Genomic DNA, 87,347 nt, shown 5'->3' with positions numbered 1-87,347 from the left:
AAGTACGACTTGTTTGATCATCTAATCAGGACGGCCGCACAGTATACCTCGGACATAAAATGGAGGGACTATGAGAAGGCTATCAATAGTCTTAACGTTTATTAGTACAGACATCACCACACAGAAAGTTTTCCCAACAGTAATGCTTCATCTTGCCGCCGTGAACAGGATGACGAGTCCGCTGATACCGATGTAGGTGTAGACGACATATCTGAAGATGCCGTTGGAGAGATGTCGGAAGAGATAGCCACCGAGTGTCGTGCCGATGGCCACGCCGCCAATGCCATAGAGGTAGTCGAGGCCCACGGTGGAGGTCATGAAGCCATTGTAGGTGCGCACGAGTGCCATGATGATATTACCGCTGAGCATATAGACCTGGGCCAGTGCCATATACTGGTTTTTGTCCTTTGCGGTGGAGATGAAATAAAGCACGGCAGGCGGTCCCTGCATGTTGAAGAAGCCACCCATCAGTCCGCTGAGCACGCCGGTGCCGATCTGTGTGGGCAAGGTAGGCCGCAGCCGTATCTTCTTGTTGAAAAACCAAAAGTAGATGCTGAACAGGATGAGCACCACGCCAAGCACATCGCGCAGCACCATGTCATCGATCTTCTTCAAGCAAGAGATCGACAGCGTGGAGACAACAACGAAGGCACAGAGTATCGGCACGACGCGCCGCCACTGTACATAGCGGTGCATGCGGATGGCGATATAGATGGAGTTGCTCATGGCCAGCAATCCCGTAAGTGTGGTAGCCTCGGCATACGAGGGCATGAGAAAAGGCAGCATCGTCATGATGAAGATGCCAAAGCCAAAGCCCGTCGTGCGTTGAATGAGGCTCGCAACGATGCTCAGCAGGAAGATGGAAACAATGACGGTCATCATGAAAATGATTTAGAAAGGCTGGGGCCTGCCCGAAAGGGATGGTGCAGGAAGAGGTTATAGCGTCCACACGGTTTCGTCGCCACAGATATTTCGGATCTTCATCCGCAGTGGTTTCTTGTCACAGCGTATGGAGCCGTCCCAAAACTCATCCGTTTTCTTGCCGTTGAGGCAGACACGCCCCAAGTGATCGCGTTTGATCTCCACGTCGCTGTGCCATGGCTGGTTTTTCTCGGCATTCTCACAGTCGAGGCTGATCCACTCTATGGTCTCCAGTCCCTCATCGCTGATGGTGATTGGCACGAACTTCTTCTCCTTGCCTTTGGTTTTCTGCTGGAGCACTTGCTGCCGTCCTTTGAGGTTGACTTCCTCTATTTTTTTCAGCACACGGTCACTGTGGAAACTGTTGATGGTAACCTTCCATCCCGAGAAGAGCGCGTCGTGGGTCTCGCTAACCTCCCACTCAGCGTCGTCCTCCACCACGATGTCGTCGAGGAACTGCTTGAGGTCACGGAGCTCTATCTCGATGGTCGTCTGATCGTTCTGCTCTTTGATAAACTGCTCAATGTCGTTGCGGTCGGTGATGTCGATGTAGTAAACGATGACGCGACGGATGTCAGCGGGCAGGTCGGGGAGTGCTTCGCGTATGATGCGGTTGATCATCGGCTTGTCGAGGAGCCGCGAGCTGCTGTCGAGCAGGTTGGGCAGATACACAGGCATGACGCCGTATTGCGTGCTGACGATGCTGCCCGCCCAGATTTTGTCAAACTTCTCCTCGTTGTCGCACAGGCCGGGGATCATCTTCTTCAGTTTATCCATGGTCTGCACGGGGTTACGGAAGAGCGACACGCCGTCCTTAACCTCCAAGATCTCAAACTCGGCCTTTCCGCCAATGAGACGGTCACGAATCGTCTGGATGCTGTTGAGGTTGATGTCGCTGGTGACAAAGCGCCGTCCAAGCCGGTTGGCCACCGCCGCCGTCACACCACTGCCTCCAAAGAAGTCGGCCACTACCATGCCCTCATCACTGCTGGCTTTGATGATGCGCTCCAAAAGAGCCTCCGGCTTTTGGGTGGCGTAGTCGACAAGTTCTTTGGCTTGACCAGCTATAACATTGATATCAGTCCATATTGACTGTAAAGGCTTACCAGGCATTTCGTCTAAATAAACCTTCTTCTTCGGGAATCCAGAACTCGTATGATAGAGTAATCCTTTTTTTTCTAATTCTTCCATTGTTTTTTGAGAATATCTCCAAGTACGAGTAATTCCATTCCATTCATAGGTAGAACCTCTTCCTCCAGGTCCCATAGTATTCTCTACTTTATACTTTCTTCCATCACCATCATCCATTGAATACATCTTAAGATACTTCTCATCATAAGGCACATATTGGGTATGCCAAGTATAGTCTTCATTATTCATGCAATAATAGAAGATGGTATCATGGATTTGCCCGTATCTATTTGCATCATTATGAGAATAGACCCTTTGCCAAATTATCTCGTTAACAAAGTTATCCTCCCCGAAGATCTCATCCATGAGGATTTTGACATAGTGTCCGATGTGGTAGTCGAGGTGCACATAGATGCTTGCGTTGTCGCTCATGACGGACTTGATAGCCATGAGGTTCTCGTACATCCAGTTGAGATAGCGCTCTTTGTCCCAGATGTCGCCATACATCTTCTCGTCGAAGGTGCGCAGCTCCTCGTTGTCGAGTTCCTTCTCTGCCTGCGCAATGGTGGCAGCGACCTTCGGGTTGTTGCGCACATACACCTTCTTGGCATAGTCGGCACCGCTGGCAAAGGGCGGATCGATATATACGAGGTCCACCTTGATGCCCTTGTCCTTGAGATAGGCGCAAGCCGAGAGGCACTCGCCGCGCAGCACCATATTGTGTTGAGGATTGTCGCCCACCTCTTCGACAGGCTCCACCTCGTAGTAGGGCATGCCGCGCTTGATATTTTCCACGACGCGGTCGTTGTCGCGGTAGCGAAGCACACGCTTGGTGCGCACAAAGTTGTCGAGCAGTGCCTGACCCTCGAGGGTATTGGGGAAATAGGGGATATATCTGACAGCCATAGTTATTTGCTTGTTGGGTTGTTAAAGAAATCGTTGATCTTTTGCAGTGTCTTCTGCCGCCGTTGTTCTGCGGTGAGCGTGTCCTCAAGATAGAGGAAGTCGAAGCGGCGGTAGCCAAACTTCTCGTTGTTTTGCCTAATGAACTCCGTCTGCATAAATCGGAGCCTGTCGGCGAACTTTGCGGCGAAGCCTTCGCCCTTGGTCTCGATGATGACCACGCGGTCGATGGAGCCGTCGGCCTTGCGGCTGAGCAGTAGGAAGTCAGGGACGTAGCGTCCGGCATAGCGCCATGTGCCGCCTTTTTGCTGATAGCAGTTGATGACGAACTGCGTGAGCGTCTCGTCGCCGTTGAAATAGGCTTCGAGTTGCTGGTCGTGGATGATGGGGAGAAGCTCCTTGGTGAGGAAGTCACGCTCCAGGTTGCTGTCAAAACGGTAGGGCAGATAGTGATAGGTCTGCGTGCGCTCGGGATGCGGATCTTCTTGTGGCAGAATCTTTGAGACATCGAAGCCCTTGAGTCTTAGCTTCTCCAGCATGTCCTTTTCCTTCTCGCTGATCTCTTTCTGTGGAGGTCGCTGGTCCAAGTCGATGATGTCGTGCACATCCTGCTGCGGTGGATAGAATTTCTCGCTGTCTTCCACCGGCGAGGTGAGCTTCTCTATCTTCAACAGACTGGCCTGACAGGGCAGCAGTTCCTCACGGACACGGAAGTCGCGGATGGGCGCGAAGGCCTGGCGGATGAGCGAGCGGATGCGTGCCTGGTCGTAGGCGGTGTCTTCCACGGTGTAGCCGTCTTTGAGCTTGGTGGTCTTTGAGAAGATTCTTTTTAGTTGCTCATCACAGGTGCGCAACATAGCCACGCTGAGCGTGCCGAAGCTCTCCTTGGCAATCCGTTGCAGCCACCAATGATAAGTCACACGGTGGATGGTCTCGTCCTCCTGCTCGTAGGTGTCGAGCAGCCTGCCCTCTAAGTCTTGACGGTGGATGAGGCTCACGGGGCGGCTGACGAGCAGCCGCTCATCGCTCAGACGTTCGGCGGGATGGGTGGCGTCATCGATGACAAGTGTCTCATAGCTCACCTTGAGCTGATAGAAGTCGATGTCGGGCACACGCAGTTTTTCCATGCGTGAATAGCGGTCGATGAGCGGTACGTCTGGCTTGGGTTTGTTGCCAAACTCCTGCAAAGTGATGTTCTGCTGCTGAAGGAGTTGTCGGTTGAGCTTCTCGGCATTGAACGCGTTGAGCCAGATGAGTGCTGTCTCGTGCTCGTGTCGTACGACCTGTCGGAGACAGCGGCAACTGGTCTGCAGCACCATGTTGGTGGGACAGGCCCCTTTTTGTGGCAGTATCACGCCGGTGAGACTCTTGCAGTCCCATCCCTCCTTACCGATCTGTACGAGCAGGATGATTTTGATATGAGAGAGTGACGTGTCGAGCGAGGCAAAGGCTGCGGCAGCTCCCTCGGCCTGTGGATACTGTTTGTTGCCGCCATGGTATTTCAGTATCACGTCGGTAGGGTTCATGCCATAGTCGGCAACGATCTCTGCCACCTGTGGGTAGATATCCTCCTCAAGAGTCTCTATCTGACTGCAATAGATGGCCAGCTTGGCGCAAGTGCCGTTGGCGTAAGTTGTGTGGCGATACTTGTCGAGGAACTCTCTCACGCCATTGTCGATGATCACCGCCCGGTCGTTGTCGGTGAACTTCACCTCGGGCACCTTGAGGAAGTTGCCCACGCCCTCGATGAGCGGATAGTAATACACCACATTGGAGAGGTCAGTGTTGCGGATGGCGAAGTCGCCGAAGAGCGTCATCGCCTCGGTCTTTTCAAGATAGGGCGTGCCCGAGAAACCCAACACAGCGTTGAAGGTCTGGTTGGCAGTCCATTTGTTGACCACCTGCCTGAGCTTAATCTCCCCGTCAGCGGCATGGTGCACCTCGTCGATGAAGATGGAGAGGTGGGGCAGCCGCCCGATGATGTTGCGCAACTCGTTGGCTTGCTCTATCTTCTTCAACTCTTCTTTGCTGAAGAGTGTTGGGTCTTTGTCGTCGGTGAGACGGTCGAGGATGACTTTCTCGGCATTGGTGATGGCCACGAGCCCCATGAGATCGTCCAGGGGCTGGTGGTTGTTGATCTTCTGCGCATTAGGGTTCTTGACCTTATTGCTCTTGCCTGCACTCTTTTGCTCGTCGAGAACTTCGAACTTAATAAGCCGGGCCACCTCCGTGGCGGATGGCTCCGGGATGACCCATGAAGGATCGAACTCCTGGATATGCTTGAGACTTGGCACGATCGACGACTTCAGGCCCGACGGTGCCAGAATCATGAAGTTGTGGGCGAAGGCGGGGTTGTTTTCCTCGTTCCGGGCAAAGTGAAGGTCGAGGCAGATGAAAGCAGCCATTAAGAAAGTCTTGCCCGCACCCATAGGGAGACTGAAGACATAGTCGGTGTAGCTGACTCCATAGAAGATCTTTTTGAAAGCCGCCTCGTAGTCGATCTCGGCGGCATGGTGTCGGATCAGTTTTTCGAGTCCGGGCGAGAGTTGCTTGCCCTTCTTGTCTCTCAGTCGGGAATATTGGAAAAGGGCCACGGCAGCAGGAGTGGTGGCGAAAACTTGGCGCGTGGTATCGGTGAGTTCCTCCTCACCGACATTGGTGTCGTTGAATTTCCCCTCGACGAAGAGCTGCCACAATGGCTTGTTCTGACAGGCTATCTTCAGATACAGGTAGGTCTTGATGGCTTCTATCTGTGCGTCACGCATCATGCCCCGATGCTCGATATAGTGGATGAGTGACTTCACAGTACACTCGTCTGACGCCAGCCAGAGGTCTCTTTTCTTCTCTATGAGCTTATAAAACATATTTGCCTTTGCGGTAACTGATCATTGATGATGCAAAAATACAAAATTATTTTGGATCAGCTGTGATAAGGCTACACACATATTTATAATTTAACGCTCAGCGGTGTGACATATATATAATAATGAGTCCACTTTAGAAAGACATGGTTATGTCCTTCTAAAGTGGACTCAACAAACCTCTGTTATTCTGTTACTCTGTCTTATATGATATATGGTTCGTATGTCTTTCTGTCTAAAAGACTCTTTACCTTTTTACTTTGTCTGTATCGTCAGCGATGTCGGTTGCAGGTCGGTGGCCTGGGCATGGACGACGACGGGCTTGGTCTTGTCCTTGACGCGCACCACGACGAGGCACTTGCCGAAGAAGGCGAGACGGTCGCTGGCCTTGAAGCGCTCGGTGGAGAACGGTGATCCGTTGTCCACGCCGACGATGTCGGCATTGTCCGCCGTGAAGTAGATGTGGTTGCGCGCGTCGGGGCAGAGCGTGCCGTGCTCGTCTGTGACTTCAGCATTGACAAACGTGGTTGTCTCACCACGGTAGTCGCAGGTCAAGCGTATTGACGTGGCGGGGCCGGCGGTGCGGATTGTCTGCCGGCGCACCTCCTTGCCGTGCTGGCGTGCCACGGCAGTGATCTCGCCGGGCTCGAAGGCCACGCGCCACATCACATGATACTGGTGGCTGTCGGCCTTGCGACGGATGCCCTGGCTCTTGCCGTTGACAAAGAGCTCCACCTCATCGGCGTTGTTGTAGTAGCACCACAGGTCGACGGTCTGTCCCGGCAGCCAGTTCCAGTGAGGAAACAGATGGAGCACGGGCTTGGCGGTCCATTCACTCTGATACATATAATAGGCGTCCTTCGGGAAACCTGCCAGGTCGATGATGCCGAAATAGCTGCTGCGGGCCGGATAGCCATAGGGAGTGGGCTCGCCGATGTAGTCCCAGCCGGTCCAGATAAACTGTCCGGCGCAGTAGGGCGTGTGCTTGACGATGTCCCAGGTACCCTCGTGTGTGGTGCCCCATGGCACGTGGCTGTTGTCATAGGCCGAGCACATCATTGTGGGATTGGTGTAGGTCTTGTCCCATCGTTCCGGTGCTACGTAGTCGCTGTCGGAAGGCATGCGGTAGTAGCCGCGCGTCTGCAGGGCCGAGACACTCTCGGTCATGAGGAAAGGCTTGCCGGGAAAGTTCTTCGGCACATCCTTGATATACTGTTCATGATAGTTAAAACCGATGATATCCAAGGCGCCGGACTTGAAGAGATGGTTGTCGGGCGAAGGCTCGTTGCATCCCGCGGTGATCGGGCGGCTCTTGTCGAGACTTCTGACGATGTCGGCGAGATGGATGGTGAGCAGAGCGTTGGGGGAGAACTCCTTGCCATGGGCGAGTGCCGAGGCATCGTGGCCTGCGTTGAGAATCAGGTTGGCTTGCTCCAGCGTCAAAGCGTCGGCACTGGCCGACGACCACTGCTCGAGCACCTCGTTGCCAATGCTCCAGATGAGTATCGACGGATGGTTGCGGTCACGAAGCAGCATGTCGGTGAGGTCGCGCTGGTGCCATTTCTCGAAGAAACGGGCGTAGTCGTTCTTTGTCTTGCGGCGCCTCCACATGTCGAAAGCCTCATCCATGACGATGAACCCCATCGTGTCGGCCATGTTCAGTAGTTCGGGTGCGGGTGGATTATGGCTGCATCGGATGGCGTTGACGCCCATGTCCTTGAGCTTCACCAGTTGGCGTCGGAGCGCGTCGTTGTCGAGGGCTGCGCCTAAGCAGCCAAGGTCGTGGTGGTCACAGACACCGTTGAGTTTCATATTCTTGCCGTTGAGCCAGAAACCCGTCTTGGCATCGAAGCGGAACGTGCGGAAGGCCGTTGTCGTGCGCACGGCGTCTACGGTCTTGCCAGCGATGACGATCTCGGTGAGCAAGGTGTAGACGTTCGGTGCATCGGGGCTCCACAGGCGTGGGTTGCGCACCGTCATCTGCTGCCCGGTGCTGCCGTTGGCAATCTGCGCGACGATCTTGCCGTTGCTATCAAAGAGCGTGTTGCGCACCATCGGGTGCTGTCCCTCGTGGTTGTCGTCGGCGAGGGTGACGGATACGGGAACAGTCCATGTGCGTCCGTTCTTGGTTGTTGGCATGACGTAGACGCCCCAGTTGGCGATGTGCAGCGGTGCGGTGGTGGTGAGCCACACGTTGCGGTAGATGCCGCAGCCCGAATACCAGCGCGAGTTGGGCTGGTCGCTGTTGTCGACGCGTACGGCGATGACGTTGTCAGCACCGCGGCGGAGATAAGGCGTGAGGTCGTATTGAAATGAGCTATAGCCGTAGGGGCGTGTGCCGAGCAGGTGTCCGTTGATATACACCGAGCTGTTCATATACACGCCGTCGAAGGTGATGAAAAGACGGTCGTCGTTGCCGAGCGAGGCAGGTACGGTGAAGTGTTTGCGATACCAGCCGATGCCGCCGGGCAGTGCGCCGCCACCTGCACCGCTTGGATTGTCGACACTGAAGTCACCCTCTATGGCCCAGTCGTGGGGCAGGTTGAGCTGTCGCCACGACGTGTCGGCATAGTCGGGACGCGCCATGGCTGAGGTGTCGCCGAGACAGAACAGCCAGCCGCAGTCGAAGGTGAGCGTCTCGCGGGCAGATGAGGGGAGAGACGCGAGGAGAGGAAGGAGAAGGGTGAAGAGCAGAAGGGAGATGCGGTGGGTCATGGAGTTTTTTTTGTTTATGAGAGACGGGAAGAGAGGGTGCCCTGGGATGAGACAAAGGGGCGCACCTGGTTATAACCAGACGAACAGAACGGAGCGTCGACGCAGGCGGTTGCCGAAGGCCCACCCCTTGGCGGTAATTACTCCCCTCTCCTTTGGAGAGGGGTTGGGGGTGAGGCTGTGTTTAGTTTCCAAGCATCTTTGCCGCATAATTCCCCATTGCAGCGTAGCCCTTCGGGTTGAGGTGGAGCCAGTCGTCGGAATAGTCGGCGCGCAGTTGCTGAGGATCAGCAGGGTCACGGGCGAGGGCATCGAAGTCGATCAGCCCGTCGAAATGGCCTGGCTTGCGGATCCACTCGTTGACGGTCTGCCGCATGGCCTCATGGAAATAAGAGAACCAGCCGTTGCCTTTCGTCGGCGTGATCGTCGCACCGTAGACTTTGATGCCTTTGGCGTGGGCTTTACTGATCAGCGTCTGATAGGCATCAATGATCTCCTGCGCCATTTTTTCGTAGTTGCCGCCACAGCAGCCGATGTCGTTGGTACCCTCGAAGATGATGAGCTTCGAGACATTTGGTTGGGAGAGAATGTCGCGGTCGAAGCGCTTGAGCGCCGGTTCGCTCAGTCCGCCGCGCACGACGCAGTTGCCGCCGATGCCGAGGTTGAGCACGCCAAAGCCTTTCTGACAGCAGTCGGCTGTGCTCTTGCAGCACTTTGCGGACTCTTGCTTTTTGTCGCAGCTCTTGTCTTCGCAGTTCATCGCGGCCTCTTGTTTCTTGTCGCAGCTCTTTTCTTCGCAGGACTTTGCAGCCCCCTGCTTTTTGTCGCATTGCATGCTTTCGCAGCAGGTTGCGATGCCGTTGAGCGCGTCGGAGAAGAAGTCTGTCCAGCGGTTTTGCAAGTTTGTCGTCGAGCCGCGTCCGTCGGTGATGGAGTTTCCGAGCACGGCGATGACCTCGTGCGGGGTGTTGCTGAGCACTTCCAGTCGGGTGATGTTGTACCAGTGGTCAGCCTTCTCGCCCTTACTGAAGTCAGCCTTTGGTGCGCCCTTTCCGGCGATGATATACGTGGTGGTGCGGCTGCCGCGGTGAGAAGTAGCGTGCTCAGGCGTGCGCTTGCCATAGACCACGGTGACGGCGAGACGCTGTCCGGGGCGCAGCTGATAGCCGAATGGGTCGGAATAGATGTCCTTGCCGGCATCGAGCGTGAGGCTTCGCCGATGGTTGAAAGTCAGGTAGCGCACCGTCTTGGCGTTGATGCGAGCGTTGCAGGGCAGGACGTTGGTTTCCTGTTTCAGGATTTTGCCTTGAGGCGTGTCGGCAGGGTCGGCGACATACACGGCGGTGATGTCCACGGGTCCGTTGCCGAAATGGTTGCTGAGCTGCATGCGCAGCGTGGCACCGCCCATCGAGACGTGGATGATCTGGCGCGCCGCACGGTTAGAGAGACTTGTCTTGGGCATGTCGCTCGGACCGGTAAACTCCGGTGCGGTAGCCCACGTTCCTTCCCACCGCTGGTCAGCGAGGAGGGGAGTGGTCACCAATAATAATAAGGTGACAATACTGAAGAATAGTTTGTTGATCATGGTTTTTGGTAGTTAAAGAACAGCCTCACCCCCAACCCCTCTCCCAAGGAGAGGGGAGTGATTACCTTCAAGGGGAGGATGACGGAGATAAGTATCACCTCTACGTCCCACCCCATTCCGACTCTTGTCAGTAATTCCTCCCCTCTCCTTTGGAGAGGGGTGAGGGGGTGAGGCTGGAGAGGGGGAGTGATTAGCTTCAAGGGGAGAAAGACGGAGATAAGTATCACCTCAATGTCTCACCCCATTCCGATTCTTGTCGGTAATTTCTCCCCTCTCCTTGGGAGAGGGGTGAGGGGGTGAGGCTGGAGAGGGGTGAGGGGGTGAGGCTCCTATTCTGCTGTGAGATACAGTACACGGCTGGCCCAGCTGGTACGCTCGTTCCAGTTGACGTTATGAGAATAAGGCATGTCGAGTCCGTGCTCCATGAGGTATGCGCCGGAGTAGCTCTTGCCCTCACAGTCGAGCGGTGTGTTGTCGATGCGGTTGAGCTCGTGCACCTTGTAGCGCTTGGCGGGGTCGAGACCAGCCATACGCACGCGCGGCAGGTGCTGGTTTACGAATGTCTCGGTCTTCCACCAGTACCACACAGCCTTATCCTTGCTGTCACTGACATACATCAGACTGGCCACTCCCTGCTTGTCATAGGGACTCTGCAGGCGGTAGAGGTTGCCCATCTGCACGATGGGACGGATCTGCTTGTACTCCGCGATGGCGTTGCGACAGAGCGTCTTCTCTGCCTCGGTCATGTTCTTTGGCTGGATCTCCATGCCCAGTCGTCCGCTCATGGCCACGTCGATGCGGTATTTCAGCGGGATGATACGTCCGGTCTGGTGGTTGGGCGATGCCGAGATGTGGCAGGCCATCGCCATGGCCGGGAAGAAGTAGCTCGTACCCCACTGTATGTAGATGCGCTGCAGGGCATCGGTGTCGTCGCTGGTCCAGAACTCATCAAACCAAGGCAGTGTGCCCCAGTTGACGCGTCCTCCACCGCTGGCGCAGTCCTGGATGATCAGGTCGGGATATTTGGCGCGGATGCGGTCAAGCGTCTTGGCGAAGCCACGGTAGTAGTCGATATAGAGATGGCTCTGGTCGTTCATCGAGAGATACTGCGAGCCGTGGTTCATGATGTCCATGTTGGCGTCCCACTTAATGTAGGCGATGCCGGGATGTTTCGTCATCAGATTGTCGACGACAGAGAAGACAAAGTCCTGCACCTTCGGGTTGCTCATGTCGAGAACGAGCTGCGTGCCGCCACGTCCGAGGACAGGATCGCGTCCCGGAGCCTTGATGATCCAGTCGGGATGCTTCTCATAGAGTTCGCTCTTGGTGTTGGTCATCTCGGGTTCTATCCATATTCCGAACTTCACGCCATGCTTCTTAGCGTCGGCAAGGAGACCGTCGATGCCGTTGGGCAGCTTGTTTTTGTCCACCACCCAGTCGCCGAGAGCGGCGTTGTCGGTCTTACGCGGATATTTCTCACCGAACCATCCGTCGTCCATGACAAAGAGCTCACCGCCCATGCCGGCGATGTCGCCCATCATCTGGTCCATACCCTTCTCGTTGATGTCCATGTAGACACCTTCCCAACTGTTGAGCAGGATCATGCGCTCCTTGTTGCCGTGGGCAAGCATATACTCGCGGCCCCAGTGGTGGTAGTTGCGGCTGACGCCTGACTTGCCTTCCTTGGAGAAGGTGAAAGCCACGGGCGGGGTGACGAAGGTCTCGCCGCGGCGCAGATGGTATTCCGAGTTCTGCTCGTCGATGCCGGCAAAGAAATAGTGGTACTCACTGTCGTCGGTGACTGTCTTGAGCTTGTAGCAGCCACTGTAGCAGAGGGCGGCGCCGATGACGTCGCCACTGTTTTCCTTGCCTTTGCCGTCGAGGGAGAACATCACCTCAGCGTGCTGTCCTTGCGCATTGTGCACGCCGTTGTGGTTGCGCAGCGTCAGTTCGCCGGCGGAGAGAGGCTCATCGGTGACGTTGGCCTCGTTGCCCCAGGCTCCACTGATATGGCTGATCCACACATTGCCACGGCGGATGGGCAGCATGGCGGAGGCGAAAGAGGTGAGCGTCACCGTGCCTTTCTCCTTATTTGTGATCTCAGTCCAAGCCTCGATCATATCCACATCGCTGTAGGTGCGGTATTTCAGGTCGACAAAGAGATTGTATACGGGATCCTTGAGATGGATGGTCGTGACGTTGCCTTTCACGTCGGATCCTGTGACGACGAGTTGTGTCGAGAGGTTGCCGTCGGCGTGGCGGCAGGCAAAGGCAGCCGGGTCGGGACAGTCCATGCCATAGGCGGGATAGGCATTCATGCGCCCGCCCTGTGGACGTTGCAGTGTCTGCAAGTCTGCGCCGGAGAGTTTTGAACCAAAGTAGACATATTCCGGTTGCCTGCCCTCGTCGGCGTTGAGCACGAGAGAGAGATGGGGCGACTGCACGAGGATTTGTTTGGCCAGTGCCGACAAAGGCAGGCACAGTGCCAAAGAGAGCATTAGTTTTCGATAGTTCATATATAATAATAGATTTAAATAATTGGCTTGGTGATAGGCAAACGCATACACCATATTGCAAAGGTAAGGAAAAAAACAGTATGATGTTGCGCTTTTTTTAAAAAAATACGAGAAAGTAGAGAATATAGGTATAATTGTATCAAAGTAAAAAGATAAAACGCTGCTGTCTTGATCATTTTTTGCAAATCAAAAACTTTATTACCACTGCCAGTAAGGATAAGTACAAAACAGATATTAGTATCGTTTCGATAAGGGTTGCCCCCAAAGTTACTCGCATCAGTTTTTTGATGAGAACAAATACAATCACGCATAACAGAGGAAGGATCTCGCCCTTCCTCTTGTAAGCGTGTGTATATACTCTTGCGATGATACAAGATAGGATAATGATACCAAGGATAAGTATGATCATTTTTTGGGGAGTTAATAATACAGAGCTGTTTGTTAATATTTAAACGAGCTGCCACCCAAGAACTCACGGAGCAGGCTTGTCGGCGGGATGTCGCGGTTGGGGATAGGCTGGAAGTACTTCAGGAACTTGCGCAGGCGGTAAGCTTCGCTGTACTCCTCGCAGTTCTCTGGCACTTGTTCCAGAAGCGGTTCGGCCTGCTGTTTGATGACGGCGAGCTCGAAGAGCATGGCCGAGTTGAACATCACGTCGGCGTTCTCCTGATAGGGGAAGATCCATTTGTTCTCACCCGCACGCACCGACGGCCAGCGGTGGATCGTCTCCTGAGCGTTGACGCCACGGTATTTATAGTCGCGGATGATACGGCGCAATAAGCGGTTGTCGGTCGTGGGGATGTAGTTGTGGTCGTCGAGCAGGATGGTTGTCAGCGCCGAGACATAGACGCGGAACTTCTGCGCTTCGGGAATCTGTGCCGTGAGCTCAGGGTTCAGGGCGTGGATGCCCTCGACGACGAGTACGTTGTTGGGCTGCATGCGCAGTTTCTTTCCGCTTTTCTCGCTTCGTCCCGTCTGGAAGTTATACTTCGGCAACTCTATCTCCTCGCCGCGGAAGAGCGCGTTGAACTGGTCGTTGATGAGCTTGAGGTTGAGGGCATAGATACTCTCGTAGTCATATTCGCCCTTGTCGTCCTTGGGCGTGTGCTCACGGTCGACGAAATAGTCGTCGAGCGAAATCTGCAGAGGTTTGATGCCGTTGGCCAGCAGTTGTATGCTTAGACGCTTGCAGGTAGTGGTCTTTCCGGAAGAAGACGGTCCGGCGAGGAGCACGAGTTTCACATCCTTGCGGCTGGCAATCTCGTCGGCGATCTCTGTGAGTTTCTTCTCCTGCAAGGCCTCCGAGACGTTGATCAGATTGGTAGCCTGCCCCTTGCGCACCATCTCGTTGAAGTCACCGACGGTGCGCAGTCCCATGATCTCCTGCCAGCGATGATGCTCGCGGAAGATCTCAAACATCTTGTCCTGCCGCGTCATCTGTGGCAGCACGCCCGGGTCTTTGAGGTCGGGAATGCGCAGGAGCAGTCCGTTGAAATATTTCTCCAGTCCGAAGAGATAGATCTTCGACGTGTTGGTCAGCAGCGAGCCATAGTAGTAGTCGACATAGTCGTCGATCTGGTAATAGGTCGTATAGAGCGAGCCAGCACTGCGCAGGAGCTTCGACTTGGCCTTGTCGCCTTTCTCCTCAAACATCTTGACGGCATCCTCGGTGGGCACTTCGAAGCGGCGGATCGGCATCTTGGCGTCGATGATCTGTTGCATGCGCTGGCGGATGCGCGCCACATCGCTGTCGGTGACCTCGTGGCCGATGGTCAGATCGACGTAGTAGCCCTTGCTCACGGGAATGTCGATGACCACCTTGCTTTGTGGATAGAGGTCATGGACGGCCTTGCAGAGCACGAAGAAGAGCGAGCGGGTGTAGTTTCGGGAGCCCGAGCCGGAGGTCATGTCGAGAAATTCCACGTCCTTGTTGTGGTAGATGCGGTAGTGCATACCCTCCACCTTGTTGTTGACCTTGGCGCAGATCGGTCCGTATTTCATGTCAATACCTGCGTTGTGAAACACTTCTGAAAGTGTGCTGCCAATGGGTGCGGTGAGCGTCTGCCCATTGTTTTTGCAGCGTATCTGAATGGTTGGTTTCATCATAGTCTTTGACTCTTATTTTTAATCTTACCTTGCAAATATAGTACTTTTTTTCTAAGAATCATAGTCCTATCGCTTTTTTATAGACATTCTTTTCGTTTTAAAACAGGAAATCACCCAACTCCGTCATGGTAGAAGTCTATTTGATTATCAACGAGATGTTAGTTGTACACAAATAGAAGAAATAGACCTTTGATATTTGCTTCAATGATTATTACCGTTGGAAGGGCTTTAAATCATCATGTAGGTGTTTCGGTTTTATTAGTGTTGATTTCCACTATATTGATGTCAGCATCAGTTGGCAGCAGAGGTATGAGTTTTGGTACAAAATTGTTGCGTGCTACGATAAATACATCTTTACCGTCAACAATGGCAGTCATCAGCAATTCATAAAAGCCCTTGCCTGCCACTTCTATGCGCCCAATCTCGTCTATCCATATTTCTTTGGCTTCTGGATGCTCCTTATAATATTGCATGGCGCGGTCGAAGGCAGAGAGATGAACGAAATAGCTGCAACTGTGCATCAGCCCGTTGGTGAGGTCTCTTACTGCCAGCGTCTCCTTCGATGCTGTCTCCATGTCGACGTCAGGGTCTTTCACAAAGAAGGGCAGCTCCTCGCCCTTGGGATAGAGCACGAGGTCGTAGGCGCAGACATTTCCATCATCGTCCCGCTTCTTCAAGGAGAAGAAGCAGAGGCCGTTGCCGTGGCTTCGGTATTCGTGTATGAAGCGCGTGGACTTACCGGCACCACGCGGTCCTGTGAAAATAGTTATCTTCATATCTTATAAATCAAAGGATATACTGGCATACCATGTGCGGCCACGCAAGGGGTATCCCTCCGTGTATTCGTAAACCCGGTCGGCAACGTTGAGCACCCCCACCTTGACATCTGTCTTCCATATCTTCCGTGCCAGGCTGGCATCAATGGTGGCGAAGCCAGCCGTGGAGGTGCTGCCGTTGGACGACGAGAAGGCTTTGCTCTGTGCGATCAGACGTCCCTGCAAGCGTAGGTGCCAGATGGGGCGCAACTCCAAGAAGGCAGTGAACTTGCTCTTCGGACTGTAGAGAAACTTCAGGTCCTTATGGTCCATGTTGCGCTGATCGGTCATACTGTAGTTGGCATGAGCCGTCAGCCAGGAAAGTTCATAGCCGGCACCAAACTCAAAACCACGGTACTGTGCCTTTCCCCGATTTTGCAACTGATAGATTTTCGGGTCGCTGGCATCGACGCCCGTGACCTCCTGGATGATGTCGTTGATGAAGTTATAGAATGCTCCTGCCTGCCAGGAGAGGTTATGCCAACGTCCCTCGTAGGCGATATCGAGGTTGATGGCGTTCTGTGTGCCTAAGTCGGGATTCGGGATGGCCTTACCGAGCTTATAAGAGTATCTGTCCTTCATACGGGCGAAGAGCGAGGAGCGGCTCATCGTGAACCTGAGGTGCTGGTTGGCAGAAGGATGGTAGTCGAGTGCGGCAAGGGCATTGATGTTGCTGTCGTGGGAGTTGGGCAGGTCGGAGATACCTGTCTTGCTGTTGTATTCCTCCACCTTGTAGCCCTGACGTCCAAACCATCCTATAGAAGCCGTGAGGGACAACTGCCGGTTGAGGCGCGCTTCGTCCTCCATGACAAAAGAGTAGATGCCCTCGCTGAGATGTGCTACCGGTTCACCTACATTATGAGAACGGTGGACATCATATTTGTAGTTCACGCCAAACTTCAGGTCGTTGTTGTTGGCTGTAGACCAGATGATGTTGGCGTTGGCCCCCAAGGCGTAGTCGTTGTAGATACTTGTCCATCCCTGCTTGCCCTGCTGAGTGGAATAGGTAAAGTCGTCGTAGGAGTCGAGTGTATTCTTGAAGGTGTCGTACCACAACCGGCTCTTCAGTGTGAGTGTGGGAGTCAGCCGTGTCATGGAATGGAAATAGACCTCGTCCTTGTTCCATTCAGGATAGATACGGAACTGTGCTTTTCCGTTCTCACCGAGATAAGGTGGGATATGTTTCTCAGCGCGCACGAGTGTGTAGCCCACGACATACTCGTCGGTGGCATTGGGCACGAAGCCTACCTTGGCGTTGAGGTTGACGTCCCGTGTCCGGGAGTTGAGCCGTTTGTGTCCGTCAAGATATGGTGAGTCGGTAGGATAGCTGTGTGGAAGTCGGAAGTTGCTGACGTTGGCATAGCCAATGTCCACCTGCGCAAACCACTGCCCCCAGCGTCCACCCACGTTGAGGTTGCCGTGCCAGAGGGTGTTCACGTCGAAATGCAACTCCAGCGGCTTCTGGGGTTGTCGTGAGATGAGGTTGATAGATGGTCCGAGTGTGTTGCCGCCTAAAAGCAGTGAGCTGGCCGACTTGTTGACATCTATCTTGCTTAGCATTCCAGCGGGGAGTCGGTAGAGGTCTACGGTGCCATCGTAGGGTGCCGTCATGGGCACGCCGTCAATATAGATGGGTACGTCGGCGCTGCTGATGCCGCGGAGTGTGAAGCCGGCTTCGCTACGACCGCCTGCCTCCTGGACTATAAGTCCCGGCACCCAGTTGAGGGCTTCGGAGACGCGTTGTATGTCTGCCGACTTGATGAAGTCATCGCTGACCTGATTGGCTTTGAAAGTACGTTGGTGCTCAAACACCTTCACTTCGCCCAAGTGGAACACTTGGGCAGTATCCATGAGTGGTTTGGCCGTTAAGGGCAGTGCCGCCACGGCAGCAGATAGTAACAACATAATGTGCTTGCGTTTTTTATTTGAATACTATGAATGATTATCTTTTTATCATCCGTTGGAAATAGTCGATGAGATACCTCACGGGTATTGCCGTCATGTGCATCAGCTTGGTGAAAGGAAAGATGATGACCAGGAGGAAGCCGAGGAGGATATGAATCTTATGGGGCAGCGAGGCATGAGCGATATAGTCGGAGGCTCCGGGCAGGAAGGTGAAGAGTCCCTGCGCCCAACGGTCGAGGTTCATATAGTGGTCGAGGTCGCTGTTGACGGTCTCTACGGTTCCCAGCAGTCCTGTGACAATCTGCAGGAAGATGAGCACCACAAAGAGATAGTCGCCGAGATGGCTGTTGGCCACGACACGGCTGTTGGTGAAGCGTCGCAGCGTCAGCAGACAGATTCCCACGAGGGTGATGAGTCCCGCACCGCTGCCCATGATGATGGCGAGCTGTCGTTTCTGCTCGTTGGTGATGAGCCAATCGTAGGACCACTCAGGAGCGAGCAGTCCGAAGATATGTCCGAAGAACACCAGGATGATGCCTACATGGAAGAGGTTGCTGCCCCACTTGAGTAGCGGGTCGTTGCTCAGAAACTGAGTGGAATAAGCTTGCACCGTCTTACCTTGCGCTGCGATGCGGTAAGTGACACCACAGACGAACAGTGCGCCGGCGATATATGGGAGATATTGGAATAGAAAAGTGTGCATAGCGTCGGGTGTTTAAAGTTCTTTCAAGAGCGCGATGAGTGGCTCATAGGGATGCCGCTCCTTCCGGAAGCGGTCGTCCATTTTCGAGAGTACGTCACGGATGTCGTCGATAGCGGCATGTGCCTCTGTCTGGCTGCCCATGCTGGCAACATACTGCAAATACATCGGCAGGTAGTCGGGTAGCTCGTCTTCGGCAGGCATGAGTCCTGCTTTGAGATACTCCTCTTTCAGGTCTACCATGGCCTGTCCGCGGTCGCGGCTCGTGCCGTAGACCATGTCGAAGAGATAGAGGTTGGTCTTCGTTGCGGTATCGAAGAGGTCGCTGTAGGCTGCTTGCCAACTGCGTGCGTTGTCAAACGTCGCCACATAGTTGAGGAAGGACCGGATGCAGTCGAGTGCTTTCTCATTGAGCACGCCCTCAGCCATGAGAGCCGGGAGCACCTCACTGCGGCTGTCCCACAGTGTTTCTGTGGGATAGTCGAGAAGGAGGGAGAGAATATTATATGTCTGTATCATCGTCTATGGCTTTGTTTACCTACCGGCGAAGAGGTTGTGGCGCTTGCAGCCTTCTACGAAGTTCTGTTCTTCATCGTCGAAGCCGAGCCCCGTCCGCTCGTCAAAATGGTGACTGCCTTGCTGCTTGGGTGCTGAGGGGATGACAAATCGGTCTTCATAGTTAGCGATGGCGAGCAGGCGGTACATGTCATCGTATTGTTCTGCCGAGAGTCCCAAAGCTTCGGGCACGTCAGGGTGTTCCACACCGTCGACGGTCTTCCGCCGCATGAACGCACGCAGGGCGACGAGCTTGGCGAGGGCTTGGCGTATGGGCTGTGGGTCTCCCGCCGTGAGCAGGTTGGCGAAATACTGTGCCGGGATGCGCATGTCGTCAACCTTGGCGAAATAATCCATCTCCGTAGTATTACTGCTGTCGGCTTTCTGCTCTTCTTCAGATAGTTTCTCTTTCTTTGGACTCATGGCTGGTACATACCACACCATGGGCAGTGTACGGTACTCTGGGTGAAGGGGGAAGGCTATGGCCCACTCTTTCATCATTTTGTACGTAGGACTCTTCTGCGCAGCCAGGATATAGTTGTGACTGATACCCTGCCGCTCAGCCTCAGCGATGACCGTGGGATCGTTGGGATCGAGTATCATCTCACGCTGACGGCTGACCAGTTCGCGCTCATCAGCAGCGGCGTAGTCGTCGATCTTCTCTGCATCGTATAGGATGACACCGAGGTAGCGCATGCGCCCCACACAGGTCTCGCTGCACACCGTGGGCTGTCCGTCCTCGATGCGCGGATAGCAGAAGACGCATTTCTCGCTCTTCATACGCTGGTGGTTGAAATAGATTTTCTTATACGGACAAGCCGACACGCACTGGCGCCAGCCACGGCATCGGTCCTGATTGATTAGTACTACGCCATCCTTGCGTTTGTAGATGGCACCTGAGGGACAACTGGGTATGCACGCTGGATGCAGACAGTGCTCACAGAGACGCGGTACGTAGAACATAAATGTACGCTCAAACTCCTCAAAGCCCTGCGTGTCAATGCCGTTGAGGTTGGGGTCGCTCTTGCGTTCGTCGAATGTTCCTGCGAGGTCATCCTCCCAGTTGGGACCGTCCTTGACTTTGTCCATCTGCTTGCCCGTAATCATGGAAAAGGGTCGTGCAGAGGGTGGCGTCTTCAGCCGCCGCTTGCCTTTCAGCGATGAGAAGGCGAAGGTGAACGGCTCGTAGTAGTCGCTCACCTGAGGCAGATAAGGATTGGAGAAGAGCTGTGACATCACCTTCGGACGGTTGCCGAGACGTAGCGTTGTGCTGCCGTCCTTGGTCCGCACCCATCCTCCGCGGTATTTATCCTGGTCTTCCCACTTCTTAGGATAACCGGGTCCTGGCTTGGTCTCTACATTATTCCACCACGCATATTCCATACCCTTACGCGATGTCCACACGTTCTTGCAGGTCACGGAGCATGTGTGGCAACCTATGCATTTGTCCAGATTGAGGACCATTGCTATTTGTGTCTTGATCTTCATCTTATTCCCAATTTACGTTGTCGACTTTTCTCAACAGCACATACTCATCGCGGTTGGCACCTATCGTACCGTAATAGTTCAAGCTGTATGACAGTTGCGCATAGCCACCGATCATATGTGTAGGCTTGGGACAGAGCCGCGAGATGGAGTTATGAATGCCTCCACGGTTACCCGTCAGCGGACTGAGCGGCACATTGACAGTACGGCCCTGGTTATGATACATATAGAGTGCGCCCTCGGGGATGCGCTGGCTTACGCAAGCTCGTGCCATGGCAGATCCGTTGTCGTTGATGACCTCCACCCAGTCGTTGTCGCAGATGCTGAGCTTGGCAGCATCGGTCTCGCTCATCCAGATGACGGGACCACCGCGTCCGAGGGTGAGCATCAGCAGGTTGTCGTTCCACGACGAGTGGATGGTCCACTTGTTATGGGGCGTGAGCAGGTTCAGTGCCAGCGTGTCGTCGCTGAGATGGAGCCGCTCTTTGAGGTTGTTGATTTCCTTCTTCGCCAGTGGCGGCTTGTAGCTCACAAGGGCCTCACCGAAGGCACGCATCCACGGATGGTCCTGATAGAAGCTCTGACGGCCGGTCACTGTGCGCCACGGGATGAGATAATGTATGTTGGTGTAGTTGGCGGTATACTCCGTGGTCTTGTTGTTGATACCCGACCAGATGGGTGTGGGCAGTGACAGGCGGGGCTGGGCGACGAGGTCCTTATAGGTGTATTTCGTCTTGCCGAAGTCTGCCGTGAGCGGTTCCGCCAGTGGCAGTCCCACACTCTTCTCCAGCGCTTTCCATGAGCGGAAGGCGGCATCGCCGTTGCTTGTGGGGTCGAGGGTGAGCACAGCGTCGCAGGCTTGCGTTGCCTCGCGGATGAGGGGCATGCCCTTGCTGATGCCTTCCTCGCGGTCCACACCGTTCATGGCTTTGAGCTCGTCGTATTCCTTTTGTGCCGACCAGCCGATGCCCTTGCCGCCGATGCCCTTGTCGCGGATATTAGGACCAACGGTAGTAAATTGCCGGTAGATGTCGGGGTAGTCGCGCGTGACTACGACGAGGTTGCCCATGTTGCGCCCCGGTTCCGGCATCTCTCCTGTCTCCTTCCAGTCGCTGACATCAAGCGGTTCGCTGATTTCTCCGGCGCTGTCGTGGGCCAGTGGTGTGTAGACCACGTCTTTCTCGTGGCCGAGATGTCCGTGTGCCATCTCGGAGAAGACCTTCGACAGTTCTCGGAAGATATCCCAGTCGGTGCGACTCTCCCACACGGGGTCGACGGCTTTGCTGAAAGGATGGAGGAAGGGGTGCATATCGGTCGAGGAGATGTCCTCTTTCTCATACCATGTGGCGGCGGGCAGGACGATATCGGCGAAGATGCTCGACTGCGTCATGCGGTAGTCGATGTTCACCACGAGGTCGAGTTTGCCGACGGTGTCCTCGGAATGCCATTTCTCGTATTTGGGCAAGGGCTGTCCACACTGCTCTAAGTTTTGGCCAAGCACGTTGTTCTGTGCGCCGAGGAGATGCTTCATAAAATATTCCATGCCTTTGGCTGAGCAGCCGATGAGGTTGGCGCGCCAGATGAAGAGTACCTTCGGACTGTTCTCCCTTGCGTCGAGGTCTTCGGCAGCCAGCGACAGCTTGCCCTCATGGAGCTGCTGACAGACATAGTCTTTCTCGCTCATGCCGGCCTCGGTGGCTTCGCGGCACAGGGCGAGGGAGCTGCGGTTGAACGCCGGTGACGACGGCAGCCAGCCCATCCGTTGACTCTTGATGTTGCAGTCGAGGAGCGTCAGGCCCTTCCATGGCTCCTTATGGGCAAGGGGGGACAGTTGTTCGTCGACGGTCACCTTCTCGTAGCGCCATTGGTCGGCATGCTCATAGATATAGCTCACGGTGTTCATGTGGCGTGGTGGGCGCTTCCAGTCTAAGGCGAAGGCCATCTGTGCCCAGCCAGCTTGTGGGCGCACTTTCTCCTGACCGACATAATGGCTCCAACCACCACCGTTGACGCCGAGGGTGCCGCAAAGCATCAACATGTTGATGGCAGCGCGGTAGGTCATGTCGGTGTTATACCACTGGTTGACGCCGGCACCGATGATGATCATGCTCTTGCCGCGTGTCTTCTCTGCTGTGGCAGCAAAGGCTCGTGCTGTCTGGATGACCTTCTCGGCTTTCACGCCGGTGATTTGTTCCTGCCACTTCGGTGTGTAAGGCAGGTCATCGTCGTAGCTCGTGGCGCAGTTGGCGTCGTCAAGTCCGCGGTCGATGCCATAATGTGCCATTAATAGGTCAAAGACATTGGCACAGCACACCACACCGTCTTTCGTCTCAATATGTATGACGGGCACCTTGTGCTCGATGATGTCGGGATGGCGGGTAGCGGCGAAATGTGGATTCTGATAGTCGGTACCACCGAAGTATGGGTCGAGGAGTGTCACGACGTCATCGCGGTGGTCCATGAGCGAGAGCCGTGGTGTGAAGGGCTTACCCGTCCGGACGTCTTCGCATTTGAGGTTCCATCGCCCCTCGTCGTTCCATCGGCTGCCGATACTGCCGTTGGGTGTGACAAGCTCGCCCGATACGTCATCGATAGTGATAGGATACCATTCGGCCTTCGCTTTCACCCCAAAATTGTCCTTGAGGTCAGCAGCTCGAAGGAGCATACCGGAGGCATAGCGCCCGTCTCCGGTATCCTCTAACTTTACGAGGAAGGGCAGATCGGTGAACTTGCGCACGTATTCGTCGAAGTAGGGCACCGTGCGGTCTTTGTAGAACTCCTTGAGGATGACATGCCCCATCGCCATGCCCAGTGCTGAGTCGGTACCTTGCTTCGGTGCCATCCAGACGTCGGCGAACTTCGAGGCATCGCTATAGTCTGGTGAGACAACAGCAACCTGTGTACCTTTATAGCGCACCTGTGTGTAGAACGGCGAGTCGGGCGTGCGTGTCGTGGGCACATTACTGCCCCAAAGAAGGAGGAACGAGGCGTTGTACCAGTCGGCACTCTCCGGTACGTCAGTCTGTTCGCCCCACGTCTGAGGCGACGATGGTGGAAGGTCGCAATAGAAATCGTAGAAGCTCAGGCAGGCACCGCCAAGCAGGCTGAGGTAGCGTGTGCCGGAGGCGTAGCTGAGCATAGAGAAGGCAGGAATCGGCGTGAAGCCCACTAAGCGGTCGGGCCCGAACTTCTTGATGGTGTAGATGTTGCTGGCCGACATAATCTGCAGTGCTGTCGGCCAGTCGAGGCGTACAAAGCCTCCGAGTCCGCGCACCCGCTTATAGCTGTTGCGCTTCTGCTCATCCTCCATGATTGACGCCCACGCCTCGACGGGGTCGGGATGCTGGGCCAAGGCAGCCTCCCAGAGGTCGAGGAGCTCCTTGCGAATCATCGGATGCTTCACGCGTCCGGAGTTATAGAGATACCAGCTGTAGCTGGCACCGCGTGGACAGCCTCGCGGCTCATGGTTGGGTAGCCCAGGACGTGTCGCAGGGTAGTCGGTCTGCTGCATCTCCCACGTGACGATACCTTTCTTCACGAAGATGCGCCATGAGCAGGAACCGGTGCAGTTCACACCGTGGGTGGAGCGCACCTCCTTGTCGTGGGCCCAGCGTGTGCGGTAGAAATGCTCCCACTCCTCATTGGTCACGTCCTTGCGGTTGATGAAATATTTTAGATTGTTGAATATTGTGTTCATAGCATAAAAATAAAGTTCGAGTCATGATTTATTGCGCATCATGCCAAAGTAGTTGATGACCATCACGAGCACGGCAAATCCAGTGAAGAGCAGGAAGCCAAGACCGTAGCCATTTGTCGGCGAGAGGTCAACGAGGCGTCCCATCAACGGCGGGAAGACAAAGCCGCCGAAAGCGCCGAGTCCACCTACCCAGCCATTAGCACCGCCCACACCCTCACTGACATATACGGGTACGAGCTTCATCGTGGCGCCATTGTTGAAGCCAAATGCCACAGCGATGAGTAGGCTGACGAAGAAGAGGCCCACCCATCCCATTGGGATATTCATCAGCAGACCGGCAACTGCCAATAAAGCAAGGGCACCCATGGAGACCTTCTCGCCGCCGATGCGGTCGGATAGTCTACCACCTGGCACGCGTAGCAAGGCAGCAAGGATAGAGAATACTGCCGTGAGACCTCCAGCAAGCATCGGGTCCAGTCCCATGCCTTTCTTCCAGAATGTGGGAAACCAAGCTGTCAAAGCCATAAACCCGCCGAAAGTTGTGAAATAGCAGAGAACGAGCATCCATGTCTGTGGGATGCGGGCCGAGATTTTCAGACTTGTAGCGGCATTACCTTTGGGGAAGAGCTCCTGCCCGCAGGCCAGTGCGTTGTCGCGCGCCACCTCTGCGCTTTTACCGGCTTTGAGAAACTGGAAATAGGGTGGATTGGCTCCAAGCCATATATATAATAGGAGACCGAGGAGCATCACGCCCGTCAGAATATAGTAGGCGGCCGTGAACCCGAAGCGATGTAGCAGTAGCGGAAGGGCGAAAGCCAGGATGCCGGCGGAAGTGGTGCCCAGTCCGCCATATATTCCAGAGGCATATCCCTGACGACTCTTGGCAAACCAATAATTTGACTGTGAAGCTCCAACAGAGAATGTGGCGATTCCGCATCCAGCCAAGCAACCAAGTAACAGAACTATGGGGTAGAGACCCGTCATGCTCCCTGGAGTCTCTACGGGATATAGCGTGAAGAGTATACTCAGTGCCCCAAGCCCTAAGACAGCCGCGGCGAGTAGAAAAAGGAATCCTCGTCGACCGCCATTGGTGTCGACCATGGCGCCGAAAGGTATACGCAGCAGAGAACCGGTGAGTGACGGCACAGAGACGAGCAGGCCGAGCTCTGTAGCGCCCAAGCCCATGGCGGCTCCGAGTGTCGTGCTTGTAGGACCGAAGAGCGAGATGGCCATCACGCCAAAGAAGAAGCCGAGGGTGGCTCCCAAAAGTGCTGAGGAGGGCGTTCCTTTGAGTTTGAATTGCGATTGTACCATAATGCTTGATTTAGGTATTTGCTATATTGTCTTTAGAAAATTTTCTATCTGTCCAGTCTTCCGGTCGGTTGATATTACTGAGCAGGCGATCAGAAGGAGACGTGATATAATAGGTGTCCACGGCGCAGAGCAGACCTTTCATGCTTAATTTTCCAGCGCGGATGCGGCCTTGGAGAATGGCCAGCGCGTCTTGTTCTATAAGCAGCGGGAAGGGTGAGATGCTGCCGTCACAGCGCCGCCAAGCGAGTGCGCGGGGAAGAACGCCGTGATGGTGCCCTTGCGGTTGGAGTGCGTGGCGAATCATCGTCAGGAGCGCGTCGCTGTCCACAAAGGGCATGTCGCAGGTCAGGACAAGCAGCCAGGGTGTGCTGCAACGCTGGAGCAGCGCCTCCAGTCCCCCTAAGGGACCGCTGTCGGGATGCAGGTCCTCAACGATCTCCAGACCGAGAAAATCATATGTCCCGGCATGGGCAGGACTGGCACTGACGAGCACTTCTCCCGTAAGCGGACGGAGCAGGTCAGCGGCTTTGCTGATGAGAGTCTCGCCATCGGGGGCGAAAAGTGCTTTGTTGCTCCCAAAACGGCTGCTGTGGCCTCCGGCGAGGATGGCACCCGTCAGCAGGGAGGAAGATGACGGTAGATGGGTGGGCATAGGCCTGACATTAGCCTGTGATAAGTGTCAGCGCTACCGCCACGGCGAAAGCGGGGGCGGCGAGGCGTGTCTCCCACAGTGACAAGGTGGGACGTTGCGCTATGCGTGAGTGGAAAGAGAAAAACTGGCTCACGACGGATATCATGGCTCCTTCCAAGAGAATATAGAGTGCGGGATGGAGCACACCGCCTTCAACACCGGGAAGAAGGAGGTCCGACAACTTGATGACAGCAGCCACCACAGCGGTGAGCATGACGGCAACGGAGCCTTTGCCACTCCGGGCTGCTGCGGAGAGCATACAGAAGATGCCAAAGGCAAAGAGGATATTCGACGTGCCATGATGGAGGTGGGTGGCATGGAGCACCCACCCTAAGGAGGCTTCGATGATACCCCAAACGCTGCCCCAGAAAAGGACCGTCAGAAGGAATTGTGTCTTAGATTTCATGGGCTATTGCTATTAGTTCGCCTCAAAGTTAGGTAATTTCTTTGAGTTCGTGACCTTCTGACGTTTTTTTTTATTCCGTGGTATTGATTTTTTTCTTTCAGGGGTAACAATTGTTACCGTAAAGACTTAATTTTGCTTAAAGTTTAAGGCGATGAGTTCAGTTTAAGTGCATTCAGTTGCTCTTCGTTATAAATCACAGACTGTGGGTCTAGGTCTTCTGCCTTAGGGAGTCACAAAGGTTTTCTTGGTAGGATGCTTTGAACACAACATAGAGCGCGCCCTGCCAGTGGATCATCGCACCTTGCGGCAAAGTATCATCCTTTAAGCCCTTGAAATCCTTTGTCGATTAACCTTTTACCACCCATTCGTCGACGGGGCGGAGTCAATTAGCAAGTGCAAATTTACGAAGTCTTTTTGTAAACGACTTCATCAGGAGTGAAGAACTGTCGGCATCACTTGAAGCATAGACGCCGACCGGTCGGAGAAGCACGCATAAAGATACCCAACCGCGCAAGTATCCATGAACGGCCCAAGAAGGCAGATGGAAGAAGAATCGGCGACCTGGAAATGGACACCATAGTAGGAAAAAACAATAAAGGAGCAATTGTGACTATAATAGACAGAAGTACAGACTGGCTGGTCATGAAAAAACTGCCCCATGGCAAAGAGGCCTTTGCCGATCCTCATGCACCATGGAAAAAGGGTGGCATCTAAAACACAAACGGCCTCATAAGGCAATACATACCAAACGGTACCGATTTCAAGAATGTAAGTCAACAGAGAATAAAGATGATACAAAGAAAAATTAACGCAAGACTAAGGGAAAAATTAAATTTCCTCACTCCAGATGAATTCGTTTACAAAAAGACTTTGTAAATTTGCACTTGCGAATTGATTCCGCCTGTTTGATTATAAAAAAAGTCGTATTATGAAAAAGTTTTTCTTGACAATAGTCGTTTGTTTCTCAACAATGTCACAGATGATGGCACAGAACATTTCAGGAAAGATTGTAGATTCCAAAGGAGAGCCTCTGGCCTTTGCAAATGTAGTGCTCCTAAACCGTCAAGATTCAACATTTGTCAATGGGGCTGTGAGTGGAGAGAACGGGTGCTTTTCCATCGACTCCTCTTGCAGCGGTGGAATTCTCAAGGTAACTTCTGTAGGCTATAAGACAATATTCAAGAACTGCACAGGTGAGAATGTGGGAGTTATCAAGATGGAAGAAGATAGCAGGATGCTCGACGAAGTGGTAGTAAAATCATCTTTGCCAAAAACCGTTTTGAAAAATGGGGGAATGGTGACTACTATTGTTGGTTCTGTCCTTGAAAAGGCAGGAACAATGGAGCATCTGCTCGACCGCATACCTAACGTGTCTGCACAGAATGGCAACATAAAGGTGTTTGGACGTGGCGAGCCTATCATCTATATCAATGGACGACAGATGAGAGACAGAAGCGAACTCGACCGTTTGAGTTCGGACAACATCAAGTCGGTTGAAGTAATATCTAACCCAGGTGCTCGTTATGCTGCAAGCACGAAGGCTGTTATACGTATCACCACAAAGAAGATACAAGGAGATGGATTCGGATTTGACGCTACAACAGAAGGATCGTACGACGAGAAAAAGAACATTGGCGGATATGACAGACTGAATATGTATTACCGTAAGAGCGGATTGGAGCTTGGCGCCTACGCCTATGGCTCAAAACAATCGTCGCCAGACGAGAAGGACTTGCATCAGATGACCTATCTTGACAAGACATGGAACCAACAGGACAAAACACGTTGGAAGAACAAAACCGAAACTTTCAGTTCTCGCTTGAATGTCAGTTATCAGTTTGACGACAACAATTCGTTGGGAGCAAGCTTTAGTTTCTTGCGCAATCCAAAGCTGATAACAGACGGAAAGACGGAAGGCTCTGTGCTGAGAGATGAAGATCTGACTGAGACCAACACTTCTATCCTATCGGAGTTTGGGCAGAATAGCAACTTGTCAAGTAATATATATTATGTAGGTAAGGTAGGTAAATTGGGTATTGACTTCAATACCGATTGGTTTTGGTCGAAAGGAAACAATAAAAACAATATAGATGAGCATTATCAGGAAGTGAACTCGGATATGCAAAACCAACTTGTAAACAGTACCACTTCAAAGTACAACCGCTTGATAGCTTCCAAAACGGTGCTCTCTTATCCGCTTTTGGGTGGTGACTTGTCTGTAGGTGGCGAGTATTCGTTCACCAATCGTAACACCAACTACGCCATCATACCAAATACTCTTGCCGACAATGTAAGAGACCGCATTAAAGAGGGCATGTCCTCTGCGTTCGTTACTTATAGTCGTGACTTTGGCAAGTTGAACATGGAAGCGGGATTGCGATACGAGAATGTTGATTTCAAATATTATGACGATGGTAAGTATATGTCGGAGCAAAGCAAGACTTACGACAACTGGTTTCCGTCTCTCAGCCTTTCGATGCCGTTTGGCAATGTACAGATGCAGCTGAGCTATGCAGCCGACATCGATCGTCCTAACTACTGGGTATTAAGAAGCGGTGTGCAATATAGCAATCATTATACATATGAAACCGGTAATCCGTTTCTTGTCTCAGAGATTTCAAGAAATATAAGTTACGACCTCGCCTACAAATGGCTGACTTTCAACTTGACTTATGAACATGTATCCGATCCGATATATCAGACTGTAGAGATGTATAAGGACAATGCCACCATTGGATTGATGAGGATGATAAATGGCGAATCTTATAACAATGTGACTTCGTCGCTCACCTTGCAGCCTACCTTTGGCATTTGGCATCCAGAGCTGTCAGCATTGATTGAGAAGCAATGGTTCAAGTTAGAAACAAGGGACGGATATTATCTTAACAATCCTATAGCGGAACTTAAATTCAACAACACTTTCGATACGAAATGGGCGATGTTCTCCGTTATGATGACTTACATCACAAAGGGATACGAGGAGAACCATTATATCTACAAACCGATGTTCAACACCGACCTGTCTATATACAAAAGCTTCCTAAAAGACTGCTTGACTTTCCAGCTTTATGTTAACGACGTGTTTGGTACGAACGACAGTCACATCATAGGTAAATACGGCAAACTGAAGGAAACCATCTTCGATGAGTTCTCAACAAGTAAAATCTCATTGACAGTCCGTTATAAGTTCAATGTCACTCGAAGCAAGTATAAGGGTACAGGAGCAGGTCAAAGCCAGAAGAACAGAATGTAATTCTACGGTGTTCTTAAAATGAGAAAAATGGCTCACCTGTAAAAGCGTGTTGTCTAGGCAAAGAGCTTTGTTAGTCTGAAAAGGTAGAACTTGACATCAGTGACACCTCTAAGCAGAGTCCTAAACGGGCTTATCTCCGCCATAGTATAATGTGTGTCGTTGGTGGCAATTCTCTGATGAAAAGAAATATAGGGGAAAGTGGGGAAATATAACAGAAAATGATTACTTTTGCCATATCAAAAGCAAGTTTGCAAGACTATGGGAAAAAGCATACTCATCAAGGACACGACGCGCGAGGAGCGCGTCCGCATCATCCGCGGCTCGCTCGACTGCGGGGCCGGCGGTTGTGAGAACTGTTCAAGCTGTTGGCTCGGCGGCGGTACTGTCGACGGCATCTATCAGGACTATATCGACGGCAAGCGGGAGCTGGCCGACATCAACAGGGAATACAGCGAGCGTTTCGCAGGGAGGCAGCGCCGATGACACCGCCGGACATCAAGGGCTCCACACGCGAGGAGCGAGAGCACTTTGTCGTTGAGGCCTTTCGCTGCATCAGCGACTGCGACAATTGCGGAGCGTGTCAGTTTCTCAAGGGACGTCCGGCAGAGGAGCTCTATGCCGACTACATAGAGGGACGGCGCGATTTCCGCGAGATAACCATAGAAATCCGGAACAGTAATTATTGAACGACAGAATGGAAAGAAAAAAAGGTAAGTCGGTCTATCGCACCATACGCGACTATGTGATCATCACCATCGCCATGCTCATTGGAGTTATTGGCGTCAACGTGTTTCTCGTGCCCAACCAGATCACCACGGGCGGCATCGTGGGTATCGCCTCGATCGTCTATTGGGGTACGGGCATACCGGTGCAGAACACCTATTTCCTGCTCAATGCGCTGTTGCTCATCGCCGCGCTCGCCGTGCTCGGCTGGCGCTTCTGTGCCAAGACCATCTATGCGGTTGTCGTCTTCACCGTAGCCTCCACGCTGTTTCAGCATATCTTCGGCATGAACATCCATGCGCTGTCTGACCAGAAGTTCATGGCGTGCATTGTCGGTGGCGTGTTCATGGGCACGAGTGTGGGGCTCGGACTGTCAGCAGGCGGCAGTACGGGCGGTTCGGACATCATCGCCGCCATCGTGCACAAGTACCGTGACGTGTCGCTGGGCCGCATCATCCTGCTTTGTGACATGACCATCATCACGTCCAGCTACGTAGTGCTGCGGTCGTGGGAGAAGGTGCTCTATGGCTATGTGCTGCTGTTCATCGTGTCCTTTTGTGTGGACTATGTCATCAACTCACTGCGGCAGAGCGTGCAGTTCCTCATCATCTCTGACAAGTATCAGGAGATTGGCGAGGCCATCAACAAGATTGCGGACCGCGGCTGCTCCACGCTCAACGGCAACGGCTTCTACTCCAAGAAGGACATCAAAGTCATCTTCTGTATCGCCAAGCGCAGCGAGTCGAGTCTGATCTTCGACCTTATCGACGAGATCGACCCCGACGCCTTTGTGGCGCAGAGTGCTGTGACGGGTGTCTATGGCCAAGGCTTCGACCGTGTGAAGGTGAGGAAGAAGATCAGTCTGGAAGAGATCAACAAGCAGATAGGGGAGAGTGCCAAGCAGAGTTAATCGTTCTGCTGGCGGTTTTCCTTCTGATAGGCTTTGGGCGTGCAGCCAGCGTGTGCCTTGAAGAAATTGGTGAAGGCACTCTGATCGCCGAAGCCTAAGGAGAAAGCGATCTCGCCGATGGGCATGTCGGAGGAGCGCAGCATGGTGCAGGCTTCCTCAAAGGCGAGGTTGTTGAGGTAGTTGTTGATGGTGTTGCCCGTGAGCTCACGCACCACGCGGCTGAGATAAGTGGTGGTGATGCTGAGCTTGTCGGCATAGAATCCGATCTGTCGCTCTTGTCGGAAGTGCTTATGGGCCAGGAAGAAGAAGATTCTCAGAATGTCTTGTTTATGCCGGAGGTCGGGCGCTACGAGACTGCGGTCGTAGGGCAGTTCGCTGATAAAGAGCAGGCAGACGTGCACCAGTGAGCGTAGCATCTCCACCTTATATATATGTACATAGTGTATTGTGCGTCGGATCTGTTGGAAGATACCACTGAGTTCCGCAGCCTGTGCCGCGTCGAGATGATAGAGGCATGGCTCCGTGCCGCCCTTGGGCATCAGGGGAGCGTCACCGCCGTCGAGTTGCATGAGCTGCTGATAGAAGCTGTCTTCTAAGAGCAGTCCCTCAGTCTCCGTGTCTTCGGGAAAGGAGCAGTCGACGGGTTGGAAAGGATGAAGCAGAAGCAAATCACCGCTATGCAGTTCCATCCGCTCATCGCCCACGGTGACAGTGGCTGTGCCCGAGCTGATGAGGTGGAGCTCGTGGCAGCTGATGCTGTTGGTATAGGCGCGCAAGTCACTCTTGCCGCCCTCTTTTGAAGAGAAGTAGGCGACACTCCCGCCGAAGATATCCCGTATGTGATAGCGCTCGGCAAGCTGGGGTAAGCTAAGGTTTCCGCGACTGGCCATAGTGAATGTAGCGGCAAATATAGCGAATAGTTTTGGAATTTACAAAAAAAACAGTTTCATTCTTAAATACTATATCCAAGAAAACCTTATCTTTGCAGCAGTATTAAACCTAAACGCAAAACTAATATGGCAACAACCCTTATACTGATAGAACTGCTTGTCGTCTTGGTGTTCATTTTCATCGGTGCGCGCGTGGGCGGCGTAGGCTTGGGCATCTATGGCATGCTCGGCACTTTTATCCTCGTCTATGGCTTTGGCCTTGCCCCGGGCAAGGCACCTATCGACGTGATGCTGATCATCCTTGCCGTCATCACAGCCTCGGCAGCCCTACAGGCTACGGGCGGACTGGAATATCTCGTGGGGCGTGCCGCGCTGTTTCTTCGCCGCCATCCCGACCATATCACCTATTATGGTCCGCTGTGCTGTTTTGCCTTTTGCGTCTTTGCCGGCACAGCACATACCAGCTACAGTCTGCTGCCCATCATCAGTGAGATCGCCCAAGCCAACAAGACACGGCCCGAGCGTCCGATGAGCCTCTCGGTGATCGCTGCCTCGCTGGGCATCACCAGCAGTCCCGTGTCTGCCGCCATGGCCGCGATGATCTCTTCTGATCTGCTCGGCGGACAAGGAATAGAATTGGGAACCATCCTTATCGTTTGCCTGCCGGCCAGTATCGTTGCCATCCTGATAGCCGCGCTTATCGAGAACCATGTCGGCAAGGAACTTGTCGATGACCCAGAGTATCAGCGTCGCGTGCGCGCGGGACTCATCAACCCCGAGGCCGACGCCAACAATCTCAAGGAGGCCGAGACCGAGCATAACCCACGTGCGCTGCGTGCCGTATGGGCTTTCTTCTTTGGTGTGGCTCTTGTGGTGCTCTTCGGCTTCGTACCCTCATTGCGTCCCGAAGGCGTGACGATGAGCGAGACGATCGAGATGGTGATGATGAGCGATGCCATCCTCATCCTGCTTGTCGGCAAGACCAGCGTGAAGGAACTGCCCAAGGGCAACATCTTCACGGCGGGCATGAACGCTGTCATTGCCATCTTCGGCGTAGCTTGGATGGGCTCCACTTTCTACACAGGTAATGCCGACGCCATCAACAGCGCTCTCTCCGGCATGGTCGCCACGGCACCGATGCTCTTTGCTGTAGCCTTGTTCCTGATGAGCATCATGCTCTTCTCTCAGGCTGCCACCGTCACCACACTTTATCCCGTAGGCATTGCCTTAGGCATCAACCCGCTGCTCCTCGTGGCGATGTTCCCGGCTGTCAACGGCTATTTCTTCCTGCCCAACTATCCTACAGAGGTTGCCGCACTGGAGTTTGACCGCACGGGCACCACCCATGTGGGCAAGTATGTCATCAACCACTCCTTCCAGCTGCCCGGCTTTGTCACCACCTTTGTCTCCATCGGCGTAGGCTATCTTGTCACCTTGCTGCTTTCCTGATACCATTTACTCATTATATATATTATTCATTATTTATTATATTGGTTATGAAAACAAAACGTCTCTCATTGCTTTTGCTGCTCTTTACCTTCGTGGTATGCCTCGCAGCCAATGCCAAGCCTAAGATCAGAATCATTGCTACCGGCGGAACCATTGCCGGAGTGAGTACCTCAGCCACCAACTCTGCCTACAGTGCCGGACAGGTGGGTGTGCAAGCACTGATACAAGCCGTGCCGCAGATGCTCGACGTGGCGGATGTCAGCGGTGAGCAACTCGTCAACATCGGATCGCAGGACATGAACGACAATGTGTGGCTCAAGCTTGCCAAGCGCATCAATGAGCTGCTCAACAACGAGGGCTACGACGGTGTCGTCGTCACCCACGGTACAGACACGATGGAGGAGACCGCCTACTTCCTCAACCTCACCGTGCACAGCGACAAACCTGTCATCCTCGTGGGATCCATGCGCCCCTCAACGGCAATCAGTGCAGACGGACCCGGCAACATCTATGCCGGTGTCGTCGCTGCCGCCAGTCCGCAGTCAGTGGGCCGTGGCGTGATGGTGTGCATGAACAATCTGCTGCTCGATGCTAAGGATGTCACAAAGATGCACACCACCGACGTGGCTACCTTCCAAGCTGCCAACTTCGGCAAGGTGGGCTATGTCTACAATGGTCAGGCCATCTACTGCCGCGACATCACCAACCTTCACACCACCAAGAGCGAATTCAATGTCGACAATCTCACTTCGCTGCCTAAGGTTGGCATCGTCTATGGCTACGCCAACTGCTCGCCGTTGCCCATGAAAGCCTTTATGGACGCCAACTTCGACGGCATCGTGCTCGCCGGTGTCGGTGACGGCAACTTCTATAAGGATGTCTTCGACGTGGCTCTGCAGGCGCGTGCCAAGGGCATCAACATCGTACGCTCCAGTCGTGTGCCTACCGGACCCACCTGCCTCAATGGTGAGGTCGACGACAGCAAATACCACTTCATCGCCGCGCTCACTCTCAATCCGCAGAAGGCCCGTGTGCTGCTCATGCTTGCGCTCACCAAGACACGCGACTGGCAGAAGATACAGGAGTATTTCCAAAAGTACTGACACCACTGCACCTTTCTGAATCCTCAACTCATTAACCAACCAATAACAGTCTACCGCCATGAAAAAAATGATGATATTGGCGGCCGCGCTCTTCTTTGCGATGGGTGCTGCCGCACAGGGAGATAATGTCGGCATGGGAGGCCCCGACGGCAACTATACCAGTCTGGCTGAGCGCATTGCCAACCTTGAGAAGAAAAACGATGCCTTCAACGTCTACTTCAACTATGCCGCCTCGGCGCAAGCCAGCTACGACGGGCACACCTGGAGCAGCAAGCTGGCCAATAAACAGCTCAGACTCGAGATCAAAGGCAACATCACCCCACAGCTCTTCTACCGTCTGCGCCACCGCATGAACAAGGCCAATACGGCGCAGGGCGAGGACAACTTTGCCAAAGCCACTGACATCATGATGGTGGGATACAACGTCAGCGACAAGCTCACTGTCATGGGCGGAAAGATGTGCCAGATATGGGGCGGACATGAGTTCGACGAGAACCCCATGTATATCTATCAGTATTCCGACATGGTCGACAACATGGACAACTTCATGGCGGGACTGGTGGTGGCTTATCATCCCGTGCCCTCGCAGGAGATTGCCGTGGAGGTGTCGGATGCCAACAACGGAAAGTTCACCGACGAGTATGGTGCCGGCGCTGTGGCTGTCACGGGGCGCGGCGATGGCATACGTCAGCTTGAGAAAAGCAACAATCCCCTGACCTATATCGTCAACTGGAACGGAAACTTCTTCGGCGGACGCTTACAGACACGCTGGAGCTGGGGCTTGCAGACACAGGCACGCCATGAGTACTCTCGCATGTGGGTATTCGGGCAAAAGCTCAACCTGCCCACCGTGCAGTGGTATGTCGACTATATGGGAGCGTGGGACGGACTCGACCGGTTGCGCATCGCCACCAACGACCTCGGTGCTTTCCTCGACGGACAGGAGAATGCCTACTTCAGCGACGTGCACTACAACTCTCTGATCTCGAAGGTCAACTGGCAGTTTGTGCCACGGTGGAACTTCATGGCCAAGGGTACCTACGAGACGGCGAGCGTCAGCAAGATAGAGCAACTCAAGGACTACCGCAAGTCCATCGGCTATCTCGCCAGTCTGGAGTACTATCCCGTCAAGGACCAGGATCTCAGACTCTTCCTCGCCTACGTCGGACACCACTACAACTTCAGTAGTAAATGCGGACTTGCGGACTACAGCACCTCGCGCATCGAACTCGGTTTCATGTATCGCATCAAGTGCTTCTAAGTTTGGAATCAGACGAAGATAATAAAAAAAACAGCAAGTGCTTTCACAATTTATTGTGAAAGCACTTGCTGTTATGGATGATTTTACTTATCTTTGCCACAAAATAACAATATATTGTGAATACTAAGGAAATTGGAGAATTCATAAAGAAACGAAGGCAGGAGTTGCAAGTCAATCAGCTGACGCTTTCTGAATGTCTTTGCCTGACTCATATTGCCTTGCCATCTCCAGGTGATAAAGAAAAAAGAAAATCATGGTCATGCTTATGCTCCCCAAGGAGCAATGGGTCTAAAGCTATGGGGTAGTCTTGCGAGCAAGCTCGCCGCCTACCCCCATAGCTTTAGCCCCACACCTTTGGTGTCAAGCCTGCCCATGACGAAAATCGCTAACGCGTAAAATTGCCCCTTGGGCATAAAATCCTGCGGCCGAAAGATAGTCCATAGCGTCTAGAAAGTCTGCTATGCTGCTTGTGTTCTGTTGGGCGGCATCATATTTTATGTGCTTATGCGCAATTTTACGCGATAGCGATTTTCGTCACGGGCAGGCTTTGTCCCCCAGTAGGGGGTGGGGCTGAGGTGATGAGGGCAGCCGACGAGCTTGCTCGTAAGGCTGTCCCCATCACCTCAGCACCATAGCTCCATGGGGAGCTAAAGCCTGTACGTGACTATTTTCCAAAAACTTCTTCTCGATTCAGGGTGACGCATTGACGAAGTCAGGAGGGCCTTTAGTTGCGTCTACAATTCCTGCCGCGTTTCGTTTTTTACAAAAAGGCGAATGTTTTTTGTAAATAGATTCATGCTAAAACGCTTAACTTTGCAGGCGTAAACAATAATCATGTCATCAACCATTCACAATTACTACTATGGCAGAAGAAAAGAAATACAGAGTGGAGTCTGACCTCTTGGGCGAGCTCAAGGTGCCCGCTGAGGCTTACTACGGTGTGCAGACACAACGCGCCATCAACAACTATCATATCTCGCGCAAGAAGATGCGCGACTATCCCGACTATGTCATCGCCATCGCCTACGTGAAGCTTGCCGCCGTGCAGACCAACCATGCGCTGGGCACTATCAACGACGAGATTGCCGGTGCCATTTCCCAAGCCTGCCGCGAGATCATCGATGGCAAGCTCCACGAGAACTTCCCCATCGACATGATGCAGGGCGGAGCCGGCACGTCGGTGAACATGAATGCCAATGAGGTCATTGCCAACCGCGCACTCGAGATCATGGGTCACAAGAAGGGGGAGTATCAGTATTGCTATCCCAACGACCACGTCAACTGCGGACAGTCGACCAATGATGTCTATCCCACCACCATCCGCCTGGCCATCATCCGTATGAACAAGACACTCGTCGGCTCGCTCACCGGACTCATCTCGGCATTCCGCTACAAGGCCGACGAATATCGTGACGCCATCAAGATGGGACGCACGCAGTTGCAGGATGCTGTGCCGATGACCTTCGGGCAGGAGTTCAATGCCTACGCCGATAACCTTGAGGAGGAAATTCTCAACCTGGAGCGCAACGTGAAACTGCTCCACGAGATCAATATGGGCGGTACTGCCATCGGCACCGGCCTTAACGCTGTGCCCGGCTTTGCCAAGCTCTGCGCCGCCAACCTCAGCAAGCTCACCGGCGAGAGCTTTGTCTCTTCACCCGACCTTGTGGAGGCTACGCCCGACACGGGAGCCTACGTCAGCTACTCAGGAGCACTGAAACGCTTGGCTGTGAAGATCTCCAAGATATGCAACGACTTGCGTCTGCTGGCTTCCGGTCCACGTTGTGGCCTGCATGAGCTCAACCTTCCGCCAAAGGCTCCCGGTTCCAGCATCATGCCCGGAAAGGTCAACCCCGTCATTCCTGAGGTGACCAACCAGACCTGCTTCAAGGTCATCGGCAACGACACCACCGTGACCTTTGCCGCTGAGGCCGGACAGCTCGAGCTCAACGTCATGGAGCCCGTCATCACGGAGTGCCTCTTTGAAAGTCTTTGGTGGCTCAGCAACGCCATCACTACGCTCACCGACGAGTGTGTGCTCGGCATCACCGTCAACAAGGAGCGCTGCTACGAAATGGTGAAGAACTCCATCGGCATCGTTACTGCCCTGAATCCTTACATCGGCTACAAGAGCAGCACAAAGATTGCCAAGGAGGCCAACGAGACTGGACGCTCGGTCTACGACCTCGTGCTCGAGCATAAGCTCATGACCAAGGACGAACTCGACAAAGCCCTCGACCCCAAGGAGATGCTGGAGTCGCATAAGTTCCTCACCAAGCATCTGTCGTCGAACTGATCATAAAGATATACAAGGAAAGCGGTTCACCTCTGAGAGGGGTGAACCGCTTTTTGCGTCATTTCGGTCATGGTCATGTTGGTCAAACTCGACTTTTGTTACTCAACTTCCGTATATGAGAAAGGTATTTACCATAAAATTCTTGTGGGTTAAATAATAAAGTTGTATTTTTGCGGAGAAAAGATCTAAATAGTGACGATTATGAAAGATTTTACTTTAAGAAAAAAGTTCTTGGATTGTAAAAGCGGAACCTGTAGTCTTTTTAAAGGCTTTGTTATGTTGGTAGTTCTGATGCTCATGACTACGAGTAGTGCGATGGCACAAGAACCAAAATTTGAGGTGATTGATGGCTTTCGTTATTTGTTGGATTCTGATACGAAGACAGCTACACTTGTGCCTAAAACTGATGGTAAATATTCTGGTAATATTATTATTCCAGAGAAGGTTAAGGGTAATGATGGGGTAGAGTATATTGTTGCCTCATTGAGTGCTTCTTGCTTCGAAGACTGCAGTGGCTTAACCTCTATCAACATCCCTTCATCTGTTACATCATTGGGTGAGTCTTGCTTCTATGGTTGCAGTGGTTTGAAATCTATTACCATCCCTTCATCTGTAACTTCATTGGATAAGCGTTGCTTCCATGGTTGCAGTGGCTTAACCTCTATCACCATCCCTTCATCTGTTACTTCATTGAGTGATTATTGCTTCTTGCATTGCAGAGGCTTAACCTCTATCACCATCCCTTCATCTGTTACATCATTGGGTGAAGGTTGCTTCTCTGGTTGCAGTGGCTTAACCTCTATCACCATCCCTTCATCTGTTACTTCATTGGGTTGGTATTGCTTCGATGGTTGCAGAGGCTTAACCTCTATCACCATCCCTTCGTCTGTTACTTCATTGGGGTTTGGTTGCTTCGAATATTGCAGTGGCTTAACCTCTATCACCATCCCTTCATCTGTTACTTCATTGGATTGGAATTGCTTCAAAGATTGTCAAAATCTGGAAACTGTATATTTTGAAGGTAAATATTGTAGATCAAATTACGCAGACTTATGTATACCAACGACAAGTATAATCAAGGTTCCAACAGAATACCTACAGGGTTATAAAGATTCCTTTGGACCTGATTATAAATATATCTATGCCTGGAATCCAGACGAAACAGGAGATGATAACAAGCCTGTTACTCAGTGCTCTACACCATCTATCTCTTACGAATCAGGCAAATTGATGTTCGCTTGCGAAACGGCTGGAGCAAAGTATCATTATACAATAACTGATACAGATATTAAGTCTGATGCGCTGAGCGAAAATGGGGAAGTATCTCTTTCTGCAGCCTATAATATTTCTGTTTATGCTACAGCAGATGGATATAAAGCATCTGATAAGGCGAAGGCAACTCTGTATTGGATTAATGCTAACTTGGATACTGGTACTAACATCAATATGGTAAAAACACGTGGCGTTGTGGCTTCTGCCCATGATGGTATTGTTACTCTCTCTGGACTTTATAATGGCGAAGTGGTGAAGTTCTATGCTACTGATGGCAAGTATCTCGGCTCTTCGGTTGCAGCGAATGGTGCAGCCTCTTTTGCCGTAAACGAATCGTTGGTTATCGCCAAAGTAGGTAAGGATTCTATAAAGATTGCGGTGAAATAATAATAAAACAATTATATTGCATAATTTAAGTTGTATCTGTTTACCACAATATGATTTCTTACATGAACTTTTAAATCTGCCGAATTGTCGAAAACAACAATAGGAACAAACGGAATATCAAAAGAGCTTTTGAGCAAATAGCGAAGGAATCTCCGAATATGAATAAGGTGTTATAAAATAAAAGGAGTCAACATGATTGACTCCTTTTTGGGTTTGACTGGCATGTATATCGGCTAACGGGTGTAAGTCCCTAACAGGCCCCAGTAGTGGAAACTGTCCAGCCTGAGAGACAAGGGTGTCACCATCTGAGTGTCTTCTGGATTAATTCCATGGATTTCAATATTTCTTCTCTAATAAGAATTGTCCTTAGGTTGAATAAGCCAACTTTTTGACTCTGCAATTTTGGAATCTTTTACGATTGTAATTCCAATCTCACAGATAGAACTACGTTTACCTGTTGCTGTTTCTATATCTAAAGCAACAAAAGAAAAATTATCCATAATAATACAAGTTAAAGAGTTTCAATAAATTCACTAAGCTCGATAGATTGACAGCTGCTATTGCCCCCTTTGAACGATTTTATTTTAGTAAAATTGACATCATTATTTTTGAATGCATTAACGTCTATCATATCTTTCTTAATATCAACCTCTGTGTCAATCCATTTTTCGTCAATACGACAGATTGAGGCCTTGATCTGTCCTTTTGCCATAAAGATATGGGCGAAAGGTTGATCTTTTTTAGGGAGATAGCCAATGATATTTCCTTCAAGATAGAAAGCCAAAGCATTTGGGTCGTATTCATTTGTTGGATCTGGTTTTAGGATGACAGTTACTCCCTCTTTTATAGAAGACTTAAGCTCCTCATAATTATCACGGTATTGAATACCAACGATGCTGAGATTCATTTTGCCATCCATAATAGTCTTTCTGCGATAGTCAAATTCTACAGGGTCAACAAGATAGCTCATTTCGTAATGAACTAAAGCATCTGTTGCTCCATCGTCTGAAGTCTCTTTGGCATAATCTGCAGGGATAATAAAGAGTTCTGCTTGTATATCAGTAACATCATCACAATTGAAATTAATGAATCCTGCTGCACCCAATCTGTGACCAAGGTAATCTGCTATTTCTTTGCTTTCGAAAGAATATACCTCATCAAAATTATTCTCGTCAAGAAGTTGAATTGTAGTCCCTTCTGCACGAGCAACATAACAAGGTGCATTTCCTGCTAATTGCTTGCCTAGATGAGCATGAACGAAGTGTAAAGTATCTAAGGCTCCAGATAAATGGACATTAAATTCTTTCTTGGGCAATGTTGCTTCATCTTCTTGCTTGTTGTCCTTGCAATTATCTTTTGCTTTATCAAGGTATTCTTGATTATAGTACAATGTCCACACGCCAAGTTCAATGTCGCCAGTATCTATATCACGAGACATTATTATGTTGCAACCATCGATATCCCAACTAAAACTATCATAGTAGCTATCAAATTTTCCACGGAACTTTGCTGCAGCAGCAGTATTTGTATAATTGCCGTTATGAACTAAATCCCGTTCTATCAAATAGTAAATGTCAAAGGCATCATCCCATGTATAAGGACACTTGAAGAAGAAATTTGTAGCGGAGTTTCCTATCACTTTTGCATTTACTGAAGAGAAGTAAACGTTGTGGATATGGTTGTTTGTGAAAATTCTGATTATATTCTTTTCATTATACTCGCATTCTCCTTCTATCCATAGCTCATTAGGCGATGACTTTAAGTTTACGCCAAAGAAGTTTTCCCAACTTGTCATGTTATTTTTATGAGCAGATTGAGACATAGAATTAGTGACTTGCTGTTCATGGTCTTCTTTATCGTTGCTGTTGATGTCGTAGGAAGATTGAGCTGTTGAGTCTCCAAATAATTTCTTGAAAAAATTCATACTTCCATTTTTTGAGGGTTGTTGTATATGATTGTTAAATACAAAGCGTGAGACTCTATACTTACTCGTCACTCTTTCTAGGCCGTAGGAAACCATTGGTTGATGACGAACAGATAGAATCTCACGTTGAAAGTTATATATAACCCCGAAAAGTGTGCCGCTGAGGTTTGTCCTCCTTGGCACACTACGAGGGTTGATTATACAACCTACCCGTGACATCTTCTCTGCAATGCCATTGACAACCAATTTGAATTTCCTACGTTCAGAAAGTTCAATGAGCAAAGCGTTGATGACGCCTTATGTATGTTTTGCAAACGTATTTATTGCGATTGCGCTGCAAAGTTACTAAAAATCCATAAGAATAAAGACATTATTTGTTATCGGTTTCGTAAAAACTGAAATTTTAGTCTAATTATGCCATTATAAAGACCGAAAACATCAGACATATGTCAAGTCCATAGTGCATGATACAAGAAACCGTGTCAACGATGGCATGAAATGTGTCGGTAAGGGATTGTGGCATGAAGATTGTATAATTTATTATCGGAAGACGGCAGAAACAGCGTTTCTTGCATTACTCCATACGGTATGGTGCAAGAAACGCTGTTTTTGTGACCAAACCCAAAGGAGAGAGTAAGGAAACAACGTGCACGGCTGATTCCATGAGAATTATTATCGGAAACAATGTAGTAGTGGCATAAACAATCTATTTAACGCAACAGAAAACGGAGTTTCCACAGTATTCATCTTAAAACTTTTATCAAACTATGAGCGAAATTGGTACTCTTAGCTTGGAGCGTCTAAACAACGGCGCACATTTTCTGTTTATTTCAAACGTGTTGGCACGTGCTGAGGCCGATGCGAATGTAAAGAGTAAGCTCAGCGCACAGATTGTCTCGCTAAAGGCTGCCATGGAGCAAGAAGATGAGGACTTGAAAATCTCGCAAAAAAGTATGCTGACAGATGAGATCGCTACTGCCGATGCTGAGCGTGACGGACTTTACAGCGGTTACAAAAAGGCTGTTAATGGCTTCAGGAATCTGCCTGTAGAGAACATGGCAAAAGCAGCAAAGGTACTGACGCAACACATCAAGGACTATGCCATCGACCCAAAGATGCAACTTGACAAGGAAACGGGATTGTTGATGAATTTTATCGATGACTTGGAAAAGAAGTATTCAAGCGAGATTCAAACACTTTCGCTTGGTGCATTCGTTACTGCTCTGAAAGCAGCCAATGAAAAAGTACGCACGTTGACAGCAACACGCACAGACGAGCGTATGGCAAAGGCTGTTGGTGCATTAAAAGCATCACGCAAGACAAGCGATGAGGCTTACCGCCAGCTGGTGAAGTTTGTGAATGCTTATGCTTTGATAGAGGGCGACAGCAAGTATCTTAGCTTTATTGACTATGTGAACACAGAGATTGTTCACTACAAACGTGAAGTTATAAGTCAAAAGTCTGGCTCTACTCAGACAAGTGGTAATACTGGAGGAACAACAAGTGGAGGTTCTACTGGAGGCTCAACAGGAGGTACAATTGGTGGTGGCACAACACTATCTTTCTGCAGCCTATAATATTTCTGTTTATGCTACAGCAGATGGATATAAAGCATCTGATAAGGCGGAGGCTACGCTTTATTGGATTAATGCAAACTTGGATACTGGTACCAATATCAATATGGTAAAAACACGTGGCGTTGTGGCTTCTGCCCATGATGGTATTGTTACTCTCTCTGGACTTGATAATGGCGAAGTGGTGAAGTTCTATGCTACTGATGGCAAGTATCTCGGCTCTTCGGTTGCAGCGAATGGTGCAGCCTCTTTTGCCGTAAACGAATTATTAGTTATCGCCAAAGTAGGTAAGGATTCTATAAAGATTGCGGTGAAATAATAATAAAACAATTATATTGCATAATTTAAGTTGTATCTGTTTACCACAATATGATTTCTTACATGAACTTTTAAATCTGCCGAATTGTCGAAAACAACAATAGAAACAAACGGAGTATCAAAAGAGCTTTTGAGCAAATAGCGAAGGAATCTCCGTATATGAATAAGGTGTTGTGTCCATCGCGAGATGGAATCTGAAAGAAGTCAGCGGCAAACATCTGCCCCGACGTACAGAAACCTAATACCAAGGCTTGCTTGCGAGGGAGAGGCGGCCAAAAGCGTCAAAGCCCTATAATAATAAAAACCATTAAAACTATGTAGAAATATTTGATTATTTGAATTCTTCTTCTTATCTTTGCGATATGAAGAGTGCTAAGGTGTTAAAGATATTGCATGTATCGCGCCAGACGCTCGTGCAGTACGTGAAGAAAAAAGATATAAGAGTCGTTAAGTTGCCAAACGGAACGTATGACTACAACGATGATGACGTATATCGCAAGGCCGGACTTGCTGCCGAAAGAATGAACGTGGTCTATTCGCGTGTATCAACGGCAAAACAAAAAACCGACCTTGATAATCAAGAAAAGACTTTGATTGACTATTGTAACAAGAATGGCATTAAGGTCAGCAAGTCTTATAAGGACATTGCGAGCGGAATGAATTTTGACCGCAAGCAGTTCAGACAACTTCTTGACGAGATACTTAATTTCAAAGTTAGCAGGTTGTACATTACGTACAAAGATAGACTTTCTCGCATATCATTCGATATGTTCAAGAGACTGTTCAGCGAGTTTGGATGCGAGATAATAGTCATCAATGATACGGACGATAAGGCAAACGAGACAGAGATATTCGAGGAAATCATTTCGATGCTTCATTGCTTCGCTATGCGGATGTATTCACGCAGGAGAAAAAAGAAACTCGAAATAATGGAAGAGGATTTGAAAAATGAGATTAGTCTATAAGTTTTACATACGCCACACGGAAGAACTTGACAGGTTGTTTAGAATTTCAAACAATCTGTACAATCAGGCGCTGTATCTGTTCCGTCAGCAACTGGATGCCGACGGTACGTGGCTATGGTATAACGACATGGATAAGCTCATGAAAAAGGCCCTCAACCTTGAAGGCCAGTGTAACTACAGATTATTGAAATCACAATGCTCCCAGCAGGTGCTGCGTGTTCTCGACAAGAATATTAAGGCTTACTGTAAAAGTATTAAGGATTGGAAGAAACACCCCGAAAAATACAAGGGAGTGCCTAAGATGCCTAATTACCGGAAGCGTGGTGGTATGTTTAATATGTATTATACCAATTATGCGTGCAGTATTAAGGATGGGAGAATCCGACTTGCTAAGGATTTGTTTGTCTCTGTACCCCAATGGGAGAAATATGGCGGGAATCTAAAGTCGGTACACCAGGTGCGCTTAATACCCAACAGCCGTAACATCAAGGTCGAAATTGTCTATGAAAAGGAAATAGAGCAAGCTGATGTTGATAAGGCAAAATACGCTTCTATCGACCTTGGACTTGATAACCTCGCTACGATGGTTACTTCTGAAGGCTGCACGATTTATAGCGGCAAATATCTCAAATCTTACAATAACCACTTTAACAAAACACTCTCTCACTTGCAGTCTATCAAGGATCTGCAAGGCATAAAGCGAACGACAAGAAGAATCACTCGTATGTACGACAAGCGAGACCGCTATTTCGAGGATGCCTTTCAGAAGGTTAGTCGTCAGATTGTCAATACACTTGTGCGGAACCGTATAGGAACGCTGGTTGTAGGCTACAATGCCGGATGGAAACAAAACTCCGACATGGGCAAAAAGAACAATCAAAAGTTTGTTCAGATGCCTTTTGCGAGACTGGCAGACTATCTCCGCTATAAGTGCGAGATGATTGGAATTAAGTTCATTGTGCACGAGGAAAGTTATACAAGCAAGTGTGATGCTCTTGCTCTTGAACCTATTGGGAAGCATGAAACATATCTTGGACGCAGGGTAAAGCGCGGACTATTCCGTTCCTCGACCGGGAAGATGATTAATGCTGATCAAAACGGAGCCTTGAACATCCTTAGAAAAGTAGTCGGCGATTCCGAGTTCTCTCGGATAGTCGGTAGCGGGCACTCGTTATGTCCGATACGATACCGCAATCCGTTTCAAACGGTTGCAGGAAGTATGTAAAAAGTAGAATAATTATTAACACATTTAATACTTTTAATAACGTTAATATAGAGTATCTGATGGGGCTTGGCCATACCCCTGTCGAGCAATTCTGTTACAATTTGCCGCATCAACCAACTCTTTCCGGCTCGTCGTTGTCCGGTCATCACCTTGATGACTCGGTTGCCCGTGAAGGGCATGATGCGGTCGAGATAGAGTTTCCGTTCTATCCCATTTTCGAAATGGTTTCCCTGCCAATAGTTCAACCTCGATATTCTTTCCAACCTTTCGTCCATAGCTCTAATGTTTTTGCAAAGATAGCGATAAAAAATCAAATACACTTGAAAAGCCACTGCAAATTACGCGAAAAATCAAATGTATTTGAAAAAATACGTGTTCATTCCGCTATGATTCATTTGTTCCTGTTACCCTTATGATTATCTTTTCGCTTGGGTGAGGGTGGGAGAAAATGCCAATACTATCTCTATACTTCTTGTCTCTATCTGTTTAATAAACTGACAAAAAACGGGCTCTGAGAAGGCGAAAATTGAAAACGGATGGCCACTTGCCCGATTTTTCGCGATTTTCGGGCTGTTTTCTAACTTGCTGAATATCAGTAACTTTGATTTTTAATCACTTTTTTATTGTGGAAAAAAGGCTGTTTTGACCCGATCATCTCACTGTTTTGACCCGGTCATCTCACCGTTTTCTCACTATAAAACAACTGAGATGACCGGGTCATCTCGGTTGTTTGTCCGGGACAAACTTGTTTTTTGTCATCAAGAGCCCCGTTTCTCATCGTTTTCGGCAAGGAATTTTCTCTGGAAGCGAAGGTCGGGATGAAGATGTTTTGTCAAAGAAAATAATGATGCATTCCGGCTTTCGCCATTTCTTTGGATTGTGTCGGTGACTGTTTGCCGAGGCTATCGACGAAGATACCCGTGCACATTTCTTTGGCACCATGCCGCTTTTTGACGAAGACCTGCTGCATTGCGTGAAAGGCTTGAACAACTAATCGAGCAGACAAAGAACTGCATGAACGCAGCCGCAAAGAACTTGAAGAAGCGTGACGTCAAGCCGATGCGGCAGAAGGGCGACGACTTCATCAGTGTCTTGCAGTCCATCATCACCGTCATTGATGACCGCCAATGGCTTGTCGACAAGTTTGGTGATGAAGGCATCTATCAGGACGTTGCCGGACTGTGCAAGATTGCCACCACCAGCGAGATAGCCGAGAAGAACTATAGCCTCACACCCGGCGCATACGTAGGCGTGGCGGCCCAGGAGGACGATGGCGTTGACTTCCACGAGCGCATGACCGAGATTCATGCCGAGCTCAACAAGCTGAACGCCGAGGCCAACAAGCTGATGGAAGAGATAAACAAGAACTGGGAGAAGATAAGTGGCTGATTATTTGGAAGAATCACAAGAAAAACTTATCTTTGCAATGAAGTAAAAAGGAAAAGGATATGGAAACGATGACAAGAGAACAAGCATTACAACGGCTTCATAATGCCAAGCAAGTGAAAAAGAACCTCGTCGACAAGTTGACGAAGATAGCCGTTGAAGAATATGAGAAGAGCAATGGCGCAAAGCCAACATATATAGAAGTTCTATGAAATTTGATGTTGACAAGATAAACGAGAAGTCACCTTATCTCGTCAACAGTATTGGAGACTCCTATGTGAGTTTCCAAACCGATTATGGCGTCAAATATTATGCGGGCTTTGATCCTGATGATGTCTCTTTGCCTGAAGAGCTGGTTTGGCAGTTTGCTATAGTTAACATCAATAATAAGAAGTCGCCACGCGATTCAAAGGTGCGGCAGACAATTATTGCCATCGTAGAGAATTTCTTTCTTCAGAACAATGAGGTTATGCTTTACATTTGCGAAACGGGAGACGGCAAACAGTCGATGCGTAACCGACTATTTAGTTATTGGATCAATTATCATAAAAAGAATTGGAATGTTTCTTTCTGGTCATCTTCTGTAAAAGACGAGAACGGAGTGGTGAATTATGCAACAATCATTGTTAGAAATGACAATCCTCGATTTGACAAGATAGCGGAGAAATTTGCAGACACAATCCAACTCTTCAATGAAAAGCCAAAAGAATAAACTATGAGTCAGTGGAAGAAAGTTTTGGTTATAGATTATTCTCGATATTCGGTTATGTTTGGGGATGAGGCCGTTGCTTGATGACCATGTCACGACAAAGGGATTATTGCAATTAGAGTTGAAAGAATATTCACCTTGGACATGAAACTATTAGTTTTCGCGACGCGTCGCCTCCTATGAGAAGAAAAACAAAAAAAACATCCCGGCCCAGTACAGACCGGAGATGGTTCCCCTTCATTATATACTCCTGACTTCGTCAATGCGTCACCCTGAATCGAGAATAAGTTTTTGGAAAATAGTCACGTACAGACTTTAGCTCCCCATGGAGCTATGGTGCTGAGGTGATGGGGACAGCCTTACGAGCAAGCTCGTCGGCTGCCCCATCACCTCAGCACCACCCCCTACGGGGGACAAAGCCTGCCCGTGACGAAAATCGCTATCGCGTAAAATTGCGCAGAGCGCATAAAATATTCAGCACCTCCTAAATCTGCTCACAATTATTTTAGAAAGCCCTGATGATATCGTCGTGGTAATAATAACGCTCTATCTGTGCTTGGGACCATGTGCCGAAGTTTAGGAGAAAGGCTATAGGAAATGAAATCATTCATAACCTCGGTTTTATGTTTTTCTTACCAGCGAACTCTTGTGCCGCTTTATTTTATGCGCTATGCGCAATTTTATGCCTTGGCAATTTTCTTCATGTACAGGCTTTGCCCCCGAAAGGGGTGAGTCTCAACCAGTGGGATAGCCATCGAGCTTGCTCGTAAGGCTATCCCGCTGGTTGAGACTCAGAGCTCCTCATGGAGCGTAAGCCTGTACATGATTTTCTTTTTTTGTATCATCTGGAGATGGCAAGGCAATATGAGTCAGGATAAAAGACATTGACTGTCTGCCGAGCTGTTAAGGAGGGATATCATTCCATAATTCGTAATTGCGTCACCATCAATTGCTGAAATCAGCTTATAACTAACTGATAATCAATGATGACACTTCATCCAACCAAAGATGTGATGAAGTCATGAAACTATTAGTTGTCGCGACGCGCGACGTGTCGCCTCCTATGAGAAGAAAAACACAAAAAGAGCCACCCCAGTCCAGTGTGGATCGAGATGGCTGACCTATATTATATACTACAAACGAAATTAACTTCTGTATGTCAATAGACGTTTACTTCACCACGAACTTCTTGCCGCCCTGGATGTAGACACCCTTCGGCAGGTTGTTTTTGCTGCTCATACGCACACCGTTGAGAGAGTAGATCGGTGCATTGGCAGTGTTCTGAGTGTTGGCGTTGACGGTCTTGATGCCTGTTGCACCCCCCTTGGCCGTGTAGACAGTCACCTTGCCTAAAGCGTCGGAGACGCGGTTGAGGCCGAAAGCCTTGTCGCCGGCGAGCACAGCAGTCACAGGAGCATTGTCCTGAGCAAGATACTCATCAAGAGAGGCCACGGAAGGATGGAGCGAAGTGCCGCCATAATTGCCCACCGAGGCCACGGTGATGATGTCGTCAGCCGTTGCGCCTTCTACCTTGAAGAACCAGTTGTTGATCCATGAGCCACTGCCGTCGTCGCCCTTGCGACCGTCGAGGACAAGTCCGATACCTTGATAGATATTTGCGTTGACAGGCAGGATAGCTGCAGCGTCTGTCTGATTGCCGTCAGAACCGCAGGCGATGAGGCCGCCGATGACATTGGTGTCGGTGAAGGCAGAAGCCTTCTTGGTGTACTGTGGAATTTCGTTGTAGACGATCTTCTTCGGAGTCTCGTTGCCGTCCTTGTCTACCTCAGTCTCAGTGGTGGACAGTCCATAGAAGCGGCCGTAATCAACAAATTTGCCACTTACGTTGTCGCCTTTCTCAAATCCGGCGGCTGTGATGTCCTTCTCGGTCATGTGAGCCAGGTCAATGGCTTTCTTCACCTCATATTCCACGTTGTTCTCGGTCGTGGTGTTGGTTGTGCCGTAGCCGAAAGCCTGAGAAGAGATCTCCAATGTACCGGCCTGATCCACGTCGATAGTGATGGGGAAGGCTTTGGGATCAGTAGACTCTGTGACCTTACCGTCCTTGCCGGTGAACTTATAGGTGCCGTAGATAGCCGGTGTGAGCGGTGTGTTGCTGTTGTCACAAGTGACGTTGTAGGTCTTGGCATAGCCGACCTTGACGTTGACGACCTTAGCCTCTGCGGCAGGCAGGGCGATGACATTGTTTGTAACCTCGGTGACGACCTCGTCAGACTTCAGGTTGTCGAGCGTAGTCCACGCTTTCAGCGTACCACTCTCGCAAGCGTCGGTCACGGCCTTGTCGGTGTTGTTGGGATCGTAGTTGGGATTGTTGGACCAAGTGTAGGTGCCATTGTCCACGTCGGAGTAGTTGACATTGGTAGTAGTGCCGTTGAAGTCGAGATGCAGGATCTCGTCCTCTTGGAACTTGACGGTGTAGACGCGCTGTGCGTTGTTGATGCCTGTGAGCGTGACAGTCGGTGTGTTGGCAGCCGTCTTGTCCACGCTGACCTCGATTTCGTCGAACATGATGTCCGGGGTATAGCGGCCACCGAGGACATAGAGTCCTGTTGCGGTCATGTCGATGCCTTCGGGTACGGTATAGATTTCAGAGGCGATAGGATCATCGGAGGTTGCCGACAGAATAGTGTACTCCACAGTGCGTGCCAGCGTGTCGATGTTGAGCGTGACGGTGTAGTATGTACCTGCGGTGAGCGCCTTGTAGTTGGTTGAGTCACCGTTAATGGCAAAGTCCTGATCGCCGGAAGCAGATGCTGTGCGGCCGGTGTTGCCGAGCTGTGTGAGGTCGAAGAGTGCGCCTTTGTTGTTGGTGCGGTAGTTGCTATTAGGCTTCTTCTTGGCGATGGACTCTTCAGACATCACGGCGATCTCAGAAGTCATGTGGTTGTTTCCGAACTTGTTGAAGGAGAAACCGAAGGTGATCTGGTAGCTGGTGAAGTCAGCACTGAGTTCGTTCTTGATGAGAGCGGCATCCCAGAAGAGGTGTGCCGAGCGGTCGTTGCCCGATGGGACGAATCTGAGGAACTTGCCTTTTTCGTCTGAGCCGATGCTCAGTCCTGCGGCAGCGGATGGTGAGGTCCATCCTGTCTCTGCCACGCTGGTAGCCGTCTCGAAGTTCTGGCTGTAGAGGACCTTCTTGGCGCTGGTACTCAAGGAGCAGAGCAGTCCTATGAGTACGAGAAATAGGTAATAAACGTTTTTCATACGCTTTGGTTTTTAGAATGTGATGTTATTAATGAATGTGTCATTTGTTTCGTGTGCGTCAGGACGGGGATCAGCCCCCGTCCTGAATAACCGTTGAGAGTTGCGAACTTCATTTCCAGCCCTCGTTCTGTGTCAGGTGGCAGTTGAGCGCGTCTTTCTGCGGGAAGGGGAAGAGATACCATTTGTCGTCCCAAGTGCGTGTGGCGATGGTCTGCTCTTCATATTTCATCGTGCCGTCGTCCAGGCGTGTGATCTTCATGCCGCGGATGTTCTTGAGATATTGCGGAGCCTCTTTCCAGCGTCTGAGGTCGAAGAAGCGGTGTCCCTCGAAGGCGAGTTCCACGAAGCGCTCATTCTCGTATTTCTTCTTAAACGCGTCGAAGCTCAGTCCCGTAGCCATGTTGGGTTGCTTGGCTCTGGTTCTGACAACGTTGATAGCCTGTGCTGCTGTCATGGGCAGACCATCGGGTGCCGTGTATCCGCTGCCGGTGTAGTTGAGTGCCGCTTCGGCATAGTCGAGATAGAATTCGGCGAGGCGGAAGATGACCCACTCGTGGGTGAAGCTGTTGGAACCGGTCTTGGCGATGATCGTTCCCTTGTTGACGTATTTCTTCAGATAGTATCCCGTCGGTGTGCCGTAGGTGACTGACGACGAGTTGGCACCGCCCTCAAAGGTCTCCAGAGCCGCCTTGTCGGGCCAGTTCTCGCCATTGACAGCCACGGTCAAGGCCAGTCGTGCGTCTCGATTCTTGTAGGGATCCTGCGGGTCGTATCCGCTGCCCTGCTCGTCGATGGCTTTTCCGTTGGTCATCTCGTAGGCGTCCACGAGGTTCTGCGTGGGGCAGTTGCCGCCGCCGGCATTCTCTATGCCGATGGGATAGTTGTATTTCTCAAAGGCGTTGCTGGCTGTCGTGCGTCGTGCGAAGATGATCTCTTTGATACCGTCCTTGTAGCTGTCCTTGTCGAAGAGCTTGCTGTAGTCGGGCAGCAGTCCCATGCCCTCCTGGCGTGCTTCGGCGATGACGGCGTTGCTGAGCTGCGCTGCTTTCAGCCACCGGCTCTTGTCGCCCTTGGTGTTGAAGAGCGGGCTGGCCCAATAGAGTGCGGCACGGGCACGCAGTGCCATGACGGCGAGCTTGTTGGCACGGCCTGTCTGAGCCTTGTAGTACGACATGTCGCCCAGGTCGCCATAGTTAACGATGATGCTGTCCTGGATGTCAGCGCATTCCTTGTCGATGAACGCAAAGATGGAGTCGGCGGGCATCTGTGGCAGGCTGTTGGCCTCGTTGGCTGTCATCGTGCGTGTCTTCAACGGCACGTTGCCGTAGCGCTTGACAAGCTCGAAGTAGAAGAAGGCACGCGCCCAACGTGCCTCGTAGCGATAGTTCTTATAGAGGAACATCTGCTGCTGGTAGTGCTCATCCTCGGTATACTCCGGGAAGGTGCAGTCGTTGAACTCGTCGAGCACGAGGTTGCTGTAGGTGATGCCGTCCCATGCTGATTTCCACACGCGCTCCTTGGCGTTGGTGGGTCCCCAGGCGCCGTTGTAGAAGTCCTCAATGGCGTTGCCGGGATGGGAGTAGACACTCTCGTCGGTGGCAGAACTGGACATGGCCCCGCTGTAATTGCTGAAGTCATAGTCGATGTCGTTGTAGATTTCGGTCATCAGTCCGCCCACGCGTTCGAACATTTTCTCTTCGTAGGCCTTGTCATGGACGTTGTACTCCTTGTAGTCCATCTTGTCGGTACAGGAGGAGACCAGCGTCATGGCCAGCAGGCCGCTGAATATATATTTCGCTTTCATGGTATATCTTTTTATTTTTCTTACCTTTTACTTTTTTACCTTTTTACTTTTTACTTTTTTCAAAAGGTGACATTCAGTCCCACGATGACGCTTCGTGTGAGCGGGCTTGTGGCCCCGTAGCTCTCAGCGTCGACACTGCGGAGGTGGTCAAGGGTGAAGAGGTCATTGCCGCGCACATAGACACGAGCCTCGGAAAGAGCTTTGGTCTTGCTGAGCAGCGTCTTCGGCAGGTTGTAGTACACCTCGATGTTGCGCAGCTTGAAGTAGGCGCGGTTGCGGAGCCAGAACGAGCTGGTCTGATAGTTGTTGGCATTGCTGCTCGAACTCAGGCGTGGGTACTCGGCGTTGAGGTTGTCGGGTGTCCAGCGATGGTCGTAGACATCCTGTGAGAGTGTGCGGTTGTTGATGAGTCCCCAGTAATATCCGCTGGTGTTGAGCAGTGCGCTGTATCGGTCCACGCCCTGGAAAAGTGCGTTGAATCCCACGCCTTTGTACTCAGCACCGAGGTGGAGCGAATAGAAGATCTCGGGGCAGAGCGTGCTGTAGCCGATCTTTGTGCGGTCGTTGGCGTCGATCTTGCCGTCGTGGTTCACGTCCTCGTACTTGATGTCACCGGGCTTCACCTCAGAGAAAGTCTGTGGTGCGCTGGCCTCGATGTCGGCCTGGTCCTTGAAGAGTCCGACGGCCTTCAGTCCCCAGATGCTGTTGAGCGGGTAGCCAGTGGTGACGAGGTTGTCGTAGGCTCTCGGCTCTTCGGCCTGGTCCTTGATCTTGTTCTTGTTGAGGCTGAACGTACCGCCGATGTTCAGCGTCACGTCGCCTACCTTGTGGCTGTAGTCCGCAGCGGCCTCAAAGCCCCAACTGTCTACCACGCCGGCGTTGATGTAAGGCGCGCTGAAACCGATGATGCTGCCATAGCTGCCGCTACCGTCGACCCAGATGTTGTTGCGGCGCTGGAAATAGCCGTCGATTTGCAGGTCGAGGCCGTGGAGAATGGAGGCATCGAGCCCCACATTATATTTATAAGCCTTCTCGTGCGAGGGGTTGTCGGTGGCCATGCGCCCGAGAGTCGTCCGTCCCCACGAGCTGTCGTAGCTGGAGTCGAAGGGATAGGTCACGCCGTCGTTGTTGTAGCTCTGCGTGTAGTAGGTCCACACGTTGTCGCCGGGGAGATAGTCGGTATTGATGATGCCGAAGGAGGCACGCCACTTGAGGAAGTCGACCCATTCGGCGTTTTTCATCCATGGTTCCTGGCTCATCACCCAAGCAGCACTGAACGTTGGCGCCATTGCCCATTTGGTGCCTGGTGCCAAGCGGCTGGAGCCGGTGAGCACCCACGCCATCTCTGCAATGTAGCGGTTACGATAGGCATAGTGCGTGAGCCATGAAGCAGTCTGACGGTAAACGGAGGTGTTCACGCCCGTGGTGTTGTGGTATTCATATTCCCAGCGCAGCGAGGAGAAGAGGTAGTGAGCCTCTTGCAGCGTGCGCTCATAGTTTAGTCCACCGTCGAAATGGAAGCGACGGTTGTAGGCACTGGTGTTGGCACCGATGCCCTGCGTGCCTTTCTCGCCGCCGATGGAGTAAGTGCCGGGTGTGGGCACGCCGTCGTTCCATGTGGCGGGAGCGTAGAAACCGTATTGGAAAGTTTTGCTGTGATTTTCGTAGAGCGTGGAGTAGGTGTCGTAGCCCATGCGTGCTGAGGCACTGAGTCCGGGAATGAACATGCCCAGATTCTGGCGCAGCGAGAGGTCGGCGTAGAGCGAGCGCTCATGAAGTTTGTAGTAAGCAGCGGCCGCCGTGTTGGCTACAGGGTTGTCGGTGCCTGCCCAGGTAGCACTGCCGCCCCACAGCCCGTCTTTCTGAAACTTCACGGGGAAGGCGGCCGACGGCAGGTTGTAGACCAGCCCCCAGAGGTTGGTGGCGTTGCCGGGCTGCGACATCTCGCTGAGCATGCCCAGCACGTTGACCTTCATCAGCGTGGTGGGACTCAGGTCTACGTCGAGGTTGATGCGCATGTTGGCTCTGACATACTTGTCCTGTGTGTGGTTGCCGTTGTCGTCGACATCGTTTTTGATGAATCCCTTGTCCGACAGCAGGTTGAGCATGGTGTAGTATTTAAAATTCTGGCCACCGCCGTAGAACTCTGACGCGATCTTGTTGGTCATGCCGTGATGGCGGAAGGTGGCGTCAACCCAGTTGACGTTGGGGTAGAGGTCGGGATAAGCACCACTCTGGAAAGCACTGATCTCGTCGGCTGTGTATTTCGGCGCCTTGCCCTCGTTGGCCAGCGCCTCGTTCATGGCAGCGGCATAGGTGGGTGCGCTGATGAACTTCGGGCGGTTGATCTGATAGTTGAACAGATGGTCGTAGGAGACTCTGACGCCCTTGGAGTTGTACTTTCCGCGTTTGGTGATGACGTTGATGGCACCATTGGCGCCACGGTTGCCATAGAGTGCCACGGCGGCAGCGTCCTTGAGAATGTCGACATGGTCGACTTCGGTGGGGTCAATGATGTTCATGTCGCGCTCAATGCCGTCGACGAGAACCAGCGGCGCGCTGCCGCTGAGCGACTGCAATCCTCTGACATAGAATGTCGGGTTGGCACTGAAGTAAGTACCGGCGTTGCGCATGGAGACGAGTCCGTTGCCGCCAAGTCCCACGAGACCGTCGCTGATATTCTTTGACGAGCGTCTGCCGGTCTGCTCACCGCTGATGGTGGTTACGGCTGCAGTGGACTGCGCACGTGTGAAGTCCTTGTTGGCTCCCGTGGCTATGCTGGCCTTGACAAAGGCGTCGTGGCGGGCCAGCGTCGTATCGATTTGTGCTGCTGCGGGCAGGGCGGTTCCTGCCAGCAGGGCGAGCACGCAAAGTTGTGTCTTGTTCATATTCGTTATTAGTGCTTAAAGGAAGTAAGGCGCTTCACATGCATCATTCCCAGCCGGGGTTCTGCACGAGGCCGTAGTGCTTGTTGATTTCGGTTTTCGGGAAGGGCCACAGATACCATTTGGCGACTTCCTGCGACTGCGGGTCTTTGTCCCAGAGATAGTGCTGGCGGTTCTGGATGGTGAACTTCTCGTATTCAAAGCGTGTGGGCTCCTTGGCGCCACCGTCTTTGTTGGCTCCTCTCCAGGGGATGTACTGACGGATGTAGCCACCGGTGGGTCCCTGTTCCATGCGATAAGTGATGAGTCCGTGGAGCTTCTTGGTCATCCAGTCCCCACGCTTGTAGCGGATCATGTCGTAGTAGTGGTTGTTGCTCAGTCCGAGCTCACAGGCACGCTCACGCAGTATCTCGTTGATGAGGTTTTGCTTGTTGTTGTGCAGGTCGAGGCTGGGATTCTTCAGTGCCAGACCTTTCAGTCCTACACGTGCACGAACGATGTCGACTTGTTTGAGAGCATCGTCGAGGCGGTCGCACTGTGCGAGGCACTCGGCATACATCAGATACATCTCGTCGAGGCTGAGGTAGACCCACTGCGTGAATTTGCGCAGGTAGTCTTGGTTCATGTAGTATTTGTTCTGGTCATAGCCGGTAGCATAGCGTTTGGAAAGTGCTTCGGTCTTGACGATCTTCTTGCTTGTCTCGTCGTAGCGGGCAACGAAGTTTCCGGCATCGGCACCGCCGACCCATAGTTCGTAGACATCGCCGTTGGACTTGCCGGTGGTCCAGTCGAGAGAGGTCATCTGTCCGTTGACGATGCACTCCTCGTAGAGGCGCGGGTCACGGCTGGCCGTTTTCTTAAAGCCGCCACGCACCTTCTCATATTTATAGAAGAGCTGTCCCTTGGCGCCTTCTACCTTGCCTTTGATGCTGTCGCTCTTCCAGTCGAAGGGCGTGCCGTCGGCCCAGGGGAACATCTCTACATATTCTTCCGTAGGCAGACAGTTTTGTCGGGCCGGGTTGTCGAGCCACTGGTGCCAAGTGTAGGTACCGGCCTTGAAGGCATCGATGCCACCCACGCGGGTAGAGTGGAGGATCTCCTTGCTGCCCTGATAGGCGTAGCCCATGCGATAGGCCTGACGGTAGCCGTCGGGAGTCTTGGACTCAGCCTGTGTCAGCTCATACCATCCGTTGGCGTTGAGCGCATCGAAGAAGTCCTGGCAGGCCTTGAGAGCTTTCTCCCAACGCTCCTGCTTGAAGTCGCCGTACCATACCATGTGCTTCTGCTCAGCTTCGGAGCTTCCGCCGTAGTAGCCTTGTGCAGCATTATAAATAGGAGAAGCGGCAAAGGTGAGAATCTTGGCTTTCAAAGCCATGGCTCCGGCCTTGGTCCATCGTCCGGTATTGTTCGTGGCATCGGTCTCGGTGGTGTTGCCGTTGTAGGCCCAGGGCAGTGCACCGGAGTTGATGGCCTCGTCGAGCTGGTCGACCATGAAGGTGACGGTGGAGTCGAGGGTAGCGCGCGGCATGTCGTAAGCGCCTTCCGTGCCCGAGTAGGAGTGGTCGATGATGGGCAGTCCGCCGTAGACAGCGAAGAGATCGAAGTAGCGCGCGGCGATGAGGCAGCGGGCCTGGGCGATGAAACTCTGCTTTTTCTCCTCAGAGAGTCCGGGCACGTCGTTGACGTTCTCGATGAGCAGCCAGGCAGCGCGCACGGCTTTCCACACGTTGTCGTTCTTGTAGGACAGCAAAGGATCCTGGTTGGCATCGAGTGTACCGGAGTAGTAGGCCTTGTAGATGGTGTTGTTGTCCCAGTGCATCACCCAGCAGTCCGTGAGCTGGTCGAACTTGCCGCTCCAGGGACTGGCCGATGTGCCGCAGTTGGCGTTATAGGGCAGTCCGTAGTATTGCAGGGCATAGATGGAGTTGAGAAACTGCTCGGTGTAGATCGGGCTGTTGAACACCGTATCCTTGGTCACCGTGGAGCCCGACGGTTTCTCCAGCGCGTTGCTGCCGAGTTTGATTTCGTCGGTGCACGATGTGGTGGCGATCGTGGTGAGGGCAGCGAGTGCGATTCCGGCGAAGAGTTGTATATGTGGTTTCATGATAGTGTTTTTATTTTTAGAATGCTACTTTCAGGCTTGCAGTATAGGTGCGGTTGAGCGGGTAGGAGGGCGCATTGCTGGCGCGAGTCTCTGGGTCGCCCCACTTATACGGAGTGATGGTGAAGAGGTTGTAGGCGCTCAGAGCCAGTTGCAACTGGTTGAGGCCGAGGGTCTTCATCAGTGGGAAGTGGAAGTCATAGGCCACTTGAATGGTCTTCAGCCTGAGGTATTTGGCATCTTTCTCGTAGAGCGTGCTGGTGGCGTAGTTCTGTGCGGCGTTGGTCCAGGTGGCTCTTGGGTACTCAGCACTCTGCGAGGGGTTGTTGGGATTCCATGTGTTTTCGACCTGAAACTGGAGCAGACCGCCCTCTGTGGTGGAGTTGGAGCTGAAGAACGGCTGGCGGAAGATGTCGCTGAGCATACGGCTGACGTTCCACGCGCCGGTGAGCTGGGCAGAGAAGGAGAAGTTCTTCCACTGCATGCCGAGGTTCAGGCCGGCGATATACTGCGGGTCGTCGGTGAAGCCGTAGTTGTAGCTGGCGTCGTCGCCGTCGATTTTGCCGTTGCCGTCGAGGTCTACGTATACAGCGTCACCGGGCTTGAGGTTGGCAACCATCTGCGTAGGGAACGACTTGACGCCGAACTCCTTCATATAGTCTTGCTCACAGCCCTTGTAGTAGTATTTCCAGAACTTATACTGGCTTCTTGCGCCGATGCGGTGGTTTTTCTGATATTGATATTCGTTGGTCTGCGGAGCTTCCTTTCTCTCCACCACCTTGTTTTGGTTGTAGGAAAGGTTTCCCTTGACCCAGTAGCGGAAATCTTTGCCGATCTTGTCGTTCCAAGTCACAGTGATCTCATATCCCCACGACTTTGCCTCACCGAGGTTGGCGGCAGGCAGCGAGAAGCCGAGCGTGGTCGGCGCGGTCTGGTCGATGAGCAGGATGTCGGTACGGTGCTCACGATAGTAGTCGAAGCTGGTCTCCAGTTTGTCGCGGAGGAAGCGGATGTCGAAGCCGTAGTCCTGCTTGAAGGCTTTCTCCCACGTGACGTCGGGATTGTTTTTCTGTGCCTCGATAGCTCCTTGCTTTGTCGTTCCGTTCTCCACACCGAAGTTGTAGCCATAAGAACCGCCGTCTTTGCCGGTACGGTTGAAGAGCGCACCTTGGTTGACGTTGTAGGCGTCGGGCAGATACATGAATCGTGTACCACCGATGCGGTCGTTACCGACGAGACCCCAGGAGGCACGCAGCTTGAGGAAGCTGACCACCTTCTTGATGGGCTTGAAGAAAGACTCATCGCTGGCTACCCAGCCGAGAGAGCCGGCGGGGAAGAAACCGAAACGCTTGTTGGGCGCGAAGTTCTCTGAACCGTTGTAGCCCACGTTGAACTCTGCCATGTAGCGGTTGTTCCAGTCATAGGTTACACGGCCCACGAAGCCGAGCAGTCCGTGGCGGATGTCGCTGTAGGTGCTGGGATAGTATTGCTGGCTTTGGTTGTAGAGGGCCAGGGCGGTGATCGTATTGAGTCCGAAGGAACGGTTATAGTTGAAGGCGGTTTCAAAATACCATTGTCTTGCCTTGCTACGGCTCTCGTTGTATGCTGGCTCTGTAGTGTCGCCGTTCTTGCGGTAGCCGAAAATGTTCTGTCCGTTGTCGTCGAGGCCTTTCCAAATAGGATTATAGGTAGCTACGGTCGCGCTACCGTTCTTGTAGACATAATAATCGGTGTGGTATGAGCCCTTGGCGTGCCAGGAGAGTCCTTTGGTGATCATGCCGAGATCCTGCTTGATCTGGAGATCCATGGAGAGATTGTTTCGGTTGGTGTTCATGAATCCCTTGTTGTAATAGTTGCCCAAGGGGTCACCACCGACGAAGGGCAGCACGTTGCCGTCAAGGTTGTCCTTGGTGCTGGCTGAGTTGATGATGTAGCGTCCGTCGATGATACCGGGACTGGAGAACGGCGTGGAGTAATACATATATTTAATGATACCCGCGGATCCCTGGCCGTTGTATGGCTTTTTGGCTTCGTCGACGATGCCGTTGAGGTTAGCGCTTAACGTGGTGGTGTTGGTGACGTTGATGTCGATGTTGGCGCGATAGTTGAAGCGGTGATAGCGGAAATCGTTGACATAGTCCTGGTCGAATTGCTTGAAGAGTCCTCCTGTGGTGTACATGCTGGCGCTGATGAAGTACTTCACCTTCTTCGTGCCGCCGGAGATGCTGAGGTTGGACTGTGTCTGCATGGTCGACTTCTTCATCACGTAGTCGGTCCACTGCGTGTTGGGGAAGCGGATGGGATCACTGCCGTCGCGGAACTTCTGGATGACAGCATCGGAGAAGCGGTGGCCCGAGCCGTCGTTCTCGTCCATCTGGTTGTAGAACATCGCGTAGTCGTAGCTGCTGGCCTGCTTGATGAGGCGGTTGGGCACGAGGATGGAGAAGTTGGTTGAGGCGGCGATGCGTGCTTTGCCTTCCTGTCCACGCTTGGTGGTGATGAGGATCACGCCGTTGGCGCCGCGTACACCGAAGACGGCGGTGGCGGAAGCATCCTTGAGCACGGTGATACTCTCAATCTCGTTGGGGTCGATGTTGTCGAGTGATCCGTCGACGCCATCGATCTGTACCAGCGGGTTGGTATCGACCCATGTGCCCTTGCCGCGTACAAAGATGGTGGCGGCGTCACTACCCGGCTCACCGGAATACTGCACGGTGGTCACACCAGAGAGTTGACCGGCGAGCACATTGTTGACCGAGCTTACTGGTGTGCGTACGAGGTCTTCGCCCTTCACTGAAGAGAGGGCACCGGTGACGGTGACTTTTTTCTGCACACCGTAGGCGACAACCTCTACGCCTTGCAGGCTGGTGGCTTCCTCCTTGAGCGTGACGTGCATGTTGGTGCTGGCCGTCACGGTCTTGGTGATGTATCCTATATACGAGATCTTCAGCTTAGAGCCAGGCTTAGCTTTAATGGAGAAGTTGCCGTCGAAATCGGTGACAGTGCCCTGTGCGGCACTGCCTCCCACGACGACGATGGTGGCACCGATGACAGCCTCACCGTTCTCGTCAACCACGTTGCCGCGGATGACCTGTTGGGTTTGTTGCAGGCTTTCGGCCCATGTAGCTTGCGGGGCAGCGAAGGGAGGCGTGAGCGTCAGTGCTGCTGCCACGAATGCTGTGCGCAAGGCTTTCTTGCCTTGAATCGTGTTGGATGGGTTCATTTGCTTTAGGCGTTTATAATTGATGTAGGTGTTAATATCTTGATGAGTGGTAGGCATTTTAGCTGTAGGCATTCATGTCTTTAGTCTGTTGGTTTTTGTGAACCGATGCAAAATTAAAGTAATATTGTCTTTTGTGCTTGGTGAAATTGTACGAAACTCGGCAATTGCGTACGATTGTCCTATAGAAAAGGAAGAAAAACAACCTCACCCCAAGCTCCTTTCTCTTGGGAGAGGGACTTGGGGTGAGGCTGTTGAGAGGGGCGATACGGTAAGAGAGGAGGGATGGGGAAAAGAGTGGCATCTCACATTGCTATCCCCTGTATTTGCTTGGTACCGTGCCGAAGGCCGCCTTGAAGCATTTGTTGAAGTACGACGAGTCGGGGATACCCACACGGTAGCTGACTTCCGAAACCGTGTACTTGCCCTCGAGCAGTAGCTCGGCAGCCTTGTCCATACGACGTTTCATCAGATATTTGTTGGGCGACATGCCGTAGAGTTCCTTCATCTTGCCATAGAATTTTGTACGGCCCATGGTGAGCATGGCAGCGAGCTGGTCGATGGAGAAGTTCTGATCGGTGAGATGCTGCCCCACAAGCACTTCGACCTGTTCGCGGAAACGCTTGTCGGCAGGACTGGTGAGAATCACCTCGTCGACCGGTGACAGGGTGACAGAGGGCGACGCCGTTGTCTTGTGTTCCTTTGAGGGCTGTTGCTTGTTTCGCTGCTGCCTCCACTTGATGAGCTGCATAGCACGGGCGATGAGCAGTCGGTAGTTGCATGGCTTGACCATATAGTCGTCGGCTCCTGCCTGATAGCCTTTGATCTGATGCTCCTCGTCGTCGAGGGCGGTGAGCATGATGACGGGGAGGTCGTCCATACCCTTTTGTTTTCGGATGGCACTGATGGTGTCGTAGCCGTTGATGCCGGGCAGCATGATGTCGCAAAGCAGCAGGTCGGGATGTTGCAAGGCGATGTCGCGCACGGCATCCTCTCCGTTGCTGTATGTCACAGTGCGAAAATATTTGCCTACCTCAGTCTTGATCTGTTCCTGCATGTCGGGTGCGTCCTCGATGATGGCCACGAGTTGGTGGTTGAGAGCATTGGGAGCCATGTCCTGAATGATTTGCAGGCTTTGTCTGTGTTCCTGGCTGTCGTCGTGCGTAGTCACTGTTTGATACTCTTCCGGACTGTAGCTATCGTTGTTGTCGGGGATGGAGAAGATGAATCGTGAGCCCCCTTTGGTGTCGACACGCTGGTAGATGAGCGTGCCGTGGTGGACTTTGGCCATGTTGTAGGCCGTGTAGAGTCCGATGCCCATGCCGTTGTGCGAGATATAGCCGCTCATGTAGGGATGGAAGACGCGCTGCTGCTGGTCGGTACTGAGCCCCGGTCCGTCGTCTTCCACGGTGATAACGAGCAGATGTGCGTCGTTGTCCTGTCGGACGGAGATCGTCACCTCTCCCTTCTCGGGCGTGTATTTCACGGCGTTGGAGAGCAGGTTGTAGACGATGGTCTCTACAGCCTGCGGGTCAAAGGCTATGGTGAACGACTTGGCAAACGCCGAGAAATTATAGTTCAGGTGCTTTTGCGTTGCCATGCCCCATAGATCCTGATATATGTCGCGAAGGAAGGCGATGATGTCATGGCACTCCACTTGCAGTCGTATGTTGCCGGTGCTAAGTCGTCGGAACTCGAGAAACTGGTTGACGAGGCGCATGAGTCGGTGTATGCCGCGTTGTGCAGTCTGGATGTCCTTGCGTGAGGGTCTCTCGGGTTTTGCGATGTTCTCCACGGCGTAGGAAAGTACGGCCAGCGGTGTACGGAACTCATGGGTGACGTGTGTGAAGAACGAGGTGCGCATCTCGGTGAGTTGTTTTTCCATTTTCATTTGCTGGTGGAGCCTCAGTCTTTCGCGTCCGTTGCGGTATACATAGAGGATGACGGCGGCAAACAGCGCGAGGTAGAACGTCCATGCCCACCAGGTGTTGTACCATGGTTCACTGATGTGGATGGTGAGAGTGCGTTCTGCGCCTACGGCATTCTGCGTTACGGTGCGCACGTGGAAGACGTATGTTCCTGGTGCGAGATTGGAGTATTCAGCGCGTGGAATGGCTGTCACCGGTCGCCACTGGTGGTCGACGCCTTCCATATAATATTGGTAGAGTTGTGCCTGGATATTGCTGTAGGCGAAGGAGGAAAAGTGGATGGTAAGCGAGTTTTGGTTGTGGCTGAGTGTGATTTTGTCGGTGCTTTGCAGTGGCTGACTGAGCACGGTGGTGTCGAGTGCCTCGTAGACAGAGATGCCGTTGACGAGCAGGTCGGTGACCATCACGCGGGGTGCAGCAACGCGATGGTGCTGGCGCTCACGTGCGGGGTTGATGGTGACCATGCCGTTGCCGGTGCCGAAGACGATGCGTCCGTCGGCCAGGCGCAGCGCACAGTTCTCGGCGAAGGCGTTGCCCAGTACGTCGTTGGTGAGCTGGTAGCGCCGGATGTAGTTGTCGCGTGGATCTATACGTGAGAGTCCGTTGTCGGTACCAGCCCACAGATAGCCATAGCGGTCGGTGATGAGTGATTTGATGTTGTTGTTCGATAAGCCATTGCGCTCAGAGAGTACATGGTAGGTCATCCGGTCCAGTCCTTTGGAGAAGTCGCAGCGGATGAGACCGCCCACCGTGCCCGCCCAAATGGTGGTGGGCGTGGTAGCGCGCACGCAGGTAATCTCGTCAGTGGGGAAGCGGCTGTTGAGCACGCTGTACCAGTGGAAATCCTTCTGTTGTATGTGGCGGTGGTTGATGTTTGCAGCGTAGATGCCGTTGAAGGTAGCTACCACCATCAGTCCTGCCGTCGTGATGGTGATGTCGTGGATGCGGCTTTCGTTGTATTGGTTGCTGATGATGTTGTCGACATCGAGGCGGTTGCCCCGGATGGCTTTCACCAGGAAGAGTCCCTGTCCCCAACTGCCGATCCAAATGCGGCCGCGATGGTCTTGGGCCAGCGAATAGAAGTCGTTGATCTCTACGCGCTTGCCCCGGACATAGAGCGTCATCTGCTGTCCGTCGCGCCAGACGCCATTGCCGCGTGTGGCCAACCAAGTATGGTGCTGGCTGTCGGTGAGGCTGTTGAGGATCGTAGCCGTGACGGCTCCCTTGTAAGCAAAAGCGTGCTGCGTCATGTCGTAGGAGTAGAGCTGGTTGTCCTTCGCCATCACCATCAGTTGTCCTTGCGGGCTGAGATAGAGATAGCGCACGAAGTTGGTCCAGTCGCCCTGCCGTTGTGCGTCGATGAGATCAAAGGCGGCACTGTTGTCCGAGGGTGTGAGACAGACCACACCGGCATTTTCCATGCTCACCCAGATGGATCCCGTGCGGTCAGTGGCCACGTTGATGATATAGTTTGAGGGGATAATAGCGTTGCGGTCACCGGCGGTGAAGTGGTCGAGGTAACCTGTGGCATAGTTATAGACGAAGAGTCCACCGCCGTAGGAGCCAATATAGTATTTACCGTCGTGTCCCTTGACGACGGTGAAGATGGTGTTGCGCTCCTTGTTGGCTTTCAGTCCGGGTATGAGATCCAGTTTTCTTACGGGTCCCTTCGGGGAAAATATCCACAGGCTGCCGCTTTGGTTGGCGACGAACTGCAAGTTGTCGACGGTGCTTTGTACGGCCCCTTTAGGTATCTGCAGCGCTTGCGGCCGGCTCCAGACCCATGTGACATGGTTGTGTATTCGCTTGGGTTGCAGCAGCAGAGAGGCCTCGCCAGCGCAGAGCAGCCATTGTCCCTGCCAGTGCACACAGCCCTTGATGGCTCCGATGTGTCCGATGTTTTGCGGCAAGGTGGTGCGGCAGAGCAGACGTCCGCCAAGGTCGAAGACATAAGCGGTTTGGTTGATTTTGCTGAAAGCGAGTACGCGGTTGCCGTTGGCATAGCAGCCTAAGAAGTTGACGTGTGGCAGCAGGATGCGTGCGCGGCCGTGGCTGTCGATGCGTGCGAGTCCCCGGTCGGTGGCCGCCCAGATGTTGTGTTGTGTGTCTTCCTCAATGGTGAGCACACGGTCGCTCAGGAGCCGATGGTTCTTGGTGGTGTAATCAACGATGTGGAAGCGGCTGCTCTGCTGGATGACGTGGCGCAGTCCCAGTGTGTTGCTGCTCAGCCACACACCGTCTGCCACGGCAAGAGCTTTGCGGTAAGGGCGCTCCGTGTCGTGACGGCCGGTGAAGTCGACGAAGTGTCCGCTGTTCAGATCAAGACAGGCGTGGGTATACGTCGACGTGCCCAGCCATAGCGTGTGGTGACGTCGGTCGAGATAGAGCTTGCCGATGTGCTGCGGCAATGCGTTTTGTCCTTGCGGTCCGAAATCGTTGAAGGGTACGAAGCGATAGCCGTCGAAGCGGGCCAGTCCGTTAGTACCCGCCATCCACAGAAAACCGTCATCGTCCTGCTCAATGGCGCGGATGGTGTTGCCCGGCAATCCCTGTGACGAGGTGATATGGATCATCTTTAACTGAGCGGGCACACGCTCGCTAAAAAGGCGGCCCGGAAGACAGAGTACGGCGACGAGCAATAATGCCCGCATATATATATAATAGGTGTGCAAGATGTTAGTGTGGTTTTGTTTTAGTATTGCAAAGTTACGAAAGATTTCTGAAACGAACGTACAATATTACCAATTAATGTACGCTTATACCATGCCTGGACGGATGATTCTGCGTATTTTTGCCCTGTCGAAGAATAAGAATCAATATCTAATAGCAAAAGAAATCTAAATACATCATCCAATGAGAAAGAAATACATCCTGGTGGGCTTGCTGGCCATGTTCCTGACTGCTGGCACCCATGCACAGCGTGTGACCGACAGACTCGATCGAGGTCTTGTCGCCGTGAAGACGTCGGGTGGCGTCTTCTGTTCTTGGCGCATCAATGCGGAGGAATACTACGCTGTCACTTATAACCTCTACCGTGATGGTGTGAAGGTCAACGACGCACCTCTCACCGTATCTAATTATACCGATCCGGCTGGTACTACCAGTAGCACCTATACCGTGCGCCCTATTATAAAAGGAGTGGAGCAGACCGCCGGTTCTAAGCCTGCCGCTGTGTTGGCGCATGACTATCTCGAGATCGCCAAGCCCAAACGTCTCTCCAACGACGGAAAGACTGATGTCACCGATGTCTATCAGCCCAACGACGCCACCATTGCGGATGTAGACGGTGACGGCGAGATGGAACTCATCGTCAAGGAGCTCTGCACCACCGACGACCCCAAGAACAAACCCGATGGTCCCGACTTCGATCGCATCGAGGTGTTTAAGCTCAACGGCGATCTGCTCTGGTGGATCGACTGCGGCCCCAACCTCTGCGACTTTCAGCACAACGAGACCAATATCGCTGCCTATGACTGGGACGGTGACGGCAAGGCAGAGTGCATCATGCGAGCCGCCGATGGTACCATCCTTCACACCGCTACGGGCAAGACCATCGTTGTCGGCGACAAGTCGAAGAACTATCGCGCCGACTGCCAGAACGGTTCCATGTCTGAGTTTTTCGTACATTCGGGTGCTGAATATCTCCTTTATCTCAATGGGCAAACCGGTGAGCCCTATCAGATAGGTCCCTCTGAACACCCCAATTATATGAGCTATCCTCTCAAGCGATTAGAGGACGGCGAGACGGATCTAAAAAAGGCTTGGGGCGACGGCTATGGTCACCGCAGTTCGAAGAACTTCTTTGGCGCCCCTTATCTCGACGGTCATAAGCCCAGTATCTTCCTCGCACGTGGTATCTACACCCGTCACAAGATGATAGCCCTCGATGTGGATCCAGCAACACACCACCTCTCCACGCGCTGGCGCTGGACCTGCAACACGCCGGGAAGCCCCTGGTACGGACAAGGCTATCACAACTATACCATTGCTGATGTCGACTGGGACGGACGCGACGAGATCTGCTTTGGCTCCATGGTCATCGACGATAATGGTAAGGGACTCAGTACCACCGGTCTCGGACACGGCGACGCGCAGCATGTCGGTGACTTTGATCCTTACCGCCACGGACAGGAAATCTTTGCCTGCAACGAGGACGCGCCCGCCAATAACTATCGCGACGCTACCACCAGCAAGATCTATTATAGGCTCGCGGGCGGCGGCGACGACGGCCGCTCGATGATGGGCAACTTCACAGATGACGTGCCAGGTGCCATTGGGGCGTCGGGGCACGACACGCCGATCAGTGCTGTCACTGCTAAACATACCGACAACACGAGCAAAGACTTCGACCTGAACTTCCGCATCTACTGGGACGGCGACCTCCTGGAAGAGACACTCAACGGCACACAGACTCGCAACTCCACCTTCCGCATCCATAAATATGGTGCCGGCGACATCAAGACCCTCGACGGTTCGCTGAGCAACAACGACACCAAGGCCACACCCTGCTTTCAGGGCGACATCTTTGGCGACTGGCGTGAGGAAGTCGTGGCACGTACGCCCGACAACAAGATACGCATCTACACTACTACAGACCCTACTGAGTATCGCAATTGCACGCTGCTCTCTGACAAGCAGTACCGCAACGCCATGGTATGGCAGATGAACGGCTACAACCAGCCGCCACACGTGAGCTACTTCCTCGGAAAGATGGAGGGCATCACCATGGCTCCGCCACCAGAGACCACCAACGGACGTACTGTCGTGAACAATGGTGGTTCCATCGGCACCGGACTCAACGACAAGCAGGTGCTTCTCGACGAGAACAACGACATGACGGTCAGCGTCAGCGACGGCGCGGCTCCCTATATCTTCTTCGACAACGCGCCGACATGGGTACAGGGACACGACGATAACAACAATATTACTACCACTTCCTATACCCATACGCTTACCGGCGGTGCCTTCGCCGGTGCTATGAGCCTCATCAAGCAGGGCGATGGTACCCTCGTATTGCCTAAGGTCGATGAGAAGTATACGGGCAACACCGACGTGTGGGCTGGTACGCTCGTCTTCGATGGTACACTGAAGAGCAGCCGACTCTGGCTCAACCGTTTCGCCAACCTTCACAGCGACGGCGGTACGTTCTCCGCTATCAAGGCAGACTATGGCGCTGCTGTCCGTCCCGGCGGACAGGATAAGGTGGGCACGATCACCGCCGACACGCTTAAGCTCGGCTTTGGCAGCATTGTTGACTTCGACATTGATGCCAGTAGCAATGCCGACCAGATCGTTGTCAACAAGGTGATGAGCATCGAACAGAAAGACTGGACACAAGGTCCCGAGTACCTCGTGCCACGTTTCAACTTCCACTTCATCGACGGAAACGTGAAGGCTGGCTCCTATATGCTTGGAAAGGTGCAGAAGGTCGACGGCGACATCTCCAAGGTGGCTGTCACCGGCCTGAATGGCCACAAGGCTGCTCTCTCTGTCACCGACGGCAATCTTGTGCTCACCATCGCCGGTATGCGCCAGGCCGCTGGCGTGGAGTGGAGTGGGGCACAAAGCTCTATGTGGGACATTGCCGACGCCGAGAACTTCACCAACACTAGCGAGAAGACCAGCGATGTCTTCGTCTCCGGTGATAATGTGACTTTCAACGACAATGCTGCTTCCAGTACGGTGGTCATCAAGGGCGAGGTGAGCCCGGCATCTGTCACTTTCGACAACAGCAAGCTCGAATACGACCTCTCGGGTGATGCCATCACCGGCAACACCACGATCACCAAGAAGGGAACAGCAACGGCCAAGCTCCGCAATGTCAACGACTTCACGGGTTCAGTAAGTATCGAGAATGGCACACTCGCTGTCGACAATCTCGGGCAGAAGTCAGGCGTCAACAATGGTGCACTCGGCGTCTATACTAATAAGGTGACGCTTAACGGCGGTACCCTTGAGACACTTACTACGCTCACCACCGACCATCCCGTTGTGCTCGGCGCTAAGGGAGGAACCATCCTCGTGGACGAAGGCAAGACGCTCACACTGAACGCCGGCATCAACGGCAATGGCAACGTTCTGACAAAGGCGGGTAAGGGAACGCTCACCCTCGCTCCATCGGCCAACTATGGTACACTCAACGTCATGGCAGGATGGGTCAACAGCCAGGAACAAGACAACGTGCATGGATACCCCAAGAATATCGTGCTTAACAATGGTACGACACTCTCCGATGCTGATAATATATACTCCTATTCCTCAAACAGCGTGAACGTGAAAGTGCCTAAGGGAGCCACTGCATCGTGGTATCTCGACTCGCGTTGCAACTACACGGGTCAGCTTACTGGCGGCGGAACGCTCAACCTCTACTCACGGAGTACACGCGCTTATCTCAAAGGCTATTGGGGCGACTTCACGGGGCGGCTGAATATTGCCGGTAAGAAGACCGGTTCTTACGATCCGATGCTCTATGTACAGGGTAGTCTGAAGAATGCCGAGATCAATGCTACGATAACGTTGAACAACAATGGCAGCAATGTTGCTGTCGGCAGCCTGAGCGGCTCGGCTGAACTCGACGGCAAGGGCACCTGGTCTGTTGGCGGCAACGACAAAGACTTCACCTTCCAGGGATATATCAATGGAGGAGGACTCATCAAGATCGGCAACGGCATGATGACCATCGGCAAGAAGCAGGACAAACTCGGCAAGCAGGTCGACGTACAGGGTGGAACGCTCAACATCAACAGCAGTGCTACGACCGTTACTGCTGATAACAGATGGTTTGGATCGCAGTCTGTCAGCGTCACTGGTGGCGGATGTTTTGCCGGACGGGGTGTCGTGGAGAAGATCCTCGTCAACGATGGGGGTACGCTACAGCCCGGCAACGCTGCCAACGCTATTCAGTACGGTGCGCTGAAGACAGCCAACGGATGCTATCTCTATAAGGGAGCCAAGGTGCTGTTCAACATCTACTCTACTAAGTTCTATCCATCTCTGGCTACCAATGGCACGCTCTCGCTGGCCGACGGTTCTACAGTCGCTGTCACGCTCAGCAGCAAGTACACGCCTAAGGTCGGCGACACCTTTACGCTTTGGGATGCTGCGATGCTCAATGCCACTGCCGACGGCGTGACACTCCAGTTGCCCACACTGCCCAATGGCTTTGCCTGGGACACTTCCGAGCTCTTCCAACAGAAGGGACTGCTGAAAGTAGTGGCCGCTACAGGCATCAACCAGCTCACCGCTGATACTGTCTTCCACTGCGAGGTCTTCAAGACCAATGGCGCAAGAGTTGGTGTGCTCACTACGACCAAGGCTCGTCTCAATGAAGATATCCGTGGTCTCCACGTCGAACCGGGACTCTATCTCGTTAAGGTGGGTGCCACAGCAATGAAAGTTCTTGTGAAATGATCCATCCCCTTTCATTGCTCCTCTTCCCGGCTGTCATTGGGCTGGGAGGAGGAGCTGATAGTCGCGCTTGCACATCCTTGCCACAAGGCAGTCAGGGACTTGAGCGTCTCGACCGTGGGCTCGTCGTAGCCCGTGGCGAGAAGACCGGCAGCTATTTTGTCTCCTGGCGCTCGCTGGCCGGTGACGAGCCTGACCTGCGCTTCACGCTGTTGCGCGACGGCAAGCCCTATGCCCGTCAACCTCAGCGGGCCACGTCGATGCAGGTCAGCGGTACACCGCATAGCCTTTGGCAAGTGGTCGCTGTCCATAGCGACGGACATCGTGACTCCTCGGCTGTCGTGATGCCTTGGACACTGCCGATGCTACGACTCCAACTCGACAAGCCTGCGGCAGGCGACGGCTATGACTATACCCCCAACGATTGTTCGGTGGGCGATGTCGACGGCGACGGACAGTATGAACTCTTCGTGAAATGGGAGCCCACCAATGCCCACGACAACTCGACGGATGGTATGACCGCCCCCGTGATGTTCGATTGCTATAAAATGAAACTGCAGGGCGATGGACAAGTCAAAAGGCTATGGCGCATTAATCTCGGTGCGAACATCCGGGCGGGAGCACACTATACACAGTTCATGGTCTACGACTTCGACGGCGACGGACGTGCGGAGATGATGTGCAAGACAGCGCCCGGCTCAGTCGACGGCACCGGACGCTATGTCAGCCAAGCCGCTACGGACAGCACGATCCTTACCGTGGACAACCAGCGTGACTGGCGCAACCACCGTGGCAGAGTGGCGGGAGGACAGGAATATCTCACCGTCTTCGACGGACTCTCGGGGCGCGCCCTCCACACCGTGTTCTATCAACCTAATCGCGACACTACCGTTGGCGGGGAGGCATCCGGCACCTTTGACTGGGACAACGACCGACATATCTTGGACAATGCCAGCTATGGCAACCGCGGTGAGCGCTATCTTGCTGCCGTGGCTTTCCTGCAAGGTCGTGATCACAACCCCTCCGCCATCTTCACCCGTGGCTATTACTCCTATGCTTTTGCATGGGCGGTGGACTTCGACGGGCACCGTCTCAAGACACGCTGGTTCCACGCCTCGCGCGATGGCAAACAATACACTGTCACTGATTCCCAAGGACATACTACTCGCTACGATGCGGCACCACCCACCAGCGGGTCAGGGAGTGCCACACTCTTTGCCAATGGCAACCACAACCTCAGCGTGGCGGATGTCGACGGCGACGGCCGTGATGAGCTTCTCTGGGGCTCCGCAGCACTCGACGACGACGGTCGTGTGCGCTATGCTACCGGCTTCGGCCATGGCGACGCCATGCATGTCTTTGCCATGAACCCGAAGCGGCAGGGACTTCAGGTCTTCGACGTGCATGAGAATAAAGGGCCATACGCCTGGGACCTGCACGATGCCGCCACAGGAGAGATTCTCTTCAAAGGCGGGCCAGCGAATATTGACAATGGACGCGGACTGGCCGCTAACCTCTCTGACAAAGCCCCAGGCGCACTGTTCACCAGTGCCGGGGATAACAGCCTGCGCTCGGCAGTGACGGGAAAGGTATTCTCTACGACCCGCTCTTCCATCAACTTCCGCATCTTTTGGGGCGGTGACGAGCAGGACGAACTCCTCGACGGTGTCAACATCCAGAAATGGAGTCCCGAAGGCAGAACCACGCTCGGCATCTTCGGGCCTACCAATGATTCGGGCAGCAATGACGATGAGTCGAAGGAAGGACGGTACCGCCGTGGCACCCGCCGTACTTATTCTTTCCAACGACCCTCGGTGTCGTTCCAAGGTTATGGCAATCCGGCATCGAACAACTGGACGAAGAACAATCCATGTCTGCAGGCTGATCTCTTCGGCGACTGGCGTGAGGAGGTTATCTACCGCGACCGCGACGACAACAGCGTCATCTACATCTATATGTCGCAGGTACCTACCACGATCCGCCACATCACGCTCATGCACGATCCGCTCTATCGCTTAGGCATCGCCTGGCAGAATGTGGGCTACAACCAGCCGCCCCATACCCTGCTGCCCTTCCCTAAGCATTGAACGCTTAGTGTTGGGCATTGGAGCGCTCATCATTCAGTACTTATCATTCATCATTTAATATTCAACATTTATCATTCATCATTCAACATTCATCATTAACATAACTCATCATTCATCATTCAAAATGAAATACTTCCTTATCCTGCCTCTTTTATCTGCCCTGCCCCTCATGGCACAGAACCGTGTGGCGGCTCCCTTGGAGGATGTCAACCATGTCGTCGACCTTACGCTCGACAGCCTCGACAAGGCACAGACAGCACGCATTCCCGCCGGCAGCTCTCGCCACGGCAACAACCCCGTGCTCTTTCTCATCGGCAATTCCACCATGCGCAATGGCACGCTCGGCAACGGCAATAACGGACAATGGGGATGGGGATTCTATGAACATGCTTTTTGGGACGAGAGCAAGATCACCGTGGAAAACCAGGCTCTCGGCGGCATGAGCAGCCGTACCTATTATAATAAGCTCTGGCCCGACGTGCGCAAAGCACTGCGCCCCGGCGACTGGGTCATCATCTCCATTGGCCACAACGACAACGGACCTTATGACAGCGGACGGGCGCGGGCTTCCATCCCCGGCGTGGGACACGACTCGCTCAACGTCACCATCAAGGAGACGGGCGTCAAGGAGACGGTCTATACCTATGGCGAATATATGCGTCGATATATCAACGACTGCCGCAAAGCCGGCGCACATCCCATCCTCATGTCGCTCACGCCGCGCGATGCCTACGACCCGCAGACGGGAAAGATCGTCAGAAAGATCCACACGCAGTGGTTGCAGGCTGTCGCTGCCGAGGAGGGCGTACCCTTCATCGACCTGAACGAGATCTCGGGAACCAAGCTCGACGGCTTTAGCAAATGGAAAGAGAAATACTATTTCTATCAGGATCATATCCACACCAGCCGCTTCGGTGCGATGATGAACGCCCGCTCAGCTGCTGAGGGTATTGCTGCCAGTCACAATCCGGCCCTCAAGCCTTTGCAGTCCATGCTCCATAACCTTGCCCTGCCCACGGAGCCCGTGAAGCGCGAGGCTGGGAAGCCCGTGGTGTGGTTCACCGGTGACAGTACCGTGAAAAATGCCGATAAGGATAAGAACGGCATGTGGGGACTTGGCTCGCAGGCTTACACTGTCTTCGACAGCAAGAAGGTGGTCTGCTACAATGCCGCTATGGCGGGGCGCAGCTGCCGCACCTTCCTCAACGAGGGACGGTGGGAGCGTGTCTACAACTCCATCCAGCCGGGCGACTACGTGCTTATCCAGTTCGGTCACAACGACATTGGACCGATCGACCACGACAAGGAGCGTGGAGAGATCCCCGGTGCTGCTGACACTTGTCACGTATATAGAAGTAAGACGAAAGGTACCTATGAGCTCGTCTACAGCTTCGGCTGGTACTTGAAAAAGTTCATTGACGACGTGCGCGAGAAAGGTGCTACGCCGATCCTCGTATCGCTGACGCCGCGCAACGAATGGAGCAACGGACATATCGAGCGCCGCAACGACAGCTATGGCAAGTGGTACCGTGAGGTCGTAGACGCCACAGGCTGCGAGTTTGTCGACCTGCACAACATCGCCGCGGACTACTACGACAAGCACTGCGGATCGAAGGAAAAGGCGGCAAAGTATTTCAATCACGACCATACTCACTCCTCGCTCCTCGGCGCCCGGACCAATGTGCGGGCACTTGCCAAAGGACTGAAAGACATCCACAGCCCGTTGGCGAAGTATCTGAAATAAGAGAAGCCCTTCCCTAACCCTCCCCAAGGGGAGGGGAGAAGCCCCACCCTACCCCTCCCCAAGGGGAGGGAAATGCTATACCAAATGGGTGGAAGGCTTCGTTGTTTGCAAAACATAGTTTGAAAGAACTAAATACAGAAAACTGAATACAGAAAACAGGATACTGAAAACTGATAAAATGAACCGACGACTTTTATCCTTGCTGCTCTGTCTCTTGGGCACATTGCCTTTGCTGGCAGAGACTGGCGCCGACAGCGTGCTGACCCTGGCTCGCCGTGTCAACGATCGCTTCATGAGAGTGTATGCCGACCCTACGCGGCCTACCTTTGTGAAGAAGGTGCGGCCGAGCTCGTTGTGGACACGTGCCGTGTACTATGAAGGTCTTATGGCACTCTATGCCATCGACCCACGACAATACTATCTCGATTATACCGACCGGTGGGGAGCCTTCCACCACTGGGCGCCACGCGACGGCGTCACGACCACCGATGCCGACAACCAGTGCTGCGCTCAGACTTATCTTGAGCGCTACGCTATGACGGGCGACACGCTGATGGCCTGTCGCGTCAAAGCTAACCTTGAGCACCAGATAGCTACCGGACGCTATGACTATTGGACATGGATAGACGCCATACAGATGGCGATGCCGGTGTATGTGAAGTATTACAGTCTTACCGGCGACCGCCGCTATCTCGACTATGCCGTCAACAGCTATTTGTGGAGTCGCAACACCTGTGGAGGCGGACTCTTCAATAAAAAGGACGGACTGTGGTGGCGTGACAAGGACTATGTGCCGCCCTACCGCGAGCAGGATGGCAACGACTGCTATTGGAGTCGGGGCAACGGTTGGGTCTACGCGGCCCTGCTGAGGTGTATGGATGTCCTCAATGAGGACACGAAAGAATACAAACTGTTGGAGAAGGACTTCCTCGCTATGTCCAAGGCTCTGCTGCATTGCCAGCGAGCCGACGGCTTTTGGAATGTCAGCCTTCACTCCCCGGCAACCTATGGCGGTCCAGAGATGACGGGCACCGCTCTCTTCCTCTACGGCATGAGCTGGGGCATCCGTCACGGACTGCTCGCTGCCGCCAGCTACCGTCCGGCCTGCGACAAGGCTTGGCAGGCACTGATGACCTGCGTCCATCCCGACGGCTTCCTCGGTTGGAACCAAGGCACGGGCAAGGATCCGTCGGCCGGACAGCCGCTCAGCTATGACAAGATGCCCGACTTCGAAGACTATGGCACGGGTTGCTGGTTGCTTGGCGCTACGGAGTATGCGCGGCTGGCGCAACCTGCGCTCAATGCCTGCTTGCCCTTTGTACTGCCCGAGGCTCGTCCCGGCACACGTTGGTGGTGGTTTGGTTCGGCCGTGGATGAGACCGGGCTGAAAGACAATATCGACGCACTGCACCACGTCGGCATGGGTACCGTGGAGATTACACCTATCTATGGTGTACAAGGCAATGAGGCCCGTGAGCTGTCCTATCTCTCTCCTGAGTGGATGCGCGCCTTGCAGATCACCGAGCGCACGGCGGCAGTCGACAGCGTGGAGGTGGACTTGAACAATGGCACGGGATGGCCCTTTGGCGGTCCTTGGGTGCCCATCGGCGAGGCGGCGTGCAAGGCGTTTTTCGTAGACACACTGGTGAATAGCAAGGCCGATATCAGCAAGCTGACCTTTCCCGTGCCCGACAAAGAAAAGAAATACGCGCGGCTGGCTGCCGTGAGAAGCTTTAAAACTGCCGACAAACACCGCCAACGCGTGATCGCGCTCTTCGTTAGCCGTACCCGTCAGCGCGTGAAGCGGGCCGCTCCCGGTGGCGAGGGATGGGTGATCGATCACTTCGACTCACTGGCCGTGGCGCACTATCTCCAGCATATCGACTCGGCTTTCACGGCCAGCCACACCCCTTACCCCCATACTTTCTTCAACGACTCTTACGAAGTCTACGGAGCCAACTGGACGCCTCGTCTGCTCGAAGCGTTCCGCTCACGGCGAGGCTACGACCTCTTGGACAGCCTTGACCGCTTTGTTGACGGCGACGCACAGGTGGTCTGTGACTATCGCGAGACACTCTCTGACCTGCTCTATCACAACTTCACGCAGCAGTGGACGGCATGGGCACACAGTCATGGTGCCCTCGTGCGCAACCAGGCCCACGGTTCTCCTGCCAACCTGATCGACCTCTACGGCACTGTCGACATCCCTGAGATAGAAGGCTTCGGCCTTTCTGACTTCGGCATCAAAGGCCTGCGGCGCGATCCAGGATTCACGCGGCCCAACTTCAGCGACATGAGCATGTTGAAGTATGCTTCCTCTGCCGCCCACGTCACGGGTAAGCCTTTCACCTCCAGTGAGACCTTTACCTGGCTTACCGAGCACTTCCGTACGTCGCTGAGCCAGATGAAGCCCGACCTCGACTTGATGTTCTCTTGCGGTGTCAACCACATGTTCTTCCATGGTACGCCCTACAGTCCGCGCAACGTGCCTTGGCCGGGATGGCAGTTCTACGCCTCGGTCAACATGAGTCCCACCAATTCCACTTGGCGCGACGGCCCTTGGTTGATGAGCTATATCCGCCGTTGCCAGAGTTTCCTGCAATGGGGCGATCCCGACAACGACTTTCTTGTCATCTTGCCCGTGAAGGAGATGTGGAAGAAAGACACCCGTCATCCGCTGATGCTCTTCGACATCCACTCTATGGACAAGAAGGCACCGGAGTTGATCCGTGCCATCCGTGAGATCGACTCCTTGGGCTATGACTGCGACTATATCAGTGAGCGGCAGCTTGCTCGCGCCAAGAAAGTAGGTGAGCAATGGATCACCGAGGCTGGCACACGCTATCGCGGACTCATCGATCCGACCAAGCCCATCGACAGTCAGGCACTCGCACGTCTTGCCAACGCTGAACCGATGCGTACGCAACTGCACTTGAGAGCCATCCGGCGCAGAAACGGCATGGGCTATCATTATTTCATTGCCAACCTTACGCCCAACGATGTCGACAGCTACGTGCCGCTCGCCGTAGCGTGGCACGATGCGCTGTGGTACGACCCATTGACGGGTCGGCGCTATGCCGTGGAGCAGCGCAACAGACAGTTGCACGTAGCTCTGCGGAGTGGTGAAAGCATGATTCTCCAAACCTTCGACCGCACGCTGCCGCAGACGCTTGCCGCTCTGCCCCACCGTGCCCTGCCGGGAGACCAGACAAAAGTGCTGGGCGGTCCTTGGCAACTCGCCTTCGAGCAGTCGGCACCGACGGTGCGTCGCACGTGGAAGCTCGACAAACCACAGACATGGGAAACGCTTGGCGACGACAGCGCCGCCGTGACAATGGGCAGCGGAGCCTATACCACCACATTCCGTCTGAGTGCTGACGAGGCGCGTAGGCCGTGGTTGCTCGACCTTGGCGATGTGCGCGAGTCGGCAGAGGTCTGGGTCAATGGCCGCTTCGCCGGCTGTGCGTGGTCAGTGCCGTTTACCCTCGACGTGAGCGGACTGCTGAAGAAAGGCGACAACACGCTGCGCGTCGTGGTCACCAACCTTCCTGCCAACCGCATCGCAGACATGGATCGCCGGGGCATCAAATGGCGTGTGATGAAAGACATCAACGTCGTCGACCTGCAATACCATAAGACCGGCTACGCCGATTGGACTCCCATGAAGAGTGGACTCAACGGTAGCGTCAAGCTGATAGAACTTCACCATTAATACGCTCTAAGGCAAGTGGCATGCGCTACACCTTATTATATATAGGCACGCTACACCTTATCATGTATATAACAAAAAGCAAAGCAATGAAACAGATCCTTCTTTTCCTTCTGCTGCTCTGTTGTGGCAGTGCAAACGCAGATACCTGGCCCGATGGCACACCGGTCGACGCGTGGTTCATCGATACCACGAAAGTGGATATGCGCAGCCTCGGCAAGCAATATGTCATCACCGACTATGGCGTGAGCGGCAATCCCACGCTCGTACAGACCTCAGCCATCCAGGCCGTCATAGACCGCTGCCAGCGCGAGGGCGGCGGTGTGGTCGTCATCCCGTCGGGCACTTTTCTCAGCGGCGCGCTGTTTTTCAAGCCGGGCACCCATCTCCATCTTTGCGAGGGAGCTACGCTGAAAGGCTCAGACCGCATTGCCGACTTTCCCGTGCTGACGACTCGTTTCGAAGGTGAGACCTGCAAGTATTTTGCCGCTCTCGTCAATGCCGACCATGTCGACGGCTTTACCATCACCGGCAAAGGCACCATCGACGGCAACGGCTATCACTATTGGCAGGAGTTCTGGATCCGGCGGCTGTGGAATCCCGACTGCACCAACAAGGATGCGCAGCGGCCCCGACTGGTATATATCAGCAATTCCAGTCGTGTCACCGTACAGGACGTGCATCTGATGAACAGCCCTGTATGGACCAACCATCTTTACAACTGCGATCACGTGCGCTATCTCGATTGCTTCATCTTTGCGCCTACTCAGGGCGTGAAAGCACCGAGCAGCGATGCCATTGACATCGACAAGTGCCACGACATCCTTGTGCGCGGATGCTATATGAACGTCAACGACGATGCCGTCGTGCTTAAGGGAGGTAAGGGCACCTATGCCGACACCATGGCTGTCAACGGGCCTGTCAGCCGCGTGCTTGTGGAGAACTGCCGTTACGGCACTGTGCACAGCATGCTCACCCTGGGCTCGGAGAGTCTCCACGACACCAACGTCATCCTGCGCAACTGCACGAGTGAGAACGCCGACCGCGTGCTCTGGTTGAAGATGCGCCCTGACACGCCACAACGCTACGAGCAGATTCGGGTCGAAGGCATCACAGGACGGGCCCGCAGCGGTCTCGTCATCCGCCCTTGGACACAATTCTTCCAGCCTGCCAGGCGACGCAATATGCCCAAGTCATCATGCAGAAACGTGACGCTGAAGAATATCCACATGGACTGCGACAACTTCTTCGACGTGGGTACCAGCGACAAATACAGTCTTTCCGATTTTGTCTTTGAGGATGTTCATGTCACCGACAAAGCCGGTAACTTCTCCTCTACGCTTATTCCCGGTACCGTTGTCCGCAACGTGGTCATCAATGGTGACGCCAAAAAATAATGAGTTTCAGAAAATAGAAGAAAGACATGGAAGGCGTTTCCTCGAATAAAATCATAATAATCGTATGCTTTCACATGGCGGTCTGAAGCTCTTTGCTTATCTTTGCAGTGACCAAGACCAATGATTAAAAATCAGTAAACATCGACCAATGTATCGTTATCCCATCCGTTCTATATTCCGTCGGGGGTGGCTCAGCTCCCTCCTCCTCCTGTTCTTGTCCTTGCCTGCTTGTGCGCAACGGGACACGGTGAACATCGTCGACTGGCAGTTCACCCGTGCCGAACTGTCGCCTGCGCAAGCCCATCAAGGCCGTGGCGCGTGGCAGAGAGTGAGGTTGCCACACGACTTCCAGATCAGTCAGCCGTGGGTAGCTCCCGCTGCTGACGAGCACGCCGACAACCGCGATCAGGCTGCCAACGTCAAGAGCCGCCTCTCGTCGCGTGGCTTCAAGGAGATGGGAAAAGGCTGGTACCGCCGCACGTTCACGCCCGACAGCAGTTGGCGCGGTCGCCGCGTCGTGCTGGAGGTAGGCGGCATCATGCTTGTCGGCGATGTCTGGCTCAATGGTGAGCGCATCGGCGGCACGGAATACGGCTACGTCGGTTTCGGCATCGACATCAGCGACAGGTTGCGCTACGGTCAGGAAAACGTGCTTACCGTCTTGGCCGATACGCGTGGCCCGCAGAACTCACGCTGGTACACTGGTGGCGGACTCTTCCGCGACGTGAAGCTCATCGTCACCGACCGCCAGCTGTTTTTCGACCGCCATCCGCTACAGATCACAACCACAGACAACCGCGTCGTACATATCAAAGCTGCGGTTTCCAACTATGGGCGGCAACGGGAGGCACCGCTTGCCGTGCGCATCCTTGACGCCCAGGGACATGTGGTAGCCCAAGCCGACACCTTGTTGGCGCTGACCCGTCACCGTCACACGATGGAATATCCTTTGGCCGACATCACGATCGACCATCCTCATGTGTGGGATTTGGATACACCTTATTTATACAGTGCCGAGCTGACCCTTCGCGACGACAGCGGACGGGTCGCCGACCGGGTGACAGAGCCCTTCGGTATCCGTACCATCGAGTACGGTCCTTCTTTTGGTTTCAAGCTCAACGGCCGCAAGGTGATCCTCAAGGGCATTGCCAACCACCACACCCTCGGCGCGCTCGGTGCCGCCGCCTATCCGCGTGCCATCGAGAAGCGCATCAAGTTGCTCAAGGACTTCGGCTTCAACCACATCCGCTGCTCCCACAATCCCTACAGTGAAGACCTCTACCGCCTTTGCGACAAATACGGTATCCTTGTCGTCGACGAGCTCTATGACAAATGGCTCACACAATATGCCGGAGGCCGGCAGCCGTGGATGAGCCATTGGCAATACGATGTGCCGGAGTGGATACAGCGTGACCGCAACCATCCGAGCGTCGTCATGTGGAGCTTGGGCAATGAGTTGCAGACCTATCCCAATCTGCCTTTCAACGACTGGGGCGTGACACCTTATCGTTTGCTGCGCACTCTGCTGCGCCGCTACGACACTACACGGCCCGTCACCGTGGCCATGCACCCGCGCGGCCGCAACTGGCAGACCGACTCGCTGCCCTGCGACCTGGCGATGATCACGGACATCCAGGCTTACAACTATCGCTATATGTACTTTCCCGGCGACGGCCGCCGTTTTCCCAACATGATCTTCTATCAGAGCGAGGCCAACCTGCCGATGATGGGTCCCAACTACTTCGACATGGATCTCAACCGTGTCGTGGGCCTGGCCTATTGGGGCATGATCGACTACAACGGCGAGAGTCTCGGCTGGCCGCGCAAGGGATGGGACAACGGTGTCTTCGACCGCTCGCTGCTGCCCAAGCCGCAAGCCTATATGCTCAAGGCGATGTTCACCGACAAGCCTGTCGTGCACATCGGTGTGGCAGGTGGTAAGGAGGAGACAATGACATGGAATGGCGTGACCTTCGGCGGCGATAAAGTCACGTGGCACTGGAACCGCATGACGGGCAAACGATATACCGTCTACACTTATACCAACGCTGAGGAGGTAGAACTCAGGCTCAACGGCAGAAGTCTCGGCGTGAAGAAAAACAGCTCAGATCCCAAGTCGCGTGACAAGATCCGGTGGGACGGCATCGCCTACGAGCCGGGCACGCTCCTCGCCATCGCCCGCAACGGCGGCAAGGAAGTCGCTCGCCACGAGATCGCCACGGCAGGACCACTCAAGCGTTTGGCACTCATCCCCGACAACGAGACGTGGAAAGCCGATGGTCAGGATCTGATGCACATCCGTGTGCTGGGGCTCGACGCAAAGGGACGGCGCACGCCACTGGCCAACGACACGCTCACGGTGCGCGTCAGCGGGCCGGCTGAGCTCGTAGCTGCCGACAACGGTGACATCACCGGCAACGCCATCGCCACCGATCCGACCACCACTCTCTATCAGGGCAACCTGCTCGTCATCCTTCGCGCAACGTCCAAGCCGGGGAAGGTGCGCGTGGAACTTGTCGACAAGGCGGGACGCGTGAGGGGTAAATGCACGCTGGCCACGGAGTGAACAAACAACGATTCATAAATAGGTTATAATATCGTTCAACTATGAGACATCTCTTTCATCTCTGCGCCTGTCTGCTGCTGTCCTTGACAGCACAGGCGCAGACGCAGACTTTCGACCTGTCGCGTCAGAGCAAGGCGGACAAGCCGTTCTCGTTTTCTGTGGCTGTGCCCGACGGCAACTATCGCGTCACGGTGGAGCTGGGCAGCAAGAGCCATGAAGGCAACACAATGGTGCGTGCCGAGAGCCGCCGACTCTTTGTCGAGGACACGCCCACGAAAAGGGGTAAGTTCAAGACTTTCTCCTTTGTCGTGAACAAGCGATCGCCGTATATCACGGACAAGGAGCGGGTGAAACTCAAGCCCCGTGAGAAAGACTATCTCGACTGGGACGACAGTCTCAACTTGGAGTTCACCGGTCCGCACCCTGCCGTGCGGCGCGTGACAATAACGCCCGACACGACAGCCGTCACCCTTTTTCTCTGTGGCAACTCCACCGTTGTGGATCAGCCTTACGACCCCTATGCCTCATGGGGACAGATGATCACGCGCTGGATGGACGACGGCTATGCAGTGGCGAACCATGCTGAGAGCGGGCTCACCGCCTCGTCGTTCTATTTTCAGAACCGTCTCGACAAGATCCTGTCGATGATGCGGCCGGGCGATTACGTGTTTTGTGAGTTCGGCCACAACGACCAAAAGGAGAAAACACCCGGCAGTGGTGCCTGGTATAACTTCTCCTATATGTTGAAGACTTATATAGACAAGGTGCGAGCTAAGGGCGGAAACATCGTCTTTGTCACGCCGACGCAGCGCCGTGCCTTCGACAACAGTCATCAGCATATCCTTGAGACCCACGGCGACTACCCCGATGCCATGCGTGCCGTAGCCAAGCGGGAGCATGTGCCTGTTATCGAGCTTCATGACATGACCCGCACGTTCTTTGAGACGCTTGGCTACGAGGGCAGCAAGCGTGCGCTGGTGCACTATCCCGCCAACACATGGCCCAACCAGCCCAAGGCTTTGGCCGACAATACGCACTTCAATCCTTACGGTGCGTATGAGGTGGCTAAGATGGTGGTCATGGGCATGAAGAGTCTCAACCTGCCAATGATCAACGGCCTGCGTGACTGGAAAGACTTCGATCCGGCTCATCCCGACGATCCACAGTTCTTTCGCTGGACGCCCTCGGTACGCGTGGATGTGGTCAAGCCGGACGGAAACTAAAAGGTTTACAAATACTCTTGAACCGACAACGTCTTCCCGTGTCTGTAACTATTCTGTGAATTCTTTCCGGGGGATAGCTTTCCTGTGTTTTGGTGTTATTGCCCTGTTAACGGTGCGGTGGGGCCGTAGGGGCGGGGTTTATCCCCGCCCTAACCCCGCAAAAGATATATAAACAGATGGCACGGGGGTGGAATGATTACCGTCAAGGGGGTTAGGGCGGGGATAACCCCCGCCCCTACTGGGAGGGTGCTTACCTCTGTTATGGGTACGGTGGATGATGTCACTACCGCAGGAACTGCCATATCGCCCTTTGGCGATAACAAGTTGTTGATATAACTGGAGATTTTTAGTTATATAGAAGCGAGTTCATTTCGGAGGATAGCTTTCCTGTGTTTTGGTGGTATTGCCCTGTTCACGGCGCAGAGGTGAGTAGGGGCGGGGTTTATCCCCGCCCTAACCCCGCAAAAGATACAAAAGACATGTGGCACGGGGGGAGAATGATTACCGTCAAGGGGGTTAGGGCGGGGATAAACCCCGCCCCTACGGTGGATGACATTAACATCGTTTTTATGGTATTGCCCTGTTAACGGTGCGGTGGGGCCGTAGGGGCGGGGTTTATCCCCGCCCTAACCCCGCAAAAGATACAAAAGACATGTGGCACGGGGGGTGGAATGATTAGTGGCACGGGGGTGGAATGATTACCGTCAAGGGGGTTAGGGCGGGGATAAACCCCGCCCCTACGGTGGATGACATTAACATCGTTTTTATGGTATTGCCCTGTTAACGGTGCGGTGGGGCCGTAGGGGCGGGGTTCATCCCCGCCCTAACCCCGCAAAAGATATATAAACAGATGGCACGGGGGGAGAATGATTACCGACAAGGGGGTTAGGGCGGGGTTTATCCCCGCCTTAACTCCGCAAAAGATACAAAAGACATGTGGCACGGGGGTGGAATGATTACCGTCAAGGGGGGTAGGGCGGGGATAACCCCCGCCCATACGGTGGGAGGGTGCTTACCTCTGTTATGGGTACGGTGGATGATGTCACTACTGCAGGAGAAGTTAGTAAGTGGTTATTTGTTAGAAGTAGACTCTTGCAGCGTTATCTTTTTATTTTTCTGCCTTTCGGGTTGCATTCGGTGAATAGTTACCCGCTTTCTTGCAGTCCGCTATCATTCTTTAAAGGATGAATCTTTACAAAATACCATCACGGTGGACTTGCAATCTAGAGAGCGAGAGAACCTGGAAATGAGAAAAAAGGAAGATGAGTCGTCCTTTCTTGCTGTCTCTTGAAGTCAAAACACTGTTTTGATGTTGTCAAACAACCGAGATGACCGGGTCAAACAATTGAGATGACCAAGTAAAACAACTGAGATGATAGCATCAGAAAGGTTTTCTGATCAGCAAAATCAGCAAAAGTTCATCGTAAAAAACCGATTTTATTGGATGTAAAACAGTGTTGTATTCGTAACAATCTGTGAATCAGATAATTACGAAAAATGCCTCATAATTCGAAAAATTGAGAGCAACATAGGAGCCGGTTCAGAAAATCGCAGGGAAAACGGCGGAAAAATGTCAGTTTATTCAACAAAGTAAAATCAAAGCTACATGGCTTCGTATTCCCCTTGTTCGCATTATCTTATTTAGGAATAGTGGGAATGAGCAGAATACGCAAACAAGGCAGTGCTGTGCTTGCGTATTCCAGATGTGTTGATAGCTTTGTGACATCATCGGTAAGAGTGGACGTCGTCATGTCAGACGGAGAATTAGTTCGTCTTCTTTCCCCAATAGGTAAACAGATTGTTTTTGCTGTTGTAGTTGCTCAGACCGGAGAAGACGATTGTTGCCTTCCTGGGGTTCGACTCCCAGTCAACCTCGCGACTGAGATACATGGGTATGCCTGCAATATACAGTATGCTTGCTGTCTTGTCGTATTTCCATGTTGAGCCTGCCTTGAAGCCCTCCGTGATCTTGTGGTTAGAGCCCAGTGTCATAGAGACCGATGTGCATTGTTGCCCCACTTTGTACGACAAAGGTATCAGCTGCCATTTGCCTTTGAGCTCACTCTCCAGGATGGTAAGCTGTGGGACATTGCCATATCTTTCCGGCATGACGACAGGCCATCCGTCCTGTGTCCATCTCAGTGTTCTGACCTGTCCCATCATAATGGCGTTGGAGTAAGGGTTGCCGTTGGTGTTGGCAGGCAGGCGTCCCTGAGAGGCAAAGAACCAGTTGCCCTTGCCGTCATCAAATACGCAGCAGTGCGATACGCCGACCCATCCGCTGTGGCCGTTGAATCGATAGGGATGTGTGACGATAGGATAGGCCTCTCCACCTTTTGCTGTACAGTTGCGGCCGTCTTTTCCATAATAAGTGCCAAGGATGTTCTTCGATCTCAACACACGGGTGTTGTAGGCTACAGAAAGCTCGTCGTAGGCTAGGAACAGATAGTAGTAACCATCATGGTATACCACTTCCGGACCCTCAGAGGCCTGCCAACGGCTGTTGAGGTTGCGCGAGTAGACGAGCTGGCCATAGCTGGAGATGTCTCCCCAAGGATTGCCTTGTTGGGTATAAGGCTTACCCGTATTGGGATTGATACGCAGGGCTACGATGCCGGAATGCCAGGAGCCGTAGAGCAGATAATGTTTGCCATCGGGGCAGATGATGTAGGTAGGATCGATGGCGTTGTATTTGAAGTAAGCGTTCCAGTCGCTGCCTGACGGACGGTAAAAGTTAAATCCCTTATCTGTAGATGATGTGGTGACCATTCCTTTGTCTGTCCAGTTGTTCGATGCCGGGTCAGATGTCTCCATCACACCGATGAAGGCACGCTCTGTCCATGAGTTACACCAGTTGGCAGCATCGTTGTATTTTCCATTTCCGATGTAGTTGTCCACGACAATGGAGTAATACATTCGGTACAGTCCGTTTCTTACCTTGCGTGCGCAAGGAGCCCAAAAGCAGTAGCGGAAGTGCTTGATAGGTTGTAGTCCCATGGCAGCACGGTATTCGTTGACCTTTGCAGCCACCCACGATGGCTGCCGGTGCATGGTGGATCCCACCCACGACCAGTGTACCAGGTCTTTGGAGCGTCGGCAGAAGAAGTGTCCTTGCCCATCCAAAGCGTTGCCGTAAGAGGCGTCGGTCTGATACATATAGTAGTATCCGTCGTCGGCCTTCATCACTGATGGGTCGTGCACATTGGCAAGGTTCCAGTTGCCCCGCTGACTCCAGTCGGCGATAGAGGAATAGTCGTCGGCGTAGGTGGGGGCTGTGTACGTTGAGAGTTTGCCCGCACGGGTGGTCAGGGAAGTAGAGTCGCGCACGGGTGTGGCTTCTTCCGACGGATCATCTGTGATCATTTGGTTGCTGCAACCGGACAGGGCGAGGACTCCCATCCAAATCACGTTTGTAAGTAATAGCTTGTTCATTTTTTTTGATTGTATGGATTAGTAAAATCAGATCTTTGCTAAGTAATTTGCAGATCGGTCTTGGACTTTTAGTCTCCCTTTCAGAGCTTTCTGTCGGTTGCAAAATTAATGGGATCGAGTTAATCATGCAAGGGTCTTGCCATACTATTTTCTTCTTCTGTCGTTTTTGTCCACTCATTTCTGTTGGTTTGTCCACCATGTTATGTTTGCGAAGAAGAAAGTTTGGTGACTCTTCTCGTTTTTCATAATCTTTGCAAGCAGGGAAGAAAATTGCAGCTATTCAGCGAATCCTTTTTGGTGGATAGCATCCACATCGTTTGACTGGTATTATCCTGTTAACGGTACGTCATGCGGTGAGTAGGGGCGGGGTTTATCCCCGCCCTAACCCCGCAAAAGATATAAAAAACGGCGCACTGGATATTTTCCGTGGAATCATAGTGAGAGGAAATATAAATCTTTATACTGCCATTATCGCTTTGACATTTTCAAACGGAAAAGAGAAAAGAAAATCATGGTCATGTTTATGCTCCCCAAGGAGCAATGAGTCTAAAGCTATGGGGTAGTCTTGCGAGCAAGCTCGCCGCCTACCCCATAGCTTTAGCCCCACACCTTTGGTGTCAAGCCTGCCCATGACGAAAATCGCTAACGCGTAAAATTGCCCCTTGGGCATA

The 87,347-nt window shown here is 52.8% G+C and carries 51 protein-coding genes and 1 pseudogene; 25 read left to right on the top strand and 27 right to left on the bottom strand.

Annotated features, from left to right (window positions below; translation table 11 throughout):
- Positions 1-147 precede the first annotated feature (147 nt).
- From FYJ73_RS06260 to FYJ73_RS06185, 16 genes are all read right to left on the bottom strand, one after another.
- The gene (locus tag FYJ73_RS06260; protein ID WP_154533853.1) at positions 148-882 is read right to left on the bottom strand and encodes a sulfite exporter TauE/SafE family protein; all 735 of its coding nucleotides are present in this window, start codon (positions 880-882) and stop codon (positions 148-150) included.
- Positions 883-936: 54 nt separating this feature from the next.
- Entirely contained in the window at positions 937-2,958 is a 2,022-nt protein-coding gene (locus FYJ73_RS06255; protein ID WP_154533852.1) for a site-specific DNA-methyltransferase, read from the bottom strand.
- Positions 2,959-2,960: 2 nt separating this feature from the next.
- Entirely contained in the window at positions 2,961-5,819 is a 2,859-nt protein-coding gene (locus FYJ73_RS06250) for a DEAD/DEAH box helicase family protein (RefSeq protein WP_154533851.1), read from the bottom strand.
- A 252-nt stretch (positions 5,820-6,071) separates the two neighbouring features.
- Positions 6,072-8,531: a glycoside hydrolase family 2 TIM barrel-domain containing protein gene (locus FYJ73_RS06245; protein WP_154533850.1), complete on the bottom strand. Its 2,460-nt coding sequence runs from the start codon at positions 8,529-8,531 to the stop codon at positions 6,072-6,074.
- A 181-nt stretch (positions 8,532-8,712) separates the two neighbouring features.
- Positions 8,713-10,113, bottom strand: a complete 1,401-nt coding sequence (locus tag FYJ73_RS06240) for an SGNH/GDSL hydrolase family protein (protein WP_235899255.1) — start codon at positions 10,111-10,113, stop codon at positions 8,713-8,715.
- Between the two features lie 329 nt (positions 10,114-10,442).
- On the bottom strand, positions 10,443-12,611 hold the full coding sequence (locus FYJ73_RS06235) for an alpha-galactosidase (protein ID WP_419471132.1): 2,169 nt from the start codon (positions 12,609-12,611) through the stop codon (positions 10,443-10,445).
- 459 nt (positions 12,612-13,070) lie between these two features.
- The gene (locus FYJ73_RS06230; RefSeq protein WP_154533855.1) at positions 13,071-14,732 is read right to left on the bottom strand and encodes a nucleoside kinase; all 1,662 of its coding nucleotides are present in this window, start codon (positions 14,730-14,732) and stop codon (positions 13,071-13,073) included.
- A gap of 239 nt (positions 14,733-14,971) precedes the next feature.
- The gene (locus tag FYJ73_RS06225) at positions 14,972-15,511 is read right to left on the bottom strand and encodes a nucleoside-triphosphatase (protein ID WP_154533848.1); all 540 of its coding nucleotides are present in this window, start codon (positions 15,509-15,511) and stop codon (positions 14,972-14,974) included.
- 3 nt (positions 15,512-15,514) lie between these two features.
- Positions 15,515-17,455 carry a TonB-dependent receptor plug domain-containing protein gene (locus FYJ73_RS06220; protein WP_154533847.1) on the bottom strand — a complete coding sequence of 647 codons (1,941 nt, stop codon included), beginning with the start codon at positions 17,453-17,455 and terminating at the stop codon, positions 15,515-15,517.
- 37 nt (positions 17,456-17,492) lie between these two features.
- Positions 17,493-18,158: a respiratory nitrate reductase subunit gamma gene (gene narI / locus FYJ73_RS06215; protein WP_154533846.1), complete on the bottom strand. Its 666-nt coding sequence runs from the start codon at positions 18,156-18,158 to the stop codon at positions 17,493-17,495.
- A gap of 12 nt (positions 18,159-18,170) precedes the next feature.
- Entirely contained in the window at positions 18,171-18,674 is a 504-nt protein-coding gene (gene narJ / locus FYJ73_RS06210; RefSeq protein WP_154533845.1) for a nitrate reductase molybdenum cofactor assembly chaperone, read from the bottom strand.
- A gap of 15 nt (positions 18,675-18,689) precedes the next feature.
- Entirely contained in the window at positions 18,690-20,198 is a 1,509-nt protein-coding gene (gene narH / locus FYJ73_RS06205) for a nitrate reductase subunit beta (protein WP_154533844.1), read from the bottom strand.
- A gap of 1 nt (position 20,199) precedes the next feature.
- Positions 20,200-23,892 (bottom strand): nitrate reductase subunit alpha, encoded by a 3,693-nt coding sequence (locus FYJ73_RS06200; protein ID WP_154533843.1) that lies wholly within the window; start codon positions 23,890-23,892, stop codon positions 20,200-20,202.
- 21 nt (positions 23,893-23,913) lie between these two features.
- On the bottom strand, positions 23,914-25,206 hold the full coding sequence (locus FYJ73_RS06195) for an MFS transporter (RefSeq protein ID WP_154533842.1): 1,293 nt from the start codon (positions 25,204-25,206) through the stop codon (positions 23,914-23,916).
- Positions 25,207-25,216: 10 nt separating this feature from the next.
- The gene (gene mobA / locus FYJ73_RS06190) at positions 25,217-25,858 is read right to left on the bottom strand and encodes a molybdenum cofactor guanylyltransferase (RefSeq protein ID WP_154533841.1); all 642 of its coding nucleotides are present in this window, start codon (positions 25,856-25,858) and stop codon (positions 25,217-25,219) included.
- Between the two features lie 10 nt (positions 25,859-25,868).
- Positions 25,869-26,303 (bottom strand): hypothetical protein, encoded by a 435-nt coding sequence (locus FYJ73_RS06185; RefSeq protein WP_154533840.1) that lies wholly within the window; start codon positions 26,301-26,303, stop codon positions 25,869-25,871.
- Positions 26,304-26,759: 456 nt separating this feature from the next.
- Between FYJ73_RS06185 and FYJ73_RS06180 the strand changes: the two genes are divergently transcribed.
- The 5 genes from FYJ73_RS06180 (at position 26,760) to FYJ73_RS06155 (ending at position 31,189) form a co-directional block, all read left to right on the top strand.
- A complete protein-coding gene (locus FYJ73_RS06180) occupies positions 26,760-27,017 on the top strand; it encodes a hypothetical protein (protein ID WP_154533839.1) in 258 nt (85 codons plus the stop codon).
- Positions 27,018-27,231: 214 nt separating this feature from the next.
- A complete protein-coding gene (locus FYJ73_RS06175; protein ID WP_154533838.1) occupies positions 27,232-29,556 on the top strand; it encodes a TonB-dependent receptor domain-containing protein in 2,325 nt (774 codons plus the stop codon).
- Between the two features lie 258 nt (positions 29,557-29,814).
- The gene (locus FYJ73_RS06165) at positions 29,815-30,039 is read left to right on the top strand and encodes a hypothetical protein (protein WP_154533837.1); all 225 of its coding nucleotides are present in this window, start codon (positions 29,815-29,817) and stop codon (positions 30,037-30,039) included.
- Positions 30,036-30,242, top strand: a complete 207-nt coding sequence (locus tag FYJ73_RS06160; protein WP_154533836.1) for a hypothetical protein — start codon at positions 30,036-30,038, stop codon at positions 30,240-30,242. Before FYJ73_RS06165 ends, FYJ73_RS06160 begins: the two co-directional genes overlap by 4 nt.
- An 8-nt stretch (positions 30,243-30,250) precedes the next feature.
- Positions 30,251-31,189 carry a YitT family protein gene (locus FYJ73_RS06155; RefSeq protein ID WP_154533835.1) on the top strand — a complete coding sequence of 313 codons (939 nt, stop codon included), beginning with the start codon at positions 30,251-30,253 and terminating at the stop codon, positions 31,187-31,189.
- On the opposite strand, the gene FYJ73_RS06150 is transcribed toward FYJ73_RS06155, so the two are convergent.
- Positions 31,186-32,079, bottom strand: coding sequence for an AraC family transcriptional regulator (locus tag FYJ73_RS06150; protein ID WP_154533834.1), 894 nt, complete (start codon positions 32,077-32,079; stop codon positions 31,186-31,188). The two genes, FYJ73_RS06155 and FYJ73_RS06150, sit on opposite strands and share 4 nt — an antisense overlap.
- A 126-nt stretch (positions 32,080-32,205) precedes the next feature.
- Between FYJ73_RS06150 and FYJ73_RS06145 the strand changes: the two genes are divergently transcribed.
- From FYJ73_RS06145 to FYJ73_RS06125, 5 genes are all read left to right on the top strand, one after another.
- On the top strand, positions 32,206-33,528 hold the full coding sequence (locus FYJ73_RS06145) for an anaerobic C4-dicarboxylate transporter family protein (RefSeq protein ID WP_154533833.1): 1,323 nt from the start codon (positions 32,206-32,208) through the stop codon (positions 33,526-33,528).
- 47 nt (positions 33,529-33,575) lie between these two features.
- Positions 33,576-34,631 carry an L-asparaginase 2 gene (gene ansB, locus FYJ73_RS06140; protein ID WP_154533832.1) on the top strand — a complete coding sequence of 352 codons (1,056 nt, stop codon included), beginning with the start codon at positions 33,576-33,578 and terminating at the stop codon, positions 34,629-34,631.
- Between the two features lie 58 nt (positions 34,632-34,689).
- Positions 34,690-35,892, top strand: coding sequence for a porin (locus FYJ73_RS06135; protein ID WP_154533831.1), 1,203 nt, complete (start codon positions 34,690-34,692; stop codon positions 35,890-35,892).
- A gap of 862 nt (positions 35,893-36,754) precedes the next feature.
- Positions 36,755-38,188 carry an aspartate ammonia-lyase gene (gene aspA / locus FYJ73_RS06130; protein ID WP_154533830.1) on the top strand — a complete coding sequence of 478 codons (1,434 nt, stop codon included), beginning with the start codon at positions 36,755-36,757 and terminating at the stop codon, positions 38,186-38,188.
- A 201-nt stretch (positions 38,189-38,389) separates the two neighbouring features.
- On the top strand, positions 38,390-39,847 hold the full coding sequence (locus tag FYJ73_RS06125; protein WP_154533829.1) for a leucine-rich repeat domain-containing protein: 1,458 nt from the start codon (positions 38,390-38,392) through the stop codon (positions 39,845-39,847).
- A 511-nt stretch (positions 39,848-40,358) separates the two neighbouring features.
- Here the strand turns inward: FYJ73_RS06125 and FYJ73_RS06120 are convergent.
- Positions 40,359-41,771 (bottom strand): HIRAN domain-containing protein, encoded by a 1,413-nt coding sequence (locus FYJ73_RS06120; protein WP_206081713.1) that lies wholly within the window; start codon positions 41,769-41,771, stop codon positions 40,359-40,361.
- Between the two features lie 767 nt (positions 41,772-42,538).
- Between FYJ73_RS06120 and FYJ73_RS06115 the strand changes: the two genes are divergently transcribed.
- From FYJ73_RS06115 to FYJ73_RS06100, 4 genes are all read left to right on the top strand, one after another.
- Positions 42,539-43,348 (top strand): DUF6261 family protein, encoded by an 810-nt coding sequence (locus tag FYJ73_RS06115; protein WP_206081712.1) that lies wholly within the window; start codon positions 42,539-42,541, stop codon positions 43,346-43,348.
- Positions 43,317-43,664 (top strand): hypothetical protein, encoded by a 348-nt coding sequence (locus FYJ73_RS06110; protein ID WP_154533827.1) that lies wholly within the window; start codon positions 43,317-43,319, stop codon positions 43,662-43,664. The genes FYJ73_RS06115 and FYJ73_RS06110 overlap by 32 nt, the downstream gene beginning before the upstream one ends.
- Before the next feature lie 361 nt (positions 43,665-44,025).
- Positions 44,026-44,628 carry an IS607 family transposase gene (locus FYJ73_RS06105; protein WP_154533826.1) on the top strand — a complete coding sequence of 201 codons (603 nt, stop codon included), beginning with the start codon at positions 44,026-44,028 and terminating at the stop codon, positions 44,626-44,628.
- A complete protein-coding gene (locus FYJ73_RS06100) occupies positions 44,612-45,853 on the top strand; it encodes an RNA-guided endonuclease InsQ/TnpB family protein (RefSeq protein ID WP_154533825.1) in 1,242 nt (413 codons plus the stop codon). The genes FYJ73_RS06105 and FYJ73_RS06100 overlap by 17 nt, the downstream gene beginning before the upstream one ends.
- On the opposite strand, the gene FYJ73_RS16290 is transcribed toward FYJ73_RS06100, so the two are convergent.
- Positions 45,829-45,999 carry an AAA family ATPase gene (locus FYJ73_RS16290; protein WP_396266749.1) on the bottom strand — a complete coding sequence of 57 codons (171 nt, stop codon included), beginning with the start codon at positions 45,997-45,999 and terminating at the stop codon, positions 45,829-45,831. The genes FYJ73_RS06100 and FYJ73_RS16290 overlap by 25 nt on opposite strands.
- Before the next feature lie 868 nt (positions 46,000-46,867).
- Here FYJ73_RS16290 and FYJ73_RS06090 point away from each other — a divergent pair.
- From FYJ73_RS06090 to FYJ73_RS06080, 3 genes are read left to right on the top strand one after another with little or no spacing between them, the layout of a single operon-like run.
- Positions 46,868-47,242: an N-6 DNA methylase gene (locus tag FYJ73_RS06090; RefSeq protein ID WP_154533823.1), complete on the top strand. Its 375-nt coding sequence runs from the start codon at positions 46,868-46,870 to the stop codon at positions 47,240-47,242.
- 59 nt (positions 47,243-47,301) lie between these two features.
- Entirely contained in the window at positions 47,302-47,451 is a 150-nt protein-coding gene (locus FYJ73_RS06085) for a hypothetical protein (RefSeq protein ID WP_206081711.1), read from the top strand.
- Positions 47,448-47,951, top strand: coding sequence for a DUF6169 family protein (locus FYJ73_RS06080; RefSeq protein WP_235899252.1), 504 nt, complete (start codon positions 47,448-47,450; stop codon positions 47,949-47,951). The genes FYJ73_RS06085 and FYJ73_RS06080 overlap by 4 nt, the downstream gene beginning before the upstream one ends.
- A 1,167-nt stretch (positions 47,952-49,118) precedes the next feature.
- Here the strand turns inward: FYJ73_RS06080 and FYJ73_RS06075 are convergent.
- The 6 genes from FYJ73_RS06075 to FYJ73_RS06050 all read right to left on the bottom strand — a co-directional run bounded on the left by FYJ73_RS06075 (position 49,119) and on the right by FYJ73_RS06050 (position 65,762).
- On the bottom strand, positions 49,119-51,173 hold the full coding sequence (locus FYJ73_RS06075) for a hypothetical protein (protein ID WP_154533821.1): 2,055 nt from the start codon (positions 51,171-51,173) through the stop codon (positions 49,119-49,121).
- Between the two features lie 109 nt (positions 51,174-51,282).
- Positions 51,283-52,977, bottom strand: a complete 1,695-nt coding sequence (locus FYJ73_RS06070) for a RagB/SusD family nutrient uptake outer membrane protein (RefSeq protein WP_154533820.1) — start codon at positions 52,975-52,977, stop codon at positions 51,283-51,285.
- Between the two features lie 59 nt (positions 52,978-53,036).
- Positions 53,037-55,865, bottom strand: coding sequence for a SusC/RagA family TonB-linked outer membrane protein (locus FYJ73_RS06065; RefSeq protein ID WP_154533819.1), 2,829 nt, complete (start codon positions 55,863-55,865; stop codon positions 53,037-53,039).
- 43 nt (positions 55,866-55,908) lie between these two features.
- Positions 55,909-57,966: a RagB/SusD family nutrient uptake outer membrane protein gene (locus FYJ73_RS06060; RefSeq protein ID WP_154533818.1), complete on the bottom strand. Its 2,058-nt coding sequence runs from the start codon at positions 57,964-57,966 to the stop codon at positions 55,909-55,911.
- A gap of 16 nt (positions 57,967-57,982) precedes the next feature.
- Positions 57,983-61,186: a SusC/RagA family TonB-linked outer membrane protein gene (locus FYJ73_RS06055; RefSeq protein WP_154533817.1), complete on the bottom strand. Its 3,204-nt coding sequence runs from the start codon at positions 61,184-61,186 to the stop codon at positions 57,983-57,985.
- 310 nt (positions 61,187-61,496) lie between these two features.
- Complete coding sequence (locus tag FYJ73_RS06050; protein ID WP_154533816.1) at positions 61,497-65,762, bottom strand: hybrid sensor histidine kinase/response regulator transcription factor; 4,266 nt, start codon at positions 65,760-65,762, stop codon at positions 61,497-61,499.
- Positions 65,763-65,964: 202 nt separating this feature from the next.
- Here FYJ73_RS06050 and FYJ73_RS06045 point away from each other — a divergent pair, with 202 nt between their 5' ends.
- From FYJ73_RS06045 to FYJ73_RS06015, 8 genes and pseudogenes are all read left to right on the top strand, one after another.
- A complete protein-coding gene (locus tag FYJ73_RS06045; protein ID WP_154533815.1) occupies positions 65,965-70,521 on the top strand; it encodes a rhamnogalacturonan lyase family protein in 4,557 nt (1,518 codons plus the stop codon).
- Positions 70,518-72,605: a rhamnogalacturonan lyase gene (locus tag FYJ73_RS16200; protein WP_154533814.1), complete on the top strand. Its 2,088-nt coding sequence runs from the start codon at positions 70,518-70,520 to the stop codon at positions 72,603-72,605. Before FYJ73_RS06045 ends, FYJ73_RS16200 begins: the two co-directional genes overlap by 4 nt.
- Positions 72,606-72,729: 124 nt before the next feature.
- Positions 72,730-74,349, top strand: a complete 1,620-nt coding sequence (locus FYJ73_RS06035) for a GDSL-type esterase/lipase family protein (RefSeq protein WP_154533813.1) — start codon at positions 72,730-72,732, stop codon at positions 74,347-74,349.
- 178 nt (positions 74,350-74,527) lie between these two features.
- A pseudogene (locus FYJ73_RS16225) lies at positions 74,528-75,634 on the top strand (glycoside hydrolase family 88/105 protein); the annotation flags it as partial.
- 24 nt (positions 75,635-75,658) lie between these two features.
- Complete coding sequence (locus tag FYJ73_RS06030; protein WP_235899257.1) at positions 75,659-78,061, top strand: glycosyl hydrolase; 2,403 nt, start codon at positions 75,659-75,661, stop codon at positions 78,059-78,061.
- Positions 78,062-78,147: 86 nt separating this feature from the next.
- Positions 78,148-79,455, top strand: a complete 1,308-nt coding sequence (locus FYJ73_RS06025) for a rhamnogalacturonidase (RefSeq protein WP_154533811.1) — start codon at positions 78,148-78,150, stop codon at positions 79,453-79,455.
- A 148-nt stretch (positions 79,456-79,603) separates the two neighbouring features.
- Positions 79,604-82,021 carry a glycoside hydrolase family 2 TIM barrel-domain containing protein gene (locus tag FYJ73_RS06020; protein WP_154533810.1) on the top strand — a complete coding sequence of 806 codons (2,418 nt, stop codon included), beginning with the start codon at positions 79,604-79,606 and terminating at the stop codon, positions 82,019-82,021.
- A 41-nt stretch (positions 82,022-82,062) separates the two neighbouring features.
- Positions 82,063-83,244, top strand: a complete 1,182-nt coding sequence (locus FYJ73_RS06015; protein ID WP_154533809.1) for a rhamnogalacturonan acetylesterase — start codon at positions 82,063-82,065, stop codon at positions 83,242-83,244.
- A 1,764-nt stretch (positions 83,245-85,008) separates the two neighbouring features.
- Here the strand turns inward: FYJ73_RS06015 and FYJ73_RS06010 are convergent.
- Together FYJ73_RS06010 and FYJ73_RS15690 are read right to left on the bottom strand one after the other, a co-directional pair.
- Positions 85,009-86,607, bottom strand: coding sequence for an arabinan endo-1,5-alpha-L-arabinosidase (locus FYJ73_RS06010; protein ID WP_473733508.1), 1,599 nt, complete (start codon positions 86,605-86,607; stop codon positions 85,009-85,011).
- Positions 86,608-87,133: 526 nt separating this feature from the next.
- The coding region (locus tag FYJ73_RS15690; protein ID WP_206081710.1) for a hypothetical protein at positions 87,134-87,347 on the bottom strand (214 nt) is incomplete at its 5' end.

This window comes from Hallella mizrahii, from assembly GCF_009695775.1.
GTDB lineage: Bacteria > Bacteroidota > Bacteroidia > Bacteroidales > Bacteroidaceae > Prevotella > Prevotella mizrahii.
Note: the sequence above shows the minus strand (reverse complement) of the source record. Positions and strands in the feature narration are given on the sequence as shown.

Bases quoted from the DNA above. Each gene is read 5' to 3' on its own strand.
- FYJ73_RS06070 (WP_154533820.1), bottom strand. From the start codon at position 52,977: ATGAAAGCGAAATATATATTCAGCGGCCTGCTGGCCATGACGCTGGTC.
- FYJ73_RS06045 (WP_154533815.1), top strand. From the start codon at position 65,965: ATGAGAAAGAAATACATCCTGGTGGGCTTGCTGGCCATGTTCCTGACT.
- FYJ73_RS06185 (WP_154533840.1), bottom strand. From the start codon at position 26,303: ATGAAATCTAAGACACAATTCCTTCTGACGGTCCTTTTCTGGGGCAGC.
- FYJ73_RS06015 (WP_154533809.1), top strand. From the start codon at position 82,063: ATGAGACATCTCTTTCATCTCTGCGCCTGTCTGCTGCTGTCCTTGACA.
- FYJ73_RS06085 (WP_206081711.1), top strand. From the start codon at position 47,302: ATGGAAACGATGACAAGAGAACAAGCATTACAACGGCTTCATAATGCC.
- FYJ73_RS06195 (WP_154533842.1), bottom strand. From the start codon at position 25,206: ATGGTACAATCGCAATTCAAACTCAAAGGAACGCCCTCCTCAGCACTT.
- FYJ73_RS06120 (WP_206081713.1), bottom strand. From the start codon at position 41,771: ATGAATTTTTTCAAGAAATTATTTGGAGACTCAACAGCTCAATCTTCC.
- FYJ73_RS06255 (WP_154533852.1), bottom strand. From the start codon at position 2,958: ATGGCTGTCAGATATATCCCCTATTTCCCCAATACCCTCGAGGGTCAG.
- FYJ73_RS06250 (WP_154533851.1), bottom strand. From the start codon at position 5,819: ATGTTTTATAAGCTCATAGAGAAGAAAAGAGACCTCTGGCTGGCGTCA.
- narH (WP_154533844.1), bottom strand. From the start codon at position 20,198: ATGAAGATCAAGACACAAATAGCAATGGTCCTCAATCTGGACAAATGC.
- FYJ73_RS06225 (WP_154533848.1), bottom strand. From the start codon at position 15,511: ATGAAGATAACTATTTTCACAGGACCGCGTGGTGCCGGTAAGTCCACG.
- FYJ73_RS06100 (WP_154533825.1), top strand. From the start codon at position 44,612: ATGAGATTAGTCTATAAGTTTTACATACGCCACACGGAAGAACTTGAC.
- FYJ73_RS06060 (WP_154533818.1), bottom strand. From the start codon at position 57,966: ATGAAACCACATATACAACTCTTCGCCGGAATCGCACTCGCTGCCCTC.
- FYJ73_RS06240 (WP_235899255.1), bottom strand. From the start codon at position 10,113: ATGATCAACAAACTATTCTTCAGTATTGTCACCTTATTATTATTGGTG.
- FYJ73_RS06200 (WP_154533843.1), bottom strand. From the start codon at position 23,892: ATGAACACAATATTCAACAATCTAAAATATTTCATCAACCGCAAGGAC.
- FYJ73_RS06080 (WP_235899252.1), top strand. From the start codon at position 47,448: ATGAAATTTGATGTTGACAAGATAAACGAGAAGTCACCTTATCTCGTC.
- narJ (WP_154533845.1), bottom strand. From the start codon at position 18,674: ATGATACAGACATATAATATTCTCTCCCTCCTTCTCGACTATCCCACA.
- FYJ73_RS06020 (WP_154533810.1), top strand. From the start codon at position 79,604: ATGTATCGTTATCCCATCCGTTCTATATTCCGTCGGGGGTGGCTCAGC.
- FYJ73_RS06260 (WP_154533853.1), bottom strand. From the start codon at position 882: ATGATGACCGTCATTGTTTCCATCTTCCTGCTGAGCATCGTTGCGAGC.
- FYJ73_RS06175 (WP_154533838.1), top strand. From the start codon at position 27,232: ATGAAAAAGTTTTTCTTGACAATAGTCGTTTGTTTCTCAACAATGTCA.
- FYJ73_RS06010 (WP_473733508.1), bottom strand. From the start codon at position 86,607: ATGATCACAGATGATCCGTCGGAAGAAGCCACACCCGTGCGCGACTCT.
- aspA (WP_154533830.1), top strand. From the start codon at position 36,755: ATGGCAGAAGAAAAGAAATACAGAGTGGAGTCTGACCTCTTGGGCGAG.
- FYJ73_RS06145 (WP_154533833.1), top strand. From the start codon at position 32,206: ATGGCAACAACCCTTATACTGATAGAACTGCTTGTCGTCTTGGTGTTC.
- FYJ73_RS06105 (WP_154533826.1), top strand. From the start codon at position 44,026: ATGAAGAGTGCTAAGGTGTTAAAGATATTGCATGTATCGCGCCAGACG.
- FYJ73_RS06115 (WP_206081712.1), top strand. From the start codon at position 42,539: ATGAGCGAAATTGGTACTCTTAGCTTGGAGCGTCTAAACAACGGCGCA.
- narI (WP_154533846.1), bottom strand. From the start codon at position 18,158: ATGCACACTTTTCTATTCCAATATCTCCCATATATCGCCGGCGCACTG.
- FYJ73_RS06155 (WP_154533835.1), top strand. From the start codon at position 30,251: ATGGAAAGAAAAAAAGGTAAGTCGGTCTATCGCACCATACGCGACTAT.
- FYJ73_RS06035 (WP_154533813.1), top strand. From the start codon at position 72,730: ATGAAATACTTCCTTATCCTGCCTCTTTTATCTGCCCTGCCCCTCATG.
- FYJ73_RS06160 (WP_154533836.1), top strand. From the start codon at position 30,036: ATGACACCGCCGGACATCAAGGGCTCCACACGCGAGGAGCGAGAGCAC.
- FYJ73_RS06075 (WP_154533821.1), bottom strand. From the start codon at position 51,173: ATGAAAAACGTTTATTACCTATTTCTCGTACTCATAGGACTGCTCTGC.
- FYJ73_RS06135 (WP_154533831.1), top strand. From the start codon at position 34,690: ATGAAAAAAATGATGATATTGGCGGCCGCGCTCTTCTTTGCGATGGGT.
- FYJ73_RS06090 (WP_154533823.1), top strand. From the start codon at position 46,868: ATGAACGCAGCCGCAAAGAACTTGAAGAAGCGTGACGTCAAGCCGATG.
- FYJ73_RS06125 (WP_154533829.1), top strand. From the start codon at position 38,390: ATGAAAGATTTTACTTTAAGAAAAAAGTTCTTGGATTGTAAAAGCGGA.
- FYJ73_RS06025 (WP_154533811.1), top strand. From the start codon at position 78,148: ATGAAACAGATCCTTCTTTTCCTTCTGCTGCTCTGTTGTGGCAGTGCA.
- FYJ73_RS16200 (WP_154533814.1), top strand. From the start codon at position 70,518: ATGATCCATCCCCTTTCATTGCTCCTCTTCCCGGCTGTCATTGGGCTG.
- mobA (WP_154533841.1), bottom strand. From the start codon at position 25,858: ATGCCCACCCATCTACCGTCATCTTCCTCCCTGCTGACGGGTGCCATC.
- FYJ73_RS06245 (WP_154533850.1), bottom strand. From the start codon at position 8,531: ATGACCCACCGCATCTCCCTTCTGCTCTTCACCCTTCTCCTTCCTCTC.
- FYJ73_RS06055 (WP_154533817.1), bottom strand. From the start codon at position 61,186: ATGAACCCATCCAACACGATTCAAGGCAAGAAAGCCTTGCGCACAGCA.
- FYJ73_RS06150 (WP_154533834.1), bottom strand. From the start codon at position 32,079: ATGGCCAGTCGCGGAAACCTTAGCTTACCCCAGCTTGCCGAGCGCTAT.
- FYJ73_RS06230 (WP_154533855.1), bottom strand. From the start codon at position 14,732: ATGAAACCAACCATTCAGATACGCTGCAAAAACAATGGGCAGACGCTC.
- FYJ73_RS06220 (WP_154533847.1), bottom strand. From the start codon at position 17,455: ATGTTGTTACTATCTGCTGCCGTGGCGGCACTGCCCTTAACGGCCAAA.
- FYJ73_RS06050 (WP_154533816.1), bottom strand. From the start codon at position 65,762: ATGCGGGCATTATTGCTCGTCGCCGTACTCTGTCTTCCGGGCCGCCTT.
- FYJ73_RS06065 (WP_154533819.1), bottom strand. From the start codon at position 55,865: ATGAACAAGACACAACTTTGCGTGCTCGCCCTGCTGGCAGGAACCGCC.
- FYJ73_RS06235 (WP_419471132.1), bottom strand. From the start codon at position 12,611: ATGCTCTCTTTGGCACTGTGCCTGCCTTTGTCGGCACTGGCCAAACAA.
- ansB (WP_154533832.1), top strand. From the start codon at position 33,576: ATGAAAACAAAACGTCTCTCATTGCTTTTGCTGCTCTTTACCTTCGTG.
- FYJ73_RS16290 (WP_396266749.1), bottom strand. From the start codon at position 45,999: ATGACCGGACAACGACGAGCCGGAAAGAGTTGGTTGATGCGGCAAATT.
- FYJ73_RS06165 (WP_154533837.1), top strand. From the start codon at position 29,815: ATGGGAAAAAGCATACTCATCAAGGACACGACGCGCGAGGAGCGCGTC.